General features: G+C 63.1%; 135 protein-coding genes, 2 tRNA genes and 2 pseudogenes (2 of these 139 only partly in view). 83 read left to right on the top strand and 56 right to left on the bottom strand.

Features of this window, described 5'->3' with window-relative positions; all coding sequences use genetic code 11:
- From FHS82_RS04790 to FHS82_RS04815, 6 genes are all read left to right on the top strand, one after another.
- Positions 1-393, top strand: the final stretch of a protein-coding gene (locus FHS82_RS04790; protein ID WP_166949374.1) for an MBOAT family O-acyltransferase. The gene continues 978 nt to the left of window position 1, outside the view; only the last 393 of its 1,371 coding nucleotides appear in the window; its start codon lies beyond the left edge, outside the window; it ends in the stop codon at positions 391-393.
- 14 nt (positions 394-407) lie between these two features.
- A complete protein-coding gene (locus FHS82_RS04795) occupies positions 408-1,403 on the top strand; it encodes a hypothetical protein (protein WP_166949376.1) in 996 nt (331 codons plus the stop codon).
- A 121-nt stretch (positions 1,404-1,524) separates the two neighbouring features.
- Positions 1,525-2,697: a phosphoserine transaminase gene (locus FHS82_RS04800; RefSeq protein ID WP_166949378.1), complete on the top strand. Its 1,173-nt coding sequence runs from the start codon at positions 1,525-1,527 to the stop codon at positions 2,695-2,697.
- Positions 2,698-2,846: 149 nt separating this feature from the next.
- Complete coding sequence (gene serA / locus FHS82_RS04805; protein WP_166949380.1) at positions 2,847-4,430, top strand: phosphoglycerate dehydrogenase; 1,584 nt, start codon at positions 2,847-2,849, stop codon at positions 4,428-4,430.
- A gap of 147 nt (positions 4,431-4,577) precedes the next feature.
- Positions 4,578-5,870 (top strand): adenylosuccinate synthase, encoded by a 1,293-nt coding sequence (locus FHS82_RS04810; RefSeq protein ID WP_166949382.1) that lies wholly within the window; start codon positions 4,578-4,580, stop codon positions 5,868-5,870.
- Between the two features lie 266 nt (positions 5,871-6,136).
- Positions 6,137-7,357, top strand: coding sequence for a hypothetical protein (locus tag FHS82_RS04815; protein WP_166949384.1), 1,221 nt, complete (start codon positions 6,137-6,139; stop codon positions 7,355-7,357).
- Between the two features lie 243 nt (positions 7,358-7,600).
- On the opposite strand, the gene rpoH is transcribed toward FHS82_RS04815, so the two are convergent.
- The 6 genes from rpoH to FHS82_RS04845 form a co-directional block, all read right to left on the bottom strand.
- Positions 7,601-8,500, bottom strand: coding sequence for an RNA polymerase sigma factor RpoH (gene rpoH / locus FHS82_RS04820; RefSeq protein ID WP_166949386.1), 900 nt, complete (start codon positions 8,498-8,500; stop codon positions 7,601-7,603).
- Positions 8,501-8,844: 344 nt separating this feature from the next.
- Positions 8,845-9,873: an RluA family pseudouridine synthase gene (locus tag FHS82_RS04825; RefSeq protein WP_377699900.1), complete on the bottom strand. Its 1,029-nt coding sequence runs from the start codon at positions 9,871-9,873 to the stop codon at positions 8,845-8,847.
- A gap of 149 nt (positions 9,874-10,022) precedes the next feature.
- Positions 10,023-10,098: transfer RNA gene (locus FHS82_RS04830), tRNA-Glu, on the bottom strand.
- A 124-nt stretch (positions 10,099-10,222) separates the two neighbouring features.
- Positions 10,223-10,873, bottom strand: a complete 651-nt coding sequence (locus tag FHS82_RS04835; RefSeq protein ID WP_208394094.1) for a sigma-70 family RNA polymerase sigma factor — start codon at positions 10,871-10,873, stop codon at positions 10,223-10,225.
- 363 nt (positions 10,874-11,236) lie between these two features.
- Entirely contained in the window at positions 11,237-13,099 is a 1,863-nt protein-coding gene (locus FHS82_RS21410) for a histidine kinase dimerization/phosphoacceptor domain -containing protein (RefSeq protein WP_166949390.1), read from the bottom strand.
- Between the two features lie 206 nt (positions 13,100-13,305).
- Positions 13,306-13,593 (bottom strand): NepR family anti-sigma factor, encoded by a 288-nt coding sequence (locus FHS82_RS04845; protein WP_166949392.1) that lies wholly within the window; start codon positions 13,591-13,593, stop codon positions 13,306-13,308.
- A 355-nt stretch (positions 13,594-13,948) separates the two neighbouring features.
- Between FHS82_RS04845 and FHS82_RS04850 the strand changes: the two genes are divergently transcribed.
- Complete coding sequence (locus tag FHS82_RS04850; protein ID WP_166949394.1) at positions 13,949-14,767, top strand: response regulator; 819 nt, start codon at positions 13,949-13,951, stop codon at positions 14,765-14,767.
- A gap of 69 nt (positions 14,768-14,836) precedes the next feature.
- On the opposite strand, the gene FHS82_RS04855 is transcribed toward FHS82_RS04850, so the two are convergent.
- From FHS82_RS04855 to FHS82_RS04865, 3 genes are all read right to left on the bottom strand, one after another.
- Entirely contained in the window at positions 14,837-15,325 is a 489-nt protein-coding gene (locus FHS82_RS04855; RefSeq protein ID WP_166949396.1) for a phage holin family protein, read from the bottom strand.
- Positions 15,322-15,657, bottom strand: a complete 336-nt coding sequence (locus FHS82_RS04860) for an ElaB/YgaM/YqjD family protein (RefSeq protein ID WP_166949398.1) — start codon at positions 15,655-15,657, stop codon at positions 15,322-15,324. Before FHS82_RS04860 ends, FHS82_RS04855 begins: the two co-directional genes overlap by 4 nt.
- A gap of 118 nt (positions 15,658-15,775) precedes the next feature.
- On the bottom strand, positions 15,776-15,988 hold the full coding sequence (locus tag FHS82_RS04865) for a CsbD family protein (protein ID WP_166949400.1): 213 nt from the start codon (positions 15,986-15,988) through the stop codon (positions 15,776-15,778).
- Positions 15,989-16,196: 208 nt separating this feature from the next.
- On the opposite strand from FHS82_RS04865, the gene FHS82_RS04870 reads away from it, so the two are divergent.
- The 3 genes from FHS82_RS04870 to FHS82_RS04880 are packed head-to-tail and all read left to right on the top strand — an operon-like array spanning position 16,197 to position 19,191.
- On the top strand, positions 16,197-17,225 hold the full coding sequence (locus tag FHS82_RS04870; RefSeq protein ID WP_343042511.1) for an NAD-dependent epimerase/dehydratase family protein: 1,029 nt from the start codon (positions 16,197-16,199) through the stop codon (positions 17,223-17,225).
- 1 nt (position 17,226) lies between these two features.
- Positions 17,227-18,219 carry an MraY family glycosyltransferase gene (locus tag FHS82_RS04875; RefSeq protein WP_166949402.1) on the top strand — a complete coding sequence of 331 codons (993 nt, stop codon included), beginning with the start codon at positions 17,227-17,229 and terminating at the stop codon, positions 18,217-18,219.
- Positions 18,220-18,231: 12 nt separating this feature from the next.
- The gene (locus tag FHS82_RS04880) at positions 18,232-19,191 is read left to right on the top strand and encodes an NAD-dependent epimerase/dehydratase family protein (RefSeq protein WP_166949404.1); all 960 of its coding nucleotides are present in this window, start codon (positions 18,232-18,234) and stop codon (positions 19,189-19,191) included.
- Here the strand turns inward: FHS82_RS04880 and FHS82_RS04885 are convergent.
- From FHS82_RS04885 to FHS82_RS04895, 3 genes are all read right to left on the bottom strand, one after another.
- Positions 19,100-21,103 (bottom strand): nucleoside-diphosphate sugar epimerase/dehydratase, encoded by a 2,004-nt coding sequence (locus FHS82_RS04885; protein WP_166949406.1) that lies wholly within the window; start codon positions 21,101-21,103, stop codon positions 19,100-19,102. The genes FHS82_RS04880 and FHS82_RS04885 overlap by 92 nt on opposite strands.
- A 55-nt stretch (positions 21,104-21,158) precedes the next feature.
- Complete coding sequence (locus FHS82_RS04890) at positions 21,159-21,737, bottom strand: ActR/PrrA/RegA family redox response regulator transcription factor (protein WP_166949408.1); 579 nt, start codon at positions 21,735-21,737, stop codon at positions 21,159-21,161.
- Between the two features lie 111 nt (positions 21,738-21,848).
- A complete protein-coding gene (locus FHS82_RS04895) occupies positions 21,849-23,162 on the bottom strand; it encodes an ActS/PrrB/RegB family redox-sensitive histidine kinase (RefSeq protein WP_166949410.1) in 1,314 nt (437 codons plus the stop codon).
- A 645-nt stretch (positions 23,163-23,807) separates the two neighbouring features.
- Here FHS82_RS04895 and FHS82_RS04900 point away from each other — a divergent pair.
- The gene (locus FHS82_RS04900) at positions 23,808-25,112 is read left to right on the top strand and encodes a polyhydroxyalkanoate depolymerase (protein WP_166949412.1); all 1,305 of its coding nucleotides are present in this window, start codon (positions 23,808-23,810) and stop codon (positions 25,110-25,112) included.
- A 127-nt stretch (positions 25,113-25,239) separates the two neighbouring features.
- Positions 25,240-25,986: a M48 family metallopeptidase gene (locus FHS82_RS04905; protein WP_166949414.1), complete on the top strand. Its 747-nt coding sequence runs from the start codon at positions 25,240-25,242 to the stop codon at positions 25,984-25,986.
- 39 nt (positions 25,987-26,025) lie between these two features.
- On the opposite strand, the gene ybaK is transcribed toward FHS82_RS04905, so the two are convergent.
- The 25 genes and pseudogenes from ybaK to FHS82_RS05030 form a co-directional block, all read right to left on the bottom strand.
- A complete protein-coding gene (ybaK, locus tag FHS82_RS04910) occupies positions 26,026-26,499 on the bottom strand; it encodes a Cys-tRNA(Pro) deacylase (RefSeq protein WP_166949416.1) in 474 nt (157 codons plus the stop codon).
- Positions 26,500-26,846: 347 nt separating this feature from the next.
- The gene (locus FHS82_RS04915) at positions 26,847-27,980 is read right to left on the bottom strand and encodes a tyrosine-type recombinase/integrase (RefSeq protein WP_166949418.1); all 1,134 of its coding nucleotides are present in this window, start codon (positions 27,978-27,980) and stop codon (positions 26,847-26,849) included.
- Positions 27,981-28,441: 461 nt separating this feature from the next.
- Entirely contained in the window at positions 28,442-28,744 is a 303-nt protein-coding gene (locus FHS82_RS04920; RefSeq protein ID WP_166949420.1) for a hypothetical protein, read from the bottom strand.
- Positions 28,741-29,133, bottom strand: coding sequence for a hypothetical protein (locus FHS82_RS04925; RefSeq protein ID WP_166949422.1), 393 nt, complete (start codon positions 29,131-29,133; stop codon positions 28,741-28,743). Before FHS82_RS04925 ends, FHS82_RS04920 begins: the two co-directional genes overlap by 4 nt.
- Positions 29,130-29,363, bottom strand: a complete 234-nt coding sequence (locus FHS82_RS04930; RefSeq protein WP_166949424.1) for a hypothetical protein — start codon at positions 29,361-29,363, stop codon at positions 29,130-29,132. Before FHS82_RS04930 ends, FHS82_RS04925 begins: the two co-directional genes overlap by 4 nt.
- Complete coding sequence (locus FHS82_RS04935) at positions 29,356-29,664, bottom strand: hypothetical protein (protein WP_166949426.1); 309 nt, start codon at positions 29,662-29,664, stop codon at positions 29,356-29,358. The genes FHS82_RS04930 and FHS82_RS04935 overlap by 8 nt, the downstream gene beginning before the upstream one ends.
- Positions 29,654-30,010, bottom strand: coding sequence for a hypothetical protein (locus FHS82_RS04940; RefSeq protein WP_166949428.1), 357 nt, complete (start codon positions 30,008-30,010; stop codon positions 29,654-29,656). The genes FHS82_RS04935 and FHS82_RS04940 overlap by 11 nt, the downstream gene beginning before the upstream one ends.
- The gene (locus FHS82_RS04945) at positions 30,003-30,263 is read right to left on the bottom strand and encodes a hypothetical protein (protein WP_166949430.1); all 261 of its coding nucleotides are present in this window, start codon (positions 30,261-30,263) and stop codon (positions 30,003-30,005) included. The genes FHS82_RS04940 and FHS82_RS04945 overlap by 8 nt, the downstream gene beginning before the upstream one ends.
- Entirely contained in the window at positions 30,256-30,840 is a 585-nt protein-coding gene (locus tag FHS82_RS04950; protein ID WP_166949431.1) for a hypothetical protein, read from the bottom strand. Before FHS82_RS04950 ends, FHS82_RS04945 begins: the two co-directional genes overlap by 8 nt.
- Positions 30,830-31,087, bottom strand: a complete 258-nt coding sequence (locus FHS82_RS04955; protein ID WP_166949432.1) for a hypothetical protein — start codon at positions 31,085-31,087, stop codon at positions 30,830-30,832. Before FHS82_RS04955 ends, FHS82_RS04950 begins: the two co-directional genes overlap by 11 nt.
- Entirely contained in the window at positions 31,080-31,388 is a 309-nt protein-coding gene (locus tag FHS82_RS04960; RefSeq protein ID WP_166949433.1) for a hypothetical protein, read from the bottom strand. The genes FHS82_RS04955 and FHS82_RS04960 overlap by 8 nt, the downstream gene beginning before the upstream one ends.
- A 210-nt stretch (positions 31,389-31,598) precedes the next feature.
- Positions 31,599-31,868 (bottom strand): hypothetical protein, encoded by a 270-nt coding sequence (locus tag FHS82_RS04965; protein WP_166949434.1) that lies wholly within the window; start codon positions 31,866-31,868, stop codon positions 31,599-31,601.
- A 73-nt stretch (positions 31,869-31,941) separates the two neighbouring features.
- Complete coding sequence (locus FHS82_RS04970; RefSeq protein ID WP_166949435.1) at positions 31,942-32,184, bottom strand: hypothetical protein; 243 nt, start codon at positions 32,182-32,184, stop codon at positions 31,942-31,944.
- Entirely contained in the window at positions 32,168-32,824 is a 657-nt protein-coding gene (locus tag FHS82_RS04975) for a hypothetical protein (RefSeq protein ID WP_166949436.1), read from the bottom strand. The genes FHS82_RS04970 and FHS82_RS04975 overlap by 17 nt, the downstream gene beginning before the upstream one ends.
- Positions 32,817-33,215, bottom strand: coding sequence for a hypothetical protein (locus FHS82_RS04980; protein ID WP_166949437.1), 399 nt, complete (start codon positions 33,213-33,215; stop codon positions 32,817-32,819). Before FHS82_RS04980 ends, FHS82_RS04975 begins: the two co-directional genes overlap by 8 nt.
- Positions 33,208-33,642, bottom strand: a complete 435-nt coding sequence (locus FHS82_RS04985) for a hypothetical protein (protein WP_246225085.1) — start codon at positions 33,640-33,642, stop codon at positions 33,208-33,210. Before FHS82_RS04985 ends, FHS82_RS04980 begins: the two co-directional genes overlap by 8 nt.
- Positions 33,643-34,161: 519 nt before the next feature.
- Positions 34,162-34,344, bottom strand: a pseudogene (locus FHS82_RS21055) (DUF2312 domain-containing protein); the annotation flags it as partial.
- The gene (locus tag FHS82_RS04995) at positions 34,334-34,756 is read right to left on the bottom strand and encodes an HNH endonuclease (protein ID WP_166949440.1); all 423 of its coding nucleotides are present in this window, start codon (positions 34,754-34,756) and stop codon (positions 34,334-34,336) included. The pseudogene FHS82_RS21055 and the gene FHS82_RS04995, both read right to left, overlap by 11 nt.
- A 286-nt stretch (positions 34,757-35,042) precedes the next feature.
- Complete coding sequence (locus FHS82_RS05000; protein ID WP_166949442.1) at positions 35,043-35,513, bottom strand: DUF1367 family protein; 471 nt, start codon at positions 35,511-35,513, stop codon at positions 35,043-35,045.
- Positions 35,513-36,676: an ATP-binding protein gene (locus FHS82_RS05005; protein WP_166949444.1), complete on the bottom strand. Its 1,164-nt coding sequence runs from the start codon at positions 36,674-36,676 to the stop codon at positions 35,513-35,515. The genes FHS82_RS05000 and FHS82_RS05005 overlap by 1 nt, the downstream gene beginning before the upstream one ends.
- A 2-nt stretch (positions 36,677-36,678) precedes the next feature.
- Positions 36,679-37,431 carry a hypothetical protein gene (locus tag FHS82_RS05010; RefSeq protein WP_166949446.1) on the bottom strand — a complete coding sequence of 251 codons (753 nt, stop codon included), beginning with the start codon at positions 37,429-37,431 and terminating at the stop codon, positions 36,679-36,681.
- Positions 37,432-37,540: 109 nt separating this feature from the next.
- Positions 37,541-38,008 (bottom strand): hypothetical protein, encoded by a 468-nt coding sequence (locus FHS82_RS05015; RefSeq protein WP_166949448.1) that lies wholly within the window; start codon positions 38,006-38,008, stop codon positions 37,541-37,543.
- Positions 38,005-38,232, bottom strand: coding sequence for a hypothetical protein (locus FHS82_RS05020; protein WP_166949450.1), 228 nt, complete (start codon positions 38,230-38,232; stop codon positions 38,005-38,007). The genes FHS82_RS05015 and FHS82_RS05020 overlap by 4 nt, the downstream gene beginning before the upstream one ends.
- The gene (locus FHS82_RS05025; protein WP_166949452.1) at positions 38,232-38,552 is read right to left on the bottom strand and encodes a hypothetical protein; all 321 of its coding nucleotides are present in this window, start codon (positions 38,550-38,552) and stop codon (positions 38,232-38,234) included. Before FHS82_RS05025 ends, FHS82_RS05020 begins: the two co-directional genes overlap by 1 nt.
- A 104-nt stretch (positions 38,553-38,656) precedes the next feature.
- On the bottom strand, positions 38,657-40,039 hold the full coding sequence (locus FHS82_RS05030) for a DUF7666 domain-containing protein (RefSeq protein WP_208394097.1): 1,383 nt from the start codon (positions 40,037-40,039) through the stop codon (positions 38,657-38,659).
- Positions 40,040-40,443: 404 nt separating this feature from the next.
- Between FHS82_RS05030 and FHS82_RS05035 the strand changes: the two genes are divergently transcribed.
- Complete coding sequence (locus tag FHS82_RS05035; protein ID WP_166949454.1) at positions 40,444-41,541, top strand: hypothetical protein; 1,098 nt, start codon at positions 40,444-40,446, stop codon at positions 41,539-41,541.
- Here FHS82_RS05035 and FHS82_RS05040 read toward each other — a convergent pair.
- The 4 genes from FHS82_RS05040 to FHS82_RS05055 all read right to left on the bottom strand — a co-directional run bounded on the left by FHS82_RS05040 (position 41,538) and on the right by FHS82_RS05055 (position 43,467).
- A complete protein-coding gene (locus tag FHS82_RS05040) occupies positions 41,538-42,023 on the bottom strand; it encodes a hypothetical protein (RefSeq protein ID WP_208394098.1) in 486 nt (161 codons plus the stop codon). The genes FHS82_RS05035 and FHS82_RS05040 overlap by 4 nt on opposite strands.
- Complete coding sequence (locus FHS82_RS05045) at positions 42,016-42,297, bottom strand: hypothetical protein (protein ID WP_166949458.1); 282 nt, start codon at positions 42,295-42,297, stop codon at positions 42,016-42,018. The genes FHS82_RS05040 and FHS82_RS05045 overlap by 8 nt, the downstream gene beginning before the upstream one ends.
- A gap of 91 nt (positions 42,298-42,388) precedes the next feature.
- A complete protein-coding gene (locus FHS82_RS05050; protein ID WP_166949460.1) occupies positions 42,389-42,763 on the bottom strand; it encodes a hypothetical protein in 375 nt (124 codons plus the stop codon).
- Positions 42,764-42,888: 125 nt separating this feature from the next.
- A complete protein-coding gene (locus tag FHS82_RS05055; RefSeq protein WP_166949462.1) occupies positions 42,889-43,467 on the bottom strand; it encodes a helix-turn-helix domain-containing protein in 579 nt (192 codons plus the stop codon).
- Positions 43,468-43,562: 95 nt separating this feature from the next.
- On the opposite strand from FHS82_RS05055, the gene FHS82_RS21475 reads away from it, so the two are divergent.
- The 16 genes and pseudogenes from FHS82_RS21475 (at position 43,563) to FHS82_RS05130 (ending at position 54,129) form a co-directional block, all read left to right on the top strand.
- A complete protein-coding gene (locus FHS82_RS21475; RefSeq protein WP_166949464.1) occupies positions 43,563-43,784 on the top strand; it encodes a helix-turn-helix domain-containing protein in 222 nt (73 codons plus the stop codon).
- Complete coding sequence (locus FHS82_RS05065; RefSeq protein ID WP_166949466.1) at positions 43,781-44,113, top strand: hypothetical protein; 333 nt, start codon at positions 43,781-43,783, stop codon at positions 44,111-44,113. Before FHS82_RS21475 ends, FHS82_RS05065 begins: the two co-directional genes overlap by 4 nt.
- Positions 44,073-44,555 carry a hypothetical protein gene (locus FHS82_RS05070; protein ID WP_166949468.1) on the top strand — a complete coding sequence of 161 codons (483 nt, stop codon included), beginning with the start codon at positions 44,073-44,075 and terminating at the stop codon, positions 44,553-44,555. The genes FHS82_RS05065 and FHS82_RS05070 overlap by 41 nt, the downstream gene beginning before the upstream one ends.
- Entirely contained in the window at positions 44,555-44,980 is a 426-nt protein-coding gene (locus tag FHS82_RS05075; RefSeq protein WP_166949470.1) for a hypothetical protein, read from the top strand. Before FHS82_RS05070 ends, FHS82_RS05075 begins: the two co-directional genes overlap by 1 nt.
- The gene (locus FHS82_RS05080; RefSeq protein ID WP_166949474.1) at positions 44,973-45,476 is read left to right on the top strand and encodes a helix-turn-helix domain-containing protein; all 504 of its coding nucleotides are present in this window, start codon (positions 44,973-44,975) and stop codon (positions 45,474-45,476) included. The genes FHS82_RS05075 and FHS82_RS05080 overlap by 8 nt, the downstream gene beginning before the upstream one ends.
- Positions 45,473-45,829 (top strand): RusA family crossover junction endodeoxyribonuclease, encoded by a 357-nt coding sequence (locus FHS82_RS05085; protein ID WP_166949477.1) that lies wholly within the window; start codon positions 45,473-45,475, stop codon positions 45,827-45,829. The genes FHS82_RS05080 and FHS82_RS05085 overlap by 4 nt, the downstream gene beginning before the upstream one ends.
- A gap of 90 nt (positions 45,830-45,919) precedes the next feature.
- Complete coding sequence (locus FHS82_RS05090) at positions 45,920-46,093, top strand: hypothetical protein (RefSeq protein WP_166949480.1); 174 nt, start codon at positions 45,920-45,922, stop codon at positions 46,091-46,093.
- Positions 46,094-46,805: 712 nt separating this feature from the next.
- Positions 46,806-47,300, top strand: a pseudogene (locus FHS82_RS21480) (DNA cytosine methyltransferase); the annotation flags it as partial.
- A 58-nt stretch (positions 47,301-47,358) separates the two neighbouring features.
- Positions 47,359-47,919 (top strand): hypothetical protein, encoded by a 561-nt coding sequence (locus tag FHS82_RS21060; protein WP_246225086.1) that lies wholly within the window; start codon positions 47,359-47,361, stop codon positions 47,917-47,919.
- Positions 47,920-48,049: 130 nt separating this feature from the next.
- Positions 48,050-49,042: a ParB N-terminal domain-containing protein gene (locus tag FHS82_RS05100; RefSeq protein WP_166949486.1), complete on the top strand. Its 993-nt coding sequence runs from the start codon at positions 48,050-48,052 to the stop codon at positions 49,040-49,042.
- Complete coding sequence (locus tag FHS82_RS05105; RefSeq protein WP_166949488.1) at positions 49,039-49,314, top strand: hypothetical protein; 276 nt, start codon at positions 49,039-49,041, stop codon at positions 49,312-49,314. Before FHS82_RS05100 ends, FHS82_RS05105 begins: the two co-directional genes overlap by 4 nt.
- Positions 49,292-50,854 (top strand): DEAD/DEAH box helicase, encoded by a 1,563-nt coding sequence (locus FHS82_RS05110; RefSeq protein WP_166949491.1) that lies wholly within the window; start codon positions 49,292-49,294, stop codon positions 50,852-50,854. Before FHS82_RS05105 ends, FHS82_RS05110 begins: the two co-directional genes overlap by 23 nt.
- A complete protein-coding gene (locus tag FHS82_RS05115; protein ID WP_166949494.1) occupies positions 50,851-51,798 on the top strand; it encodes a primase/helicase family protein in 948 nt (315 codons plus the stop codon). The genes FHS82_RS05110 and FHS82_RS05115 overlap by 4 nt, the downstream gene beginning before the upstream one ends.
- Positions 51,799-52,552: 754 nt before the next feature.
- A complete protein-coding gene (gene ssb, locus FHS82_RS05120) occupies positions 52,553-53,044 on the top strand; it encodes a single-stranded DNA-binding protein (protein WP_166949497.1) in 492 nt (163 codons plus the stop codon).
- Positions 53,044-53,499, top strand: coding sequence for a dCTP deaminase (locus FHS82_RS05125; protein WP_166949500.1), 456 nt, complete (start codon positions 53,044-53,046; stop codon positions 53,497-53,499). Before ssb ends, FHS82_RS05125 begins: the two co-directional genes overlap by 1 nt.
- Positions 53,500-54,129 carry a hypothetical protein gene (locus FHS82_RS05130; protein WP_166949502.1) on the top strand — a complete coding sequence of 210 codons (630 nt, stop codon included), beginning with the start codon at positions 53,500-53,502 and terminating at the stop codon, positions 54,127-54,129.
- Positions 54,130-54,215: 86 nt separating this feature from the next.
- On the opposite strand, the gene FHS82_RS05135 is transcribed toward FHS82_RS05130, so the two are convergent.
- Positions 54,216-54,512: a hypothetical protein gene (locus tag FHS82_RS05135; protein WP_166949504.1), complete on the bottom strand. Its 297-nt coding sequence runs from the start codon at positions 54,510-54,512 to the stop codon at positions 54,216-54,218.
- Positions 54,500-54,649, bottom strand: coding sequence for a hypothetical protein (locus tag FHS82_RS05140; protein ID WP_166949506.1), 150 nt, complete (start codon positions 54,647-54,649; stop codon positions 54,500-54,502). The genes FHS82_RS05135 and FHS82_RS05140 overlap by 13 nt, the downstream gene beginning before the upstream one ends.
- Here FHS82_RS05140 and FHS82_RS05145 point away from each other — a divergent pair.
- Together FHS82_RS05145 and FHS82_RS21315 are read left to right on the top strand one after the other, a co-directional pair.
- Positions 54,648-54,830, top strand: coding sequence for a hypothetical protein (locus FHS82_RS05145; protein ID WP_166949508.1), 183 nt, complete (start codon positions 54,648-54,650; stop codon positions 54,828-54,830). The genes FHS82_RS05140 and FHS82_RS05145 overlap by 2 nt on opposite strands.
- Positions 54,823-54,957, top strand: coding sequence for a hypothetical protein (locus tag FHS82_RS21315; protein ID WP_281351074.1), 135 nt, complete (start codon positions 54,823-54,825; stop codon positions 54,955-54,957). Before FHS82_RS05145 ends, FHS82_RS21315 begins: the two co-directional genes overlap by 8 nt.
- Before the next feature lie 107 nt (positions 54,958-55,064).
- Here the strand turns inward: FHS82_RS21315 and FHS82_RS05150 are convergent, their stop codons facing one another.
- On the bottom strand, positions 55,065-55,289 hold the full coding sequence (locus FHS82_RS05150; protein ID WP_166949510.1) for a hypothetical protein: 225 nt from the start codon (positions 55,287-55,289) through the stop codon (positions 55,065-55,067).
- A gap of 117 nt (positions 55,290-55,406) precedes the next feature.
- Here FHS82_RS05150 and FHS82_RS05155 point away from each other — a divergent pair, with 117 nt between their 5' ends.
- From FHS82_RS05155 to FHS82_RS05250, 20 genes are all read left to right on the top strand, one after another.
- Positions 55,407-55,784, top strand: coding sequence for a hypothetical protein (locus tag FHS82_RS05155; protein ID WP_166949512.1), 378 nt, complete (start codon positions 55,407-55,409; stop codon positions 55,782-55,784).
- A 48-nt stretch (positions 55,785-55,832) separates the two neighbouring features.
- Complete coding sequence (locus tag FHS82_RS05160) at positions 55,833-56,399, top strand: terminase small subunit (RefSeq protein ID WP_166949514.1); 567 nt, start codon at positions 55,833-55,835, stop codon at positions 56,397-56,399.
- A complete protein-coding gene (locus FHS82_RS05165) occupies positions 56,368-57,648 on the top strand; it encodes a terminase large subunit domain-containing protein (protein ID WP_166949517.1) in 1,281 nt (426 codons plus the stop codon). The genes FHS82_RS05160 and FHS82_RS05165 overlap by 32 nt, the downstream gene beginning before the upstream one ends.
- A 4-nt stretch (positions 57,649-57,652) precedes the next feature.
- Positions 57,653-59,101, top strand: a complete 1,449-nt coding sequence (locus FHS82_RS05170) for a DUF4055 domain-containing protein (RefSeq protein WP_166949519.1) — start codon at positions 57,653-57,655, stop codon at positions 59,099-59,101.
- Positions 59,094-60,194, top strand: coding sequence for a phage minor head protein (locus FHS82_RS05175; RefSeq protein ID WP_166949521.1), 1,101 nt, complete (start codon positions 59,094-59,096; stop codon positions 60,192-60,194). Before FHS82_RS05170 ends, FHS82_RS05175 begins: the two co-directional genes overlap by 8 nt.
- A 1-nt stretch (position 60,195) precedes the next feature.
- The gene (locus FHS82_RS05180) at positions 60,196-61,161 is read left to right on the top strand and encodes a glycosyltransferase family 4 protein (RefSeq protein WP_166949523.1); all 966 of its coding nucleotides are present in this window, start codon (positions 60,196-60,198) and stop codon (positions 61,159-61,161) included.
- Positions 61,162-61,271: 110 nt separating this feature from the next.
- Positions 61,272-62,048, top strand: a complete 777-nt coding sequence (locus FHS82_RS05185) for a hypothetical protein (RefSeq protein ID WP_166949526.1) — start codon at positions 61,272-61,274, stop codon at positions 62,046-62,048.
- A 12-nt stretch (positions 62,049-62,060) separates the two neighbouring features.
- Positions 62,061-63,038, top strand: coding sequence for a major capsid protein (locus FHS82_RS05190; protein WP_166949528.1), 978 nt, complete (start codon positions 62,061-62,063; stop codon positions 63,036-63,038).
- A 60-nt stretch (positions 63,039-63,098) separates the two neighbouring features.
- Positions 63,099-63,353, top strand: coding sequence for a hypothetical protein (locus FHS82_RS05195; protein WP_166949530.1), 255 nt, complete (start codon positions 63,099-63,101; stop codon positions 63,351-63,353).
- Positions 63,346-63,555 (top strand): hypothetical protein, encoded by a 210-nt coding sequence (locus FHS82_RS05200; RefSeq protein ID WP_166949532.1) that lies wholly within the window; start codon positions 63,346-63,348, stop codon positions 63,553-63,555. The genes FHS82_RS05195 and FHS82_RS05200 overlap by 8 nt, the downstream gene beginning before the upstream one ends.
- Before the next feature lies 1 nt (position 63,556).
- The gene (locus FHS82_RS05205; RefSeq protein WP_166949534.1) at positions 63,557-63,781 is read left to right on the top strand and encodes a hypothetical protein; all 225 of its coding nucleotides are present in this window, start codon (positions 63,557-63,559) and stop codon (positions 63,779-63,781) included.
- Between the two features lie 3 nt (positions 63,782-63,784).
- On the top strand, positions 63,785-64,285 hold the full coding sequence (locus tag FHS82_RS05210; protein WP_166949536.1) for a DnaT-like ssDNA-binding protein: 501 nt from the start codon (positions 63,785-63,787) through the stop codon (positions 64,283-64,285).
- 22 nt (positions 64,286-64,307) lie between these two features.
- Entirely contained in the window at positions 64,308-64,652 is a 345-nt protein-coding gene (locus FHS82_RS05215) for a hypothetical protein (protein ID WP_166949538.1), read from the top strand.
- A gap of 2 nt (positions 64,653-64,654) precedes the next feature.
- The gene (locus FHS82_RS05220) at positions 64,655-65,077 is read left to right on the top strand and encodes an HK97 gp10 family phage protein (protein ID WP_166949540.1); all 423 of its coding nucleotides are present in this window, start codon (positions 64,655-64,657) and stop codon (positions 65,075-65,077) included.
- A gap of 5 nt (positions 65,078-65,082) precedes the next feature.
- The gene (locus FHS82_RS05225) at positions 65,083-65,490 is read left to right on the top strand and encodes a phage tail terminator-like protein (RefSeq protein WP_166949542.1); all 408 of its coding nucleotides are present in this window, start codon (positions 65,083-65,085) and stop codon (positions 65,488-65,490) included.
- 100 nt (positions 65,491-65,590) lie between these two features.
- Entirely contained in the window at positions 65,591-66,250 is a 660-nt protein-coding gene (locus FHS82_RS05230; protein ID WP_166949544.1) for a hypothetical protein, read from the top strand.
- Between the two features lie 78 nt (positions 66,251-66,328).
- Entirely contained in the window at positions 66,329-66,796 is a 468-nt protein-coding gene (locus tag FHS82_RS05235; RefSeq protein WP_166949546.1) for a hypothetical protein, read from the top strand.
- 71 nt (positions 66,797-66,867) lie between these two features.
- The gene (locus FHS82_RS05240) at positions 66,868-67,260 is read left to right on the top strand and encodes a hypothetical protein (protein WP_166949548.1); all 393 of its coding nucleotides are present in this window, start codon (positions 66,868-66,870) and stop codon (positions 67,258-67,260) included.
- A gap of 20 nt (positions 67,261-67,280) precedes the next feature.
- The gene (locus tag FHS82_RS05245) at positions 67,281-67,721 is read left to right on the top strand and encodes a phage tail assembly chaperone (RefSeq protein WP_166949550.1); all 441 of its coding nucleotides are present in this window, start codon (positions 67,281-67,283) and stop codon (positions 67,719-67,721) included.
- 266 nt (positions 67,722-67,987) lie between these two features.
- The gene (locus tag FHS82_RS05250) at positions 67,988-68,605 is read left to right on the top strand and encodes a PhoH family protein (protein ID WP_166949552.1); all 618 of its coding nucleotides are present in this window, start codon (positions 67,988-67,990) and stop codon (positions 68,603-68,605) included.
- Between the two features lie 3 nt (positions 68,606-68,608).
- Here FHS82_RS05250 and FHS82_RS05255 read toward each other — a convergent pair whose 3' ends face one another.
- Genes FHS82_RS05255 through FHS82_RS05265 form a run of 3 tightly spaced genes read right to left on the bottom strand, consistent with a single transcriptional unit; the run spans position 68,609 to position 69,574 of the window.
- Entirely contained in the window at positions 68,609-68,980 is a 372-nt protein-coding gene (locus FHS82_RS05255) for a BrnA antitoxin family protein (RefSeq protein WP_246225091.1), read from the bottom strand.
- Positions 68,937-69,296 carry an HVO_A0114 family putative DNA-binding protein gene (locus tag FHS82_RS05260; RefSeq protein ID WP_166949554.1) on the bottom strand — a complete coding sequence of 120 codons (360 nt, stop codon included), beginning with the start codon at positions 69,294-69,296 and terminating at the stop codon, positions 68,937-68,939. Before FHS82_RS05260 ends, FHS82_RS05255 begins: the two co-directional genes overlap by 44 nt.
- Positions 69,293-69,574, bottom strand: coding sequence for a toxin-antitoxin system TumE family protein (locus tag FHS82_RS05265; RefSeq protein ID WP_166949556.1), 282 nt, complete (start codon positions 69,572-69,574; stop codon positions 69,293-69,295). Before FHS82_RS05265 ends, FHS82_RS05260 begins: the two co-directional genes overlap by 4 nt.
- A gap of 69 nt (positions 69,575-69,643) precedes the next feature.
- Here FHS82_RS05265 and FHS82_RS05270 point away from each other — a divergent pair, with 69 nt between their 5' ends.
- The 4 genes from FHS82_RS05270 to FHS82_RS05285 all read left to right on the top strand — a co-directional run bounded on the left by FHS82_RS05270 (position 69,644) and on the right by FHS82_RS05285 (position 71,039).
- Complete coding sequence (locus FHS82_RS05270) at positions 69,644-69,919, top strand: hypothetical protein (protein ID WP_166949558.1); 276 nt, start codon at positions 69,644-69,646, stop codon at positions 69,917-69,919.
- Entirely contained in the window at positions 69,913-70,092 is a 180-nt protein-coding gene (locus FHS82_RS05275) for a hypothetical protein (protein ID WP_166949560.1), read from the top strand. Before FHS82_RS05270 ends, FHS82_RS05275 begins: the two co-directional genes overlap by 7 nt.
- Before the next feature lie 315 nt (positions 70,093-70,407).
- Positions 70,408-70,611, top strand: coding sequence for a hypothetical protein (locus FHS82_RS20895; protein ID WP_208394099.1), 204 nt, complete (start codon positions 70,408-70,410; stop codon positions 70,609-70,611).
- A 62-nt stretch (positions 70,612-70,673) separates the two neighbouring features.
- A complete protein-coding gene (locus FHS82_RS05285) occupies positions 70,674-71,039 on the top strand; it encodes a hypothetical protein (protein WP_208394100.1) in 366 nt (121 codons plus the stop codon).
- A gap of 50 nt (positions 71,040-71,089) precedes the next feature.
- Here the strand turns inward: FHS82_RS05285 and FHS82_RS05290 are convergent, their stop codons facing one another.
- Positions 71,090-71,416 (bottom strand): Arc family DNA-binding protein, encoded by a 327-nt coding sequence (locus FHS82_RS05290; RefSeq protein ID WP_166949566.1) that lies wholly within the window; start codon positions 71,414-71,416, stop codon positions 71,090-71,092.
- Between the two features lie 118 nt (positions 71,417-71,534).
- On the opposite strand from FHS82_RS05290, the gene FHS82_RS05295 reads away from it, so the two are divergent.
- The 5 genes from FHS82_RS05295 (at position 71,535) to FHS82_RS05315 (ending at position 73,504) form a co-directional block, all read left to right on the top strand.
- Entirely contained in the window at positions 71,535-71,783 is a 249-nt protein-coding gene (locus FHS82_RS05295) for an Arc family DNA-binding protein (RefSeq protein WP_166949568.1), read from the top strand.
- A gap of 13 nt (positions 71,784-71,796) precedes the next feature.
- Positions 71,797-72,615 carry a KilA-N domain-containing protein gene (locus tag FHS82_RS05300; RefSeq protein ID WP_166949570.1) on the top strand — a complete coding sequence of 273 codons (819 nt, stop codon included), beginning with the start codon at positions 71,797-71,799 and terminating at the stop codon, positions 72,613-72,615.
- Positions 72,616-72,695: 80 nt separating this feature from the next.
- A complete protein-coding gene (locus tag FHS82_RS05305; protein WP_166949572.1) occupies positions 72,696-72,992 on the top strand; it encodes a hypothetical protein in 297 nt (98 codons plus the stop codon).
- Positions 72,989-73,204, top strand: a complete 216-nt coding sequence (locus tag FHS82_RS05310) for a hypothetical protein (protein WP_166949574.1) — start codon at positions 72,989-72,991, stop codon at positions 73,202-73,204. The genes FHS82_RS05305 and FHS82_RS05310 overlap by 4 nt, the downstream gene beginning before the upstream one ends.
- Before the next feature lie 57 nt (positions 73,205-73,261).
- On the top strand, positions 73,262-73,504 hold the full coding sequence (locus FHS82_RS05315) for a hypothetical protein (RefSeq protein ID WP_166949576.1): 243 nt from the start codon (positions 73,262-73,264) through the stop codon (positions 73,502-73,504).
- Positions 73,505-73,551: 47 nt separating this feature from the next.
- Here FHS82_RS05315 and FHS82_RS05320 read toward each other — a convergent pair whose 3' ends face one another.
- From FHS82_RS05320 to FHS82_RS05330, 3 genes are all read right to left on the bottom strand, one after another.
- Entirely contained in the window at positions 73,552-73,764 is a 213-nt protein-coding gene (locus FHS82_RS05320; RefSeq protein WP_166949578.1) for a hypothetical protein, read from the bottom strand.
- 180 nt (positions 73,765-73,944) lie between these two features.
- Positions 73,945-75,348 (bottom strand): helix-hairpin-helix domain-containing protein, encoded by a 1,404-nt coding sequence (locus FHS82_RS05325; protein WP_208394101.1) that lies wholly within the window; start codon positions 75,346-75,348, stop codon positions 73,945-73,947.
- Positions 75,349-75,478: 130 nt separating this feature from the next.
- The gene (locus FHS82_RS05330; protein ID WP_166949582.1) at positions 75,479-75,988 is read right to left on the bottom strand and encodes a hypothetical protein; all 510 of its coding nucleotides are present in this window, start codon (positions 75,986-75,988) and stop codon (positions 75,479-75,481) included.
- Between the two features lie 63 nt (positions 75,989-76,051).
- On the opposite strand from FHS82_RS05330, the gene FHS82_RS05335 reads away from it, so the two are divergent.
- The 10 genes from FHS82_RS05335 to FHS82_RS05380 all read left to right on the top strand — a co-directional run bounded on the left by FHS82_RS05335 (position 76,052) and on the right by FHS82_RS05380 (position 92,775).
- The gene (locus FHS82_RS05335) at positions 76,052-82,591 is read left to right on the top strand and encodes a tape measure protein (RefSeq protein ID WP_166949584.1); all 6,540 of its coding nucleotides are present in this window, start codon (positions 76,052-76,054) and stop codon (positions 82,589-82,591) included.
- Positions 82,592-82,597: 6 nt separating this feature from the next.
- The gene (locus FHS82_RS05340; RefSeq protein WP_166949586.1) at positions 82,598-84,175 is read left to right on the top strand and encodes a hypothetical protein; all 1,578 of its coding nucleotides are present in this window, start codon (positions 82,598-82,600) and stop codon (positions 84,173-84,175) included.
- 6 nt (positions 84,176-84,181) lie between these two features.
- Positions 84,182-85,666: a phage tail protein gene (locus FHS82_RS05345; protein ID WP_166949588.1), complete on the top strand. Its 1,485-nt coding sequence runs from the start codon at positions 84,182-84,184 to the stop codon at positions 85,664-85,666.
- Between the two features lie 9 nt (positions 85,667-85,675).
- The gene (locus tag FHS82_RS05350) at positions 85,676-86,527 is read left to right on the top strand and encodes a hypothetical protein (RefSeq protein ID WP_166949590.1); all 852 of its coding nucleotides are present in this window, start codon (positions 85,676-85,678) and stop codon (positions 86,525-86,527) included.
- A 1-nt stretch (position 86,528) separates the two neighbouring features.
- A complete protein-coding gene (locus FHS82_RS05355) occupies positions 86,529-88,706 on the top strand; it encodes a hypothetical protein (RefSeq protein WP_166949592.1) in 2,178 nt (725 codons plus the stop codon).
- Positions 88,707-89,405, top strand: a complete 699-nt coding sequence (locus FHS82_RS05360) for a hypothetical protein (protein ID WP_166949594.1) — start codon at positions 88,707-88,709, stop codon at positions 89,403-89,405.
- A gap of 64 nt (positions 89,406-89,469) precedes the next feature.
- Entirely contained in the window at positions 89,470-91,272 is a 1,803-nt protein-coding gene (locus tag FHS82_RS05365; protein ID WP_166949596.1) for a sialidase family protein, read from the top strand.
- An 11-nt stretch (positions 91,273-91,283) separates the two neighbouring features.
- On the top strand, positions 91,284-92,009 hold the full coding sequence (locus FHS82_RS05370) for a hypothetical protein (RefSeq protein ID WP_166949598.1): 726 nt from the start codon (positions 91,284-91,286) through the stop codon (positions 92,007-92,009).
- Positions 92,010-92,074: 65 nt separating this feature from the next.
- Positions 92,075-92,242, top strand: coding sequence for a hypothetical protein (locus FHS82_RS05375; RefSeq protein WP_166949600.1), 168 nt, complete (start codon positions 92,075-92,077; stop codon positions 92,240-92,242).
- 23 nt (positions 92,243-92,265) lie between these two features.
- Positions 92,266-92,775, top strand: coding sequence for a hypothetical protein (locus FHS82_RS05380; protein WP_166949602.1), 510 nt, complete (start codon positions 92,266-92,268; stop codon positions 92,773-92,775).
- On the opposite strand, the gene FHS82_RS20900 is transcribed toward FHS82_RS05380, so the two are convergent.
- A complete protein-coding gene (locus FHS82_RS20900; protein ID WP_246225093.1) occupies positions 92,759-92,980 on the bottom strand; it encodes a YlcI/YnfO family protein in 222 nt (73 codons plus the stop codon). The genes FHS82_RS05380 and FHS82_RS20900 overlap by 17 nt on opposite strands.
- Before the next feature lie 332 nt (positions 92,981-93,312).
- On the opposite strand from FHS82_RS20900, the gene FHS82_RS21485 reads away from it, so the two are divergent.
- From FHS82_RS21485 to FHS82_RS05415, 7 genes are all read left to right on the top strand, one after another.
- Complete coding sequence (locus tag FHS82_RS21485; protein ID WP_377699902.1) at positions 93,313-93,618, top strand: hypothetical protein; 306 nt, start codon at positions 93,313-93,315, stop codon at positions 93,616-93,618.
- A gap of 64 nt (positions 93,619-93,682) precedes the next feature.
- Positions 93,683-94,477 carry a glycoside hydrolase family 108 protein gene (locus tag FHS82_RS05390; RefSeq protein ID WP_166949606.1) on the top strand — a complete coding sequence of 265 codons (795 nt, stop codon included), beginning with the start codon at positions 93,683-93,685 and terminating at the stop codon, positions 94,475-94,477.
- Positions 94,474-94,839 carry a hypothetical protein gene (locus tag FHS82_RS05395; RefSeq protein ID WP_166949608.1) on the top strand — a complete coding sequence of 122 codons (366 nt, stop codon included), beginning with the start codon at positions 94,474-94,476 and terminating at the stop codon, positions 94,837-94,839. Before FHS82_RS05390 ends, FHS82_RS05395 begins: the two co-directional genes overlap by 4 nt.
- Positions 94,840-94,888: 49 nt before the next feature.
- Positions 94,889-95,038, top strand: a complete 150-nt coding sequence (locus FHS82_RS05400) for a hypothetical protein (protein WP_166949610.1) — start codon at positions 94,889-94,891, stop codon at positions 95,036-95,038.
- Complete coding sequence (locus FHS82_RS05405) at positions 95,035-95,331, top strand: hypothetical protein (protein ID WP_166949612.1); 297 nt, start codon at positions 95,035-95,037, stop codon at positions 95,329-95,331. Before FHS82_RS05400 ends, FHS82_RS05405 begins: the two co-directional genes overlap by 4 nt.
- Positions 95,324-96,571 (top strand): hypothetical protein, encoded by a 1,248-nt coding sequence (locus tag FHS82_RS05410; protein WP_166949614.1) that lies wholly within the window; start codon positions 95,324-95,326, stop codon positions 96,569-96,571. Before FHS82_RS05405 ends, FHS82_RS05410 begins: the two co-directional genes overlap by 8 nt.
- Before the next feature lies 1 nt (position 96,572).
- A complete protein-coding gene (locus tag FHS82_RS05415; protein ID WP_166949616.1) occupies positions 96,573-97,214 on the top strand; it encodes a nucleoside/nucleotide kinase family protein in 642 nt (213 codons plus the stop codon).
- 234 nt (positions 97,215-97,448) lie between these two features.
- Here FHS82_RS05415 and FHS82_RS05420 read toward each other — a convergent pair whose 3' ends face one another.
- The 4 genes from FHS82_RS05420 to hemA all read right to left on the bottom strand — a co-directional run bounded on the left by FHS82_RS05420 (position 97,449) and on the right by hemA (position 100,464).
- Entirely contained in the window at positions 97,449-97,685 is a 237-nt protein-coding gene (locus FHS82_RS05420) for a hypothetical protein (protein WP_166949618.1), read from the bottom strand.
- Positions 97,686-97,997: 312 nt separating this feature from the next.
- The gene (locus FHS82_RS05425) at positions 97,998-98,516 is read right to left on the bottom strand and encodes a hypothetical protein (RefSeq protein WP_166949620.1); all 519 of its coding nucleotides are present in this window, start codon (positions 98,514-98,516) and stop codon (positions 97,998-98,000) included.
- A gap of 420 nt (positions 98,517-98,936) precedes the next feature.
- Positions 98,937-99,011 (bottom strand) — tRNA-Thr (locus tag FHS82_RS05430).
- A 226-nt stretch (positions 99,012-99,237) separates the two neighbouring features.
- Positions 99,238-100,464 (bottom strand): 5-aminolevulinate synthase, encoded by a 1,227-nt coding sequence (hemA, locus tag FHS82_RS05435; RefSeq protein WP_166949622.1) that lies wholly within the window; start codon positions 100,462-100,464, stop codon positions 99,238-99,240.
- 377 nt (positions 100,465-100,841) lie between these two features.
- Between hemA and FHS82_RS05440 the strand changes: the two genes are divergently transcribed.
- The 6 genes from FHS82_RS05440 to FHS82_RS05465 all read left to right on the top strand — a co-directional run.
- Positions 100,842-101,054 (top strand): hypothetical protein, encoded by a 213-nt coding sequence (locus FHS82_RS05440; protein ID WP_166948998.1) that lies wholly within the window; start codon positions 100,842-100,844, stop codon positions 101,052-101,054.
- A gap of 50 nt (positions 101,055-101,104) precedes the next feature.
- A complete protein-coding gene (gene murA, locus FHS82_RS05445; RefSeq protein ID WP_166949624.1) occupies positions 101,105-102,397 on the top strand; it encodes a UDP-N-acetylglucosamine 1-carboxyvinyltransferase in 1,293 nt (430 codons plus the stop codon).
- A gap of 134 nt (positions 102,398-102,531) precedes the next feature.
- Entirely contained in the window at positions 102,532-103,179 is a 648-nt protein-coding gene (locus FHS82_RS05450) for a DsbA family protein (protein WP_166949627.1), read from the top strand.
- Between the two features lie 29 nt (positions 103,180-103,208).
- A complete protein-coding gene (smc, locus tag FHS82_RS05455; RefSeq protein WP_166949629.1) occupies positions 103,209-106,661 on the top strand; it encodes a chromosome segregation protein SMC in 3,453 nt (1,150 codons plus the stop codon).
- A gap of 358 nt (positions 106,662-107,019) precedes the next feature.
- A complete protein-coding gene (locus FHS82_RS05460) occupies positions 107,020-107,382 on the top strand; it encodes an AtpZ/AtpI family protein (RefSeq protein WP_208394102.1) in 363 nt (120 codons plus the stop codon).
- A gap of 96 nt (positions 107,383-107,478) precedes the next feature.
- Positions 107,479-107,744: the beginning of a F0F1 ATP synthase subunit A gene (locus tag FHS82_RS05465; protein WP_166949633.1), read on the top strand. It continues 484 nt past the right edge of the window; 266 of the gene's 750 nt are visible here — the first part of the coding sequence; it begins with the start codon at positions 107,479-107,481; the stop codon falls past the right edge of the window.

Raw genomic sequence — 107,744 nt, forward strand, 5'->3', positions numbered from 1 at the left:
ACCTTCGTCGTCTGGGGCATGGCGCATGGCGCGGGGTTGTGCGCGGGTGTGTTGTGGCGCAAGGCTGGCCTGCGGATGCCGACGCTGGCCGGCTGGACGCTGACGTTCGCCTTCGTGGCGCTCACCTTCGTACTGTTCCGCGCCACGAGTTTCGACGCCGCGTGGACGATTTACGAGGCGCTGCTGGGCTTCGGCCCTGACGGCGAGCGCATCAAGTGGCGCACGATCGCGCTCGCCGCGCTGGTGGCGATGGTGGGGCCGACGGCGTGGACCTTCGTTCACCGCCTGCCGCCGTCGCGTTGGGTGGCGGTGCTGACGGCGCTCGTTTTCGTGGTCATCATGTTCAAGATCGGCGATGACGCCAACTACGAGTTCATCTATTTCCAGTTCTGATGCGGGGAAACGGGGTGCAGGGCAGTCGGGAATTGCAGTGGCGGCGTTTCGCCATCACGCTCGTGGTGCTGGTGGCGGTGTTGTTTCCCGCGGCCGTCGCCGCGCTCTATGTGCTTGATCCCTATGGCTCGGGGCGGGTCACGCTCATCGATCCGCCGGGCGTGCGTGCGCAGGGAACGCGCACGGAGCATGCCAGCCGCGCGCGCGATCAGGCTTTCGATTCCGTCATCATCGGCAACTCGCGCATTCAGGCGCTCAGTCCCGAGCGGCTGACGGCGCTGACCGGCGCGCGATTCGCCTCCCTGACCATTCCCGGCACGCATCCCAAGGAGCAACTGACGCTGTTGCGCTGGTGGCTGCGCCACCGGCAGACGCCGCCGCAGGTCGTGCTGCTGGGCACGGATGCCTACTGGTGCAAGGCCGACCCCACACTGACGCCCGTCAACCCGTTTCCGTTCTGGCTTTATGACGAGGACCCGCTCGTCTATGCGCGCGGCCTTGCCCGGTTCAGCGTGCTGGAGGAGGGGCTGCGCCGCATCCAGTATATAGTCGGCGCGCGTGAACGCTCGCGACCCGACGGCTACTGGGACTACGATCCGATCTATGTCCTGCAGGGCTTCGAGACGCCGGAAAAGCGCCGCCGGCTGCTGGAATACAAGACAGAGGTGCCCGTCAACGACACTGGCCGCTTTCCGGCGCTCGAAGCCCTGCGCGAAGCCGTGCGGGAGGTTCCCGCCGCGGCGACGGTCGTGTTCATGATTCCGCCCGCCTTCGTCACCGGCCAGCCGAAGCCCGGCAGCGCCGAGGCGGACACGGAGGCGCGGTGCCGCGCGGCGCTGGGCGAAATCGCAGCCGCGCGCGCCAACACGATCATCGTGGAGTGGCCGGGCACTCGCCGCGAGACGGAGACAGCCGACGACTACTTCGATCAAATCCATTATAAGGGCCACCTCGCCCGCGTGCTGGAAGACATGATCGCGCAGCGCATCAGGGCGGCGCGCGGCGCCTGAGCAGGGAGTGGAAAAATGCGCGGAGGGCGATGATTTGCTTGCGCGCGGGGGCGAACTCCGATATCTCCATCCACGGGACACTTCCCCCCAACGGGAAGCGCCCATCTGTGAGGATGGATACATGACAGATATTGCAAAGCCCGTCGCGCGGCCGGTCAACCCCGCGTTCTCTTCCGGCCCGACTGCCAAGCGCCCCGGCTGGAGCGTCGAAGCGCTCAAGGATGCGGCGGTGGGCCGCTCGCATCGCGCGAAGATCGGTAAGGCCAAGCTCAAGCTCGCCATCGATCTGACCCGGGAAATTCTCAAGGTCCCTGAAGATTACCGCATCGGCATCTTGCCTGCGTCCGACACCGGCGCGGTAGAGGCCGCGTTGTGGTCGCTGCTCGGCGCGCGCGGCGTCGATCTGCTGGCGTGGGAGTCGTTCGGCGAGGGCTGGGTGACGGACGTCGTCAAGCAGCTGAAGCTGGAAGACGCGCGTGTCATCAAGGCTCCGTACGGCGAACTGCCTGACCTCGCGCAGGTCGACACGAAGACGCGCGACGTGGTGCTGGCGTGGAACGGCACGACCTCCGGCGTGCGCGTGCCGAACGCGGACTGGATCGCCGACGACCGCGAAGGGCTTATCATCAACGACGCTACCTCCGCCGCCTTCGCGCAGCCGCTGGAGTGGAAGAAGTTCGACGTCGTCACCTTCTCGTGGCAGAAGGTGCTGGGCGGCGAGGGTGCGCACGGCATCCTGATCCTGTCGCCGCGCGCGGTGGAGCGGCTCGAAACCTACAAGCCCGCCTGGCCGCTGCCGAAGATTTTCCGCCTCACCAAGGGCGGCAAGCTGATCGAGGGCATCTTCGTCGGCGAGACGATCAACACCCCCTCGCTGCTGGCGACCGAGGACTATATCGACGGTCTGCAATGGGCGAAGTCGGTCGGCGGGCTCGATGGCCTGATCGCCCGCGCCAACGCCAACGCCAAGGTGCTGCACGACTGGGTGGCGCGCACGCCGTGGGTCGCGAATCTGGCCAAGGACGAGGCGACCCGCTCCAACACGTCCGTCTGCCTGTCGATCGTCGATCCCGATGTTGTCGCCCGGGGGACGGAGGCGGTCGCCGCCGTCGCCAAGGGTATCGTCGCGCTGCTCGACAAGGAAGGCGCGGCCTATGACATCGGCGCATATCGCGACGCGCCTCCCGGCCTGCGGATCTGGGCCGGTGCGACCGTCGAGGCGAGCGATCTCGAAGCGCTGACGGCGTGGCTCGACTGGGCGTTCGCCACCGAGAAGGCGAAGCTTTCCGCCTGAGAGCGGTCGCCGCTGGACATTGACGCAGGGCCCGGCCGGCGCCGGGCTCTTGCTGCCGCCCTGAGTTTAGCGGGCGTCCGCGACGGATGCGCATCCGTCGCGATTTCCTTCCGTTACGAAATTTCCCTTTGCCCGAGAGGCTTGCTGATATGACCGCTCCCAAGGTGCTCATCTCCGACAAACTGTCGGATGCCGCCGTCCAGATTTTCAAGGACAATGGCGTTGACGTCGATTTCCGGCCCGGGATCGACAAGGACGAACTCGAAAAGATCATCGGCGACTACGACGGCCTCGCCATCCGCTCCGCCACCAAGGTGACGGCGAAGCTGCTGGAGAAGGCGACGCGCCTCAAGGTGATCGGCCGCGCGGGCATCGGCGTCGACAACGTCGACGTGCCGGCCGCCACCGCGCGCGGCATCATCGTGATGAACACGCCGTTCGGCAACTCGATCACGACGGCCGAGCACGCCATCGCGCTCACCTTCGCGCTGGCGCGCGAGCTTCCCGCGGCCGATGCCTCCACGCAGGCCGGCAAGTGGGAGAAGAACCGCTTCATGGGCGTGGAGCTGACCGGCAAGACGTTCGGCATCATCGGTTGCGGCAACATCGGCTCCATCGTGGCGGAACGGGCTGTCGGCCTGCGCATGCGCGTCATCGCCTACGATCCTTTCCTCTCGCCGGAGCGCGCGCGCGATCTCGGCGTGGAGAAGGTGGAACTCGACGACCTGCTCACCCGCGCCGATTTCATCACGCTGCACACGCCGCTGACCGAAAAGACGAAGAACATTCTCTCCGCCGAGAACATCGCGAAGACGAAGAAGGGCGTGCGCATCATCAACTGCGCCCGCGGCGGCCTCGTCGACGAGGTGGCGCTGCGCGCGGCCCTCGACAGCGGCCATGTTGCGGGCGCCGCCTTCGACGTGTTCACCGTGGAGCCGGCGAAGGAAAACCCGCTGTTCGGCCACCCCAGCGTCGTCGCTACGCCGCATCTGGGCGCTGCCACCACGGAAGCGCAGGAGAACGTCGCGCTGCAGGTTGCCGAGCAGATCTCGGACTATCTGCTGCGCGGCGCGATCACCAACGCGATCAACTTCCCCTCCATCACCGCCGAGGAGGCGCCCAAGCTGCGGCCCTTCATCGAGCTGGCGGAAAAGCTCGGCTCCTTCGCGGGCCAGCTCACGGAGACGGACATCAAGACCGTGCGCATCGCCTATGAGGGCACGGTGGCGCAGCTCAAGACCAAGGCGCTGACCTCCGCCGCCGTCGCGGGTCTGCTGCGGCCCTTCCTGCAGGACGTCAACGTCGTGTCCGCGCCGACCATCGCCCGCGAGCGCGGCATCGTGATCGAGGAGATCACGCGCGAGGCCGTGAGCGACTATGAGGCGTTGATCACGCTCACCGTCGTCACCGACACGCTGGAGCGTTCGGTCGTCGGCACCGTCTTCGCCGATGGCAAGCCGCGCATCGTCGGCATCAAGGGCATCAAGGTCGATGCCGAGTTCGCGCCGTCCATGATCTACGTGTCGAACGAGGACAAGCCGGGCTTCGTCGGCCGCTTCGCCAGCGTGCTGGGCGACGCTGGCATCAATATCGCGACCTTCGCGCTCGGCCGTGACTCCGAGGGCGGTTCGGCGGTGGCGCTGGTACAGGTCGACGGCGCGGTGCCGCAGGCTGTGCTCGATGCCGTGCAGGCCATTCCCGGCGTCAAGCACGCCCATCAGCTTGTGTTCTGATGGCGATGCAGATGTCGCGGGGCTTGACCTTGCGGACGTGATCTTTCATGAAATCAGTGAGAGCCCCGGCCAAGAGAAGCACTCTCGGCCGGGGTTTGTTTTTGCCGTGGTGCCGCACGGCTTCGGGACAATGAATGCGAGGCTGAAATGGCGAACGTCGTCGTGGTCGGCGCCCAGTGGGGCGACGAGGGCAAGGGCAAGATAGTCGACTGGCTGTCCGAACAGGCCGATGTGGTGGTGCGCTTCCAGGGCGGGCATAACGCGGGGCACACGCTCGTGATCGGCGGCGAGACCTACAAGCTGTCGCTGCTGCCGTCGGGCGTGGTGAGGCCTGGCAAGCGCGGCGTCATCGGCAACGGCGTGGTGCTCGATCCGCAGGCGCTCGTCGACGAGATCGAGCGGCTCGGCGCACAGGGCGTCGTGATCACCGCCGACAACCTGCGCATCGCGGAAAACGTGTCGCTGATCCTGCCGCTGCACCGCGAACTCGATTCCCTGCGCGAAAGCTCCAACGTCGGCACCCGCATTGGCACGACGCGCCGGGGCATCGGCCCGGCCTACGAGGACAAGGCCGGACGGCGTGCCATCCGGCTCGCCGATCTTGCCGATCCGGAATCGCTGCCGGGCAAGGTGGAGCGGCTGCTGTCGCATCACAACGCGCTGCGGCGTGGCTTCCGCCTGCCGGAATACGAGGCGGAGGCGATCATCGACGAACTGCTGCGGCTCGCGCCCAAGGTGCTGCCCTACATGGACACCACCTGGCGCACGCTCGACAATGACCGGCGGGCAGGCAAGCGCATCCTGTTCGAGGGCGCGCAGGGTGCGCTGCTCGATGTCGACCACGGCACGTATCCCTTCGTTACGTCGTCCCACACGGTGGCGGGGCAGGCGGCCGCGGGCTCTGGCCTCGGGCCGACCGCCATCGGCTACGTGCTCGGCATCGCCAAGGCCTATACGACGCGCGTGGGCGAGGGGCCGTTCCCCACGGAGCTGTTCGACGAGACGGGCGAGCTGATCGGCCAGCGCGGGCGCGAGTTCGGCGTCGTCACCGGGCGCAAGCGCCGCTGCGGCTGGTTCGACGCCGTTCTGGTCCGCCAGACGGTCAGCACCTCGGGTATCACCGGCATCGCCTTGACAAAGCTCGATATTCTCGACGGCTTCGAGGAGATCAGGATTTGCGTCGGCTATGAACTCGACGGCAATACGATCGACTACCTGCCGGCGAATCAGGCATTGCAGGCGCGGGTGAAGCCCATCTATGAGAGCATCGCCGGCTGGCAGGGCTCCACGGCAGGCGCACGCTCGTGGGCGGATCTTCCCGCCGAAGCCATCAAATATGTGCGCCGTATCGAGGAATTGATCGGTGCGCCGGTGGCGCTTCTTTCCACCAGTCCGGAACGCGACGATACTATTCTCGTGCACAACCCTTTCGAGGGATAAATCACTGCTGGCGCGCACGTCGAACGGATGGGGCCATCCGTTCGACAAAAATGCGCGCCAGAATGGCTGCTGCCCCGAACCGGGGCGCGGGCACTTCTTGGATAAATTTGATGCATGAATAAAAAGATAGAGCAAAACACCGATTCATGTTCAATGCATTTTGCTCCAATGCGGCGCGTCTGCCGGTCCGGCTGGATCGGCGCATGCGCCGAGAGCCGGCCACGGCGCTGTAAATTGAGGCTGCCTCCAAAGGCGGTTAGTGGTGAATGACAGATCTATACGCATTGTTAACCCGGGCGATCAACAGCCAGCCGGAAAATACGCCGGAAGCGCGGCTTGCGGTCTACAATCATATTCGCGGATTGTATGAACGCCAGCGGCAGGATATCGACCCCAATCTGCCGGAAGCGGAAATCCTGAGCGAACAGACACGCTTGCTGCGTGAGCAGGCGTCGCTGGAGACCGTCATTGCCCGTATCGAGGCGGAGCTGGCGGAGGAACCGCCGCGTACCGGAGAAGCGCTGACCTTCGACCGTTTCGCGGCGCAGGACGGGAGCGGGGACGATGCCTCGGCCAATAGCGGTGCTGCCGGCCAACCTGCCGCTGCTGGAGATGCCGCGCGCGAGCGCCCGCGTGTGGCCGCGCGTCGGGAGAAGCGCGAAACCTCCGCGGTGCGCCGTGGCGGCGTGATCGCGGCGATCGCTCTGGTGCTTGCCGGGATCGGCGGCGCTGCCTGGTGGCTTCGCAACGATGCGCTGCCACCGCAGGAGGCTGGTGCGCCGGCGCCTGCCAGCGACACGGCGGAAACCGCGGGCAACGGCAAGATCGCCGACCGGGTGAGTGGCGCGCCGCCCGACGAGCCGGCGCAGCCCGCCGCGCCGGTGGAGGCCCGGCCCGCCCAAGCCGCGCCGCAGACGGCGGCCGCGCCACAAACGAACGGCACGCAGGCGCAGACGGAGGTCATCGCGCAACGCGCGTTCCTGTTCGAACTCGAGGACGAGAACAGCACGCAGCCGAAGATTTCGGCCGGGCAGGTATTGTGGCGGCTGGAAGGCAAGGGCAGCAGCAATGCGGCGCTTTATGCCGATGTTGTCATCGCCGAGGCCGGGCTGTCGTTCTCGCTGGTGATGCGCCCCAACGACGATCCGTCGCTGCCCGCATCACATACGATCGAGATCGTCTTCGTGAACGATCCCGGCTCGCCCGACCGCGTAGTGCGCGATATCGCCGTGCCGCAACTCCGCGTCGACAAGGAACCGCGCGGCGTGCCGCTGGCGGGGCTGCCGATACCCGTCGCGGACAACGTGTTCCTCGTCGGCCTGTCCAACGTCGCTGCGGACGTCAGCCGCAACAGGGACCTGCTGCGGCAGCGCGACTGGGTCGATCTGCCGCTGCGTTTCGCCAGCGGCAAGATGGGGACGATCACGATCGCCAAGGGATCGGTTGGTCAGCAGATCATTTCTGACGCGCTCGATAGCTGGAAGTGACGCCGGCAGCCGGGTCGGGATGACTCTCGTTCAATCGTCATCCCGCTCTTTTCCGAAAGCGGCGTCCACTTTTGCTGAAATTGTTCTATTTATAGCAGTTTGCATTCAAGTCGATCCATCGAATTGAATGCAAGTTGCGTAAAATATAAAATATAGGGCGCGCCTTCTGATGGGATCATCTGATCGATCAGAATTCGCTCAAAATAAGGAATCTGTCCTGTTTCAACGTAAACAGCACAGATTCTAGTCGGCAGCGCTGACCGGCTGGGGGTTCTCGATGCGCGCGAGCCCCCGCTTGACAGCTTCCTGCACTTTCTCGAAAGCCCGCACCTCGATCTGGCGCACGCGCTCACGGGAGACGCCGAACTCGCCGGACAGCTCCTCCAGCGTGACAGGCTCGTCGCGCAGCCGGCGGGCCTCGAAGATGCGTCGCTCGCGGTCGTTGAGAACGCCGAGCGCCTCACGCAGCGCTGTGAGCCTGTTGCTGCCTTCTTCCTCGACGACCAGGTTCGTTTCCTGATCGACACCGTCGTCGACGAGCCAGTCCTGCCATTCGCCTTCGCTTTCCTGCCGCAGCGGAGCGTTCAGCGAGGCATCGCCGATCAGACGGCGATTCATGTCGATGACTTCCTTCTCCGGCACGCCGAGCTTGGTGGCAATCGTACTCACATGCTCGGGCAGCAGGTCGCCGTCCTCATAGGCCGAAATCTGGCCCTTGGCCTTGCGCAGGTTGAAGAACAGCTTCTTCTGGTTCGCGGTTGTGCCCATCTTGACGAGCGACCACGAACGCAGGATGTATTCTTGGATGGCGGCCTTGATCCACCACATGGCATAAGTTGCGAGGCGGAAGCCCTTGTCGGGCTCGAAACGCTTGACGGCCTGCATCAGACCGACGTTCCCCTCCGACACGACCTCCGCAATCGGCAGGCCATAGCCGCGGTATCCCATGGCGATCTTCGCGACGAGCCGCAGGTGCGATGTGACCAGCTTATGTGCCGCAATCCTGTCCCCGTGCTCCTTCCACCGCTTGGCGAGCATGTACTCCTCCTGCGGCTCCAGCATGGGGAAGCGGCGAATTTCGGCCAGATAACGGCTGAGGCCGCTGTCGCTCGCCAAAGTCGGCAATGCCGATGAACTGCTCATAACGCCTCCTCTCGGATCCCCTCATCAGGCGGATCAGTCCGGTTGCCGGATGGCCAACCTGTTTTCACTATAATGCATCCGGCCAATAAAGGGGAAGAGATCAAAAATGACAATCCTGTCAGGTACGCTCTTCCTCATGACCGGGACGCGAAACGTGTTTCCCGCGAAAAATACTATCGAAACGCGGAGTCACGAAAAGTAATGACAAATTTTGATAATTGTATGGTGAAGCCGGCGGTTTGACCGAACCGTTGCGGCAAATTCAGTATCCATGCAAAAGGCGCACCGGTCGGTGCGGCTCCGCACGATGGGCAGCGGGTAAGATATATGCCGTGCGGCGGCTCTCAACCTTCGCGCAGTGCATCCAGAAGCCGCTGCATGGGCGGCGGCGGCGCGCTTTCGAAGACCATCTCCTCGTCCGTATCGGGATGGGCGAAGCCGAGCAGCGTGGCGTGCAACGCTTGGCGGCCGAGGGCGGAAAGTGCCTGCCGCGCCGCATCGTTCAGATGGACTTCCTTGGTGCGGAAGCCGCTGCCGTACAATGTATCTCCGAGCAGGGGATGGCCGCGATGGGCAAGGTGCACGCGAATCTGGTGCGTCCGCCCCGTTTCGAGTTCGCAACGCACGAGGCTCACGACGGGTTCCGCCGCGCGCGGCGGGAAATTCTCTTCCACCCGGTAGTGCGTGATGGCCTCGCGGCCGCGCCCGCGCGCGACCACGGCGATCTTTTCGCGGTTGTGGGCCATGCGTTCGAGCGGGGCGTCGATGGTGCCGGCCCGCGGCAGGGGTGCGCCCCAGCACAGCGCGGCATAGGCGCGCTGCAGCGGGCCGGTGCGGCCGTGGTCGGCAAACTGGGCCGCGAGCGACTGATGGGCGCGATCCGTCTTCGCCACCACCATGACGCCGGACGTGTCCTTGTCGAGCCGGTGTACGATGCCGGGCCGGCGCACGCCGCCGATGCCGGAAAGGCTGTCGCCGCAATGGGCCAGCAGCGCGTTGACGAGCGTGCCGCTGGGGCTGCCGGGCGCGGGATGCACGACGAGACCGGCCGGCTTGTCGATGACGATCAGCGCGTCGTCCTCATATATGACATCCAGCGGGATGGGCTCGGGCGCGGGAGCGGCGGGCTCGGGCGGCGGCACGATCAGGCCGAGGCGTGCGCCGGTGGCAACGCGCGCGCCCGGGTCGGTGACGATGGCATCGCCCACGCTGGCGTGGCCCGCGCGAATCAGCTGCTGGAGGCGGCTGCGCGACAAGTCCGCGCCGGCGGGCAATTCGGCGATGGCCTGCGCCAGCGCCTTGTCGAAACGGGTCGCGGCGTCGCCCGCCCAGGTCGCGTCGATCCTGTCGCCTGATTCGGTGACGCTATCGATGGAACTCAAGCAAACCTCGTCCTCCGGGCCGCGCGCCATGGCACGCATAATAGGGAAAACCACCATGAAAAATCGCCGATCATGCGCCGCGCGAAACACAAACGACAACGCGGCCGGAAAGCGGGGCATCGGTTACCCGCAAACAGCGATGGTGCTCCCAAGGGGACTCGAACCCCTGTTTTCGCCGTGAGAGGGCGACGTCCTAGACCGCTAGACGATGGGAGCATCCGCAGGCAGGAGGTCCGTATATAGGCTGATTGCCGGCAATGCAAGCACGATCTTCAACGAAACCTGCCGGCTGTGGATCGTTTGCACCGGGCGGATGTGGGCCTGCTTTCTTTGGCGGGCGTCATCGCCCGCCGCCGGGGCCCGTGGCGTGGTCCAGCACGCCCTGCCACGCGGGATCGGGGCCGATCTCGTTCGCCGAATCGATGGTCAGCAGTTGCGCGAGGCGGCCGCGCGCCCGGTTGACGCGGCTCTTGATCGTGCCCAGCGCGCAGCCGCACACTTCCGCCGCTTCTTCGTAGGAAAGCCCCGCGCCGCCCACCAGCACCAGCGCCTCGCGCTGGTCGTTGGGCAGTTTCATCAGCGCCTCGCGGAAATCCCGCAGGTTCATATGGCCGATCTGCGGCGGAGGTGTCGCCTGCATGGAGGCGATGCGCCCGTCGACGTCCTCGACCTCGCGCCGGCGCTTCCGGTACTCGGAGTAGAAGACATTGCGCAGGATGGTGTAGAGCCACGCCACCATGTTCGTGCCCTCCGTGAAGGAGGACAGTTTCGCCCACGCCCGGATCAGCGTTTCCTGCACGAGGTCGTCTGCGCGCTCCGGTTTGCCGCACAGGGAGATGGCGAAGGCACGCAGCTTCGGAATGGCGTCGATCAGATCCTGCCGGACGCGCGCATTAGCTTCGCCCGCTTCCGCGTTTCCGGCGCCATTTGCCTGCGGCTGGGCCGTATGGCTGCCGGCGTTCGCGTGATCTTGCGCGTTTTCCTGCGTCATGCGGGTTTTCCCCGAACAAGTTTCCGTTCCCGGTTGTTTCGTCATCGGAATTGTCGCGTGCTCCATTCGCTTGCGGGCGAGCGGGACGGCCGTCGAAGGAAGCCGTCCGGCTGACAGGCATTCAACCTGGAAACATGCCGCGGAACATCCGCCGCCTCCGTGCGGCGGGAGCGGGTTGCGAGCGCCTCCCGGCCGCGTTCCTCCATGCCGTGCCTTGTGCTTGGCCGTTGCTGTCCACCGGAAAACGCATGTCCCGGCGAAAAGTTCCGGATATCGTTGCAGATGACGGTCCGGGGAGTGCCGAAACAGGCGCAGATCATGGGGAGGCGGCCTTTTCTGGTTCCTGGCCGGACGATGGCGCTGTCATCGGCCGGGATTGGCGTCGAGGCGGTCGAGCGGGATGACGATGGTCCGCCGCGAGGGCTCGCCATTGTCGACGGAGGTCGCCCCGAGCTGGCGGATGTAAGCGCGCGCCAGCCGCTCCTGCAGCGGTGACACGGCGATGGCGATGCCGGGAACGGTGCCGATGGCGAGCCGTAACGGGCCGGATGCCGGCCCTGCCGTCGCCACCTCCGCGCTGACGGTGGCCTTCGGCGTCCGGCCATCGGCATCGGGCGCCGCGCGCTTCACGGCGTCGAGATAGGCCGGCAGCAGGGCGGCGAGATAAAGCGCGATGCCGATCGCCCGGTCGAGGTCGACGACATGGCCGGCGGCGGGTGGTATCTCGACGATGTCGGCTTCCGCCATGTCCGCCGTGCGCCGCAGGCAGTCGATGACATCGTGCATCAGTTCCGCCAGCGGCGTTTCGCCCATGTCGCCGGAACTGTAGCCGACCCGGTACGCCACCGACATGGCCTGCACATGATCCTCGATGAAGCGCAGTCCGTCGCCCTCGGCGGGGGCGGTTGGCCGCGCCTGTGCATCGGCGGCCCTCTTGTGCAGGCTGAGCAGGCTGACGATGACCTGGAAATTGTTTTTGACGCGATGGTGGAGTTCCCGCAGCAGCGTGTCCTTCTCCACCGCGGCGTGTTCCAGCTGGCGGGCGTAGCTCGCGACGTTGGCCGCCATTTCGTTGAAGGCCGTGCCCAGTTCCGCAAGCTCCCGCGGGGCGTTGCCGATCCGCACCGCGCGCACCGAGAGACGGCCGCTGCCGTAGACGCGCGTCACCCTTTGCAGATAGGTGATCCAGCGCACGACGAGCCGCTCCGTCACCCACAGGGTGCCGACCGTCGCCACCGCCAGCATGAGCAGCAGCGGCGCCAGCGAACTCCAAAGCACGGAGCGCTCGGATGCGAACAGCAGCGTCTCGGGATAGCCTGTCAGGACGAGCAGGTCCGGGTTGACGGTGGAGGCCAGGAAATAGCGGAACTGCTCCCCCGATTGCGACTGCGCGGCGAAGTTCTCGCCCGGGGGCAGCCGGCCTATGGCGTCCGCCAGCGTGGAGGGGCCGTCGGGGAACCAGTTGTCGCCGATGGCAGGCGTGCTCGAACGGGCGATGACATCGCCGTCCGCCGACAGGATCGCGCTGCCGCGGTCGATGCCGAGCCGCATGGCGCCGATCGTATAGGACAGGACGTTGGTCCGCAGCCCGGTGATGACGAAGACGCGCCGCTCCTCGGCCGGTGGCGGCGGCGCCTCGTCCGCCGCCGACCGCACCCTCGCGCCGAGTATCAGGAGACGCTCGTCGGGCAGAGGCAGGAAGGTGGACCCGTTCTCCCCGGCCGGCCGGGCCAGCAGGCGACCGTACATGGCTTTTACTTCGGCCCGGGCGTCGTCGTCCGAGACGAAGTGCGCGCCCGTGTCGACGACGCAGATCACCGCATCGTCGACCAGAACGGCGGCGAAGCTGTATTCACGCCGTTCGCGCAGCACGTCCGAAAGACGCACCTCGCACCGGTCCCGCCGGCTGACGGCCGGGTCGGTGCGGGCGAACTGCGTCGCGGCGACGACGCTGTTGTTGCGCAGGAACTCGTTGATGTCTGCCGCCACACGTTCGGCTGCCCGCGTCGCACCGGCGAGCTTGATGGTGCGCAGGTGCCTGTATTGCGACCATGTCCATAGGCCGGAGATGATGGCGGCGGGAAGCAGGACTAGCGATAGAACGATGACGATCTGGCTGCGCAGCCCCCGGCTGCCGATGTGCGGGCGGGCGCCGCCGCTCCTCTCCCGGTCGCGGGCGGGCGGCACGGCCTGGCGCGCGGATCGCTGTCGCTCGTTCGCCGTCACTGCGTCATGACCTTCCTGCGCTGCATTAGAATCTGTCCTGTTTACGTTGAAACAGGACAGATTCTAAATTCCTTATTTTGAGCGAATTCTGATCGATCAGATGATTTCATCTGATCGGAACACGCTCTAAAGAGATGGAGCGGATCGACTGTTGCCGGAACGGTTCAGTCGCTCCACCTGCCTAGCGGGGCGGGCAGGGGGAGGCGTCAGCCTTTCCGGGTCTGCCGGTCGAGGTCGTCGAGGAGCTTGAGGAAACGGTCGGGCGTCTCCTGTGTGATCAGGTCGCTGTAGAGCATCTTCAACTGCGCGCCGATGCGGTTCTGGATGTCGGGCGTCAGCGGCGGCGTCGATCCGTCCGCGGGCGGCGCAACGGGTTCGTGCCCTTCTTCTGTCTTGCCGGCGCTCGCGGCCGCGCGCTCCGTCCCGGAATCACGCACGTTCGTCGCGCCGGCTTGCGACCGCTGTCCGTTTCCAGAACGATCTGTATCATTCATCGCGGCCTCCAGCCCTTCCGCCGCCGGATGCAAATACACATCCGCGACGCTGCTATCACTCGTAACCACTTCGACGTCCTGTCCATACATGTCAATGACGGTTTACAATCGCTTGAAGAACGTCGAAGCCTGCAGAAGGTTCCGGGGCCATGGAACTTTTCGCTGCAAACAGGGTTAACATGGCGGATCGTCTTGCCAGGCAAGGCGAATCGTCCGGCGCGTGCGGCCGGCCGTGAGGTCCGGCGGTGCGTCCCGGCGATCGGCCCGCGCGACAATTTCCGGAAGATTTCGCCCGAGCTGGTCTATTCCACTGAACACGAATTCTGGCCTGTCGTCGTTTGTAAGGGGTTTCTCGATGTCTCTTTCCCAACTGGTTGCGCCGCATCTGCCTTATCTGAGACGCCTTTCGCGGGCGCTGACGGGAAGCCAGACGAGCGGTGACGCGCATGCGGTCGCGGCGCTTGAGGCCATTGTCGCCGATCCGGATCTGTTGCGCCGCGACATCGCGCCGCGCGTGGCGCTGTTTCGCGTGCTGCTCGACATCTGGCAGCGTGTGCCAACCAACCGGGCCGAAGGGGCGGATGCGCCCGTCGGCGCGATCGAGCGGCATGCGGGGCAGGCCCTGTCGGTGCTGGGCCTGCGCGCGCGGGCCGCTTTCCTGCTCGATGTTCTCGAAGGGCTGTCGCGGGAGGAGATCGGTCAGGCGCTCGGCGCCTCGCCGGAGGAGGTGGACCGTCTCGTGCAGGAAGCGAGCCGTGAGATTTCCGCCCAGATCGCCTCCGATGTCCTGATCATCGAGGATGAACCGATCATCGCCATGGATATCGAAGCCCTCGTCGAGGGGTTGGGCCACCGCGTGACGGGTATCGCCCGCACGCATGCGGAGGCGGTGGCCTCCGTCGCCGTGCACCGTCCCGGCCTCGTGCTGGCGGATATCCAGCTTGCCGACGGAAGCTCCGGGCTCGATGCAGTGAACGAGATCCTGACGCGGATCGAGGTCCCCGTCATCTTCATCACCGCCTATCCCGAGCGTCTGCTCACAGGCGAGCGGCCCGAGCCCGCGTTCCTGATCACGAAGCCGTTCAGCGTCGACGCGGTGCGGGCGGTCATCAGCCAGGCGCTGTTCTTCGGCCAGCAGGCACAAGGCCCCGCTTCCCGCGCGGCGGCGGGCTGAAGCAGCAGAACCGGCCGGGCTTGCCCGGCCGGCGGAAATCGTCCGGCGTCCGCAATGCCGGTCCGGCGGCTACTTGCCGCGTGTGACGCGGCGGGCGATGAGAAAGCCGGAGAGTACCGCAAGGCCCGCGAGCGGCAGGGGGCCGACAGTCCGCGCGAGCGTCTGCCCGCCTTTCTGCGCCAGTTCCTCCGGCTTCAGGCCGCGCACTGTCTCGCCGAGTCCCTGAAACGCGCTTTGCGTCGCGGCGGCGAGATCGGCCGCGGGCGCGGGTGCCGGCGGCATGGGCCGACGCGCGGAGAGAGACGTTGCGAGCCACGCGATGAGCGCCAGCGCGAGATAGACGCCAGCGACAATCAACGATGCACTGACCGGCCCGAGCACCCGCGTCAGCGTCTGATGTCCCGCCGCCGTCAGGAAGCCTACGGCAACGACGGCGAGAATTCCGGCAACGGCGAGCCCGACGATGCGCGAGACGGCGCGGCGCGCGTCCTCGCGCAGGCGCGCGGTCTGCGCGGCGAGCACCTGCGCGCCGAGCAGCGCCCGAATGAGGCCGATCATCCCCGCCGGCTCAGCAGACCGAGCACGAAGCCCACGCCCGCCGCCACGAGCACCGATTGCAGCGGGTTCTTCTCGATGCAAGCCTCGACCTTGGTCGTCGCGGTGCGCACGCTGTCCTGCGCGTCGGCGGCGAGGCGATGGCCTGCCTGGCTCACGGATTCCGTGGTCGCGGAAACAGTCTGCGCAAGGCTGTCTGCCGCGTCCTTGACGCCGACGCGCGCATTCTCCGTCTCGCGGCGGACGAGTTCCGCGACGGAATCGGCGAGGCCGCGGATATCGGTGCGCAGCGTTTCGATTTCAGCGTTGAAGGCGTTCTCGGTCTTGTCTGCCATGATGCGATCCTTTCACGTGGGGGCTGGAACGATCCAGCGCCGGCCATTATAGTGAGGGCCGGCGCCGGCCATTATAGTGAGGGCCGGCGCCGGTCATTAATATGACAGAAGGCAAACGTCAGAGGCGCGACGTCCACGTATCGATTTCGCGCTCCGCCTGCTCCTTCGCATAGCCGTAGCGCTCCTGCAGGCGGCCGGCGAGTTCCTCGCGCTTGCCATCGATGATGGTTAGGTCGTCATCGGTGAGTTTGCCCCATTGCTGCTTCACCTGGCCGGTGAACTGCTTCCAGTTGCCCTGAATCTGCTCCCACGTGTTCTGAACGGTTCCCATGATCGTGTCTCCCTGTTGGTGAAGTATTGAAGGAACGCAGGCAAACGCGAATGGTTCCGCATGCTGGAAGCTGCCGAAAGCCGTGTATCCGTGCCGGGAAAGCGCGCTTTCTCTCTCCCATTCCCGAAAAATTGCTTTATTGTCCGCTCCCGATCGTCGAACCGTGACCTGAGCGGAACACCACTTGCCAAACGAAATATCGCCGACCGTGACTTCCGCTTCCATCGCTGCGCCCGTTCTGGTGACTGGCGCCGCCGGGTTCGTGGGCTTCCATGTGGCTCGCCGCCTGCTGGAGCGGGGAGAGAGCGTGGTGGGGGTCGACAATCTGTCGCCCTATTACGATCCCGCCCTGAAGGAGGCCCGGCTCGCGCAACTCGCCGGATATCCCGGCTTCCATTTCCGGCGGTTCGATCTTGCCGACGCAGCAGCGACCGCGGCGGCTTTCAGGGAGGTCGCGCCCCGGCGGGTTGTGCACCTCGCCGCCCAGCCCGGCGTGCGCCAGTCGCTGGTCGACCCGCACCCCTACATCTTCGCCAACGTGGTCGCGTTCCTCAACGTGCTGGAAGGTTGCCGCCATGGCGGCGTGGAGCATCTCGTCTACGCCTCGTCGAGTTCCGTCTACGGCGCGAACCGCAAGGTGCCCTTCAGCGAGCGCGACAACGTCGACCATCCCGTCAGCCTCTATGCGGCGACGAAGAAGGCGGACGAGCTGATGGCGCATTCCTATGCGCATCTCTACGGCCTGCGGGCGACGGGGCTGCGCTTCTTCACCGTCTACGGGCCATGGGGGCGGCCGGACATGGCCGTCTACATCTTCACGGACGCCATCGCGCGCGGGCGGGAGATATGCGTCGCCAACGGCGGGCAGGTCTGGCGAGACTTCACCTACGTCGACGACGTGGCGGAGGGCGTGCTGCGCGTGCTCGCGCGCCCGGCCGCGCCCGACCCGCTGTGGAACGGCCTCACGCCCGATCCCGCGACATCGTCCGCGCCGCATCGCGTCTACAACATCGGCAACAACCGGCCGGAGGAACTCAACCGGCTGATCGCGGTCATCGAGGCGGCGGTCGGGCGCAAGGCGACGCGCTCCGACATGCCGCTGCCGCCGGGCGACATGCTGGAGACGGCGGCCGACATCGCGGATCTCGCCCGCGATACCGGCTTCTCCCCCGCGACCTCCCTTGAGGACGGCATTCGCCGCTTCGTGGAGTGGTATCGCGGCTATCACGGGGCCTGACGTGGACACCGCCGCCGTTCTGCTGTCGGCGCTCGCCCTGTCGTGGGCGCTGATTCTCGCGCTCCGCCCGCTGTTGCAGCGCTATGCACTGGCGCGGCCCAACGCCCGCTCCAGCCACAAGGTGCCGACGCCGCAGGGCGGCGGCATCGCCGTGGTGGTGTCGGCGCTGCTCTGCGCGGGCACGGGCCTGCTGCTCTCGGACCGGACGGCGGACCTGCCGGGCTTCGCGCTGCTGGCGCTCGCGGCCGTCGGGCTCGCAATTGTCGGGGCCGTCGACGACATCCGCCCGCTGTCCGCTTCGCTGCGGCTGGTGTTTCAGGCGCTGGCGGTTGCGCTGGCGCTCGCGGGTGCCGGCGTGGGGGCGCTGTTTCCCGTGCTGCCCGCCGCCGTGGAATGGGCGCTCGTGGCACTCGCGGCGATCTGGTTCGTCAACCTCGTCAACTTCATGGACGGGCTCGACTGGATGACGGTCGCCGAAATGGTGCCGGTCACCGCCGCGCTTGTGCTCTTCGCCGCGTTCGGCGCGCTCGATCCCGCCAGCGGCCTCGTCGCGGCGGCTCTGCTCGGCGGCCTGCTCGGCTTCGCGCCGTTCAACCGGCCGGTGGCACGGCTTTTTCTCGGCGATGTCGGATCGCTGCCGATCGGCCTCATCGTCGGTTTCCTGCTCTACAGGCTTGCCGGGGAGGGCGGCTTCGCGGCGGCGCTGCTGCTGCCGCTCTATTATCTCGGCGATGCGACGATCACCCTGCTGCGCCGCCTGTCGAGAGGCGAGAAGGTGTGGCAGGCGCATCGCAGCCATTTCTACCAGCGTGCCACGGACAACGGCTGGCCGGTGCCCGCTGTGGTGGGACGGGTGGCGGCGCTGAACGTCGTGCTCGCGCTGCTCGCGGCCCTGACGCTGGCCACGGAGGCGATCGTCTGGAAGGCGGTGCCGGTGATGGCCGGTGTGGCGCTCGTCGGCTTCGTGCTATACCGGTTCTCGGTCAGGCGATAACGGGGGCGGGCCATGCGCATTCTGCTGACGGGCGCGACCGGTTTCATCGGCCGCCATCTGGTTGCCTCGCTGCAGCGCGGCGGCCATACGGTGCGCGCCGCGCTGCGGGAGGAGATACCCGTCGCGCCGGGAGTCGAGCGGGCGGTGGTCGGCGACATCGGCGGCTCCCCCGACTGGCGGCCGGCGCTCGCGGGCGTTGATGCTGTCATCCACGCGGCGGGCATCGCGCATGCTGGTCCCGATGTTCCGCCGGAGCGATACCACCGCGTGAACCATGCGGCGACGCTGCATCTCGCGCATGCGGCGCGGGGGCGCGTGGAACGGTTCGTATTCCTGTCCTCGATCCGCGCCCAGACGGGGCCGTCCAGTCCCGCCGTCCAGCGCGAGACGGACGACCCGTATCCGACGGACGATTATGGCCGCTCGAAGCTCGCCGCCGAGCGTGGGCTTGCGGAAATCGACGATCTGTTCGCCGTCTCCCTGCGGCCGGTGCTCGTCTACGGGCCGGGCGTGCGCGGCAACATGGGCGCGCTGATCGGCCTCGCGCGGCTACCCATCCCGCTGCCCTTCGGCGCGCTGCGCGCCCGCCGTTCGCTGGTGGCGGTGGAGACGGTGGCGGAGGCCGTGGCCCACCTGCTGACCACCCGCGATGCAGCCGGCAAGCCGCCCGCCGGGCCGTTCATCGTCGCGGACCGCGTGCCGGTCAATGTGGGCGAGATCATCGCCGCGCTGCGGGCGGGGCAAGGGCGCCGGCCCGGCTTGCTCAGCGTGCCCGTGCCACTGCTGCGCGCCGGCCTGTCGCCGCTGGGGCGGGCCGCGTTGCTGGAGCGCCTCGACAGCCCGCTCGTCGTGGAAGGCCTGCGGCTGGCACAGTCCGGCTTTACGCCGTCTGTCTCGTCCCGTGAGGGGCTTCGCCGGCTGGGGGCGCTGCTGGCGCGCCGGCGGACGGACGGCGAGCAAAATCGGGAATAGCCGCGTCGAGCACCGCCTCGGCGGCCGCCCGGTCATAGCGGGTGACGGCGTCGTCGAGCTGCGCCAGCCACGCATTGAGCTGCAGCCGGCTGGCGAACACGGCCCGCGCCGCCATCACACCGTCGATGCCCGTCTCCGTAATCGCTTCGTCGTGCGCGAAGAGGATTTCGTGCAGGCGTTCGCCGGGGCGGATGCCGGTGACGGCGATCTCGATATCGGCGCCGGGTTCGAAACCGGCGAGCCTGATCATGCGCTCGGCCATGTCGTAGATGCGCACGGGCTGGCCCATCTTCAGCACGTAGACGGACGGGCGCTCGGCGCCGGTCTCGGCCGCGCGCATGTCGCCGTCGGCGTGGGAGGCGGCGGTCAGCACGAGGTTGCACGCCTCCCGCACCGTCATGAAGTAGCGCACCATGTCCCGGTGCGTCACCGTCACCGGGCCGCCGCGCGCGATCTGCGCCTTGAACTTCGGCACGACGGAACCGTTGGAGCCGAGCACGTTGCCGAAGCGCACCGCGATGAGGCGCGGGGCCTCCGGAGCGCTGGCGCCGGCACTGTCGAGCGCCTGTGCGTACATCTCCGCGAATCGCTTGGTGGCGCCAAGCATGGAGACGGGCTCGATGGCCTTGTCGGTGGAGATCATCACGAAGGCGTGCGCACCCGCCGCCAGCGCCGCATCGGCTGTGTTGACGGAGCCGAACACGTTGGTGCGGATGCCCTCCGCCCAGTCCTGCTCCAGATAGGGCACATGCTTCAGCGCGGCGGCGTGGAACACGAAGTGGGGGCGATATTCGGCCAGCACCTGGTGCAGGCGCGCCCGGTCGCGCACGTCGGCAATGGCGCCGTGGACGGCGGGCCCGTTGTCGAGGGCGCGCAGCTCCTCCGTGATCTGGTGCAGGGCGGGTTCCGAGTTCTCGATCACCAGAATGTCGGAGGCGCCGAAGGCAGCCGCCCGCATGCAGATTTCGCTGCCGATGGAGCCGCCGCCGCCCGTCACCGCCACGCGCTTGCCCTGGATGAAGCGGGCGAGCCGCTCGTGGTCGATCTCCACGGTGGGGCGCAGCAGCAGGTCCTCGATCTCGACGGGTGCGAGCGAGGCGATGCCGCCCGTCAGCTCTCCCTTGCCGACATCGAGCCCCTGCAGGCGCGACAGTGGCAGGCCGAGCTTGCGCGCGCGTGCCAGCAAATGCTCACGCTCCGCCTCCTGCCCGAGGGCGCTCGGCGCCAGCACCAGCCGGCGGATGTTGTAGCCGCGCTCGGCGAAGTCGACCACCGCCTGTTCCAGATCGGCGAATTCGCCGACGACCGGCACGCCGCGGATGGACTGGCCGAGATCGCTGGCGCGCGGCGTCAGGATGCCCTTGGGCTGGATCTTGCGCAGCGCGCCCGATTCGACGGCCCGTAGCAACACTTCCGCGTCCGATCCCCGGCCCAGGATGAGGGCCGGCACGGCGCCCTCCCGCTCCAGCGTGTGGCGCGACTGCGCGTATTTCAGATAGCGGTACGCAAGGCGCGGCCCCCCGAGCAGGAAGAGCTGCAGCATCCAGTAGAGGACGATGGTGATCTTGCCGAAGAAGAAGAAGCCGTAGAACGTGCTCGACGCCAGCACGTAGTCGACCACCAGCAGCGTCAGCGCCAATACCGTGACCGCGCGCAGGATGTTGGCGAGGTCGGGCAGGGAGGCGAAGCGCCAGCGTGATTTGTAGAGCGCGAAAATCCAGTACACCACGCCCGCGTAGGCCACGAAGCCCGGCAGGATCATCGGCAGCGCATCGAGACGGGTGGCGAGCTGCGGCCCGTCGAACCGCATGACGAAGGCGAGCGCCACCGCCAGCCCCGTCATGAAGAGATCGTGGGCGATGATGAGCAGCTTTTTCAGGCCGGTCGATGAACGGGTGTGCGTCGTGGTCATGGCCGGCCGGGTATCTGCCGCGCGGCGCCCATTGTCAATGTCCGCCCTGTTTTCGTCAGCGCGGCGCGCGCTTGGCCAGGATGCGTTGCAGGGTGCGTCGGTGCATGTTCAGGCGCCGCGCCGTCTCCGACACATTGCGGCTGCATGCCTCGTAGATGCGCTGGATGTGCTCCCAGCGGACGCGGTCCGCCGACATCGGATTCTCCGGCACCGGCGCGCGGTCGCCGGGCCGCGACACGAGCGCGGCGTGGATTTCGTCGGCGTCGGCGGGCTTGGCCAGATAATCGAATGCGCCGAGCTTCACGGCGGTGACGGCGGTGGCGATATTGCCGTATCCCGTCAGGATGATACCGCGCGCGTCCGGCCGCACCTCGTTGAGGCGGGTGATGGCGTCGAGCCCGTTGCCATCGCTCAGGCGCATGTCGATGACGGCATAGGCCGGCGGGCGCTCCTCGATCAGCGCGATGCCGCCCGCGACGGTATCGGCCGTGCGCACCTCGTATCCCCGCTGCTCCATGGCGCGGGCAAGACGGGTCAGGAAGGCGTGGTCGTCATCGATGATGATGAGGCTGCGGTCGCCGTCGGGGCAGCCCGGATCGGCCGCGCCCGTTTCAGGACCGTTTGCATCCGCCATGGCGTTCCTCCTTTCGTTTGTCGGTACTTATGCACCATTTTCACCGCCCTGCAATTCCGGACAGGCGGCGCGGCATGAAAAATCGGGGCGAAATCCTGCCCGTTAAACCTGTCATTCCGCCTCGAACACCTGCCGCGGCCATACCACCTGCACGAGCGCGCCTTCGCCCGGGGCGTTGGTCCAGGTGACTTCGGCGCCCGAACGTTCGATCAATGTCTTGGCGATGAACACACCGAGTCCGTGGCCGTCCGCGTTGTCGTCGTGGCTGCGGCGCACGATTCCACGCCGCTCCGCGCCGCGTGACGTGACGTAGGGCTCGCCGAGCCGCAGCAGGATGTCGGGTGTGAAGCCCGGCCCGTCGTCGCGAACGGCGAGCGTCACCGTATCCGCCGTCCAGTGCGCCTCGATCGTCACCTGCCTGCGGGCGAAGTCGACGGCGTTGTCGACGATGTTGCCCAGTCCGTACAGCAGGCCGGGGTTGCGCGCGGTCACGGGCTCCCGCCCTTCTCCCTTGCAGGTGATCGTGATCGGCACCTCGAAGCCGCGCTGTGGGCCTGCCACCTCCTCGATCAGGTGCGAGAGCGTCAGATGGCCGAGGGGGCCTGCGTCGTTGGTGCCGAGCGAGGTGAGCGTGGCGAGGATTTCCCGGCAACGGCCGACCTGCTCCCGCAGCAGGGCAAGGTCTTCCGCCATCGGATGGTCCGGGCCGGCGGCGCGGTCGAGTTCCCGCACCACGAGCGCGATGGTGGCGAGCGGTGTGCCGAGCTCATGCGCGGCGGCGGCGGCGAGGCCGTCGAGCTGCCAGAGATGCTGCTCGCGCTCCAGCACCAGTTCCGTCGCGGAAAGGGCATGCGCGAGCTGGCGCGCTTCGTCCGCCACCCGCCACGTGTAGACGCCCGTGAAACCAAGGCCGAGCTGGATCGCGAACCAGATGCCGATAATATAAGGCAGCGGCAGCGACAGCGTCTCGCCCGATACCCACGGCAGCGGCAGGTGGAAGAAGGCGAGGCCCGTCGTCAGCGCCAGCGCGAAGGCCCCCAGCAGCAGCGTGCGCCATGGCGGCAGCACCGTCGCCGAAATCATCACCGGCGCCAGCACCAGAAGGGAAAAGGGGTTCTGCAGTCCGCCGGTGAGGAACAGCAGCACCGAGAGCTGCAGGACGTCGTATCCCAGAATGAGCGAGGCGAGCCAAGGATCGAGTCGCGCGCTCGCCGGATAGCGGATGCGCAGGATGATGTTGAGCAGCGCGGAACAGGCGATCACTCCAAAACACGCGCCGAACGGCAGCGCATAATCCAGCCCGAACTGCACGCCGGCGACGGCCGCGCTCTGGCCGATGACCGCGAGCCAACGCAGGCGCACGAGCGTGTCGACCTTGAGCCGATGGGCATCGTGCTCCATGTCGATGCCTTCCGCCTTCGCCATGCCCCGCCTCCCGCGATCGTGACTGCCCGGCGCGGTCGCTCGCCCGGCCGGTTCGCTGCAAGGCTATAGAGCATCGGACCGGGAAACGGGTACCGTTTTCCGGAAAAATGCGGCTTGCGGTAAACGGACGGGGCGGCGGATGCGCGCGGGAAGTCATGTCCGGAGAACATCGCTCGGCGGAATGCCGAATCACTTGCGCGCAGAGGTGACTGATTCGCGCGGTCTCTCTCCGCCGGAGCCCGTTTCCGGACGCCTCTGCAGCAAGCGGAGGCTCGCGGATGCGGGAAGATCGTCAAGAATCTGTTAATAGTTGCGCGAGAAACTTGTTGCGGGGCAGAAATGCTCTCTGATTCGCGTTAACCGAATTTGAAAGTTTTAGATGGAACAGTTACCATCCGGCTAACGTTCACGAGGATCGTAAAGCGGTGAAGGCAAGCGTTCCGCGCATGCCCCGGCCGCCGAACCGGCCCCGGATCAGGAACCACGGAAGCCAAGAACCGGACAACCCGGCGTGGCGTTCCGGCCGGGGAGCAATCCCGGTGACGGCACAGACCGGTGGGGCCCCGCATGTCGCGATGCCCCTGGGAGGATTTGTGCGCCTGTGCGCGTCAGAGCGCGCGGCGCCATAATGGGGAGGCCGAGAACATGAATCTCGCCTACTACTGGTATGAGGCGGCCTTTGCCTTTGCGCGGCCCGCCCGCACGGTGTCGAACGCCACCCGGTATGCGTTCAGCATTCCCGTTAACCCGTTGAGCTACACGGCTTACGGGCGCACCATCTCGGCCGCATGCGAACTCTTCGAGCGCAGCACGCGACAGTATGCCAAGCCGGAGTTCGGTTTCGGCGCCATCGAGGTCGACGGCCGCCGCATCACGATCCGCGAGCGTGCCGTATGGGAAGCGCCGTTCTGCCGGCTGATCCGCTTCGAGCGGCCGGGGCTGCGGCGCAGGCAGCCCAAGCTCCTCATCGTCGCGCCGATGTCCGGCCACTACGCCACGCTGCTGCGCGGCACGGTGGAGCGGTTCCTCGCGACGCATGACGTCTATATCACCGACTGGGTCGACGCCTCCGCCGTGCCGCTGTCGGCCGGGCGCTTCGATCTGGACGACTACATCGATTACGTCATCGCCATGCTGCGCTTCCTCGGGCCGGACGCGCACGTGATGGCCGTCTGCCAGCCGGCGGTGCCGGTGATCGCGGCCGTGGCGCGCATGGAGGCGATGGACGATCCCGCGTCGCCGCGCTCGATGACGCTGATGGGCGGGCCGATCGACACGCGCGAGAGCCCGACGGAGGTCAACCGCCTGGCGCAGGAGCGTGGTATCGCATGGTTCCGGCGCAACTGCATCACCAAGGTGCCGTTCACGCGCTCCGGCTTCATGCGTGAGGTTTATCCCGGTTTCCTGCAGCTTTCCGGCTTCATGGCGATGAACCTCGACCGGCATCTCATCGCCCATCACGACATGTTCCAGCATCTCGTGAAGGGAGACGGCGATTCGGCCGAGAAGCATCGCGCCTTCTATGACGAGTATCTCGCCGTGATGGATCTGACGGCCGAATTCTACCTGCAGACGGTGGAACAGGTGTTCGTCGAGCAGTCGCTGCCGAAGGGCGGCCTCCTGCATCGCGGCGAGCGGGTCGACCTTTCCGCCATCCGCCGCACCGCGCTGATGACGGTGGAGGGCGAGCGCGACGATATCTCCGGCGTCGGGCAGACGCTGGCCGCTCACCGGCTTTGCCCCCGCATTCCGGAAGAACTGCGCGACCACTACCTGCAGATGGGCGTCGGGCACTACGGCGTGTTCAACGGCAAGCGCTTCGTCAACGAGATAGCGCCGCGCATCGCCGCCTTCATCGACCGGGTCGACGCGATCCGCAACGGGGAGGGCGAGCAGCGTCCGGCGCCCGTTCGCGTCGGTGCCCGCCCGGCGCTGACGGTCGTTGCCTGAGCGGCCAACGAGCGGCCAGGGCATCGGTTGACAGCGACGGCGGAAGGGGCGCTGATAAGAAAGGGCGCCCGGCGGCCGGGCGGAATCATCCGGCCGGCGGACGCTGCCCCTTCCGTGGTCTTTCCTGATGCTCTCTGGCCTGTTTCGCAGGCGCCAGCCTTCGGCGCCGGATCATATCGATGTCGCGCACGCGGGGAGCGTCTTCCGCGTGCGCCTGCTCCCGCGCACGGGCGTGAAGCGTTTCACGCTGCGCGTGTCCATGGCGACCGGCGAGGCGGTGTTGACCATGCCGTCGCGGGGCGATGTCTCCGCCGCGCGCCGCTTTCTGGAGGCCCATGGCGGCTGGCTCGCGCAGCGCATGCAGAGCGTGCCGGAGCGTGTGCCCTTCGAGCCGGAGGCGGTGATTCCCCTGCGCGGCGTGCCGCATCGCATCGTGCACTGGAGCAGCATCCGGGGGCGGGCGTCGGCAACCGTCGATGCCTCGGGCGTGCCGATCATTTCGGTCACCGGCGAGGCGCCCCACGTCTCGCGGCGGGTGCTGGACTTCCTGCAGGCCGAGGCGCGGCGCGACCTGTCGTCGGCCGTGGCGCGGCATACGCAGGCACTCGGCGTTCCGGCCCGCAGCATTACCCTGCGCGACACCAGAAGCCGCTGGGGCTCGTGCTCGGCGCAGGGGCGGCTCAACTTTTCATGGCGGCTGATTCTCGCACCGCCCCTGGTGCTCGACTATCTGGCCGCACATGAGGTGGCGCATCTGCGCGAACTCAACCACTCCGACCGCTTCTGGGAGCTGACCCATCGCCTTTGTCCGGCCACGCCGCAGGCCGAAGCGTGGCTGAAGCGCCACGGCAGCAGCCTGCACCGCTACGGGTAGCGGGCGCCCGCTCACGCGGCGTTTCCGCGGCGGCGGATTTCAGCGAACGAGATCCGCTGCCGTGGCCCCCAACGCGCGGATGAGATCGTCCGGCCGGATACGGACCTGCAACCCTCTCTGCCCTCCGTTGAGATAGACTTCCTCTTCGAGCGTCGCCATTTCCTCGACGGCGGTCGGAACCTGCCGGCGCTGGCCGAAGGGGCTGATGCCGCCGACCTTGTAGCCGGTCAGCCGCTCGGCGTCGGCCGGCTTCATCATATGTGCGGACTTGCCGCTGAAGGCTGCGGCGACCTTCTTCATATTGACCTCCTGATCGGAGGGCACCACCACGCAGGCCGGCTTGCCGTCGACCTCAACCATCAGCGTCTTGAGCACGATGGAAGCCGGCACGCCGATTTCCTCGGCCGCCTGCAGGCCTATGCGCGCGGCTTCGGCGTCATAATCATAGGTGACGAGCGTAAAGGGTATGCCGGCGCTGGTCAGCGCGAGCGTGGCGGGAGTGGTCCTGGACATTTCGTCCTTATAACAGCGCCGCCGTTTGCAAAAAAGCGGGATGTCGTGTCGCTGTCAGGGTCGCGACAATAGGCTGCACGGAGTTTGCACGGATAGACGTATATATTCCGGAAGCATTCCGCGTGGTCATCCTGGCCCACACCAGATCCCGGCCGGCGCGTCCATTCCCAATAGACTGATTTTTCTGAAATCGCTGGTGCTGCTGGACAGGATTGAACTGTCGACCTCTCCCTTACCAAGGGAGTGGTGGCGATAAAAACCGTTATAATTCAATTGGAATATGAGCGTTTCGGACAGTTATGTTTTTCATCTGTTCACGCTATTCTGTCCGGTATCTGTCCGGGCACCTATCTCTTTCGGCCAATCTTCTCGGCAAGCCCCCTCTGGAAATCCGGGTGATGGTGCCCATAGACCTGCCATAGCATGTCAGGGCTCATGCCGAGATAGCCGGCGGCCTCCCACAAGTCGGCCCCGCCCTGCATGAGCCATGTTGCACAGGTATGGCGTAGGACGTGCGGCACAACGTCTCGGCCAAGCCCGGCCTTTGCTCGCGTCCATTCCCACGCGCGCCGCTGCGATTCGAGCGGCCCCCCGGCCTGATGAATGATATGCGTGACGGTGGAGCGGCTGCCATTCGGCTGCTCAATGCCTTTTGCATCGATCGCATGCCATCGCCTCATATGGCCTATTAGGCGGACGGGGATGCGGAGAGGCGGGCGGCGTTTGTTCGTCTCACGGTCCTCTGTGCCGCGCCGGTGCATGACGCCCGCTTCAAGATCAACCCACCCACCCGCCGTGCTCGTCATCCACCGGAGAGAGCGCACAGCGCCAGAGCGCGTCCCTGTGTAGAGCGATGTCAGGATGAAGCGAATCAGTGCGGTTCTTGCCGGGCGCTCAGGGTGCGACCGGGCTGCCTTCAGTAGCCCCGCCACTTCCGCGCGTGTCAGCCACCGGTGCCGTGGCGGGGATGGCTCTGGAAGCGTGACGACCGGCACCGCGTCGAGAACATTTTCCGCATGATAGGCGTTTATCGCCGCGCGCAGCACTGTCAACTCGCGCCGGGCCGTCTCGGCGGATACCCTCTTTTTCAGCGCATCGCCGTGCTTAGCCTGAGGAATAGGCTGCGCTTTGCGGTGATCGACATATTCGGCACAGGTTGATCGCTTTACCTCTGAGAGCGGTTTTGCGCCCCACCAATCGAGCAGGCGGTCGACTGAATATGCAGTTGTGGCCGCCGATTTGTGCGCCGGCGCGACTGTCGCCAAGTAAAACTTGAGAACGTCGGCTACGAGGATGCGATTGGGACGACTGTCGCAGACCGGCTCGTATTTTTCCGCGATGTAGGCCGCGAGGGACTCTTCAGCGCGTTGGCGCTCATTCTCGCGGCAGCCAGTGCGACGCTTGCGCGCTCCGTCGCGGATGACCCAGACATGTTCGACTGGGTCGAGGTAGAGACGGGGGCCTTTTGCTCGACGCGACATTTCTCTCTCATCTCACGTATAGCTCGCGCGGTCACGAAGTCCCGCCGACCGATCCGCTCGATGACGAGGTTCCCGCGCCGCGACTCGGCCCTCAATGTAGCCGGTGTGATCACCCCGCGAAAGATCGCTTCGCACGCCTCGTCAAGTGTGATTGGCGCGTCTTCGTCATGCATCATCCGCCGCCCCCTTCCGATTGTACGGGAGGCGGGGGCGCATCATACACACCGTTCCCCCTATAGGTTCCTATCTTCGCCCATCTCGGCATGGAGGATGGCGCGCTTGCCCCCGTTGTTGCCGACTTGCCATCCTTCGGCGCTCCCTCAATCGGCCTCCACCTCTCCACCCAATACCCGGCAGCGCGGAGGGCCGCGATGGCGGCGGTGGCATGTCTCTCGGCGAGGTACTTGGGATAAGCGAGCCCCATATCCTCCGCAAGCGCCTTCGCCATGATGGTGATGGCTTCATTCGGCATCCATATTCTCCACATATTCAATCAGCGCCGATAGAGATGACGCATGGATCGCGATGAAACCGACCGGGGTGTTGGGGTACCACTGGAGTCGCCACACGCTGTTGGTGGCAATCGCCTTCTCTCGCTCGGCGTCTGACACCCAATCTGTGTCTTTAAACTCGCCATACGGTTCCGCCTGAGCTGCTGATTTGTAATCAGCGCTGTGGTCGTTATAGGACAGCGTCAGGGATGAGTATTGTCCCCTCAATAGGGATCGGAGGGTCGTTTCGAGGCGGGTGGCTTCATCGGTCATGATTTGTCCTCGTAAAGGTGCTGCTTACCGACCGGCCGGAGGTGGCGGTTTCTGACATCGTCACCGAACATGTGGTTTGGCCGCTTGATGCGGTACGCTAGGTTGCCGCCGAAATAGACAAGCGCCTCCCCTGATGGGCCTTGGACAACGACGGTGTAGGCAGCCGTGAAGGCCTGCCCGCCGATGCCGCCGAAGCCAAGCGCCGTCGAACTCCACGTTTGTGGGAACATGATTACGTCCACCTCGGTCTCGCAAGGACGGCGGGCGCGGCACCCATCCTCAATGCGTTTGCCGTCCTCGCTCCGATACACCGTCTCGATCACTGGTTGCAGATCGACGCACAGCGCGGAATAGACAGCGCTCGTCAGGTGTTTGATGGGATCGGTCATTCTCTCGCTGCCCCCTTGATGATGGCGTCCGCCCAGATACGGGCGTATTTTGCATGCGTGGCAAATATCGTGCTGATATCGGTGTCCATAAAGCCGTTTCGCCTCAGCGCGTTCACCGTGCCGTCGATATCCATCGGGAACTGCGCCATCAGCCACTCGCGCTTGGTGAGGCCGATGGCCTCGACGGTGTTGCCCCAAACAATGGGGTGTGCGGGATGGTTATCAGCCATCTGCGATCTCCAATGCGCTGGCGGCCAACACTTCTCCGGCGAATGCGGCCATCGCCTCCTCGTCGCAGATGGGCTCGCCGCGGAACCATGAGACGTCTCGGGCGTACTGCAGCCACTGAGCCGCCCGCAGCACGAACTCAGGCGGAGGCGGCGGAAGTCTAGGGGCCTCGACGGACGCCTGCATCAGCAGGATATCGTACATCTCCGGCACGTCTGCCTTGGGCACGTTCCAGTGCGCCGCAAGCTGATCAACAGCCCGCCTCGAAGGCTTTACGGGGATCAATCGGTATTTATCGCCCATCCTTTCCCTCCAGTACCTGCTTGGCGCGGCGAGCCTGTGCTGGCGTGATGACAGCAATGGGTAGACCGTGATCATATGCATCTGCCATGTTAGCAAGCGGCCTCAACGCCTCTTCCAGTGCGCGGATGCGGGCTTGCATGCCTTGCGATGCGATGCGAGTCGACCAATTCGCCTTGGCCTCCGCCTCAGCACCCGCCTCCCATCTGCGGGCCTCAGCCTCCAGCTCCACTATCCGTGCCTGCTGTGCCTCAAGGGCGTCGGCGGCGTCCTCCGGCAGGCTCGACGGCTCGCCGTGACCCTCGTACAGCGGGATTTTGCGCAACCGCTCTACCAGCTTGTCAGTCATGGGTGTGACCTTTCATCATCGCTTCGCCGATCTCGCGAGCGTGGGGCAGCCACTCGCCTATCCTGCGGCTCTGCTCGGCCACAATGTCGTCCATCGTCTGGCGCTTGCCAGCGGCGGCTCGGTCCTCCATGATCTTGTGCGTCAGATCGTGGACGGCCAGCACCTCATCGTGGGACATGGCGGCGATGCGCTCGCGCAGGTCGGCGGGGATGAGGCGCTGGCGTTGCGCCTTCGTCGGTCGCTCCTCAGTCATGGGTGTCTCCTTTCCGGGCGCGGATGGCGGCGGCGCGAATGAGGCTGATGGTATCGGCCTGATCGCGGGTCCATTCGTCGTGATCGGCGATGATGCCGTCGATTCTCGCCAGTGCCTTTTCGGCAGCTTCGGCGCGCACCTCGGCAATCAACGCTCGGGCGCTCCATTCTCGCGTCTGCTTCGCCGCATATTCTTCGGCGAAGGCGGCGAGGACTCGGAATGTGCCGGGCCAAGGGTTCCGCTCTCGCCCCCAGAATTCTCGCGCCCTCTCCACTAGTTCGCCCGGCGGCTCGGGTTTGTGTTGCATATTTCCCGATTTATGATCCACAACCGAGCTTGTGGTAGTTTCGTGAGCCACAACGCTTCCCGGGAACCTGATAGAGCGGGCGATTGAGGTATTCGTCCTGCCGAGACCGGCTTCTACCAGAGCTGCGCACCTTTCCCGCTCGCGGGCGGTGGCGTAGGCCGTGGCGGCTTGCCAGGCGAGTTCGGCAGTCGCATCGTAGGACGGCGTGCGGATAAGTGACGGCTCGCTAGCCTGCCACTCTTCAAACGCCTTGCGGTCTTCAGTGGTCATGGACGGCCTCATATGTCTTTTCGAAGATGTCGGGCTTGCAAGGATAAAGTTCGCCGTTCACGCCTCGAATGATCCAGTCGCCCGGCGAGGCGGACATGACGCCCTCAAGCGTCTTGATCAACACCGATCCATCCTCGGTGTACCGGACAACGCCGTTTACGACTGCTTGCGACAGTTCATAGGGTTCCTCGCCCGGACGGAGCTGGACGGCCTCGATAACAACTGGCTTTTTGCGGAATTTAGGCATTGTCTTTCCTCCTGTATGGAGAGGCGGCGACGGCAGCGCTGTAAATGCGCCGGGTCGTTTCGGAGATGAACATGGGATCGGTCTCCGCCGTCCAATCGTCGCTGTTGGCCTCGTCCGCCGCCTCAAGCATTTCAGGAGACAGCTTCACCGGCACCACAACCGCCGTACCATCCATCAGGGCTGATGCAGCAGAGGGGGTGAGATGCAGGGCGGCTAGGACGGACTGAGCTACCCCCCCGGAGTTGGCCCAGAGAGTTGCGTTCTCTATCACTCTCGCTAATCTTTCTCGCGTGTCTGTCATAGCTCTACTCCTGCTGCTTTAAGGGCGGCGCGCCCTGCGTCAGTGATCTTTCCTTCCCGACCGATTAGTCCACGTATGCTGAGCGACACGATGGTGCCGGATAATCCGCCATATGCGGATCGGCCGGAGATGCCGTCACTGGCGGCTCGGTCTTGCGCCAAGTTTCTGAGAACGCGAATCTGCGCAGGCGATAGATGGTAAGTCTTCACGTCACCCATCTTCGTTCTCCGGAATGAGGGAGCGGATAGCGTCTGTTACATCGCCTATGGCGTAATTATGCGCCTCGTCAGGGTCGCGCTCTGAATACGGCCGCCGTTGTTCGCGGGCTATCTCAATTGCCGCTTCCAAGGCGATGCGGATGACATCGACAGCATCTTGGCGGAATGCATCGATGCGGTATCCCGGCACTCTACCTCGTCCGTCTACGCGCTGCGCCAGAGCCAACGCGACCTTATCGGTCAGCTCTTCTCGTGTAATCATGGCTTGCTCCCGAAGATTGACACAGCTGTTATGGCGAGCACCCAGACACTTAAGAAAAATGCAACAGGCTAGTTCATCCCTTCGCCCTTTCCTTGAGCATGGCGTCGGCATACTGGTATGATGTTACGGCGTAGTGCTCTAAGAGCGCCTCAAAGGTGACGAACCCTGATGGCGCATCAGCTGTGACAAGCCCCTGCAAAACCTTCGCGGCGAAGTAATCGCGGAGCGACAGGCCGGGGAATACAGTGTCCATGTCCACTTCTGCGTCATACATTTCCACCGGGAAAGCGGGGCCACCGTCATTCACCTTCGGCATGAGCTTCCTCCTTCGCTGTCTGCGCGCCATTTTCGCTCGCAAGGTGAGCAAGGCGCGCCTCTTCGGTCAGCCGGGACAGCGCCTCCGCGGCGCCGAATATTTCCGCATTTCTGCGGGACCAACCCTCATCTGAGATTTTGGCCGCGTCATCAAATGACCCCGATCTGATGCGATATGCCTTGTATTCGAGCCGCCGGATTTCGGCTCTGCGAAACCCCTCTAAAAGGAGTCCGCAACTCTGTCCCGTCTCCAGCGCGAACAATGGCAACAGTGTCTCGTGATCGTTGGCATCCACCCCATATGCCCGCCGACGCGCGCGTGGCGACAGGTCACTCTCGTTGACGCCCATTGCCGCAGCGAGAGTTTTCCTCTGCACTTTTGTAAGACAGCGCAGAACCTCCAACCGTTCTGCCTCTAACTTGTCATCCTTGTCCGACCTGTAGTGTAGATAACTGTATATGCTGACCAGCGAGCCAATTACCTCTTGCTGTTGTTGAGGCTCATTGAAATCATCCCAGCGCGGGTACTCTCCCATGTCAGAGAAGGTATTTTTCCACTGTATGCCATAATACTTGGTCCGGGATTTAGCGGCAGCGATGGAAGCATCTTCAGATGATAAATCGTGTGGCTTCTTACCCACGGCCTTCCTCCTTCGCTATCAGTGCCTTCAGGGGCGGGGTGGTTTCCGTGAGCTGGGTGCGGACTTCCGTCCTTGCCATTCGAGCAGTTTCCCACGTCCCGGTGGCCACAAGCGTGGTGCTCCCGGTCCGATGAAGCGATATGCTCCAGCTCCGCTCGGGCAACGCCCGATCGATCAGCGCCACGACGGCGTCAATGGAGGCGGTGTAGGGTTGCGCCACGGGTTTCTCGATGCGCATTCCATCAGCACCATATCCCCACCCGCCCCAATCGGCGGCATAGTCCCACGGCCGGCCGAACGAGATCGCAATATCTCTGTCCAGTTCCCTATCCGGCCCCTCCGCAGCCTCTACGCGGGCAAGCAGTGAGCGTAGCGCGGCAAGGTCAGACATCGCGGTCCCTCTCGAAATCCGTGAGATCAACGCGCCAGTCCGCAATCCTGCCGTCGCCATCAATGGTCATGATGACGTAATCGCCGTATCCATTGCCTCCGGGGCACATGATGTCGGGGACGTAGCCGTCGATGCTGATTATCTTCTCCATGTTCGCATCGAGAAGTGTATACTTTCCATCGTCGCAAACCTTGTAATGAATGTCTGCGACTACACCCTTCGGCCAGTCAACAATTGTCCCGGTCTCGATTTCAATGACGATGATCCACGAGTCTTCGTGGCGGAACGGAATAAGCTTTCCATCTTCGTCGGTGACGCCGTTGACGGTCGCGTCCTCCCAATATCTGACGCCGCATTCGGCGCGCATATACTTCACGTCATATTCGAAGGGTACTTTGATCGTTATCTTAGCCATTAGCATCCTCATCAGGGTGTTCCGGGAGTGGCATCCACGCGATGGGGGTGTGTCGGACGGGGGCTCCGGTATCGCACCATTCCCATGCGTCGTCAGGTTCGGCTGGATTTGGTGCTGTTGCCCCCCCGACATGGCCGCCGGTCGTCGCGAGGATTGCAGCTTCACCAGCCGGTGCCGCGCTCATATCCCTGTTCCAGCTCGGGACGAGATCGGAGCGGATGTACTCCGTTGCCCTCTCATCCGGGCGGGCCTCAAAACTGCCGATGACGTAACTGCCGAGGCTGGGGAACGACTGCATGGCGCCGCGGACTTTCGCCCAGATACGCTCTGGGGCTGTGATCGCGTTCATACTGCGCCCTCTCTTTCCGGCAATCTGACCGCCACGACAATCCCGTACTCGTCTATGAGGTCGGACAGGTGATCACGGTCGACGCCGAGTTCGCCGGCGACGTGGCTCCAGAACGCGGGCGTTCCGACCTGTTGGGTTGTCGCGGCCTCGCGGATTACGGTGATGATCGTGTCGCGGGCCGGCTTGCGCAGAGCAACGATCTTGCGAATCGCCTTGGCGTCGAAGCCGCGCCCCTTCAGCTCGGCGTAGACTTCCTTGATGTCGTCGGAGATGGCGGCCTTCTCTTCTTCGAGGCGCTCGATCCGTTCCACAAATGCTTTCAGCTCGTCGGTTGCAACGCCGGTATCTGCGATATCAACGGTCATGTCTAAATCCTCCAATCGGCTCGCCCGTTGCGCGGTCAACGACCTGCCCGCTGAGCTTGCGCTTGATCTTGCTGTTCTTGCTGCCGGGCATGCGGCTCGGCTCGCGGATGCCCAGATGGGCTTTCTTGAGGCGGGCAGTCTTCGCCTTGATCTTCACGTCCTCGGCGGTTTTGGCCTTGTGTGCATCATCGAGGATCGGGGCGAGATTGCTTTCTCGGTTTTCGCCTCCGTTGATGATCGCGACGATGTGGTCGACCTGCCATTTGTCGCCGGCCCTTATCTTCCTGCCGGTGCGGTAGCAGATGCCCCCGTGCCGCTCGAAGACCCTTACTCGGACCCTTGCCGGGATAGCTGCATCCGGTGACGCTCCGATCCATTCCGGCACGCTTCTGCTGGTGGGGGAGCCGGTCATGGCCCCCTCGCGAAAATCAAGCATGGGTCTTTGTCGACTGGTAAAAACCCCTTAGCTTCCAAAATCGAGCGCATCTGATATAAAGGGCAGGGCACAATGACAGTTCGACCGGATGCCCAAATCTCCTTCATCAGACGCGATAGCGCACCTGTTCCGGGCCGAGCCGCGATCATAAGGGCCAGCCAGGCCTCGCGCTTTCCGTCGTAAATGTAGCTGTCCGCGTCCCAATCTTCGGCGGGGAACCACTCTCGTTCTCCGGGCGAGATGGGGCCGGTAAGTGCGTCCGTCATGCCGCCCTCACGCTGTCTCGCGACCCCGGCGGTGCACGCGGCGCGGTCATCTCCGCGATTTCGGCGAGCAGTTCCAGATGCTCGACGCCGATAGCCTGTGCGAGCGCCACCGTGGCGCGGGCGAACCACTCGCCGAAACGAGTCTGATCCATCGCGGCAAAGCTAATGCTGGCCGGCACAGCATAGGGCTTGCCGGTGAGAAGGTTGACGCGCACCTCGGCGAGACCAGTGGCGAGCTTTAGCTCGTCAAGAAGCACATCCTCGCTCGGCCAGCGATCCGTGTTGTCGACGACCTTGCGCAGGGCGGCAAATAGCAGCCGGTGGTGCTTCGGGTTCCGCGCACGACGCAGGGTGACGAGAACATCTCGGCCGTCCTTGATCTGCGCCATCAGCTCGTCGGACATCACATCGCTCGGCACTAGGGAGTTGCCGCGCTTCGTGAAACACCTAGCGTCTAGATCGCCCATCACGCTGCCTCCTGATGCCCTTGCGCGGAGGCGCAAAGGGCGTTCCTGCGTGCAGACCATGCCTTGCGTACATCCTCAATATCGACAGGCTCAAGCTCATCAAGTTCCGCCTGCGTCTTGCTGTCCTTGTACCAATCGTTCAGATCGTCTTCCGTCACCGCGAGGCCGATGGCGAACAGCAGCATAGCCTTGATGCCCTTCTCCCCGGGCTCCGGATCGCGAGGCTCCGCCGTCCGCTCCGTGCCCTGCGGCTTCTCATCTGGTTTTTCGGCCTTCGGAACGATGTACTCGCCGCCGTCCTTGTTGAAGGTCATCCCCAGCGTCTTCGCGCGCTCGGCAACGAGCTTGGCGACATCACGCCCAGCTGCCTTCGCTCGCGCGAGAACGCCGTTAATCTGCTCGGCAGATACAAGCTTTGGCAGGTTCTCCGCGAACCATTCCGTCTCTGCCTTGTGCGCCGCCTGCGCCTCCGAAAGAGCGTTCAACCGGCCCTTGATCCGGGCGATGATGCCGGCGATGAATGCCGAATATTCAGGAGACCCCGTGTCTGGAATAGTGGCCTCGCCAATCTCGGCAGGATCTTTCCCAAACGCCGTCTCCGTGGGCGAAAACACGAGATACCGCTGCCTGCCGATTATTGAGACGCGAGCGATAACGTCGCTATCGGTTAGGATCAAATCTTTTGATCCGCCAGGGATTTTCAGACGCTCCTTGGTGACGTCACCGTCTTTTTGCTCATCCATATGGGCGATGAGGATAACGTCCTTGCCGAACCCGCGTAGCAGCTTGAGGAATGCGGAGAACCGGACGCCCAACTGCCCCCAGCCCTGCTGACTGAGCGCCCCGCCGTGCGACAGACGGGAGTTACTGCGGATGATGTCCTGCGCCAGCGTGTCGATCGCCTTGCCAACCGTGTCGATGACAATAGTGTCGTAACTGGCGACGTCAGATGCCGTGATGCCCGCTACATCGGACCATTGCGAGACTTGCACCGTATCTTTGCGATCCACGGCCCGGTGCGCGCCCTTGTCGAAGTCGAGCAGCAACGGCCGCGGCGCCGTAAAGGCAAGGCTGGTCTTGCCCAAGCCGGGCTGCGCGTACACTGTGAAGCACAGGGTATCGACCTTGATGACGTCGGTGGCAGTGGTGACCTTCAGGGCCATGGCTACACCCTCCGATCTTCGGTAGCGGTCACGCCTGCCGGCGGTTTTCCGTGTTCTTTGTGGTAAATGCGAGCGGCACTGATGATCGCGTCCCGTATTGCATCCGTGAGAGGCAGGTCGATCATAGCCGCTACAGGATCGGTAACCTCGAAAACAAGCACGGTGCGGAGCGAGAGCGCACGTGCATTGCCAGACTTCATGCGGACATGCGCACCCCGCTCCGCGATGTTCGCGGCACGCTCGGCGCGCGCCGCGTCACGGGCGGCAGCGTCGGCGTCCAGAACCGCCGCCCCGATATCCACACCGATCTCGCCTTGAGCCGCATTGTCGCGGGCTTCTATCTCGGCAAGCTCTGCCTCGCGGGCCTTGCGAGCGGCTTCCTCTGCGGCGAGCCGGGCCTGTTCGGCCTCTTTGCGCCGCCTATCTTCCTCGGCTCGTGCATAGGCCGTGGCGCGGGATTTCAGATCGTCCTTGAGACCATTGAGCGGGCTACTTGCCGCCTTGTACGATGCGTTTATCGCCTTCACCTCAGCGTTTAGAGGCCGAACGCGCTCGGTCCGATCATCTTCAAGGTCGGCAAGGTGTTTATTCACCGTGTCAATCAGGGCGGCAGCTTTCGATGCCGATACCTGATCCTCGATGACAGGATGCTCCGCAAGCCACGCCGAGATGCCGGCCACGATAGGCTTGATCATCTCGATAGGTTCGGGAGGGTTGTTGTGCGTTCGCGGCGGCAACGTTTCAGCGGCGGACATGGCTATCTCCATTCAGCGTGGCGCATTGCGCGCTGCGAAAAACAGGCAAATCGAGGTAGGGCCGAAATAAACAATGGCTTGGGTGATCGCGAATATTGCCTCGGCCATGTCATGCGTCCGCGAGAGCATCGGCCAGATGCGGCAGATCGGGCAGCCGATCCGCGAGCGCGCCGCCTGTGCGCAGCTCAGCCGTAGTGACGACATACGGCGGAGCCGGGGGCGGGGGCGGGGGCGGGGGCGTTTCGATAAGCGTCGGGGTGGCAGCGACTGCAGCGTCATCTTCTTCAGTTGCGCGGCGGAGGCTCCAGGCCCTCCACGTGTCGAAGACACCGGCGGTCGATTTGACCCACACTTTGTCCCCCGCGACACCGAGCACGACGCCGACAATATCGCCAGACCTGTCGTAGACGGATTCCCCAATCTCAAACCGGGGCACAATCACGGTCACGCTGGACTCCGGCACGCGGACAGTGCGCCCTCCGATATCCAAAACGATTTCGTCATAGCCGGTGATTTCCCGGCCGTATTTTACGGGACCTTCAAGGCGAACGATGTCGCCAGCGCGGATGATGGTCATGCGGCTAACTCCACTGTCCATTCGCCACGGAGTTCTTCCGCGCGAGAGATGATCTTTTCATAGAGCCAGATGACATCAGACGAGATACCAATTGGCCCAAGGTTCATGGCGTATAGGTGGACAATGCACGCAGCATCATCAGAAAGGTCGATGTCCATTTCGACCAGAGACTGCGCGCGTATCTCGATATGAGCCGCGAGCGTGGCGGGGGATGGGGAGGCCATTACGCAGCCTCCATATCAGCGGCGATCACCGCGTTGCGGGCGATATCCGATCCGTCATCGTGGTCCGCCATGTAGCGGCCAGCGAGGATTTCGGCGGATCGCTCGACACGTGCGAGGGCAAGGCGAAGGTGCATCTCGACATCGATTGCCTCTAGGCGCGCATCACTGTCGGTGGACTTGCGGGCAACGCCGCCTATCAGGCTGACGGCGCGCTCCAGTGGGTGACGCATGGCCTCGAAAGCAAGATGCGTGTCGGGGCCGCTGATTGGCGCGGAGCCATCGTGTACATCAGCAAGACTTGCGAAAAGGGGGCGGGTCAAAGGATATACTCCCGGATGAGCCAGAGCGCAGCGAGAAGCGGCGCGAGCATGGCGTATAAGAAAGTGAAACGTTGTGATGTGGGTGTGCTGGACATGGGCCGCCCTCACGCCTCGACTTCGACAGGCTTGCCATCGCGAAGCGTGTACCAGGCATCCGCTTTGATGCCGTCGCGCCCGACGATGCCGGCCCAGACGGCGATAATCTCGTAGTCGTCGTTGCGCTCGACCAGGAAAAGGGCGTTTCCGGTTTTGCCGAGCACGCGGCCTTGGTATCCAGATGCAAGCGCTGCACCCCGCACGCCGGTGGCCGACGCTGCACCCTGCCAGCCGGTGGCCGACGCTGCACCCTGATCGCCGGTGGCCGACGCTGCACCCTGCACGCCGGTGGCCGACGCTGCACCCCGCACGCCGGTGGCCGACGCTGCACCCCGCACGCCGGTGGCCGACGCTGCACCCTGCCAGCCGGTGGCCGACGCTGCACCCCGCACGCCGGTGGCCGACGCTGCACCCTGCCAGCCGGTGGCCGACGCTGCACCCTGATCGCCGGTGGCCGACGCTGCACCCTGCCAGCCGGTGGCCGACGCTGCACCCTGATCGCCGGTGGCCGACGCTGCACCCTGATCGCCGGTGGCCGACGCTGCACCCTGATCGCCGGTGGCCGACGCTGCACCCTGATCGCCGGTGGCCTGAGACCCCTCTTCCGGTTTTGACCTGTCAAAAACCCATTTGACTGCGCGCCCAACTAGCCCGGCAATAGGCGATTCAGCGTTTACGGTGACCGATGCGGAGGCGATCCAGCCGTCTTCGCGAATGGTTGCACCACCTTGGATAACAACCGCGTACCGGGCACCAGCAGGCGCAACGCGGTCGAATACGGTCAGGGGGTGCTCATCGGCGGGCACGGCGTCAAATCCGTCGTCGAACTCAGTCAGCTCGCCGTCGATCGTCTCGGTTTTGCCGATCTCAAAGGTTCGGCCGTTGGCACTGAAATCGGCGTCGAAGCCCTTGATCGCTTCCGCCACATCGGCGGAGGCTTCATCGGGTTGCGTGGAAATCGTTTCGGACATGGATATCTCCCGCGCGGATTGCGCTGTGGTGCCGATCAGGCGGCGGCCTTGTGGGATTGGGGGAATTTCGCGGTAATCGCCGTAAGCCTCAGCGATCCACTCGACAAAGCCTTCCAGCTCATCGGTGGTCGCGTATCTGCTGATGACAGGCTCATCGAGAAGGTAGAGCGAGCCGTCTTTGCCGACCTCAGCCGTCTCGACGCCGAACTCATCGCGCGCCCATTGCTCGACGGTGGAACGGCCATGGAACCTGACCATCTCCGCCATGCGCCAGCGGGCGTTGCCTGTACGAACCCGTTCAGCATCCGCGCTGACAGCGGCCATGAGCGCCTCAACCGCCGCGTCACCAGCCTCGACGCGCGCAAGGATGTCGTTCGTCCTGGCTTCGGCGAAATCGGCGTTGCTTGTGAGGGCGTTCATCGGTGTCTCCCTGCCGGTGCGCGGTGCGCTGTCGTTCGGCTATGAGGAGATAGTGCCCGATATGGGCACTTATGTAAAGCCCTATTTGGGCACTTTTAGAATTTTTTCATCGCCCCTCCCTCCCTCATGGGGTATAAGAGTGTGAGGGCGGGTCTCGCACGGCCTCAAACAAGAAGCCTTCCGGGTGCTAGCAGCCGCAGGAGGGGCTTCCGGCGTCAGAACAGGAAGGGGAGCAGAGCGGGTCGGCGGCAACCGACCCGCCTGCTGGCCCCCATTAAGGCAAGCAATGACTCCACAAGCTAAAGCGCGTCGGGCAAGATCGATGTATGACGAATCGCTTTCTGTCTCGACTGCCCCGGCCTGTGCGATGGCTCCTCGCCGTCAGCGCATTAGCGGCTGCCTTCATGAACACGACGCCGGGGACGTGGTTTCTGGAAGCGCTTGGCTTGGACGGGTGGTTTAAGAGGATGGTGGCATCTGCTTCATCCTCCCTCCCTTGGCCGCTGATTGGCGGGACGGCGATTGAGGTCGCTGTTTTTGCACTGGTTCTTTATGCCGGGTACAGGCTGGGGAGAGCGCTTGCAGAACCCCCGACGCCGAACGAGGCCACATCGCCACCGCCCGTTGTCGCGGCAGATGCGCCGTTAATTCCATCTCTAAATGACCTTAAAATGGATTCGAACCGGGCACTCGTCTTCGCCGCTGACGCAAAGATGGTTAACCGCAGCCGATCTCGCGACAGCGTTAATCGCGGCTCGCCAGAGGCTCTGCGACTATCAAGCCATCTCCTGAATCTCAAACGATATGGCATACCCGTCCCCCTAGAGGATGGCGGCGGCAGTCTGTCCATTGATTACCAGCGAGCGCTTGGCTTCCTAGAGAGCGTTGCGATACTCGGGAAGGCCGGCCATCTACAGGAAGCGAAGGCGACTGCCGAAAGGCTTCTTCGAGGCAATACTGACCTCACTCCAGCTCCATGGGGGAGTGTGTCACTGTCCCTGTTTGGCTTTGTGAGCGAAAGCCCATCAATCGGCGACGGAACGAGAGTGCTTCGCGCAACCGTTAAGGTCACAAAGGCCGTCCACATTCAGCGGATAGAGGTGCTTTGGCAGCGGAAGGGGCAAAATGGAAACTTCGCATTGCAGATTTTCGAATCTGAGGAAGTGCTCGCGTCCGGCGTCGAGCGCCCATTCATCGTATTGCACACGCGCCCCCATATCGGGGCGTTCTGGGGGGAGCCTACTGCTGATACGAAATTACAGGCTCTAGACGACTTGGACCAGGCCGGGCGAGACCGTTATGTCAAACGACTAATCGGCCGCAATAAGCAAATTTCATGCAGGATCGTGATTGTCGCCGAAGGCCACAACGAAATCAGCCATGACTTCACGATCTGCACCGGTGGCGTTGACGATGTTCCGCAGATTGTCGATCCCGACTGGTGCATACCATATGCCGCTGCTGAGTCGCCAACAAAAGCCCGCCGAAGCGGGCTGGGTTAGGGGGTGTTGGTGGGCGATACCGGCAATGAAGGCAGGCGCTGTAGAATTTGCTTGATGGTTTCGTCACGCTCTCTGTCGCGCTCGGCCTGCTCGATCCTGATTGCTGAAAGGCCGATGCCACCTTCAAATCTATCGCCGGCGAAAGCGAGAACAGCAAAGACAATTGCAATCATTGCAAGCCCGGTCGTGACAATAGCGAACACCATCGCGCCGGTGCTGGGCATGCTGGAAATCTTGCCCTCAATATGCGCTACACGCTCTGGCAGCGACCGCAGACCCTCAAGGTCGCGGCTGATCGCGTCGAGCTTCACGTCTACGCGCTCGAATTTCGCCTCCAGTGATGCAACCCGCGCTTCCATTGGGTCCGACGTTCCGCCTCCATCGCCTCCGGTGCCGCCCGGACCGCGACCTTTATTATATAGCACTTCAGTCGAATCATTGCTATGGGCCAACCGCAGGTGGCCCCCGCCCAGATTAGCCATTGGCCTTCTCCGACTTCCACCTAGCTATCGTCGGGCGAGACAGCAGCCGTATGTTGCCGCAATGCTTGCACGAGAGCGCGACGACAGGCAACATGGCTGCGCCGAACAGGCTTAACGCAGCAGGGTCGATGCTGGCAATGATCGGCATGTGCCCCTTATCGCCAAAACTAAGCGAAACGATCCAGTCTTGTGTGCCGCAAGCTTCGCATGGATTCGCGCCGCCGCGATCAGCGATGAACGCTTGCACATCCTCGAATGTCAGATCGTCGTTCATGCTGCCCCCCTCAAAACACAGTAAACCGAAACCGATAGCGCCAGCGCGCGGCGACCTTACCGCCGCGCGCGACAGCTGCCAGATGATGCTATCACGTCGCCGGCGGGGCTTTCTGGAACTTGATGTTGCAGTTTTTCCGAATTGACGCTTGCTCGATAGCGTCAAGCTCGCCTTTGAGGCGTCCAAGCTCCGCCGCTGTCTGCTTATCGCCCTTGAGAGCAAATAGGGCCGGCCAGAAAATTACGACAGCAACCGCCGTCATCGCCGCATCGTTCGACCGTGCAGAATCCTGGGTGCCGGCAACCTCTGATGCGCGCGCGGAGACGCGGGACGCTTCTTCGGCGAGCTGCTGGCAAGTATAGGATTGATACTGGATCGGTGAAACATAGCTTGCGCGAATGTCTGACGATTTTGACGCACAAGCAGTTAACGCTCCGCAGAGCGCGATAGTGACGAATTTACGCATGATGCCCCCATAGCGATAGTCCGCTAATAGGCTAACTACCGCCGGGGAAATCTGCTATAGCTTAGCTGCAACACTGGCGATGGATTCGCTCTACATCCGTGACGTGCGGGCGGCGACGCGATCAATCATCTCCGTCGCCCCCTGCCGAAATTGATCACCTTTGCCGCCCAAGCGACCTCTGAATCAAGGATCGGCTCGCCAAACTGGCCTAGTAGATGATAGCGCCCGCGTGTTGATGCCGCTTGGATTTTCTTGACGAGGATTTTCCCGTCTGGAAGGCCGACTACGCATATTTCGCCTATCAGGTCGGGCGTCACCTCGGAGCGAACGTCATCGTAGAAGACGTACCAACCATCAAAGAATGGGCCGAGGCTGTCGCCCCTGATTTCGACCGCCACAGTCAGCGGGCTTGACCCTTCCGGTGCTTCGACAACATCGAGCGGGCCCTGCGTCGTATCGTAGAAATGCGCACCGGTCCCCGCGCCGACGTACCCGACAACCGGAGCCTCGATCGGCCCTTCACCAATTATTGCCTCTGGTGGCTCACCAAGGGCTTCGGCAGCTCTCTCAATCCATTGCTGATCAAGCCGCCTGTCGCCCTTCTCCAGTTTGATAAGCTGGTTCTTAGTCGTGCCCATCCGCCCCGCGAGTTCCGGTTGGGTAAGGCCGTGCTTTTTCCTCAATGACTTCAGATTGTTCGCCATGCCCCCAATACGCCCAATTTGGGCACAATTGATAGTGAACCAGATGGGCACCTTTCCAGTTGACGTTAGTGCCCATTTGGGGCACTGTACGTCCCATGAGATTATCAACGTACCTCAAATCACGCGGCCTCACGTATGAGGCGTTCGCCACGGCGATAGGCGTCTCGGCGTTCGCTGTTGGCAAGTGGGCGCGTGGAGCGCGAGTCCCTCGCCCTGATCACCTACGGCGCATCCGTACCGCAACGGACGGTGCAGTGACGTTCGATGATTTCTCCCCTTCCCCCGAGCGGACCCCTTCATCCGGAGCTGAGCCATGACCCGGATGGAGCCCGCTTCACCTGCCGCGCCTTGGCTTGATTGGATCGAGGGGACTGCGTTCCTCTCGTATCTCGATCCGGCGGGGCGCGGCTCTTTCTTCTCGGGCGCGCGCTCGTTTGCGTTGGTTAAGCCTGATGTAGGCGAGGGCGACGCTCTCGCGGGCGATGTCTCCCAGAAAGATGATGTTGTCATCGTCGGCGATGTCGTCCCGGTCCTGTCCGTTCATCCTGAAACTTCCCTCAGCAATTCGTCTTCGCAAGACCAGAGTTGCATAGGAGCGTTCCAGTATGCCGGAAATTACGTCCACCAAATTGGAAAGGAAGTTTGAAGTGTCCGCGTCTGCGTTGGCGGTCGAGATGAAAAACGCTGTTATCGAGCTTGGCGAGCAGCAGCCCGGCGAGAAGAACAAGCGGTTTCTGGAACGGGCTGCGCGCGCGGCAGGCATTTCATTTCGATCCGCGAAGTCCCTTTTCTATTGCGAGGCGCAAAATCCCGGGTCGCTTATCGTCGATAGCGTCCGGGCAGCGCGCGACGAGCGTCGTCGCACGGCGACCGCCAAAGCGGTTGTGGCAGCTGCGGCGCGTGACAAACAGCTTGAGGACCAAGCCCGTGCCAAATTCCAGCGGTCTACCGCCGCCCTTTCCGCCACACTCGCGACCGCCGTTGTTTCGGACACGGACGAGATTCGCGGGCTACTTGTTGAGCTTATCGTACGCCTTGACAGGCTTTGCGGCGTGGATAGCGCCGTGGATCGTCGGGAGGCCGCCTGATGGCCACTAAGCGGCCCCTAGACTGGAGCGCCGAGGTGTTGGAGGCCATCGCGGCTGCACGATACGCGGGCATTACCGTCCGCGAGGTCGCTGCTGCACTCGGCATCTGCATCGGCCGCGTCGAAATCAAACTGAGCGAGGCCGGCATCCGGACGGGGGCAAGAAACCAAGCATCAACGCGCAGCCCGGACGCAGACATTCATATCGCGGTGCTGGCGCGTATCGCTGCAAATAACACTCAGACCGCAGCGCGGTCGGCGCGACAGAAGGCCGTGCCGCCACCGAAGCCAGTGGCGCCGGTTGCGCGTCCGTGCGCCACCGCGCCGTCTCTAGCTGCGGAGCTAGGCATCCGCGTGCACACCAACCGTAACGGCGTGTCATTGCCGTACCTCTCATCTCTCTACGGAGGCGCCCGCCATGGATGATAGGAGCGGCGAGCTTGCGCGCCTGTCCCCGGCGTGCAGCGAAGCAGCGATTGCTGCCTATCGCGATGGTGTCCCCGTCAGCGTCATCGCGCCTGCACTGCACGTTTCCGCGTACACCATTGACTGCGTCGTCAGAAAAGCCCGGATCGAAATGCTCCGCGAGCGGACGGCTATCGTCAAGCACCACGCCGAAATGCTCGACCGCGCTTTCGAGGCCGAGCATCAGTCTAACATTTGGACGGCACCGCCGCGCGCGAAGGAGATTGTCCGCGAGGTATCCGTCAAGTTCCGCGTGCCGCTCTCATCCATCCTGCGCAAACACCGGCACGGTAACGTTGCCCGCGCCGCGCAAATGGCGATGTACCGGCTCGCGCAAGAGGGCCGATGGTCCAACCCCCAGATAGGCAGCTTCTTGGGCGGGCGAGACCCGTCCACGGTCTTCTACGGGGTCCGCCGCATCAAGTCACTGATTGAAAAAGGAGAGGTGGCGGTATGAGCCTCACCGTCACATTGCCATGGCCGCCGCCCGCCCTATCGCCAAACTCGCGCCCCCATTGGAGCGAGAAAGCCCGCGCCGCGAGGCAGGCGCGGCACGACGCCCATCTCGCGTGCATCGCCGCCGGTGTCCGCAAGCTGCCCTGGGATAGGATGCACGTCAACATCGTGTTCCACGCGCCGAACTGGCGCCCCTACGATAGTGACAACGCTCTCAGTCGCGCAAAATCAAGCTTAGACGGCATCGCTGATGCTACCGGCATAGACGACAGCAAGTGGACCTACAGCATATCGCGCGGCGAGCCCGTCACGCACGGGGCTGTCGTTGTCACGGTATCGGAGGACGCGGCATGACCGAGCGCATTCCCGTCCGCGAAGACCCCGCGCGCCTGTCAGTTCCAGCCTCCAGAGCACTGGGCCTGATAACAGGGGGGGGGCTTCATCATGATCGAGTTCGTCGATGACGAAAGGGCCGTGAACGGCCGCCGCATCACCGCGCTCCCATCTGGCCGGCGGGTCGCCGACATCGATTTTGCTGAGTTGGTGGTGAAGGGTCGCATCCTGGCGCAGGAAGACGGCCTGATCCCCGGCGCGTCGCAATCGTGGGTGCCAGCATGAGCGCCATTGACGCAGGAAACGCAGTCACGGAACGTGCCCGCCCGAAGGCCGCCAGCAAGCGCGCGAAAGACCTTAGCTCTAGCGCATTTGGCAGACTGAAGCCCATAAGCATTGTCGGCCGCACGCCCGCTGGAAAAGCCCAATGGATTTGCAAATGCGAATGCGGGAATACAAAGGTTGTGACGTCCGGTAATCTTACTTCTGGGCAAATACAGTCATGTGGGTGTTTGAAGCGCGAGATCGCCGCGAAGATGGCTGTTGATCGATCCTTTAAGCATGGCCATGCTGTTCGACGCGCCCATTCTGGCGAGTACCGATCTTACCGGGCAATGCTCAGCCGGTGCAATAACCCGAACGCGACCAGCTACCACCTCTACGGCGGCCGTGGCATTTCCGTGTGTGAGCGGTGGCTCCGGGGAGACGGCGAAAACGCGGGATTCGATTGCTTTCTAGCCGACATGGGTCCGAGGCCGTCAGCAAGTCACTCTATCGATAGGTGGCCAGACGGGGACGGGGGCTACCGCCCCGGAAACTGCCGTTGGGCAACGCCGAAGCAGCAGGGCGGAAATGGCGTCAGAAAACGGGATGAGCTGGGCGAGGCGATAGACCTCCAGTCGCCGCGCGCCGGAACGGCGTTCCACTGGCTGATGAGGGCCGCGTCATGACCCTCCGCTACGCCAGCACATACAGCGGGGTAGAGGCGGCAAGGCCGATGCGCATCCTAGACCTGTTTTCGGCGGCCGCCGGCGGCTGGTCGCTCGGCATGCACCGCGCAGGCTTCATCACCGTCGCGGCCTGCGAGGTAGTTGAGTGGCGGCGCATCCTCTACGCGGAGAATAACCCCGGTGTCCATCTCTACGACGACATCCGAACACTTACAGCAGATCGAATTGTTTCCGATCTCGGATACCTGCCCGATGTCATCGTCGGCAGCCCGCCCTGCCAGGACATTTCCAGCGCCAACACCAAGGGCAAAGGGATCGAGGGCGAGCGCTCCGGCCTCTACCTCGAAGCCGTCCGTCTTGTCGGAGAATGCCGCCCTCGTTGGTTCGCTTTTGAGAACAGCGCTAATCTCCGAACTCGGGGCGCAGACGTAGTCCTCGCTGAGCTGGAAGCACTCGGCTACGCCTGCTGGCCGTTCGTGGTACGTGCTTCAGACGTCGGCGCCAACCACGAGCGCGCACGGTCTTGGCTTATCGGACGCGACACAGAGCAGGTTGGCAACCCCGCGCAAGACGGATGCGGATCGCGGGTTCCGAGGCGACGTGCTGAGCCAGATCAAGGGCTATGCCAGCCGGCATGCGGGGGTGCTCCATACCCCCACGGAAACCGGGAACCTGCATCATCCGTCAATGGCGAAATGGCCGACAGCGGGGCCATGGCAGGTGATTGCCAACCCAGAAGTGCTGTCAACTCCGACCAAGCTCCCCACCCCGGTAAAGAACGACCGCAAAATGGAACCTTGGTCAGAAGCCTACGCCCGTCGTCGATCTCCGAAGCTCGACGCCCTGTTGGACGGAGCGTCGAAATTCGAGACGCTGCCGACGCCGACAAAGCGGGACAGCCGCATGGATCGCTGGTCTCCGGCCTACGACAAGCGGAAGTCTCCGACGATGGATGCCGTTCTGGACGGTGCAATGACGGATCGTGCCCCGGACAAATGGGCGTATGCCCGCCAGATAGCGAGCCTGTTGGCGGGCGCTGGCCTCAGTGGTCCATCGAAAACCTTGCCCATCACCTACGGCTGGATGATGGGCTTTCCACCTGGGTGGCTGACACGCGCATTGCGACGGGCAGTGGCAAGCGGACGTCTGCCGCGAGCTTGATCGTAGAGGCGTTTGGCGACGCTGTAGTCCCGCAAATCCCCGAGGCCATTGGCAGGGCCATTCTCCGCGTCGAGGCGGCTCTATCCGCCGTCTCCGCATCACACGATAGCAGACATAGAGAGGGTGCGCGATGAGCACGATCGACATCAGCCGTCTTCGCGTCAACGGCGGGACGCAATCGCGCGCCGAAATAAATCGCGATGTCGTTTCAGATTATGCGGAGCTGGTGAGCGCAGGAATCGTGTTCCCGCCCGTCATCGTCTTCTTCGACGGGTCTGAATATTGGTTGGCGGACGGCTTCCATCGATACGAGGCATATGCCAAGGCCGGTGTCTATGAAATTCCCGCAGATGTCCGGCAGGGCGGTCAGCGTGACGCCATCTTGTTCAGCGTGGGGGCGAATGCCGCGCACGGGCTGCGCCGGACGAATGATGACAAGAAGCGCGCTGTCATGGTGTTGCTGAATGACCCGGAATGGTCGAGGTGGTCAGATCGGGAGATCGCGCGGCAGTGCGGTGTCAGCCCTGACACTGTCGGCAGGTATCGCAAGATGCCATCCAATGTAACTGTCCGATCGGACAGTGAGCCGCGCACCTACACGACGAGGCACGGCACCACTGCAACGATGAACACCGCCAATATCGGCGGTGGATCAAAGCCCGATCAAATCCCTCAGCCGCCCGCACCTAAGCCGCAACCTGCTGATGACGAGCCGATTTCGCCGCAGCCCGAGCCGGGGCCGGACGCCGATCCGGTCCACGAGTCAAAGCCCGATCAAAAGCCGGACGCCGCCGCCGACATCGCGAAGGTCAAAAAGCAGCTCGCGAAGCTGACCGACGACGCGCTTTTCGACGAAATCATCGGCCTGCGGGCAGACAACGATGACCTGCGCAAGCAGATCACGGCGGTCGAGGCCGAGCGGGATGAGTTGAAGGCAGCCGTGCGCGATCTTTCCGAAAGCAATCAAGGCGCGGTTATCAGCCGAATGAAGCGGGAGCTTGTCTCTGTGAAGTTCGCGCGCGACGAGGCTTTGGCTGCGGCGAAGCGCGAGGAATACAAGCGGAAACAGGCCGAGGCCCGCGTTAACGAGCTGCAATCTGCCGGTTTCGAGATCGCCGTATGAGCATTCTCGGACGCATCCGAGCCAATGGCGGCGATATCGTCCGCGATGAATGGCGCTTTTCGCTTAAGCCGGGGCGGCTCAAGCCTGACGCGATCGCGTGGATCAAACGCAATTGGACGGATGCATGCAGTGAGGCGTGGCCAGAGTTCGATCGCTGGATCGAGCGCGCCGCGATCATGGAATTTGAGGCTGGCATGGCCCGCCGTGAAGCGGAAGCCGCCGCATATGAAGACATTATGAGGCACAGCAATGCTTACATTGACGCCGCATAGGGAAATATCTCTCCGTCCATATCAGGCCGATGCCGTTGACGCGCTGCGTGACGGAATCCGCGCAGGTCGGAAGCGGCAAATATTGGTGGCTCCAACCGGGGCCGGCAAAACCATCGTGGCCACACACCTGCTCAAGCAAGCAAGCGACAAGGGCAGTTATGCCGTCTTTCTCGTGGATCGCGTGGCGCTCGTCAATCAGACGAGCCAAACCCTCGATGACTACGGCATCCGGCACGGGATAGTACAGGGCAACAGTGAGAGATGGTCGCCGCACGAAAACGTGCAGGTATGCTCTATCCAATCTCTGGCTCGCCGGTTTTTGCCGCGCCGCCCATCTTTGATCGTATATGATGAGGCGCACGCTCAGTATAAGTCGTCGATCAAGTTCATCGAGGACCACCCGGAGGCCGTGGCCATCGGCCTCACGGCGACACCGTTCACGCCGGGAATGGGCAAGTTCTGGGATGACGCCGTAAATGTCACCACGACGCGGGCGCTCGTTGATGATGGTTTTCTTATTCAGCCGAAAATCTACGTGGCCAAATCCCCTGACGACAAAGAGCTTGGGCTAAATTCATTCGGAGAGTTTTCCGATGAAAGCGCCGGCGCGGCAGGCATCCGAATTGTCGGTGATGTCGTCTCCGAATGGATCGGCAAAACTCATGAGCATTTCGGGGGGGCGGCAAAGAGCATCGTATTCTCGCCAACCGTCGAGCACGGGCGCGTGATATGCGCGGCGTTCGCGGCTGCCGGCTACAACTTCCAACAGATCAGCTATCTGGACAGGTCAGATGACGAGCGAGCTGCGAAGATCGGGGAATTCAGACGCCCCGACAGCATGATCCACGGGCTAGTATCGTGCGGCGTGCTGACCAAGGGTTTCGACGTACCTGATGTGCTAATCGGCGTGTCTTGCAAGCCGTACCGCAAGAGCCTGTCCAGCCACATGCAGGAGATCGGGCGTGTCATGCGCTCTCATCCTGACAAGACAAGGGCGCTATGGCTTGACCACTCTGGGAATATTGAACGGTTCGCTTTGGATATGTTCGATGTTTGGGACAACGGCGCCGGGCTGCTATCTACAGCCGAAAAGCGCGACAGCGAAACTCGAAAGCGTGATGAGCAGACGCGCGAGAAAGTGGTCTGCCCCGAATGCTCCGGTGCTTTGCGCGGCAACACTTGCGCAGCCTGCGGATGGGAGAGGCCCGCTCGATCTGGCATTCACGCAGTCGCAGGCTCATTGCACGAATTCAACCCTGAGGCACTGGGACTGACGACGCGCCCGGGTTTGCGCGCCGAATGCCTGAAAGACCCGCGAAAAGTCTGGCACGCCGCCCTGCATTATTGCTTCGCGCACTCTCGTGATGGGGATAAGGCGCGCAAGTGGGCATATGGCGTGTTCAGGGGGATTTTCCCCGGCGCGAAGCTGCCATTTGGTTGGTATGACGCTGCCCCCGGCGACCTAGATCAGGGCGCTTATGATCTGATCGGTCGAGAGATCAAGAGATTCCGCAAGAACAACAAGCGGGTGGCTGCATGAGAGCGCAATCACTTGATGACGCCATCCGCTCCGCCTGCCACGATGTTGGCATCGCTGTTCCGCGCCATGTATCTCCCGGAAAGTGGGCGCAATCTGCTGTAGACGGCAAGGCCAGAAGCAATAAATCCGGGCGCGTCCTGATCTTCGACGATGAGCAGGGCGGGATAGCGTGGAATTGGACCACCGGGCAGCAACAGGCATTTAGCTTGCGTGGCGATCCATCCGCAGCAGTCGTCATCCGCCCCCGTCAGCGCGATCCTGATCGGGATAGACGCGAGAGGGATCGGCGCGAGGCGGTGGCGCGTATATGCCACGATATCGTTCACTCATGCCGAGATGACGTGCATCCATATCTGGCGTCAAAGGGCTTCCCTGACGAAAGAGCGAAGGTGCATGACGATCCGCGCTGCCTGCTCCCAAGAAATGAGCTGGGAGACCTGCTTGCCGGCGCAATGCCGACAAGTGATCAGCCGATGCTGATTGTTCCGGGATGGATCGGAGACAGGGTATCGACAGTCCAATTTATTACGGCAAGCGGTGAAAAAAAGAACATCCTCTCGGGGGCAATGAGCGGGGCATCGTATAGAATCGCCACGTCTCCCCGCAATGCACAGAATAGTAAAGAAATCGTATGCGAAGGCTTCGCTACGGCCTTGTCTGTTCGCGCGGCAATCCGTATATTAAATATACCAGCAACAATCAGATCAGCATTCTCAGCATCGAACGCTGCAAAGGTAGCATGTGCCATCCCGGGTGCATGGATCGCGGCGGATCATGATAGGCCGATTGAACATCTCGATGGTCTCGGCACAGGCGAGTTCTACGCAAGGAAATCCGGGTGCAAGTGGACAATGCCTGCCAGCCTCGGTGACTTTAATGATTTTCACATGGAGTGCGGCCTGAGATCAGTGGCCCTCCATTTTCGTGAGGTTTTTATCTCGTGAGCAAACATTTAAGAGGCAAAGACAGAAGGTCGTCGTCCCGCGCGAGACGGATTCGGGAATTTAAGGATAAGCTGTCAGAGCTTGGATACTCAAGTTACAGTGAGTATTTGAAAAGCTCGCATTGGCAAGATGTGAAGCGTCGTTTTTGGGCCAGCAAGCTGTCAAAAAACAAGTGTTGCAGCGGATGCGGGTCAAAGGGAAAGCTGTCTCTTCACCACAAAACTTACAAGAGAATTGGCGCCGAGTGGCTTGGCGATCTTGTTCAGGTATGTGACTCTTGTCATGATAAAATACATACATTTGAAGAAGAGACATCATTTCACATCTTTGGCGCCACAAAGGGTGTCCTGAGAAAAGTAAGGCGCGAAAATGGTCTAACGTTCGAAGACGTTAGATAAGCAATACGGTGACCGCGCGGCCACTAAGCGCGCGGCCGATTTAGCTGACGGTCGAAGACGGTGGGGCTAAATACTGGACCATTTACCACGGGGCGGGGGCACAAATGGAAGCGCAGTCCGAAAGAGCGAAGCGCGCCCCCCGGTGTAGTGACAATGACATCGCAAGTAGCGCTCAACGATTTGGGGAATGTCACGCCATCAAATCGGCCCAAGGCGGCGGCACGGCTCCGGCCAGCAAGATCGCGAAGGGTATAGGGACCACTCTGGCTTTTTAGCCGGGGCTGGTCGTCCTATGCCCGACAACAACACTCTCCTACCAGCAATATCTTAGATAGATAGTATATAGGATAGAATAGATGAGCATGAATCGCGTAATTCTAGTGGGCCGTGTTGGCAAAGACCCTGAAGTCCGTAGCTTCAATAACGGCGGCCGGGTTGCGAATTTCAGCCTCGCTACGTCCGAACGATGGAAAGACAAGGCCACGGGCGAACGCAAGGAAAAAACCGAATGGACGAACATCGTCGTGACCGGCGATGGGCTCGTCGGGGTTGTCGAGCGCTTTGTGCGCAAGGGCAGCCAGATCGGCATTGAAGGTAAGTTGCAGACCCGCAAATACCAGGATCGCGATGGCAACGAGCGGTCTGTAACAGAGGTCGTCGTGGGTGGCTTTGGTGGGAACGTCACGCTGCTCGACAGCAAGCGCAGCGACGACGACAGCAGCTCATCGCGCCCTGCTGACACTGGGCGCTCCTATGGGGCTGCCAAGGCCGGGGACAGCTACGGCGGCGGCGGGGCGTATTCGAGCGATCTGGACGACGACATACCTTTCGCCTGCGAGTGGCGCTGATGATCCTCTCCGCACAGACCATCCGCAGGCTTGGCCTTGTATCCCCGCTACATGAGCGGGGAGTGGCCCATGGGATGACCTTTGGGCTATCGGCTTGCGGTGTGGACCTGACGCTTGGCGAAAGCGTGATCCTGCCTCCCAAGACACAGGTCAATAGCTTCGTGCGGGAGCGGATCGCTCTCCCGGCGAATATACGCGGAAAGATCGAGAATAAATCCACGCTGGCACGCATGGGCATTGACGCCAGTGCCACGACTAATGCGGAGCCAGGCTGGGAAGGATACCTGACCGTCGAGATTTACAATCGAGGCTGGTGGATCAAGCGGCTGCGAAAGGGCACGCCAATCATCCAGATCGTCTTTGAATATCTCGACGAGCCTACAGAGCGTCCCTATGCGGGCAAATATCAGGGACAGCCGGCACGGGCGATTGGTGCAATACTGGAGGGCAATTGAGTGGGCAGGAAGACTCGTAGAAGGCAGGCGAAGCGCACGCCATCCGGCGCCATCTCGCGCGCCGGTATCAACCAAGACCAGCGCGCCACAGTGCTCGCGCAGCCGCATCGTCGCTGGCTTCCGGAGACCGCTCGCAAAGACCAGAGAGCGGAGAGTGCGCTGGGGCGGCTCTATCTTGCAGGGTATCTCACGGAGGGGCAGGTCGTGGCCGGTGAGCGCTGGCGCCGGTTGATGGCAGACTATGCGCGAGTGATAGACGCACCGCGGCCAACGTCTGGCGTGCTGGCGCGGATGATCGAGGAGGCGGCAGGCCCTGACACAGAGCCGCCGCCTGATGATGAGGCGGGTCAGGGCGGGGCAGTGTCGGATGAGGAGTTTCGCGATTTTGTCCTTGAAGCGTTCCGTTCAGCGCGCAATGAGATTGCTGCTCGGGACGCCTCGGGCGCGGTGGCGATGTCCATTACGCAGGTCGTTATCGATGACATGGACGTGCGGGATATCACGCACCTGATCGTAGGCCTCCATTCGCTCGCCACGTTCTGGCGGACGTTCGACGATGGATATCGCCCGATCCGTGCAATTCGAGCGGCTAAGGACGAAAATCCACAGATTCACGACGCGGCCCCTTGACGTTCGTGATTCGTTGTGCGATGTTTAGCGCACGATAGGTAGTGTGGACGAATAACGCTCGGGCTGTGGCTCGGGCGTTTTTGCGTTCATGGCCCCACTCGCGAGGCCGCCATGTCCCGAAACATTCTGATCGAACTTGCCGCGCCATATGCCATGGCGGCGCAGGTTGCGTTCTGTCCGGCGCTATTCTGGTGCTGGCTGTTCCCCTCCCGTTGAAACACGGAGTCTATGATGTCTGAAGGTGCATTTGCCGGTAGCATCACATTCACCACCGACGATGAAGGCAATCGGCGGGTGGCATTCACGCTCAGCCAGCCCGCCTCGTTCAGCGCCACTGAGGTGCTGGAGAGCGAGGACGGTCGCAGCGAGGTCAGCATCGACATCGTGCCCCCCGGATGTCACGGAGCCGCATTTCATCGAGTGCGATGACGGCGATGAGGGCGAGGAGCTGGAATTCTGCGAGGGCGTCGAGCCCGGCGCCGGTGACGATCTCCCGCTTGCGGCGGAGGGGCGTATCCATGTCGTGCAGCACTGAGGCACTTGCCAACAAAGCCGAGCGCCGCCGTGTCGAGGCGCTCATGGCCGCTGTAGAGGTGGCCGGCTGGCAGCGCTCCGTCAGCGAGCCTGAGGAGATCATCGACATTGCTCGGGAGTTCGTGGGGTTCCTCCGCGGTGACGATGAGGACGCCCACGATGAATGACGTGCTGGCTTTCCTCAACAGCCTGTTCTCGGTGGTGGCCGGCCTGTCGCTGGTTTTGTTCGGTCTCTCATGGCTGACGCTGCTGCCGAGCCTCGGCTTGGCATGGGCGATGGGCTGGATCCAATGATGTTGGCGGGCCGGCTGTCTACCGGTGCCGCCTTGAAATCCTGCCAATAGCAGGCGGCTGCATGATCGGCGGTCGGCGAGCGGGCCTCGGTTACGCTCGCAGTCAATTCATCGCGCCTTGTACGGCTCCATCAGATGGACCAGTGCTCGGCATGCAAGGGCAGTGCGACGGTCGGCGCCGCGTTGTTTCATTGCCGCAATCGAGTTCGGGTGCATGCCCAATAGCCGGGCGCATTCGGCGTCTATAGCGGCAATGCGCTTCGCCTTCATGTCGGCGACCCATGCGGACACGTCTGCGGGCGTCATCGTGGGGGTGGCATCGGGCGCGGTCAAATCACAGTTCCTGTGGCTCCGTTGACTATAGAGGCACAGTATCACAGTCGCTGGTGGTGACCGCCGTTTTTTGCTGCTCGGCGCGCGCTGGGCGGCTTTTCTGTATGAGGATATGAGATGACTGATCGTCGCTATCAGGCGCTGGAACTGGCCATCAGGGCGGGAAGCCCGGAGCGCGCTGATGAGTTTTATCGCTGGCTGGAAACTGGTCGGTGGGGCGATGAGGCCCCGGCTGCCGTACTCTTCGCCGGTGTGGTGACAGATGGGAAGGTGCTGGTCGCCTATCAGGCGCTGCCTTGGGGGCACGCTTGGCCAGAGTATCTAGTTAATACGGATGGCGACCGCGTCTCGTTTGTCGTCGATCGAGACGGCGATTGGCCTTATGCCAGGGTTGATGAGGGCGTCACCGGGCCGCTGTGGGGCGTGTACCTGCGCAAGGTGCAGTATGACCCGGTTACGGTCGAGGATATCGCTTCGGATGCCACGGCATCCTGACCGCTGTTGGCGCCAAACTGATGCCAGTGGCGATGGAGGGTTAAAGAGATGGCGCTGACACCAAGGCAGGGCCGTTTCGTCGACGAATACATGAAAAGCCTGAATGCGACGCAGGCTGCGATCAGGGCGGGCTACAGCGCGAAGACGGCAGACGTCCAAGGGCCGCAGTTGCTTCGGAAAACTTCGGTTGCGAATGAGTTGGCGAAACGTCAGGGCCGGCTTGCTGCGAAGACGGAAATCACCAAGGACCGAATTGTCGCTGAACTTGCGAAGCTAGCATTTTACGATGTCCGCAAGGCAGTGAAGTGGGGGCCGGGCGAGTACGAAAAGGCGCTCGATGACGGCACGGTAGCGCGGTCATCTGGCGTGCTGCTGATCGACAGCGATGACCTGGATGCCGAGACGGCGGCGGCGATTTCCGAGGTCGGGAACACCCGAGACGGCGTGAAGATCAAGTTCCACGACAAGCGCGGTGCTCTGGTCGATCTGGCGAAGATGCTCGGGATGTACGACGGCGGGAAGGACGACGATGACGACCCTCCGCCGTTGCACATCAAGATCGACGTGCGGGACGCGGTGAGCGATGTCCGCGTTACCAAGCCTGAGCCTGAGTAAGCCGCAAGCGATCTTTCTGAAGGGGCTCGATACCAAGTTCAGGGCGTATGTCGGCGGGTTCGGGTCCGGCAAGACAATGGTCGGCTGCATCGACCTGTTGCTGTTCGCCGGAGAACACCCCGGAACGGTGCAGGGATATTTCGCCCCGACATATCGAGACATCCGGGACACGTTCTGGCCGACTCTGGAAGAGGCCGCAGAGATGATCGGCTTCCGGCTGTCCGTCCGGAAGGCCGACAAGGAGGTCCATCTCTACCGAGGTCGGGTATATTACGGCCTAATCATCTGCCGGTCGATGGATGAGCCGGGCAGTATCGTCGGGTTCAAGATCGCCCGCGCTCTCGTCGATGAGATCGATGTGATGCCGACCGACAAGGCGCTGACTGCGTGGCGTAAGATCATCGCTCGCATGCGGCTCGTCATTCCGGGTGTTGTGAATGGCATCGGCGTGACGACGACGCCGGAGGGGTTCAAGTTCGTCTATCAGACGTTTGCGTCCGGTAGTCGGCGCGACTATTCGATGGTGCAGGCGAGCACCTACGAGAATGCGCGGTTTCTGCCGCCCGACTATATCCAGTCGCTGAGGGATAGTTACACCGAGGAATTGATTTCCGCCTATCTGATGGGCGGGTTCGTCAACCTCACCAGCGGGACGGTCTATCGGAACTACAACCGGGTGTTGCGCCGGTCGACGGAAACGATACGAGACGGCGAGGACCTCCATATCGGGCAGGACTTCAACGTCGGCAATATGGCATCGGTCGTTTATGTAGAGAGGCCGGTCGGCGAAAGGCCTGGCTGGCATGCTGTGGGCGAACTGACAGGGGTTCTGGATACGCCCGATCTGATTGCGGCGATCAACGCGAAGTGGCAGGGGCACAAGATTCACATCTACCCAGACGCCACTGGCAAGAGCCGTAAGACGGTTGATGCTTCGCTATCGGACATCGCGCTGCTGAGGCAGGCGAGGTACGTGGTCCATGCACGAGACAGCAACCCGGCAGTTAAAGACAGGATCAACGCAGTCAACACTGGCTACGCGAAAGGCCGGCTGTGGCTGAACGACAAGGCTTGCCCTCGATATGCGGAGGCGCAGGAGCAGCAAGCCTATGACAAGAACGGAATGCCGGACAAGACAACGGGCCACGATCACCTGAATGATGCAGGTGGGTATGTGGTGAATTGGGTTATGCCGGTAGTGAAACCCGGTGTTGTGCCCGTGGTCGGCAGCTACTCAATCAGGCGGTGAGACGATGGCAGTCAACACGGATAACCCGGCGGCGCCGTCCTCGGCCTATGAGGCCATGCGTCCCGCGTGGGAGCTGGTCGACGATATCCGCGCCGGAATCGATCGGGTCCGCGCGGCGGGGAAGCGCCATCTGCCGCAGTACGAGGAAGAGGACGAGGCGGAGTATCGCCGCCGGTTGAGCACGGCACCGTGGCGGCCGGAGTTCAACGACGCGCTACGATCGCTCGTGTCCAAGCCGTTCAGCAAGGATGTCGCGCTTCAGGGTAGCATCTCGCAGCGGATCGCAGACATCGCCGAGGACGTCGATACGCGCGGCAACAGCCTGACGGTGTTCGCACGGTCACTGTTTGAGGGTGGGATTGCTGACGGAATGGGCGCCATCCTCGTCGATTATCCGCAGGTCGGTGACGGTATCACGCTGGCGCAGGAGAGGGCATCTGGCGCACGGCCCTATTGGGTGAGCATCCCTGCTCGCAGCCTGATTGCGGTCTATACTGACATCATCGATGGCAAGGAGACGGTGACGCATGCGCGCATTCGCGAGCGATCCGTCGAGCGTGAAGGCTTCGGCGAGAAGACGATTGACCGCGTCCGCGTGCTGGAGCCGGGCCGGTGGGAGCTGTGGCAGGCCGAGACAACGGGCGCTGCGGGACCGGGATACACGTCCGCACTGACCAAGGTGGCGGAAGGCCGGTCGTCGCTTGGGTATGTCCCGCTGGTGCTCTACTACGTCGGCGAGCGGGATGGTGCGCAGATTGTGCGCCCCCCGCTGATCGATCTGGCACACATGCAGATCGAGTTGTATCAGGCCATGTCCCGCAAGGACGAGGTGCTGACGTTCGCGGCGTCTCCGATGCTTTGCGGATCAGGGTTCGTGCTGGAGGGCGATCAGAGGATCCCTGTCGGGCCGAAACGGGTGCTTTATGCCCCGCCGGACGCTGGGGGATCACCCACTTCGTGGAGCTACATCAGCCCCGACGCGGCGAACATCGGCCAAATTCGCGAGGACATCCGCGACCTGATTGCCGACATGCGCCGGTTGGGCATGCAGCCGCTTACGCAACAGGCAGGCGGCATCACGGCGACGGCGACCAGCGTGGAGTCGGCAAAGGCGCATAGCGCATTGCAGACGTGGGCCGTGGGGCTGAAGGACGCGCTCGAACAGGCGCTAGCGATCACGGCGGACTGGCTGGGCGAGAAGATTGAGGCCGAGGTGTTCGTCGATACCGATTTCGTGGTCGGGTCGGGCGACAGCCAGGAGTTGACGACGCTGCAATCGGCTCGCACCTCGCGCGACATCTCGCGTGATACGTATTGGGATGAGCTGCGCCGTCGAGGCATCCTCGGGCCGCAGTTCGACAAGGCGGTCGAGGCCGATCGATTGGCTAAGGACGATGAGCGAGTGGAACTAACCGGCGATCCGTTAGAGCTTGAGGGCGCCAAGAATGGCTGAATCGGTCAGCGCCAACGAGCAGTTGTTCGACATCTTCACGGCCCACGCCATTGACCTGTTGAGGCTGGAGGCGCACGAGCGCAAGAAGGTGCTGGCGTTCCTGAATGAGTTGGAAGGCGAGATCGTCGCACAACTGGCGAAGATCGACCCGACTGGCGTGGCTCGCGCCCGGTACCAGCAAGAGCGGCTGGAGAAGCTGCTGGAGCAGGTACAGGAGACGGTGCGAACGGCCTACCGGGACGTCAACAAGTACATGGTCGGCGAGTTGATAGACCTTGCCGATTATGAGGCCGCGTTCGTCGCGTCGTCCATGAACACGGTGATCGGCGTCGAGATGGCGACGGCCGCCTTCACCAATGCCCAACTGCGCGGCATCGTCAACGGCGTGCTGATCGAAGGCGCGCCCATCACGGAATGGTGGTCACGGCAGGCTGGCGACACCTATCAGCGGTTCATGGACACCATGCGGCAGGGCATGGCGCTGGGCGAGACGAATGCCGATCTGGTGCGCCGGGTGAGGGGCGGCACGAAGAGCGGCGAGCCGGTCAAGGGCTTCATGGACATCTCGCGCCGGAACGCCGAGACGCTGGTGATATCGAGCGTCAACAGCGTGGCGAACTCGGCGCGCGAAGAGATGTACAGCGACAACAGCGACCTGATCAAAGGGAAGGTCTGGCGAAGCACCCTCGATCATCGCACCACGACGTTGTGCAAGGCGAGGGATAAACTTCAGTACACGCTCGACAATAAGCCGATAGGACATAACATCCCATGGCTTCAGGGGCCGGGTAAAATTCACATGCGCTGCCGAAGTACTTCTACGCCTCTGCTTAGAGCGTGGCGCGAGCTAGGTGTGGACATGGACGAGGTGCCGGAAAGTACGCGCTCGTCGATGGATGGGCAGGTGCCTGCTGGCATGAATTACGAGGAATGGCTGAAGACGAAGCCCGCCGCGTTTCAGGACGAAACGCTCGGTCGCGGCAAAGCTCGCCTGTGGCGCGCCGGCAAGATCAACTTTCACGACCTGATCGACCAGACGGGCAGGGAGCGTTCGTTGGGCGAGCTTCGAGAGATTTCGAGGGGTCAAAAGTAGCATGGCGCTCAAGATCGCATTTGTCGCGCACGGCGTTTGGCCGTTTTTGAAAGCCGGTAGCGAGACGATGATGCACGGGCTCGCGCGGTCGCTGCATGATGGAGGGCACAATGTTGTCACGCTAGGTGTCCGAGACACGCCCGGTTCGGTTGTGTTGGATGGGGTTACTGTTCTCAGTGGGGGCGAGGCGCGCAGGCGGTGGAGGCTAGGCAGGTTCGACGTTGTGATCACGCATCATTCCGAGAGCCTCCGCGTTATTCCGGCCGCGCGATCGCGTGGGATTAAGTCGACGCTCCTGGTCCACAGTGACGAAGACCATATCAGCCGCCAGATTGAGGCGTCACCCGACCTTGTCGTCTACAACACGAAGTGGGTGCGTGAGGCATTCGGCGTTCCGGGAATGGTCGTTCATCCGCCGGTGCGCCCAGAGGACCACGCCACAACGCCGGGCGATGCAGTCACGCTGGTGAATCTCAATCGGGACAAGGGCGCGGAAGTGTTCTACGAGCTGGCGCGTCGCCTGCCAGACGTGCAATTCATCGGTGTGCGCGGCGGGCACGGCGCGCAGATTACCCGGCCGGGGCCGAATGTCACGATCCTTGACGGCACAGCGGACATGAAGCGCAACGTCTGGTCGCGGACGTCGATCTTGCTCATGCCATCGCTGCATGAGAGCTATGGACTGGCCGGCATGGAGGCGATGGCGTCTGGCATCCCGGTCATCGCCAACCCAACGGCAGGGCTCTGCGAGGCCCTTGGCGATGCAGGCGTCTTCATCGACCGCGAGGACGTCGACGGTTATGAAGCGCAGCTGCGTCTGCTGCTGGCAAATCCGGATCGCATGAAACTGGCGCGAGATGCCGCGAAGGCTCGCGTGGGAAGGTTGAGCACCGGGCACGAGCTAGCGGCATTCGTGGACGCCATCGAGCGCCTCGCTGCTGGAGAGAAACAGGCCGCCGCAGCCTGAGCGATCGGCAGGGCTGCCGAGCATCAAACGCGGATTAACCGGCTCGCTTTCGCGGGCCTTTTTTATTGCGTCGGGACGGCGCGTAATCCGGGATGGATATAGAAATGGCTTTGAAAGCGATCGTCGATAACCTCGATGGCGTGCCGGAAGGTGCGCGCGATTTTTACACGGCGGGCGAGGACGGGAAGTTCACGCTGGCTGTTGAACCTGTTGGCGGCTGGGCGCTCGAAGACGTCGAGGGGCTGAAAAGCGCCCTCGGCAAAGAGCGCGGCGAAAACGACAGGCTGAAGAAGCAGATCACAAAGTTCGGCGATATCGACGTTGACAGAGCGCGGGAGGCGCTGAGCCACTACGAGCAGTTCAAGGATATCGACCCGAAGAAGGAGGCCGACAAGATCGCGCAGGCGAAGGTCGAGGCGTTGCAAAAGCAGCTGCTCGACAAGCACGCACAGGAAGTCGCGGGCAAGGATGAGCGGATTGGCAACCTCTACAAGCAGGTCGAATATCTGCTCGTGGATCAGGTTGCTACCGCCGCCATCGCCGAGGCCAAGGGCTCCGTGGAACTGCTTCTGCCGCATGTCCGCCAGTTCACCCGCGTGAAGGAGGCGGAAGGCAAGTTTTCTGTCGAGATCGTCGACCGCGAGGGCAACCCACGCATCTCGAATGCTAAGGGTGATCCGCTGGATATCAAGGGTTTCGTCGCCGAGCTTCGCTCGTCCGACGTTTTCGGCCGGGCCTTCGATGGCACCGGAATTACTGGCGGTGGGACACCGCCGAATCTGAACGGAGGGGGAGCCTCCCTGAACCGCAGCAAGATGACCGCGCAGCAGAAGTCAGAGTACATCGCGAAACACGGTCAGTCTGCATTCTTGAAATTGCCGAAGTAAGGGAGCTTCCCAATGGCAACCACTGTGAATAGCGACCTGATCATTTACAACGATCTGGCGCAGACCGCCTATCTTGAGCGTATGCAGGACGTGCTCCAGGTCTTCAACGAGGCCTCTCGCGGCGCGTTCGTCCTGACCAACGAGAGCATCGAGGGTGATTTCAAGCGCCGCAGCCTCTACGAGATTGCGGGCGGGCTGGAGCACCGCAATGTCAACAGCACCGCCGGGGTCGGCCAGAAGAACATCGGCGCCGGCGAGGCCATCGGTGTGAAGGTGCCGTGGAAGTACGGCCCTTACAGCACGACTGAGGAAGCATTCAAGCGCCGCGTGCGCTCTCTGGATGAGTTTTCGGAGGTCGTAGGGCAACACGCCGCTGACGAGACGTTGGCGTACTACATCAAGGCCGCTACGGCCGCGCTGGAAGCGGCCATCAGCACCAACCCGAACCTTGTGGTCTCTGGGAGCTTCTTCAATGAAGGGAAGAAGGTGCTGACCAAGGGACTGCGCAAGTTCGGTGACCGCTTCGGCCGCGTCGCCATTTTCGCGATGGACGCGAACACCTACTTTGACCTGGTGGACGATTCCATCGACGCGAAGGTGTTCAACGAGGCCGACGTGGTCATCTACGGCGGCCAGCCGGGCACGCTCGGCAAGCCAGTTCTGGTGTCCGACCAGCTCCCGCCTGACGCGATTTTCGGCCTTCAGGCCGGGGCCGTGTCCATCATCGAGTCACAGCCTCCCGGGTTCCGGTCCTTCGAGATCAACGACCTGGAGAACCTCGCGTACGGCTACCGTGCTGAAGGCGTCTTCAACCTCGAAGTGCTGGGCTACTCGTGGAACGCGGACGGCGCTGGCGGTTCCGCGCCGGCCCCGGCTAACCCGAACCTGACCCAGATCGGGACGTCGGCGAACTGGGTGCAGTACGCCAATTCCGACAAGGTGACGGCCGGCGTTCTGATCGAGATCACCGGTTCAGCGCCGAACACCTGATCTCGTCTCACAACACTGGTGGCGGCCTACGGGCCGCTGCTGCTCCAATGAGGGCACGATATGCGCATCACGTACACGACGCAAAAGTCTGGGTTTGTCGCCGGCGAGAACTACGCCAATCCCAGGTTTTTCTCGTCGGTCAATCCTGCGGCGACTGAGGTTGTCGTGGTGGGTGACTGGCCGGCTGTGGTGGCGGCATATGAGGCCGCTGACGTGCCGGTAACGGCCGCCGGTGCTGCCGCCTTGACTGTCCCGTCTCCGGCCCCACGCGCGCCCCGGCGGCGCTCCACGAAGAAAGTGAACGCGGATGGCTGAGACGGTCAACGTCATCGCCCTGAATCGCGGTGAGCGGCTGGCGATAACGAACGCCGACATCATCGGCGGCATCGAGGTGTGGCTGGACGATGAGGGCGACGAAACGGACGACGCGGCCGCCGCTGTTGTGGCGATCGTGCGCTGGCCTGACGGCAGTTGGTCGCCGGTCGATGTGCGGGATTTCGACGGAGGCGAGCACTGATATGGGCGAGGTCCACAAGTTTGAGCCCGTCGAGGTTGGGGAGGGCTTCCGTTTCGATGCCGATGAGATCCTTGAAGACGCCAAAGGGCAGGGCTTCACGAAGATCGCCATTCTCGCTGAGAGACCGGACGGCACAATATGGGTCACTGGTTCGGCGAATGCTGGCGAAACGCTGGTGCTCATGGAGCTTGCCAAGCATCAAATCATCTTCGGCGGGGAGGGATGACGCATGGCTGACTTCTACGGCTCACTGCCCGACGCGCTCGTCTATCACGCGGATCGCGGAAATGCCGCATGGTCCGCCACGGGCGTCACGGACACGCAGCGCAGCGCCGCGCTCGTTCGGGCCTCCGTCTACATCGACGGTCGATATGGTCGCCGGTATCCGGGGCAGAAGACCGGAGGCAGAGCGCAGGCGCTGGGATGGCCGCGCGAAGGCGCGAAGGACTGCGCAGGCTTCAATATCGCCGATGACGTGGTTCCGGTCGAGATCGAGCACGCGGTTTACGAGGCTGCACTGGTCGAGTTGACGGCGGCCGGCAGTCTGTCGCCGACCGTCACGCCGGGCCGTGTCGTCACCAAGGAAAAGGTCGACGTCATCGAGGTCGAGTACGGCGATCACGTCGTGTCAGCCGATGCCATGCGGCCGGTTCATACCATCATCGACGACATTCTGGCGCCCCTGCTTTGCAGCGGCGTGCGGTATTTCGGCAAGGTCGCGAGGGCGTAGCATGACTGATTTTTACGGGCGCATGCGCGACACCGCGACCGGCCTTCTCGGGCGCTTTGCTCAAGGCGCTGTCGCCATCGTCCGCACCGAGGAAGGCTTGCCTGACCCGATGAAGCCGTGGGAGCCGCCGCCGAGCATCGAGCGCAAATACAGCGTCAATGCCGCCGTGCGCGGTGTGTCACAGAAGTTCGTCGACGGCACGTTGATCCTCGCCAGCGATTATCAGGCGACCGTTGAGGCCGGTGTGATTATGCCGGTCGCATCCGACAAGATCGAGGTTGACGGCGTGCGCTACGCAATCAAGGCCGTTCGGCCGATCCCGGCGGCGGGCATTGTGTCGGCGTTCATCGTCATTTTCGCGAGGTGATCATGGCGAAATCGACGAGCGGCAAGAAGTGGGCGCTTGATATCAGCAAATGGGCCAAGCAGACGCGGGTCGACCTTGACACGATCGTCCGCAAGGTGTCGCTCGATATGTTCACGCGCATCATCCTGAAAAGCCCCGTTGATACCGGGCGTTTCCGTGGCAACTGGCAAGTGTCCATCGGCAGCGTTGCGAACGGCACGATTGCAGTGGATGACAAGGACGGATCGGCCACCATTTCAGCGGCTCAGGCCGCAACGATGGGCGTGAAGGCTGGCGACACGATCTATCTCACGAACAACTTGCCGTATGCCGAGCGTCTGGAAGACGGATGGTCGAAGCAGGCCCCCGCCGGCATGGTGGCAACGACCGTGCGCGAGTTCGCCGGCGTCGTCGATAAGGCCGCCTCCGAAGTGTTCAAGGACTGACCGTCATGGCCGCCGAGACCGCCATCGCCGAGGCGCTTATGGGCCGTCTCGGAGCTTTCACGCTCGCGCCCGCCGGCCCTGATCTGCCGATTGCATGGCCGGGGAGGGTGTACAAGCCCGTCGAGGACAAGGGATACCTCCGCGCGACGATCCTGCGCGCCACGCCGCGGCGGTTGACGGCGGGCATCTCGCTAGTCGAGCACAAGGGTCTTTTCCAGATCGACATGTTCTGGCCGATCAACAAGGGAGAGACGGAGCCGTTGAAGGTCGCCGACAAGCTCGCCTACCACTTCCGCACCGGCTGGGCAGACTGTCTCGTGAAGCTCGACGACCCGCCCCAGATCATGACCGCGTGGACTGACGGGGCATGGTTCGTCGTCCCTGTCCGCATCCCGTATCGAGCGATTATCTGACATGGCCTGTGAACGATGCCGCCGTGCCCGCGTAAACGTCGCTGGGGCGGTTCGGTCCGTTTTGGCTGGCGATGTAGCCGGAGCGGTTGAACGGGCCTCCTTGGCCGCCTCTGACGCTGCGGCGAAGGTGTCCGGCAACCGGATTGCGTCCCGCTGGCATGTCCCGCGTGAGTGGGGCGGCGAGCTGGCCTTCATCCTCGGTGGCGGCTCGTCGCTCAACGACATTGACGTAGACAGTATCCGGGGCAGGGGGCGCGTCATCGCGGTCAACAACGCCTACCTCAAGGCGCCATGGGCTGACGTGCTGTTCTGGTCCGACCTGCGTTGGTGGGAGTGGAACTGGCGCGACCTGCATCGCTTCGAGGGCCGGTATCGCGTCACGCGCAACCCGCCGCCGGATACGATGGGGCTGGATGTCCTGTGGCTCCGCGGCGCTGGGGGGGGGACGTTCTCGACCGTGCCGCGCAAGCTTGGGGGGCATTGCAGTGGAGCGGCTGCGATCAACATGGCGTACCTGTTCGGTGCCCGCGCCGTCGTTCTTCTTGGTTTCGACATGCGCGGCGGAAATTGGCACGACCTGCACCAGGTGCAATCGCCTGCCGGCCATCACGAACGCAAGATCATCCCGGCGATGAATACCATCGCGAGGCAGGTCAGCGACATCGGCTTTCCCGTCCTGAACGCGACGCCCGGCACGGCACTGGAGTGCTTCCCGGTGGTGAAGCTGGACGATATCCTTTCCGGAGTTGTCGGCATCTGACGGCCCCGCAAACCGCCCGCAAGGGTATCTCAACGGCTCGCTTCTGCGGGCCTTTTTTTATGTCAAAAGGAGGCCAAAATGGCAGAAGGTTTTTCCGGCGATGACGCCAAGATCTACATTGGAGGGCAGGGCGACCTTGCCACCGAAAGTAACTGGCAGGAGGTCGGCGGGATCGAGGAAATCGGCGAGTTCGGCATCACCTACGCCAGCAACAGCTACCAGACCAAGGGCGACAAGAACACCGCAGTCGTGAAGGGCGCGAAGGAGGCGACGACGCTCGACCTCACTCTGATCCGCGATACCCTTGACCCCGGCCAGGCTGACCTTCAGGACGCGCTGGACGACAGCTGCGACTACAACTTCAAGATCGAGCTGAACGACGTGAACTGCGCTGGCGGCTCGGGCGCCACCGGCGGCAACATCAAGTTCAAGGCCAAGGTTATGTCCTACACCGTCAATCCGGCGGACATCCTGCGCTCGTCCACGTCACTCGGCATCAACACCAAGTACTGGATCGAGACTCCGCGCACGAATGGCGCCACCTGATCCGGCAATCACGCCAAACCATCTGATCAGCCCGCCATCGAGCGGGCCTTTTCCTTTTCTGGAGCATCTGCATGTCTTTTGACCTTTCGAGCATCGACGCCCTGACCGCCACGCAGGAAGATGGCGTCGAAGTCCATATCGTGCACCCCGCGACCGGCGAGGACACGGGCATCGTGATCCGTGTGGCCGGTCCTGACAGCCAACGCCGTCGCGTCGTGCAGAAGCGCGTCACCGACCAGCGCTTGAAGCGTCGCCGCAACAAGCCGCTGACCTCCGACGAGCTGGAGGACGAAGCCCTGCGCGTCGCCGCCGGCGCGACCATCTCGTGGGCCGGCGTCCGCGACAATGGCGTCGATCTGGAGTTCTCGACCGACGCCGCCATCGCGCTCTATCGCAAGCACCGTTGGGTCTACGAGCAGGTAGAAGCGGATGGTAATGATCGCGCGGCTTTTTTGAAGAGCTGAGCGAGCATCTTTGCGCGGCAGTGGCGTCCATCACGCGGCTTGGAAAGGCCGACAAGAAGGGCGTCACGCTGCGTCAGCGGCTTGAGCGGCACGAGGAGCGGTCGGGCATTACGCCTGACGATCTCCTGCCGCCTGACGTACCGCCGGCAGGTGAGCATCTCTGGCAGTGGTTCTGGGAGCTGGAGAAGGGCCGCACCGGCAACGGGTACGGCCCCAGCCCATTCTCATGGTCCGACATCGACGCATGGGCTAGGCTCCATGGTGAGCGCCCCCGTCCGTGGGAACTCGCCATTCTACGGGCGATGGATGCTGAACGGCTCCGCGTGTCATCGGACAGCACCGGTAAATCGAAGTCAGGCCAAGCCATGCAGCCAGCGAAATACAGCAACATCGTTTCCGGCTTCCGGATGCTGATGGGGAAGCAACCGAAGAATGTAGAGGCAGGGAGCGCATCCGGATGAAGCTGCAATGTTCCGTGCCCGCATTCGGGCGATGGGCTCGGCTTACCTGAAGGCCGTCAAGGGCGAGCCGGATGTGCCGGAGAGCAGTAATTCAGCAAGGGATGTGTTCCGGGCGGCGATGCGGTGATCGGCGTTCCCGCGCGCCGCGTCGTCTATCAATCACTCCGCGAGGTATAATGGCGAGACGCCAGGATTCAACGAGCAAACCCGTCCGGAAGCCAAAACAGGAGAAGCCACCGACAGTACCACAGGGGCGGCAGGAGCCGGTGGCACCGCGCACGCAGGCGCAGAGCAGGTATAGGGCTGCCATAGCGGCGTCGGACATCACGTTCGGCATCGGGCCGGCCGGCACCGGCAAGAGCTACGTGGCTGTTTCTGACGCCGCCGATGCCCTCAAGCGGGGCGATATCGAGCGCATCGTCATCACGCGGCCGATTACGACTGTTGGCAATTCATTGGGCTATTTCCCGGGCGGGGTCGACGAGAAAATCGCGCCGTACATCGCGCCGATCCGGGAGATACTCGACGAGTCCTTTGGGGTCTCGTTCGTCACGAGCCTGATCAAGTCAGGGAAGATCGTCGCGGCTCCCGTTGAGCTGATGCGTGGCGCAACGTTTCGGAACGCTTGGGTGATCGTCGACGAGGCGCAAAACCTGACATTTCACCAGCTCAAAACCATCCTGACGAGAGCGGGCGAGGGGGCGAAGACCATCATCGATGGCGATCCGGGGCAGATCGATGTCCCTGCGTGGAAATCCGGCTTGATGGAGGCCGTCGACCGCTTGATGGGCGTCGACGGCGTTCGTATTGTCCATTTCGACCGATCCGACATCGTGCGCAGCAGCCTCGTCAGGCGGGTTTTGGCCGCGCTGGATGGGCCGTGAGGATCAGTGCTTGAGCCCCATCGCCTTGCGCAGCTCGGCGTTCATCTTCGCCTGCCAGCGCGGGCCGGTTGCCTTCAACGCCGTCAACAGGTCGGCGTCGAGACGCACGGAAACCTGCTGCTTGGGACTCGCAACCCTTGGCCTTCCTCTTGGCCGAGTGAGCGTGCCATTCGCCTCCCGTATCACCTTGCCGTCAACGGCCAGTTCAGCGCGGGCAAGCTGATCCTCGGTCCACTCTGGGGCATCATCCAGGTCAATCAAGGTAGGGTCTGACTTTACGTGCTTCGCGTTCATGCCGCTGCCTTCGCTACCATGTCGGGACGCCGCCTGATCACGCAGCAACGCCCAGGTCGTAATCGAAGTGGATGCGGTCATAGGGGAACTCGACCCCGCTTTCCGTCCGGTCAACGATGCCCGCATTCACGAGCGTGGTCACATCGCGATGGACGGCTTGTACGTCGCGGTCGACGCGGCGTGCAACCTCTCGGATTGACAGTGCTCCTTGGCCGGCCAGCGCCCGGACGATGGTGATGCGCAGCGGCGCGAGCACGCGGTGCATCTCGTCATAGGACAGGAAGTTGACAGACGGTGCCGCCTCCGTGGCCTTGCCAGCGAGTGCGCGCCTCCCGGCCTCCACGAAGCGCGCCTTTGCGTCATCCATGGTGCTAAGTCGTACAGTCAGCGTGGTCATGTGATGATCCTTTCCATGTCGGCCTGAAAGGCGTCGAACAGGTCTTCGAGCGAGGTAAAGGCGACGGCGTCTTCACGGCCTTCGATATGCCGGTGATCGCCCTTGCCGCGCTCGTTGTCATAACGCAGGACGCATTCGCCGTTCACGACAAGCGCCAGCCTGTACTTGAACGGGTGGGCGCTGCCCGGAACGGGATTGGGCAGGTGCCACAACACGACCTCGAAGAATGTCGTGTCGTTGATGACCGTCCGTGATTTCTCGATCAGTCTGGCTTTCATGTTGTTATTCATAACATCATCATCGGGCGTTGTCAATGATAACAACGGCGGTGAAGGGGATTAAGTGGCATGCGCATCACGACCGACAAGCAGGACAAGCTGGCATGGACATCGTTCGACCTTGCCGACATCGAGATGCGCGTTGATGGCGAGGTGGTGCATCACGTCGTAACGGCGGACGACGCTGAGGGATACGCCATCGTGCTCAATCGCGAGTTGGCCGTGCCGGAAGTCTTGACTGGCAAGGTCGAGTTCATGCCGAAAAACGAGCGCGGCGAAAAGCTGCTCGCCGCCCTCCGCAAGCGCTGGGAGATACTGGCGCCGCAGTGGGGTTCGCTATGCTGAGAAGCATCTTCGGGACCGGCAGATGGGTCGCTGGCAACGTTGCTCTGGCCGCGCTGCTTATCATCTCCATTTTCATCTGCGTTGCGCTTCTCGCCGGCCGGGGCGATGTTCTGCTGCCGCTGTTGGGTGTCTATGCCTTTGTTGCGGGCTTCCTGCTCGGCCGCGAGGGGTAGCCGGGCGATTGACAGAATCGCTGTAGTCCCGCCATGATTCCGCTGTCTGGCGGGGGCGGAATGTTCGAGCAGGCCGATAGCGTTGATGAGTGGCTACGGATTGCCCGTTCGAATCGGGATGCCGCGTACGCCCTTGTGTACGTTCCGTCAACTCGGAATATCGCGTGGGAACGCGCCGGGTTCGCCGCCGAATGTGTGCTAAAAGCGTCGATAATGGCAAAAGAGCGTTTGAACAGGTTCCCGCCAAGAGCTTTGCGTCGCGATCTATATGATCACGATCTGGGGAGGCTCTCTCGCACCCTCGGAATGGAAGTCATGGCTGATGACGATCTGGCGCCGTATTGGCAGGTTGTGCTACAGTGGCGTCGAGAGCACACATATGTGGCCGGAGAAATGCCGCTGACAGTTGTTCGTGAGTTGCTTGATGCTGTGTTCTCAGATGATGGAGTGGTGCCGTGGGTGTGCCGGAGTTACCTCGGGAGCTACATGACGCCGGAGCAGAATATCTGGCGCAGATGAGAGGGCTTGGCCTTCACCCGGAAGCGTGCCTTTGGATGCTTCGGGGGCACGACAAGCAATTCGTGCTTGTTATCATCTGGTCAGGGGTTGATAAGCACGGCCCCCTGTCGCTCTCGAAGCTTCTCTTCATGGCATATCGATCGTCTCTGCTTACAAGAGAAATCGACCCGTTCTTTATAGAGGCGCGCAGCCCGAAAGAGGACCTGGCGAATTTCGTGCTACATGCGGTGCCGGACAAGTCACAGCCAGTCGGCATGGAGTGGAAGCAGACGAGAATGCCCGTTGCCTTGGCTGACAATAGCGACGATGCAACCTATACGTGGCAACATGAGTGGGTGTATCACGTTCAGCAAAAAACCCGTTCAGTCCACCAGGTTCGTCAGGACTGGAAACGCTTCCGTCAGAACGTGGAGCGGTTGGCGGCGTGATAATCCGCGCCGTAGCCGTCACAGCCTCGCTTCGGCGGGGCTTTTTGTTGTCAGTCTTCGGGCTTTTCGGGCGGCGTCTGGCGCTTACCGAGGTGTATAGCCCGTTTGACGGCCGTTAACCGTTTTTGCGTGGCGATTAGACGCGCCGCCGTCTCCATCCGCCTTGCGGCGGCTTCCATGCGCCTCAGGTGCGCGCCGTTGACCGAGTCGGCAGGCTTGGCGGTTGCGTCGAATGACGCTTCGAGGCGGGCGACAATCTCGGCATTCAGAGAGCGGTTGTTCTTCGCGGCCTCAGCCTTCAGCCGGTCGCGCATCCCGTCAGGGAAGCGGACAATGTATCGGTCAGCAGTTTCGCTCGGGTAGGGGTCTTTGGCCATGGCGGGGATTCATACACGCTTTTATGCCGAGTTGGAATTATGCCGACTTGACATAAAATGCGTGCGCACCCTCCTTTCAATATGCCGACTCGGCATATTGAAAGGAGGGTGCGGGCATATGAGCCATACATACCCCAGCCAAGTTATGGATAGGGTCAATATTCGGCTGCCGGATGGCGTGCGAGAGAAAGTGAAGGCTATCGCCGCACATAACCGCCGGAGCATGAATGCAGAGATAGTTTTTGCGATTGAGCGCCATCTCGGCGCGCTCGACAGCGACGGGGCTTATGAGTTTGGCCACCACGGCCCCGTCGCTGCCACCAGAACCGACGCCTTGCAGGGCGTTGACCCCACCACTCAAGGCTAAGAAGGAGCCTCGAATGAGTACCGGTACATATAGCACGAGCGCGCTGGTCTACAACGGCGAAGTCATCAATGCGCGCGACGAGATGCTGTCGCTGACGGATATGTGGAAGGCCGCAGGCGGAGACAAGGCGAAGCAGCCGGCGAACTGGCTTGCTTCCGCTGAGGCGCAGCGATTTATCCAGTTTCTTGATGATGTCCTCAATCCCAGAAATTCTGGGATTGAACTGGTCAAGGCGGTTAGGGGTGGTAAGAGCCCCGGAACCTGGGCGCATTGGCAAATCGGCCTTGCCTATGCCAAGTACCTGTCGCCGGAGTTCCATGCCAAGTGCAACGTGATTGTCCGCGAGCGGATGGAAGGCAAGTCGATCTCTGTGGCATCCCTGCCTCCGGAGGTTCTGGAGATGATCCGCCGCGACGATGGCATCTCCAGAATGCTCGCGCACAAGGTGACCGGCATCGAAAGGACTGTCGAGGCGCTCACGAGCGTCATTGCGGCAATCGCGCAGGTCGTCCAGCCGTCAACGCCTGTGCTAATCCGACAGGGAAGAACTGCGGGGCAGATTCTCAAGTCGGCAGGGTATCCGCCAATGAGAGGGCTGGCGCCGTGGTTCGGCGGCCTTCTCACAAAGGTCGGGTGCCGCGTCCCGGATAATGCACGCGCTGAAATAGGAACAGCGCGCGCCCGACTGTTCGACCCCGACAAGGCTGAAGCGTACCTCGAAAACGGGGGCCGGGTTGCGGTCGACGCGAAGATTGCCGAAAGGCGCGGGCAGATGTCGCTGCATCTCGTGCGTGGCGGCCGCACCGACGAGGACCGACCGTCAATCCAGTGACCCCTGAAACAATCGGGCCGGTGCAGCGCCACCAACACCGCATCGGCCCTCACCGAAAACGATCAACGAAGGTGATCGAAATGGCTAACACTCACCATACCACAAGCAGCTTCATCGATACAGACGGGCTCATCCCCGAGCCGGAGCTTGACACCATCGACAAGGTGATCAGCGAGACGTTCGATCTGTACTTCCTGCTGGAAGTGATCAGCGATGAGATGACCGAGCTGGATTTCAGCCGCCCTGACGGGAGCCGGAACATCAGGCTGGATCGCATCTCGGCGTTGATTGAGGTCGCTCGGCGGCAGACGCGCACCCTGCACAATGACATGGCAGGGAAGGTGACAGCCTCGGCAAGCCGGAGGGCGGCAGCATGACTGGCTTCGATATCGAAACGGAACTGATCGACCTTCATGGGCTTGCTGCGACCGTAGCCGCAGCGGTGGCTGGCATTCGCACAGACGACCCCCGGATCGCGCTCGGCATCGTACGGACGGCTGAGAGTTTGGCGGACCGCCTATGGGAACTTCATGGCCGTCTGACAAAGGCGGAGATCGACGCCATCAATGAGACGGCACAGGCTGCTTGACAGCTGCGGGGCGGGTGCATGGTGCGCCCGCCCTTTTAATTAGAAAGGACACATGAAATGAACAATGAGCAGAAGCTTGAAATCCTTCGCCGTGTGAGCGAGGGCGTGGACGATCTGGTGATCGAGGTGCGCCGTGTGGATGGCACTGCGTTCGGTGACCGGGAATGGTTCGCCGCGGCGATCCGGCACTTCGAGGAGGCGCTGATAGCGTTCGATCGTGCGCTGCTCGGGCGCAGCGAGCGGCTACCGCCTGCGAAGCCCTACCATCCGTATACGCACGTTCTGCGAAAATCAGCGTGAAATGTACCGGCCGGCAGGCTAGTCGTCCGCCGGCCGCTTCCGTCCCGTCAGCCTTCGCCGAGATACACCCGGCGAAGGGCCTTGCCGACCTCGCGGTCGATGCTCACAACTGCCGGCTGCGGCGTGCTAGTGTTGTCGAGAGCGTCAGCAATTGTTCTGACGATCTCGACGGCCTTTTCGCTGCTCGCGTAGGTGTCGCGTGCCACGCGAACTGCGTGCAGTCCATCAATGGCCCTTTGAAGTGCTCTTTCTTCGCTCATGTCCCAACCCCTTTTCAGTTAAAGGCAGGACGATGAGACGATGTCACTGATCGTGAGTCGATTCAGCTCATAGTGCAATTTACAGTTGCATAGAAAATGGTCAGTATCATCAGATGTGAGGTGGGTGCGTTCCCCCTTCGTACTTGACACCCACCGCCCGTTACAGGTAAATAGGTAGGCTCAACTTTTTGCGTCTAGGTTCCCCTGCAGTCGCGCAATCGTCTTCGGCCCCAGCCCCTTGATGACTTTGAAGCGCTCCAGCGGTGCGGCTCTGACCTCATCGGCGGACGTGAACCCGGCACCGAACAGACGGTCTGCAATCGCCGGACCACATCCGTCAAGAGTCTGAAGCTCATCAATAACGAAGTAGCGGGCTATGTCGCCGCCGAAGTGCCTGACGACGTCTGGTGAGGCGGCGTTCAGTTGCCGAAGGCATGCCAGGACTTCAGCACGGGGCGAATCGCTTTCGATGATGCGGCGGTACGATATCAGGAACGGGAGAAAATCGCCGCCATCTCCTGGGATTGGGCCGATATCGCTCGCAATCGTTGATGGCGGCAATTCATCGATGTCGATCCCGAGTTCTCTCCACGGCTTGAGCCGAGTGACCCATATAGCATGCTGCATCGGGGCGATCTCGCGCGGGTAGTCGTGCCCGTCGTGAATCTCCCCGAAACGAAGAAGCCATTTAAGCGGCGTTCTTGTGCTCATGGTTACGTGGAGCCGCCAACCGCTAATGAGGTCGCTGTTTTGCTCGGCCATAACCTGCATAACTGACGCGCGCTCTATCTCATTTTCAAGGATCGACCTCGGAGGTTTCGGCGGCGGGAGGGTGTCTGGAAGATACTTGCGATCGTCCGCATGTGGCGGTGCAGGTGCCTTTTGGACTGGGGTAGAAGCAAGGCGCTCATCAAGTGAGTCTATCCGCTCCTTGGCGCGCATGAACAGGTCATCCTGCCTGTCGTCTGGCGTGTTGTCATCAATCAGCGCCGCAACGGCGGTTTCATATGCAGTCCTCGCTTGAGCAAGCTCCCCGGCTTCCTCAAGCGCAACTGCCTTCTCGAATAGGGTCTCAAACCGGATGCTGTTCCGCTCATAGGTCAAGATCGCGCCGGCCATCTCAAGATGCGTTACGTCCTGCACCTCATTCATTAGGCGGTCGAGGGCCTTGAGCGCATCGTCGTACCCGGCCAATTTCTCGCGCAGCGTGGTCGCGGTTCGCGCTCGGTCTCGCGCCGTATCGGCCTGTTCGGCGATGAACTCTTGGATAACCTTCCGTCTCATGCCGGTGGCGTGTGCAATCAACTCATCGGGCGGAAGTGACCCTCCAGATGTCCATGCAATAGTTGGTATGCCCTTCTCGTAGTACGGCCGGAGCCGTTCGGCGTTCGTTTCCGTTACCCATATGCGGGAAAGGCGGGTTGATGCACTCTTGCTATTATGGATCAGGCCCATCGATTCGGTGATAATCCTGCCAATATTCTCGATAATGGGGACATGGATGTCATGACACGGTTCGCACAAGCCGTTGGTATCCAACTCAACATGCGGTCCAGTCCGCCCGCACCATTTGCATGTTGCCATGTCAGCCCCCTGGTTCACGCCCGCCCGTCACCAAAAGAGAACCACAGGCGTGACGGGCGGTCGACTCCGCATTTCGTAGCTTAGTTATGGGGATGGATCGACCCTGTACCAGCCGCAGCCGTTGAGTGGTTTAGTGCAACTCGATGCAGTCGTTAAGAACCGAAGAGACTTCATCAATGTTCTTAGACACGGAAAACTCTGCCTCAGCAGCATCAAAACGAGAATGGACCCTTATATACAAGGTGTCTGATCGTAACGCCTCAGAGACAAAATCCTTGATGTCATCTCTGTATTTTAGTTTAGCGTAGTAAATATTTCCATTCAACGGTTCGTAATCGACTGATTTTGACGGATTTTTATCGAATCTGTATTCAATTTTCTTATCAGAGTCGAAGGCGATTCTATCTCCGAAGTATATAAGGATTCCGTACGTTTGTTGAGAACATGTGACCGCAATTCCGGCGGATGACTTGCGGCCTGATCCGATGATTTTCCCGTAACTCGTTGTAAGAGCTGCGGAGATTGTTTCTATATCGGTTAGCCTGTCCTTGTTCTGAATGAAGGTCCACCCTTCAGGGTCTGCGGCTGTCGCTGGGGTGAAGAACAGTACCGAGATACACGCCGCTATTAAATTTTTCATGAGCCGATCCCCGCCTACCTGAGTTTAGCGCCCACTGGGCGCATTTTCATTGGAGCCCCTACCATGGCAACCACGCACAGCGTCAACCTTGAGGTTAACACTGCTGGCGTCAAAAAGGCGTCCGTCGATCTCGCTGACATTGAAAAATCCATCAACGAAGCCGGGAAGGCAATCGATACGTTTGGCGATAAGTCGAACGATGCGGGGAAGTCCGTCGAAAAAACCGGCGAGAAGACACGCAAGGTTATCACCAATTTCGAGCGAGTGGAAAAGGCCATCCGCGACGCCGAGAAAGCCATGCAGCAGATGGCGCGTGCGACATCCCATATGGGGTCATCCATAGACCGGATGGAAGCTGAGCTACGACAGGCGACGGCGGCGATGAGAGCTTCTGCGGAGGCGACGCGGGCTATGCAGGCAAGCATCGCCCAGATGGGGTCGTCGTTTGATCGCGCTGTAGCGGGGATGCGGAGCGCGGGGAGTGAGGCAAGAGCTGGCGCGTCGAGCGTCAGCCTGCTGTCCACGGCATACAGCCATCTAGCGGGGCTGATCGCCGGCTTGGGTGTCTACCAGCTAGGCCGCACGTTTATCGAGATGGCCGATACCTCGAAGATGCTGGAAGGGCGCTTGAAGTTGGTCACGTCAAGTTCCGACGAGCTCGTCGCCGTTCAGGGGCGGCTTTATGCGGTTGCGCAAGGTTCGGGCTCGGCACTTGAAAGCACGGTGGAGCTTTACGCGCGTCTCGCTCGCTCAACGAGAAGCCTTGGCGTCGAAAGTGACACGCTTCTGACGGTCACAAACACGCTGCAACAGGCGTTTGCAGTCTCCGGGGCGAGCACGCAGGAAGCGACGAATGCGATCATTCAGATGTCGCAGGGCCTCGCCGCAGGCGCGCTCCGGGGCGAGGAATTCAATAGCGTCGCTGAGCAGGGTTCGCGTATCACGGAGCTGCTAGCGGATAGCCTCGGCATGACAATTGGAGAGCTGCGCGCGTTCGCGGCGGAGGGGGGCATTACGACGCAGGTCATCATCGATGCCACCGTGAAGGGCGCGCAGAAGATCGCCGAAGAATACGCCAAGCTGCCGCCGACCGTCGAGCGCGAAATGACGTTGATGCGCAATGCTGTGCTTCAGGGCATTGGCGATATCGACAAGGAACTTGCGATCACCGAAACGATTGCCCGCCATATGAAGGAGATGCGGCAGGCCATTGAGGCGGCGGATATCGGCGCAATCATCGATAAATGGGTGCCATCGTTTGGGGCTGTCGCGGCGGCAGTCACCCTTGTTTCCGGCGCTATGGCCAGTCGTCTCGTCCCGAGCCTTGCCCTGACGGCCGGGCAGATGGCGGCACCCATTGCCTTGGCGTGGCAGATCAGTGCGTCAGCTACAGCAGCAGCAGCGGCAACGAGTATTCTTTCCGGGGCTCTCAGCGCGCTCAATGCTGTCATGCGAGCCTTTGGTGGGCCTATAGGTCTAGTGATTAGCGGCGTCGCTGCCGGAATTGCATATTGGGCAACAAGCACCGATGACGCGACGGCGTCGCTGCGGGTGTACGAGAGCGTCCTTAATAGCATCATCAAAAAATATCGAGAGTCCGCTGGTGACGTAGAGAAGTTCGCCAAGGCGCTTGATGAGATGTCCCGCACGGAGTTGGAGGCATCCCTGCAAAAGGCGCGGAAGGAGTTTGAGAGCATCAAGCAGACGATGGGTGAGATCGCCGGCGGTGGGTTGCTCACGACATTCAAGCAGGCGTTTGGCGTCGAGATGAGCGAGGGGGCTCGTCGACTTGCGGATGCCACCGACCGCCTGTTCAAGAGCGGTGATCTTACCGGGTTCAGGCAAACGCTTGATGCTATCTCTGCCGCAACCCCTGAGGTGGCCCAGCAGGCCGATGAGCTAATGAAGCTGGCCTCGAAATATGAAGATGCTGGGAGGAATGCCGGGATATTTTCCAATGCGGTTGCTGCGTCGGAAGGAGACATGAACGGGGCCGGCCGTACTGCGGATCTTCTCGCTGGTAAAGTGACCGGAATGGGCAACGCGGCGGCCGGCGCGACGCCGCAGGTTTATGGCCTGTCCAGCGCCATGAAGGAAATCATCGCCCTCGCACCCCAGATGAATGCGGCGATGCAGGCGCAGATGAAGCTGGCGACATTGCAGTCCAACTACCAGAAGGAGATGGCTGCGGCCGAAGAAGCATTCCAGCAGAGCAATGACGCGGCTGCGTATGTCGTCCAACTTGAAAAGCTCAACGCCGCGATGGGTGAGGCAACGGGCAACGTCACTGGTTACACCGCCGCTCAGGAAACCGTGATAGCGCAGAGCGAGAAAATTGCCCGCGATGCCCTTCCTCGCGAGGAACGCGCACGAGCTGAATTGAACGCTCGATACGATGAAGCGGCAGAGAAAATCAGGAAAACGCTCGAAACCGGCGCCGAGTACAACAAGGTGCAGGAGCTGATTGCCCAGAACGAGAAGAACCGGTCTGGCGATATGGCGAACCTGAACCGCGATCTTGAAGCTCAGGCGGCGAAGCACAGCAAGGCCGGAAAGGCTGCGCGCGACCATGCCAAGGCCACGCAGCAGCTCGAAAACGCCGTCGAACAGCTCATCCACCGGAACGACGAGCAGATCAAGCTGTTGGAGCTGGAGGCCGCCGGATACGGCAAGTCTGCCGAGGAAGTCCTGTACCTGAAGTACGCACACGATGCCGAAACCGCCGCGCTGCGCGCCAAGGTGCCGTTGACCGAACAGCACCTTGCCCGGCTGCGAGAGCAGGCGCAGCAGGTGTCGGCGCTGACTGCGGCCCTCGACGCGCAGCGGAAGGCTCAGGAGGCGCTAAACCAGGTCCAAGACCTCGTTTCCGCCACCTGGGTCCGTGCCCTTGAAGACATGACCCTGAACGCCGAAACGCTGACGGACGCGATCAAGGGCATCGGCGACGCATGGTCGAAAGCCTCTCTCGACGCTCTCCTGACGGGCAAGGGGCCGTTGGCGCAGTTCACCGGCCTCGCCTCGAACGACCCGAGCAACCCGAATGCGGTTGGCGGCATCTTTGGTGTGCTGATGGGCAATACCAATAAGCTGATTAGCAGCATCCCAAAGCAGGTTGAGAAGGGTGCGGAAAAGGGCACCGCCAGCGGCGCGGAGACGGGCATTGCGACGTCATTTTCGAGCGGCGGGAGCGCTGGTACGTTCCTTGAACAGAATGGAAAGGCCATTATGGGGGCGATGGCCGGCGTCACCTCGCTCGTCGGCGCGTATGGCGTAGGCATGTCTGGTGGCTCCATGGGCATGGCGGGCGTTGGCGGGGCGATATCCGGCGCGACAGGCGGCATGGCGCTTGGTGGCATTAGCCTTGCGGGAGGCGGCACGCTTGGCGCGGCCCTTGGCCTGTCGTCGGCGGCTCTCGGCGGTATTGGCGCTGTCATCGGCGCCGGCATCTCCGTCTACGCTAACCAGGAGGCCAAGAAACAAGCGAAACAGGCGCGGTACGAAGAAGCCCAAGCGAATTACCAGTCTGCCCTGCCGGCGATGAAGGAGCTGTCTGCCGCCCTCGCAGGCGATGTCACGGGCACGCTTCAGCAGGCCGTTGATCAGGCGCGCTCGAAGACGCATGAGCTGTTGGTCATCGCGACGAACGCTTTCCGCATGGACGAGGTTGACCGGCTCTACAAGGAATTCGATGCCTTCGAGGCCCGGATCGGGAAAGAGTTCCGCGACGTTTTCGAGGGCACGCTTGACCAGCTCTCTGCTGGTGGCGCTCTGTCCGGGGCGTTCACGTCGGCAAAATCGGAGATGCAGAGCTTCGGGGATGAGTTGCTGACGTGGGTGGAGGACGTCAAGAAGGCCTTCAACGTGTGGTCAGGCGGCGAGGCGGAGCAGGCCACGCAGGCCGCGCGGGATGCCGCTCTTGCGATGCTGGAGCCGGCGGAATCCATCTCTGCTGTCCAGCAGGCTATCCAGCAGGTCAACGGGCGTGCCAGCGCGCTACAGGGCATCCTTGAGGACCTGTACATGTCGAGTGGCGACGCGGCTCGGGCGATTGACGAGGGTGTGCTGCGGGCGATGGATGCGCTCCGCACGAGTTTCAGTGATGACCTGACGAGCAAGCTCTATGACGCGCAGGACAAGGGATACATGAACGATGTTCGCGACACGCTCGCGGAGGTCGAGCAGATGTATTCCGACGCCGCAGCGCTTGGCATTGATGAAAGCAGCCGGATTGCGGAATACCTCAAGCTGTCCGCGCAGGGTATTGTGGACGGTGCGGAGCTGACCGGCGGTGCCTTCGACGAGATGCTGATGAAATTCCCCGAGCTGTCCGGCGTGGTGCACCAGTTTGTCGCGACGATGGATGAAGCCATCCAGACGGCGGGGCAGTTCAACGAGTCGATGATTGACAAGGTGCTTGGCGCTCAGGGTAAATCGTATATCGTCGACATGCGGAATCTGCTCACGGAGCGGGATTCGTTGACGCAGACGGCCCAGCAGCTTGGGGCTGATGTTGGTTTGGTCAATCAGTATTTTGGCCTCGCCGCGCAGAACATCGTCACGAATGCCCAGCTCACCGGCGATGCGTTCAACGACCTTCTGGCATGGTTCCCGCAGCTCTCCGGGCAGCTGACGGCGTTCTCGGCGGCCGCACAGCAGGTCGGCGATACGTTCTGGGATGTCCAGAACAACGTCATCGACAAAATTCTTGGCGCGCAGGGCAAAAGCTACATCAGCGATATGCGCGCGCTGATCACAGAGCGTGATGAGCTGACGGCTACGGCTCAGAGCGTCGGTGTGGACGTGGGGCTGGTGAACCAGTATTTCAGCCTCGCCGCGCAGAACATCGTCGACAACGCGGGGCTGACGGGCGATGCGTTTGCGGACCTGATCTCGTGGTTCCCGGACCTGTCGTCCTCGCTCAAGGAGGCCGGCAAAGCGGTGGAGCAGACGGCGGACCAGATCGCCGCCGCAGCCGAGCGCATCAGGGGCTTTGAAGACAGGTTCTTTGCGGCCACGAACGACAACGGCACGCTCGACGGCGCGCTGCGAGAGTTCGACAGGACGGCGGCACGGGGCCGCGCGGCAGAGCTGGCCGCAGGCGGGCAGGGGCTCGTCGCCCTTGAGCGCGCTATCGCGGCCGAGCGCCTCAACGTGCAGGCACAGTTTGCTGCCGATGCGGTGAGCGCTGCGCAGTCCGCCGTCGACACCGCCCGCCAGAACCTGCAATCTGCGGCGCAAGCGGCCATCGACGCCGCGCAGGCACAGGTGGATGCGGCACAGACGGCAGCTCAGGCTGCCGCGCAAGCCGTCAGCGATGCGCAGTCCCGCGTCGACGCCGCCCAGCAGGCACTGGAGCGCGCGCAGGACGCCGTGCGGCAGGGTTATGAGGATCAGGCCAGCACGCTGCGGGATACCGTCAGCAGGCTCCAGTCGTTCATCAAGGGCATCAAGGAGTTCAAGGCGTCGCTGGTGCTCGACGACAGCCTGTCGCCCTACAGCCCGGCCCAGCGCCTCGCCGAGGCCCAGCGTCAGTATCAGGAGATCGCTGCCAAGGCGCTCGCCGGCGATACCGGCGCCATGGATCAGCTGGAGAGCGTATCCCGCAGCTATCTGGAGGAGGCGCGGGGCTACTACGCATCGTCGGAGGCTTACTACCAGGCATTTAACGATGTCCAGTCGGTCCTCGACCGGGTATCGGCGTCGGCGCAGGATCAGCTGTCGGAGGCCGAGCGCCAACTGGCCGCCCTCGATGCGCAGATCGCAGCGCTCACCCGGATCGACGACACGGTGTTGTCCATTGAGCAGGCGCAGGCCGATCTACTCGCGGCACAGCAGGAGCTGGTGACGGCCCAGCAGCAGCAGTCGCAGGCCGATTCCGCGCTGTCGGTGGCGCAGGCCAATCTCGACGCCGTGCAGTCGCAGATGGATGCGCTGCTCGGCATCGACAAATCGGTCATGTCGGTCTATCAGGCAATTCAGGAGCTGACGGCAGCGGAATCGGCCTTGGCTAAGGCCCAGCAGACGCAGGCCGACATCCTCGCCCAGCAGCAGGCGTTGGCGGCGAAAAACCCCAACGAGCTATTTGTCCAGCAGGCGTATCGCGATGTCTTCGGGCGCGAGGCGGACACGGGCGGCCTGTCCTACTGGACTAACCAGATGGATGTCGGGGCATCGACCGCCGCGCAAGTGATGGAGCGCCTGAACTGGGAAAAGGCGCACGGCGCCATGCGCTTCGGCGGGATCGTCGGCAGCTACGCCACGGGTGGCATGGTCGGCAACGGGATGTGGGACGTGGATAGCGTGCTGGCCCGGTATGCCGGAGGCGGCAACATTGCACTGGCAGGCGGGGAGTTCGTGACCCGCGCGCCGTCCGTCAATCGCGATACCTTGCCAACGCTCGCGGCGATCAACGCCACTGGCCGGCTGCCGTCAGCCAACGATGACAGCGCGAAAGCCGAGATCAGGGCGTTACGGCAGGAGGTGGCCGAGCTGAAGCAGGCTCTTGTCGCCGGGTTCAACGGAACCATTGGAGCGGTTTCGCAAACCACGAGCGCCGTGAAATCCACCGAAAGCACCATCGGCCGGCAGCGGATCGCGAGGTAAAACCACATGACAGTCTATCTCATTGAGCTGGAGGCCCACACGGGCGCCGGCGTCGAGACCTTGCACCTCGCATCGGAGGGCTACGCCACGCTGCCCACGGATAGCCCGGCGAACACGTGGTATGAACCGCGCGTCATTTCGCCGGGGTCGTTCCAGCGGAACCTGTTTCGGCCGGGGGCGACGTCGGGTGATGCTGAGATCGGCTATGGCGAGATCGTGCTCGCCAATGTCGACGGCGGCCTTGACGCTTGGCTCGACTACGGCTTTGACGGCCGGCCGGTGACGATCAAAGTGCTGCCGGACGCTGACACGGCCTATGCGCAGGCGAGGACAGTATTCCGCGGATCGGTAGAGATGCTGGACAGCACGCGAGCGTGGGAAGAACTTCGCGTGCGTATTTTCGACAGACGACTTGACTTGGACAAGCCGTTACAGGTAAATAGGTACGCTGGCACAACTACGAGCGCAGGGCCTACTGCCGAGGGCAATGCCGATCTGAAGGATCAGACCAAGCCCATAATCTTCGGCGCGGTCTTCAACGTCCCCGGCATCATCGCCAATCCATACGACCTGATTTACCAGTGGTCTGACAGCGCGGTCCAGTCGATTACGGTTTATGACGCCGGCGTGCAGCTCAAGCTCGCGGCCAATTACTCGACCATCACACAGTTGCGCAATGCAAGCATCCGGCCGGGTCAGTATGCCACGTGCCTCGCGCAGGGCATGGCGCGGCTTGGCGGTGCTCCGTACAAGCAGATCACGGCTGACGTTGTAGAAGGGGGAGCCGGCCAGCGTACAGCGGCACAGATCGCGCGGCGGGTGCTGCTGCGGGCTGGCATGACGACGAGCGATTTCAACACCGCCACTTTCACTGCGTTGGACGGCCTGAATAACGCCGAATGCGGCATCTACATCGACACTGACATGCACACCAAGGATGCTATCTCGCAGGTGCTGGCGAGCGTCGGCGGGTGGCTGGCGCCGGATCATCTCGGGGTGTTTCAGGTCGGGCGCGTGTCCGGACCGGGGGTGCCGAAAGACACGTTTACCGAGGACGATATCCTCGGCAGCGGCGGTATCGAGCTGTTGGCCGCCAGCGACGACGGCCGAGGCATCCCGATCTATCGCGCAACTGTGCGCTACGGCCGCATTTGGCACCTCATGCAAGATGGCGAGCTGGGTGGCTGCGTGAGCAATGACAGGCGGGCATACCTGTCGACCGAATATCGTGAGGCAAAGGCCGACAACTTGCCGGCGCAGACCAAGCACAAGCTTTCCCCTGAAATCACGGTCGACACGCTGCTGGCGACGCAATCGGCGGCTGAGGCCGAGGCGTCTCGCCTGCTTGGCCTGCGAGGGCTCCGGCGTGACACTATCGTCATCACGCTCCCTTTCGGGGACAGTGAGCGCGGCGACGAAGCCTATACCCGCGCGACGGCAATCAACCTGGGCGACACGATCACAGTGCAGGTGCCACGCTTCGGCTACGGCTCAGGGCGCCCCTTCGTTGTGATCGGCCGCGAGGACAGCTACGGCACCGCCGACGACCCGGCGCAAACCGTCAAACTAACCTGCTGGGGGTGATCCAATATGGCCGATAGCGATATCACGGTTGCGACGCTGACTGCGGCGCAGGCGGGGCCGGGGGCTATCCTTGTCACGCCTGTCACCACCGGCGGATCGTGCCTGCCCTATATGGCGCTCGACGCCGTGGAGATTTGGGCGTCCACCACGAACAGCCGGGGCTCGTCGATTAAAGTTGGCGATACCGTACTTGGGTTCATCCATGCCGATCTCCCGGCCAACACGACACGCTATTATTGGGCGCGGGCGCGCGACGTGTCGGATAATAATGGCGATTGGTACCCGGCGAGCGCTACTGCCGGGATATCGGCTACGACGACATCTGCTGATGTCGCGGACGGCAGCATAACGGAAAACAAGCTCGCCAATGGCGCTGTCACAGAAAACAAGGTTGGCAACGGCGCTGTAACGACGACGAAAATTGCCAATTTGGCAATCACTACGGCGAAAATCGGTGATGCACAGATCACGCAAACTAAAATCGGTAATGCCGCCATTGTGAATGCGCACCTTGGCAATGCAATTATTGCCGAGGCGAATATTCAAAATGCGGCGATAACGAATGCAAAAATCGCCAGCCTGACGGCAGATAAGGTCAGCGCCGGCACCTTCACCGGCCTGACATTCCGGACGGCGGCGACCGGCACCCGCGTTGAAATCTCAGCGGACACAAATGACATCACGGCATACGTATCCGGCGGGCAGGCCTCGCTCGGCGGCACAGACAACGTCGGTCTCAGGATATCAAACTCGACCGGAAACGGGCTGATTGTCCGCGCAAAGAGCGTAACGGAAAATGCTCCCGCGAGTATGTTCGAGGGCACTGCCACCAATGGTCCGGCGGTTGGCATCTATTCCGTGGGTCAGCTGACCGGCCATGCGCTGCGATGCACCACGAGGCTCAACGCTTCGTCCGGTGACTCATTGGGCGGGCAGGCAATTGTTGGTGTCGCGCAGGGCGGCGGCGGGCACGCCGTCTACGCCGAGAAGGGGAGTTTTGCTCCCTTCACCGGCTCGCATGACGCATTTATCGCGAAAGATGAGCCCACGGAAATTGGTGATATTGTCTGTGACCTGAAGGTGATAGCTCGATCCGGCGTCGATGATACGGTGACGGAGGTCTACGTCGCGGAGGACGATGCAGACCCGGCCGCTGTTGGCGTCGTGTCGCGCCGACTGCCATTTGAGCCGGCATCGCTGATCGGTGGGCTGCCACAGGCCGAGGGCACTACCCGCCTGCGTGAAATCCTCGCCGAGCGCTACGACCGCCTCGCCATCAACAGCGTGGGCGAGGGGCAGGTGAATGTGTGCGGCCGGGGCGGGGATATCCGGGCCGGTGACCTGATCATGACATCGACGCTGCGCGGCAAAGGCCAGCGGCAGCCGGACGGGATCATGCGCGCCTACACCGTCGCCAAAGCGCGAGAGAGCGTCACGTTCTCGGGGGCGGACGACTGGAAGCGCGTGAGCTGCATTTACCTCTGCGGCTGAGGGGAACTCATGGGACAGCTTGCACTCTACTACGGCAACTACGCCGACGCGGCGTCGTTGTCCGGCGGATCGTGGGCGGCTGGATTGCCGCTCAATAATCTCAAGAATCGCATGCTCCGGCGGGTGGCGCGGTCTGTCGACGCCGCGACAACGTCGACGCAGATGCGCATCGATCTCGGCGCGGCGCAGTCGATCCCGGCGATCTTTCTCGGCCCCTATAATGCCTCTGGCGGGCTGAAATACCGCGTTCGCGGGGCTGACAACGCCAATATGACCGGAGCGATTTACGATAGCGGGACAGTTGGCGCCAATGTCGTTCCGTCGCTCTCACTGGCGTGGGAGGATCCCGGTTTTTGGTACGGTATTTCGTCCGCCGGCGAGGTCGAGTTGCGCGGGTGGATCATGCATTTCCTGCCGTCCCCGGTGACGGCGCGGTACTGGCGCATCGAAATCGACGATACCGCGAATGCTGCCGGGTACCTGCAATTTGGCCGGCTGATGATGCCCAAGCGCTGGCAGCCGGCCGTGAATTACGAGCCGGGCAGCACTGGGTTGTCCCTTGAGGATCGCACCGTCGTGCAGGAGAGCATCGGCGGCAGCGAGTATTTCTGGCGAAGGCAGGAGCCGCGCGTATTTAATTGCTCGTGGCCGTACCTCAAAGAGACAGACACCTACGGATCGGCGCTCAATATGATGCGCGATATCGGCAGCAGCGGTGAGGTATTCGTGGTGCCGGACCCCGACAGCACCTACGTCCAGCGCCGGTCGTTTCTCGGCCGCATGCGCTCGCGCGATGCGATCGGTCAGCCAATCCCTATCGATTACACGTCCTATGGCTTTGAGATCAAGGAGATCATCTAAAATGGCCCTGACACCTCAAGAGCTTGCCGCAGTTGCTGAGCTGAGACGCATCAACGGCAATAGTCACCTGTCTGACCCTAACGGCCTCGGCGACGACGGCCACCGTGTTAATTTCGTGCCCGGTTTGCACGCCATGGCTGATGTCACTGATGCAGTGGCGCGCGAAGCTGATGCGGCAGTGGCGGCTGCATTGTCCGCGGCGGCGCAAGCAGCGTCTCTCTCCGGCACGTCGACGACTTCGGTTGCGATCGGCGCCGGCAGCAATACGCTGACGACGCAGGCTGGCAAGGCGTTTGGCGCCGGCACATTCGTACTGCTCACATCAGACGCCAATCCCACGACGCATTACATCCTCGGCCAGGTCACGGCCTACTCAGGCGCTTCGCTCACGATCGCGGCGGCGTCTTTCGCGGGTAGCGGATCGCGCGCAGATTGGACGATCCGTGTGGCAGGTGGTCCTGGTGCGGCAGGCGCTGACGGAAAGCAGGTTGAGCTGCAAAAATCTGCCACGCATATCCAGTGGCGCTTGGCCGGGGGCTCGTGGGCCAACCTCATCGCCATCGCCGACCTGAAGGGCGCAGACGGACGCGAAATTGAAATGCAGGTCTCAGCCACGCATGTGCAGTGGCGGTATGTCGGCGCATCCAGTTGGACCGATCTGATTGCACTGTCTGCGCTTAAGGGGGCTGACGGGCGCGAGGTCCAGATGCAGGGGGGCGCCACCCATATCCAGTGGCGATATGCTGGCGTGGAGGCATGGACGGATATTGTAGCCCTATCCGATCTTAAGGGCGAGCCGGGGCCTCGCGGCGCACAGATCATCAATGGCGCACGCGATCCAGCGCCGGGCGACGGCAGCAACGACGACTATTGGATGCAGTCTGCGGATGGGGTGACAGGCGAGCAAGGTGATTTTTGGTTCAAGTCGGCTGGCGCATGGACCAAGCTTTTCTCGATGAAAGGGCCGGCCGGGTCCGGCTCGGGTGACGTCGTAGGCCCCAATGGCAGTGTGGTCGACGCCGAGCTAGCGCTATTCAGTGGCACGACGGGCAAAACTCTGAAGGGCTCCGGCAAGACCATCGCCACGCTAACCGCTGACCTCTCGGCTGCTATGGACGCGGCAGAGAGCGCCAAGTTCGTGACGCCAAAGGCTCTCTGGGACACGCTTGTCCCGCTTGCAATCTCGGTCAGCGGGGGCGTGGCGACGCCGGACTTCGGGGCGCGCCAGAATTTTACGCTTGCGCTCACCGGCAACACGACGCTCGCGAATCCGCCCGGCGCGAAAATCGGTCAGTCCGGGACGATCCAGCTGACGCGCTCGGCTCTACAGACGCTGTCATATGGGGCAGCCTGGAATCCTGTTGGCGAGATAGAGCTGCCGGCGGCGTCGGGCGCGGGCGCGAAAATCATCTACGAGGTTGTCAGCACGTCGCCGCTCCGGGTTGATTTTTCGGTATCGTACGCTGGTTCCGGGGGCGCGGGCGGGACCGTCACGAGCGTCGGCCTGTCTCTGCCTGCGGGCTTTACCGTGACCGGCTCTCCCGTTACCGCATCCGGCACACTGACGGGCGCGTGGGCAGCTGGGTATCAGGCGTATACTGCCGCGGAAGCCGACAAGGTCGCGGGCATCGCGATCGGTGCCGACGTGACTGCCACGGCCATCGGCGCGGCCACCGCAAAGGAAACGCCAGTCAACGAGGACACCATCCCCCTCACTGACAGCGCCGCCTCCGGAGCCTTGAAAAAGGTCACGTGGACGGTGATCAAGGCGGCGCTGAAGACATACTTCGACGGGCTGTATGTCGTCATCCAGGCCATGGCGAGCGAGGTCCGCGCAGGGACAGTCGAGAACCGATACGTCTCCCCGTCATCCCTTTGGGCGGCGCTTGCGCCAGTTGAGCTTACGGATGCGGCGACGATCGCCATCAACCTTGCGGGCGGCATAAATTTCCGCGTCGAAATCACGGACAATCGCACGCTCGGCAACCCCACGAACGTCAAGGCTGGCCAGCAGGGGACTATCAATGTCACGCGATCCGCCGCGCAGACGCTGGCGTTTGGCTCAAACTGGCGGCCCTACGGCAATACGACGCTCCCGGCGACCGGCAAGGGCTTCAAAATCGCATACGAGGTGATCGCATCTACCGTCATCCACTACAGCATCATTCCGGAGGCGTAAATGCTCGGATCAGTATGGTGGGCCGCTGCCGCGCTGGCGCGAGCGGCGGCTGGGCAGATCGAATACGATGGCAGTCTCGGCGATACGTTTACGTTCGTCGTGCCCGCAGGCGTCACGCTCATATCCGCAGTCACTGTCGGGCGCGGTAATATCGGCGGCGGCGGACTCACATGGGCCAATGGTATCATCGTCACGCCCGGCGAGACGATCACTATCTACATGCCGGGGTATGCCGGTATTTTCCGGGGCGGCACGTCAGGCACGCGCCTGCTCTCGGCTAACGGTGCTAGCATATTGACCGTGGACGGTGGCGTCGGCGGAACGCAACTCTACGCGCCCGGGTTGGTGGATTTCGGCGGCGGCACTGGCGGCCGTGGGGCGGCCAACACGGCGGGCGGCGGCGCGGCGGGCTATCTCGGCAACGGCGGTAATGCTGGCGCCGCGGCTCCTGCGGGTTCAGGTGCGGGCGGCGGCGGCTCGACGACAACCCGGCCTGGCGGTGGCGTCGGCCTCAAGGGGCGCGGCGCGGATGGCACGGTCAATGGCGGCCCGGGTTCGGGCGGCGCGCCCGGCTCGGGCGATCTCGGCGGCAAATACGGCGGCGGACGATATCGCACGGCTGGCACCGCTGGCGCCGCTGGCGTCCGGATCATGTGGGGCGGCGACCGGTCCTACCCCAACAACGCGGGCGATGTCTGACGATCCGCACAATTCGCAAGCCACGTGCCGCCTTCGGGCGGTTTTTTGTTTTCAGGAGGGCCCCATGGCCGACGAACAGGTTGTCCTGCGCACGATGTCAAATCTGACCGCGCTCGAATATGAGGACGGGTCGCACGTGCTGCGGGTATCGGCGGCCGGAAGTGCGGCAGGCGGTCAGCCGACCACGCTACGGACGCTCTATAATTTGCGGGCGATCCAGCACGAGGATGGCAGCCATACGCCGGTAGTCTCAGTAGAGGGAGGAGAGGATGGGCCTGTCTACAGCGTCAATGGCGAGTCTGGCAATGTATCGCTGACGGCTGCGAAAATCGGCGCCGCCACTGCTGCACAGGGCGAGACGGCAGACGCCGCCTCCGCTGCGGTCGCGTCTGAAGCAGACGCGCGTCGGGCGCTGATCGATCAGGTGGGCAGCGGCGATCTTGTCGTTACCAACGAGGCCGGCATGGGCATAGCTCGCATTCATGCCGGCGGCGCGGAGCTGCCGGGGCTGGCGGTTGAGGCATCTGGGGCCGGTACAGGATTGTCGGTCATCAATGATGCTGGCTTCGCGATCGACGATATCATCAGCCAGGTGGAGCAGTCAGCTCTGACGGTCAACGATATGCTGGCGCCACCCCTGCCTACGATCCTGCGCCCCGAACGCCAAATCACTAGCGTCGGCGGTTTTCTCCGCGCTCGGGATCACGCACAGCCAGTCACCCCGTCGCCCTATATCAAACGGCCGCCGCGGATCGTCACTGCCACACCGGGCAACCCGTATGCATCGCGCACGATCATGCTGATACCGCACATTGCCTACGTGCCCCGGCAGGATGGCTCGCTTGGCCGTATATTTATAGCGTACTTCGCCTCCACAACCACGGATGACATCCTCCACAACCCATACGGGGAGCGCCCTGGGACCTATCAGGTGATCTCGTATTCTGATGACGGCGGGATTACTTGGGCCGATGCATATTATCTGATTCCAAATCCTGACGAACCTCTATCGCGTGAGGCGGATGCAGCCCTTCTCGCGTGGCGCGGGCGGCTGTATATCCGCTATATCCACAACAGTGGTCTATACGGTGAGCTAGGAGCCTCTGACGGTTTCGATGCCGCTTGGGGGGGCTGGCTCGAAAATCCGCTGGCTGACCCCAAACAGTTTATCCACTCGCCGCACACCTATACCGGCATCGGGTTCGCGTACAGCCCATTTATTTGGGAGGGTCAGCCGCACTGGCCTCGCGCGTGCGGAGCCGGTGCCTTCACGCCAGCTTCATCGTTGGAGGGAGAGGTGGGCCGGTTTATCGACAAATTCTGGGTCGACGAGAATGTATTTGAGCCGGTCCTGAGGCTCCCGATCGAGAGCGGCGCTGTATCGTATCCAGAGCATCACGTGGTCCAAAAACGGTTAGGCGGTGATTTGCTGGCCTACTGGCGCACCTCTGGAGGGCAGCTGGAGTCGACCTATAGCCGGGCAACGGGCCAGTGGAGCACTCCAACGTCTCTCGTGCCCAAATTGGGGCCGCTCACAGCCAGCCGCATCTGGCTCGGGCGCTCCCCGTCAGGGCGTCTCGTCCTCGTGTACAACGCATCGACCAACCGCGTAAACATGACGCTGGCGCTCTCCGATGACGACGGGGAGACGTGGCCCGCCGCCATGCGTGTCACACTTAACGCGGGCTCATCGACGTACCCGGCGGCAGATTTCGGGCCGGACGGCGAAATCTATGTCACGCACGATCGCCGCTACGCCAATCCGACGCAGATCGTTTTCCACCGGGTCATCGAGCAGAGCGTTGTGGCTGGCAGCCCGTCTGTGACCACCGTTGTGGTCGATACATCCACCTACACCGCACCTTAAGGAGCATGAGCATGGGCACGAGACTTATCATTGGTGGCACCGACGAGGTAGGTTATTTCTCGGCAGACCCCGTTGGTGGTCTAGCTGATCTGTTCTTTTTTGATACGAGCCTTGATAAAGCGACCAAAAATTTCGCTAAGGGACGCCCGGGCCTATCTCCACAGGGCACCTTTAGCTTCAGCGGCGCCGACCCTCTGACGCTCAAAAACAGGGTGTCCACTTTGCTGACGGCCGAGCCGGCGGGGCAATACGCGACCGTTTTTGTCGTCATAAAAAAACCGGAAAATAACAAGGCGTGCGCTCTCATGGAGGCCGCAGCCGGAACCCCGACCGGGATGAGCAACGCGGTGAGTGATTTCTCGGTAGGCTTGGCTGACGATAACAATTTGTCTTTCAACGTGTCCATATCAGGTGACGGGGTGACGGCGGCACCGGTTCGACCTAATCTGTATGCTTTCGCATCTCTAAACTGGACGTTATTCCGGTTTGGGGTTGGACCCGGCGTCATCTCTTTCACTGACCTGACGGCCAATCAGTCGAGGTCGGTTGCCTATACAGGGACGCGCGCGATGGTTCCGACTCCGCTGCATATCGGCTGGTCGCGGTTCAGCGCCATCGTTGGCTCGATACAGGTCGCGTCGTATTGGCGATACCCGCGGTATCTCTCCGACGCCGAGGTCGCCCGAGCCGCCTTGATGATCCGCGCACGGGAGGCGCGGCACGGGCGTATCGTCTGACCGCGATCACTTTCTATCACCCGCCGCCCAACGAGGCGGCTTTTTTATTGCCCGGAGCAACCATCATGACCCGCATCATCACCGCGGCGGCCCTCGCGCTCGCCGTTTGCGCCTGCACGTCCAGTCGGGACACCGGCAACTGGATCAGTGTTTCAGCCGGCGTCGGGCACGTGCTCACCGCCGACGCCGCAGCCACGCTACCGCAGCCGGGTACGCCAGCGCGCCGGCGATAAAGGCGACGATAACGGAGGCATCTATGTTCATTCTCATCCCGATCCTGCTCGCGACGCTGAATCGCGCGCGAGGTGACGATACGTGGCTTACTCGCCTCGGCCTCCCGGGTCGAGCGCTATGGTACTGCGGCCCGCTCGTGGGGCTGGTCGCCCTGCTGGTGCAGCCGTGGCCGGTGGCGGTTGCATGGGCGCTGGCCTATCTCGTGTGGGCGGTGCCGGCGTGGGGGCATCTATTCGGGCTGGGGCGGTACGCGCCGGATCGTGAGGTTGATGCGCTGTCCGCCGCGCTGATCGAGATCGCCGCCGGCCATGTGCACGTGGCGTTCTTCTTGCGCCACCTGTTGGTGGTGCCCGGTCTCGCGCTGGTATCGCTCGCATCGGGCAGCTGGTGGCCGGTCGGGGCCGCGATTCCCGCTGCTGCGCTGTTCGTGTTGGCCTATGAGGGCGCATGGCGCTGGGCACCGCGGCAACCCATCCTCGTGGCGGAGCTGATCGTAGGCGCTCTGTGGGGGATCCTCATTCTGGCGGCTTAGCAGCGGCCCTTTGTTCACGCTCGCGGCGCTTCAACTCCCGTTCCACCGCTTCACGAATGAATTCGGCGCGCTTCTGCTTGCCGACGAGCGCGTCAATGCGATCCGGAACGTCGTCCGGCAATCTCACTAGGATTGGTTTCACGTTCAGCGGAGGCCGCCCCATGCGGGCGGACCTATCCGATATCGGCAACTGAGTCAATTTCATCCCCTCATGCGAAAATAAGAGATATCGCTTATTGAATATAAGCGATATCGTTTATATCTTCAACCCAGACCGGATTGGAGGTTAAAATGGAGCTGGGTCAGGAAACGTTGCGTCGATTGTTGGACTACGACCCGGAGACGGGCGCGCTGACATGGAGAGAGCGTCCGGCAGAGATGTTCGCAGATGGCATCCAGCCTGCATCGCGCATCTGTCGAAGATGGAACTCAACATACGCAGGCAAGGCTGCCTTGGCCTATGTCGACAAAAATGGGTATAGGGCGGGAAATCTTCTTGGCCGAGCGGCCTACGCTCATCGCGTAATCTGGAAATGGATGTGCGGCGCAGATCCGGATGAGATCGACCACGTCAATGGCATTCGCAGTGACAATAGGTTCAATAACCTCAGAAATGTCGACCATGCTGCGAACACGCGGAATGTAGCGCTCCATAGTAGCAACACGAGCGGCGTCATTGGCGTCTCTTGGGCGAAGCGGGAATGCCGGTGGCGAGCAAGCATAAAAGCGAACAATCGAGAGCGCCACATCGGGTACTTCCGAGACTTTGAAGATGCTGTAGCCGCGCGCAAGGCGGCAGAGAGGCAGTTTGGGTTCCACAAAAACCACGGGCGATTACCATAACCGCCGCCCACCACCTCAATTCAGGCCCGCCTCTGTGCGGGCCGATTTTTTGGAGAATCTCACTATGGTGGCAAGCAATTTCGATTTGGTGTTGCCGCGTGTGCTCGCACATGAGGGCGGTCTCGTTGACCATCCTCGCGATCCTGGTGGGCGCACAAACAAGGGCATAACTCAACGTGTTTTCGACGCATTCCGGCGCCGGAAGTCCTCTCCCACGCGCGCCGTCGACCATATCACCGACGCCGAGGCGAAGGAAATCTACAAGCGGCAGTACTGGGACGCCATCCGTGGCGATGATCTCCCGGCCGGTGTTGACTATGCCGTGTTCGATTATGCCGTAAACAGCGGCCCGGCACAGGCGGCCAAAGACCTCCAGCGCGCTATCAGTGAGAGTGCCGATGGAGCCATCGGCCAGCGCACGATCGACGCCACCTACGGCAAGAGCGGCCAGATCATCATCGACGATCTGTGCGACCGACGCCTTGCCTTCCTGCGCCGGCTGAAGACCTTCGGCGCTTTCGGCAAGGGCTGGACCCGCCGGGTTGAGGGTGTGCGCAAGGCTGCATCGTCAATGGCAATCCGCACCACTCCGCCGCGCTTTGCTGGCGAGTTCGACGCCGCTCCTGCAAAAGCCGACCCCGCCGACACGGCTGTCTCGCGCAGTGCCGAGGGTAGGGCGGGCGCCATCGCAGGCGTTGGCGCTGTCGGGTCGGCCGTCACGGATGCCGCCAATCAGCTTGCGCCGTACCAGAGTGTGACGCCAGCCTTGCAGTACGTCTTCATCGCCTTGACGATCATCGGCGTCGGCATCGGCCTGTACCTCACCTACCGGCGGTTTGCCAACGGAGCAGCATCATGATGACCGCCGCTGCCTCCCTCGCATGGCGCATAGCCACCTCCCGCATCGGTATCGCCGCGATTGCCGCCACGCTGTCCTACGGCGTGGCCTACCATCGTGGCTACTCCCGTGCTGACCGGCAGGCCGAAGTCACTGCCCTCCAATCCGATCTCGCCATTGCCCGCGCGGATATCGACGCCGCGCGCCGTGCCGAAACACTCGCCGCACAGCAAGCCGAAAGCCTTGCCCTTGCCGCAAATCGCTATCTGGAGAAGGCTGATGCCCTCGAAGCCGAATTGGCGCAGCGCCCGGAGCGCGCTGCTTGCCGCATCTCTGACGCTGATCGCCGCCGGCTGCTCGACATCGACGCCGGCGAAGATTGAAGTCCGCCGCGATCTGCCGCCTCTGCCAGCCTACGCCGAGACGGTGAAGGTGCGCAAGCCTCGCGCGGGTGACGACCCGCTGGCCATCGCCGCCCGTGAGCGTGCCGGGCGAGGGGCCGCCAATCGGCGCATCAAGGCAATCGTCATCTGGTACGAGTGCATCCGCATCACTTACGCCGGCGGGGAATGCCACAAATGAACATTACAAACGAAATCGTCGGCCTTTTCCTCGCCGTCGCCGGCGCCGTATGGGGCGGGTACAAATGGATCGAAAGCCGCATCGTGCGCGTGGAGACGAAGGCCGATAAGGCTCTATCCGAAGTCGCCGCACACCGAGAATTTGTCGCCCGCCACCATGTCACGAATGACGCGCTGGCCGGGATGGAATCTCGGATCACCAGCAATCTGGGCGATATCAAGCGGTCAATCGACAAGCAGGGCGAGCGCCTAGACCGCGTGATTGAAAAGCAGGGGAGCGCCGACAATGGCTGACCTATGGCACACGGATGCCAGTCAAGTGTCCGCTACGATTGCCGCCATGCAGCGCCATGATCGCGGTGATGGCACCTATAGCACAACTGCTATGGGCGTGGAGCTTGGCATCACTGACAGTAGCGCTCGCCGCCGCATTACGCGCATCAAGCGCATGGGCGAGCAGGGGCGGCTCGGTACCGATCCCGTCATCCCCGGCTTTGCCATCAAGAGCATCGCCAGCAAAGACGCGAGCGGAGCGTGGGTTCGGCAGACAAAGGCGCCCGGTCCAGAGTTCGCCGTTCCCGAGGGGCATGCCGTCAAGGGCGTCTCGGCGCTCGTAGATGGCGACGGGCGCGTCATGGCCCAATGGGTCAAAACCCGCCTAGACGATACCGATGTCCTGATCGAGGCCATCAAAGAAACGTTTGATGCCTACAAGGGCAGGGCGTTCCCGGTGCCGCCTCCTGAACATACCGACGACAAGCTCCTGTCCGTCTACCCGGTTGCGGACGTTCATCTCGGCATGTTGGCATGGGGCAGGGAGACTGGGGAGGACTACGACCTCGGCATTGCTGCCGACCGCCTGCGCTCCTGCATGGCGCGTCTCGTAGCGCAATCCCCGGCGAGCAAGCAGGCCATCATCCTCAATCTCGGGGACTTCTACCACGCCGACGACAGCCGCAACATGACGCCGCGATCCGGCAACATCCTCGACGTGGATGGCCGATACTTCCGCGTGCTCACTGCCGGCGTGCAGCTGTTCATGGACTGCATCGACCTCGCCCTGCGAAAACACGAGACGGTGAAGGTGCGCAACGTGCCGGGTAACCACGATCCGCACGCCGGAATCGCGCTCACGGTCGCGCTGTCCGCATTCTACGCCGACGAGCCTCGTGTCACCATCGACGACGACCCCGGCGCATTCTTTTACCATCGATTCGGATCGACCCTGATCGGCGCTACCCACGGTGACCGCATCAAGCCGCAAGAGGCAGCCATGACGATGGCCGTTCGCAACCCCGACGACTGGGGCGCGAGCAAATACAGGTGGCACCTGTTCGGGCATATCCACCACCGGCGCGTACAGGAGGTCGGAAACGTCATATGCGAGGCTTTCCAGACCGTGGCCGCCAAAGACGGCTACCACCATGCCCATGGCTACAGCAGCGGGCAGTCCATGACCGCAGTCACGTTGCACCACGACGATGGCGAGATCGGACGGCATGTCGTCAACGTTCCGCCGCCGTGGGGGAGGTAGCATGATCATCGGCATCACTGGCCTCGCGGGCAGCGGGAAAACGACAGCTGCACGCAGGCTCATCGACGTGCATGGCTTCAAACGCCACCGGATGGCCGCCCCGCTGAAGGCCATGCTGCACTGCCTTGGGCTTGACGAAGGCCACACGGACGGCGCCCTGAAGGAAGTGCCCTGCGACCTGCTGGGCGGACAGACGCCTCGCCACGCCATGCAGACGCTCGGAACTGAATGGGGAAGGGCGCTTATCGCCCCTGATCTATGGATCAACGCATGGCGTGCCACGATGCCGGATGGTCATATTGTGGTGGATGACATCCGATTTGCCAACGAGGCGGATGCCGTTCGAGACGTTGGCGGTATCGTCGTCCGCATCGACAGGCCGGGGGTTCAGCCGGGCACTCACGCATCAGAGCGGATGGATTTCGATGCTGATCACACCATCTCCAACGATGGCCCGCGTGCGAAACTCTATTACGAGATCGACGAGCTTGCACCGTGCCTACCCGATGAGGGCACTTACCAATACGTGCCGTTTTCGATGGCCCCTGCGCGCCTGGAAGCCGGATGGGTGATCGCGGATGACTTCAGCGGCTGCCATCACGGGGATTATGCTGTACTGATGAGGCAGGTGGTCGCCGCTTGACAGCACCACCCCCGCCGGTTTGCCCGCCCGATGCGGATGCGCCCCCGCCGGCGGCTGGCGATATCGGGGCACGGATAGTGCCGCCGCCGCCCCCGCCGCCCCCGCCGACGGCCGGCGACGTGGGGGCACGAATAGCGCTGCTGCCGCCCCCCAGAGGAGACATTATGTCGTATGCCTCGACACGGCTCCATCCGACTTTTCCGTTCCCGCCAGAAATGGCGCGGAATTTCGTCATCAGACCGCCTCCGCGTTGGCGGTTACATCCACAATAAAAACGCCAGCGCCGTACGCGGGATATCCGGCTCTCACTGGCCCCTCGACGCCGTCATACCAGCGTACGTCGCCCGTGGGCGCGTAACCGCGAGCTTCAGCGACCCGAAGCGCCCCGTCCTCGGTTGCAGCTCTCCCGACGATCCCACCATGCTCAGTCCCGGTGGGGCGCTGGATGTAAATGCAGACGTAGTCAGTCATGCCGGGTGTCCCTTGCAATGTATGTCATAAGCCTGCGGGTCGCGGTTTCAAGGTCGGGCACCCGCGACCCGTCGCACCACCTGTTGTAGGTGTGGATTGATACCCCGAGAGATTCGGCCGCTTGGGCGCGGGTAGCGCGGATGTCTTTTGCCCACGCCTTCGCGATCTCACTAAATGGGCGGGGGTCGGTCTCGTAATCGCGCTTCGTCTCGCCGGATGGCGGCGGCGTGTTCGGAGGGGTGCGGACAATCCAGCTCATGATTTTGATGCTACCGTGACGGTAGTCCTCGGTTCCGCAACGCCGATGCCTAATCAGCGGGGCTCGGCTCGCAACAGCGCATCGACTGCAGCTGTAACATCATCTATCTGTTCCAGAGTGAGTCCGTGTTTGGCGAGGATTTCTTTCCCCGTGTGATCGGACCATCCGACGACGTGGGCATAGCCTTCGCCGCCCTCGTTGACGGCATCAGCGCGCCGTCGCCATTCGGCGTTGACGCGGTCGAGTTCATCGCGGGCTCCTTGTGGGATTATGGAGAGGGCCGCATCAATATCTGCCGACCGGCGGCGTTCTGCGTCTTGATCCGCTTTGGCGCGGCACTGATCTTCGGCGGCCACTTCGCGCGCGAAAGAACGGGCGGCCTCGACTACATCAACTGGAGCCGGGTCCGTGCCAAATCCCTCTTGGCGGGCATATCCACCCGTTGAGAGGTAGATCGTGCGCTTGGTGGCGATCTCATAGACGTTTCCGTCGTTGAGGCGGTGCCAATAGAACGTGCCGTTGTCGGCGGCCAGGACTTTGCCATCAGCGGTGTCGGTATAGTTGATCGTCATCTTTCCCCCCGGGCCACGCCCGGTATGTCGCTGAGAAGGGCGAGAGGGCTATTAGGGTGGATGTTCACGGGTTCGGGGGCAAGGGGGCGCGGTATCGGACGCCTGCCGGCCCACGCGCACTGCCAAGGCGCCTGAAGGGCAAACCAGCGTCCGTCCCTTTCGGCGACCAAGGCCGCTGGCAGGCTGGGGAGGGTGAAAATCGAGGTCACGCAAGTGCTCCTTGCCGTTCGTGTACGGCAGCGATCTCGCCGCTGATGAATTATGTATACACACAACGTGTGCATTCCGCAAGCAGAAAATGCGCCCCACGCCCGATTATTTTCCGGTCAGCATCGCCGACTGGCTGGGGCGACAGCGTTAATTCTGTCCGGATATCTGTCCGGAGGGCGGCGCGCAATGGTGGCAAGCATTTGATTTTAATGGTGCTGCTGGACAGGATTGAACTGTCGACCTCTCCCTTACCAAGGGAGTGCTCTACCACTGAGCTACAGCAGCGCCTGAAGGAAGGCCCGCATGGGTGAGGCCCTCTTCGATGAAGCCGGACATTGCCACGCATGGGGCGGCCCGGCAATACGAGCAGGAGGATGTCCACAAACGAAGCGATGGGCTTTCCTGACTGTGCGCACCTCCTTAAGCAGGTGCGCCGCACCCGTCAACCCCTCCTGTGCGGGAAGCCGGGGATGACGGCGGTTTTTCGTTGCGCCGGTCCCCGTGCCTCGCCTCACGCCGCCGCGCGGGCGGCGTGCAGCGGCAGATCGAGCTTGCCCCAGACGGCGACGAGCGCGGCGGCGAGGTCGTCGATCAGGGCATCCGTATGGAACGGCGTGGGTGTGATGCGCAGGCGCTCCGTGCCGCGCGGCACGGTCGGGTAATTGATGGGCTGCACGTAGATGCCGTGCTCGTCGAGCAGCAGGTCGCTCGCCGCCTTGGTGCGCTCCGGATCGCCGACCATGACGGGCACGATGTGGGTCGGGTTGTCGCGCACCGGCAACCCGGCCCGCTTCAGCACTTCTTTCGTGCGCGCCACCTGCTTGCGGTGCGCCTGCCGCTCGCTGCCGCTCTTCGACAGATGCTCCACGGATGCCAGCGCCGCCGCCGCGACCGCCGGCGGCAGGGCGGTAGTGAAGATGAAGCCGTGCGCGTTGGAGCGGACCGCGTCGACAATGGCCGACTTCGCCGCGATATAGCCGCCGATGCAGCCGAACCCCTTGGCGAGCGTCGCCTCGACGATGTCGAGCCTGTCCTGCGCGCCGACCTCCTCCGCGTAGCCCGCGCCGGTCGCGCCGTAGAGGCCGACCGCATGCACCTCATCGATATAGGTGAGGGCGTGGTAGCGTTCGGCCAGATCGCAGATGGCATGAATGGGCGACACGTCGCCGTCCATGGAGTACACGCTCTCGAACACGATCATCTTGGCCCGTTCGCGCCCGGCAGCCTTCAGCAGATCTTCGAGATGCCCGAGGTCGTTGTGGCGGAAAACGGCCTTTTCCGCCCCCGAGCGGCGCACGCCCTGGATCATGGAATTGTGGTTCCATTCGTCGGAGAGCAGCAGGCAGTCGGGCAGCAGCTTCGCGATGGTTGCGATGCCGGTCTCGTTGGAGACATAGCCGGAGGTGAAGACGAGGGAGGCTTCCTTCCGGTGCAGGTTCGCCAGCGCCCGTTCCAGCGCCACGATCGGACCGCTGGTGCCGGAGATGTTGCGCGTGCCGCCCGCGCCCACGCCCATGCGCTGCGCGGTTTCCACCATCGCGCCGATGGTGTCGGGATGCAGGCTCATGCCCAGATAGTCGTTGGAGCACCAGATGACGACATCGCGGGTGCCGGCGTCGGTCTGGCGGGTGGCGTGGGGAAAGCGGGCCGCATCCTTTTCCAGCGTGACGAAAACCCGGTACCGCCGCTCCTGATGCAGGGTATCGAGGGCGGTGTTGAAATAATGATCGTAATTCATCGGCTGTCCATGAAGGCGACGGCCCGGCGGCGGACCCCGCCTGCGGCTGCAGGCAACTTTCCTTCGCCTGCGGCTGCAGGCAGTTTTCCATCGGCGGCAGCTTTGGCCCGGACGGCAGACGCCGGGGAGAAAACCGCTTTCCGATCCGAGTATCGTTACAATCAACGATAAATCAACATTTCCCACGCCATGTTACGCGGCGCAAGTGGTCGTCTCGCCGCAGGCGCATGCCCGCCGCGCGGCGGCGCCGGGCATATTCCTGTTGCGCGCGGCCGCCCGCATGGTTATCGCTGTGTATTCGATGTCGTGATGCCGGAGACGCTGCGGTTGCCAGGTTCCGGCGAGCACGGATGTTTGCCTGTCTGAATGATCCTGTCATGAGTGCATCGACGCCGGACCGCCAGACCAGACTTGCTCTGGCGCTGCGTGAAAATCTCAAGCGCCGCAAACGCCAGACGCGCGAACGCGCGCGCGAGGCGCAGGATGAAAGCCGCGAAGCGGAAGCGCACGATCGCGCCGGGGAAGTCGCGGGCGCTCCCGATTCCGGCACGGCGGGGGGCGATGCATCATCCGGAGAGGGCGGGGCTTGAGCGACTGGAACGGGCGCCGGCAGGCGGCGGATTGAAAGGAAGGCAACTGAATGGACCGGATTCGTATTGTCGGCGGGGAAGCGCTGAACGGCGCCATACCGATTTCGGGCGCGAAGAATGCGGCTCTGCCGCTGATGATCGCAAGCCTTCTCACCGACGAGACGCTTCAGTTGCACAACGTGCCGAGGCTGGCCGACGTCGCGCAGCTCCTGCGCATTCTCGGCAATCATGGCGTCGATCACGGCGTCGCCGGCAAGCGCCCGGGCCAGACGGCAGTGACCGGCCAGAGCATCCGGCTGCGCGCGCGCGACATCATCGATACCACCGCGCCCTACGAACTCGTCTCGAAGATGCGGGCGAGCTTCTGGGTCATCGCGCCGCTGCTCGCGCGCATGGGCGAGGCGCGCGTCTCGCTGCCCGGCGGCTGCGCCATAGGCACGCGGCCCGTGGATCTGCTGCTGATGGCGCTGGAGCGCCTGGGGGCCAGCATCGACATTGACGGCGGCTATGCCGTGGCGCGGGCGCCGAAGGGGCTGAAGGGCGGCGACATCGTCTTCCCGAAGGTGACGGTGGGCGGCACGCACACGGCCCTGATGGCCGCCGTTCTCGCCGACGGCACCACGGTGATCGAGAACGCGGCGCGCGAGCCGGAGGTCGTCGATCTCGCCCAGTGCCTGACGGCGATGGGCGCGCGCATCACGGGGGCGGGCACGCCGCGCATCGTCATCGACGGCGTGGCGCGGCTCGGCGGCACGGAGCACACCGTGCTGCCCGACCGCATCGAAACGGGCACCTATGCCATGGCCGTGGCGATGACCGGCGGCGACGTGCTGCTGGAAGGCGCGCGGCCGGACCTGCTGCAGAACGCGCTCGACACGCTGGAGAGCGCCGGCGCGGAGATCACGCCCACCAACGAGGGCATCCGCGTGGTGCGCAACGGCCACGGCATCACGGCCGTCGACGTGACGACGGAGCCGTTCCCCGGCTTCCCTACCGATCTTCAGGCGCAGTTCATGGCACTGATGACGCGGGCGCGCGGCACGTCGCGCATCAGGGAGACGATTTTCGAGAACCGCTTCATGCACGTGCAGGAACTTGCCCGGCTGGGCGCGCGCATCCGGCTCGACGGCGATCTCGCCTATGTCGAGGGTGTGCAGCGCCTCACCGGCGCGCCGGTGATGGCGACGGACCTGCGTGCCTCCGTCTCGCTCGTCATCGCCGCGCTCGCCGCCGAGGGGGAGACGACCGTCAACCGCGTCTACCACCTCGACCGCGGCTTCGAGGCGCTGGAGCACAAGCTGGGGGCATGCGGCGCGCGGATCGAGCGAATCAGCAATTCCTGATCGCCCGCGCGGATATCCGCTGATATTTGCGTGATCGCCATCGCGTGGCCCTTGCCTCGAAGGGGCGGATGCCCCAGTTTCCCGTGCTGTGGATAATGCCCCGGTGTGGTGCGCTTCCGTTGGAGACAGGAAAGATGACGACACGTCGTAACGTGATCACAGCAATCGCCGCTGGCACGGCCGCCGGCCTTTTCGGCCGGGGAGGCATCGCCATGGCGCAGGACGTTTCCGTCGTCGCGCTCGCCGCGCCCGGGCCGCTGGGCGACGTCACGCTCGGCGCTGACGATGCCAAGGTCACGGTGATCGAATACGCCTCGCTCACCTGCTCGCACTGCGCCGCCTTCCACAACGAAACCTTTGCCGCCTTCAAGGAAAAGTACATCGATACCGGCAAGGTGAAGTTCATTCTGCGCGAGTTCCCGCTCGACGACCTTGCGCTGCTCGGCTTCATGCTGGCGCGCTTCCGCGGCAACGACAAGTTCTATGCGGTCACGGACCTGCTGTTCACCCAGCAGGGCAAGACCTGGGCGAAGCCCGGCGACCAGAAGCCGCTTGATTCGCTGCTCCAGACACTGCGGCAGGCCGGCATCACGCAGGAGGACTTTGACGCCACCATCAAGGACCGCAAGCTGTACGACGGCATTATCGCCGTGCGCGAGCGGGCGGCGAGCGAGTTCGGCATCAACGCCACGCCGACCTTCTTCATCAACGGCAAGCGGTATCCCGGCGCGCTGTCCCTGAGCGATCTGGACAAGGCGATCGGGCCGCTGCTCGCCGAATGAGAGCGGCTCGCCCGGCGTGAGGAGACGCGGTGAAGCTTAACCGACTGCGCATCGTCGGCTTCAAGACGTTCGTCGAACCGAGCGAGTTCCTGATCGAGCCCGGCCTCACCGGCGTGGTGGGGCCGAACGGCTGCGGCAAGTCGAATCTCGTCGAGGCGCTGCGCTGGGTAATGGGGGAGAACTCCTACAAGTCCCTGCGCGCCTCGGGCATGGACGACGTGATCTTCGGCGGCTCCAACACGCGCCCGGCGCGCAACAGCGCCGAGGTGGTGCTTTCCATCGATAATTCCGCCCGCACCGCGCCCGCCCATTTCAACGATTCGGACGTGCTGGAAGTCTCGCGCAAGATCATGCGCGACGGCGGCTCGGTCTATCGCATCAACGGCCGCGAGGTGCGGGCGCGCGACGTGCAGTTGCTGTTCGCGGATGCGGCGACGGGCGCGCGCTCGCACGCCATGGTGCGGCAGGGGCAAATCGGCGAGATCATCGCCGCCAAGCCGGTCGCACGCCGGCGCATTCTGGAGGATGCGGCCGGTGTGGCCGGCCTCTACAGCCGCCGCCACGAGGCGGAACTGCGACTGCGCGCGGCGGAGGACAACCTGCAGCGTCTTGAGGACGTGATGCGCGAGATCGACGGCCAGGTCGACAGCCTGCGTCGGCAGGCGCGCCAGGCCATCCGCTACCGGGCGCTCTCCGCGGAGATTCGCAAGGTGGAGGCGATTGGCTTCCTCATCGCCTGGCGCGCGGCCACGGCGCAGCTCGCTACGGCGGAGGAGGAGGCCCGTGCGGACGGGCAGGCGGTGCTCGCCTGCAACGACCGGCAGGCGCAGGCGGCCTACACGCACGGCCTCGCTGCCCACACGCTGGCGCAGGCGCGCACGGCGGAGGAGGGGGCCGGGCAGGAGCTGCAGCGGCGCATGCAGGAACTGGCGGAACTGGAAGCGGGGGAGCGGCGCGACCGCGATCGCGCCGCGGACACTGCCCGCCGCATCGCCGAACTTGAACGCGATCTCGAACGGGAAAAGACACAGGCGCAGGACGCCGTCGTCATGACTGCACGCTTGCAGGATGAGGACGCCGCCCTGCACGCGCGCCTCGCCCATGCGCAGGACGAACTGGTGGAGGCAGCGGAAGTCGTCGCGCAGACGCAGTTGTCGCTGGAGGATTCTGAGGCGGAATTCGGCCGTGTGCAGGCTGCGGTTGCTGATGCTGGCGCGCGGCGCGCGGCATTGGCACGCCAGATCGGCCAGGAGGAACAGCGCCTCGAAAAGCTCGCGGCCGAGCGCCGGCGCGTGGCGGGCGATCTCGACGCGCTGGCGGCACAGGCGCAGGCAAGCGAGACGCTCGACCTGTTGCGCGAGGAGCTTGAAGGCTTCGAGGCGTCGCATGGCGAGGCGGAAGATCGGGCGCTTGCCGCGCGCACGGGCGTCGCTACGGCGCGTGAGGCGGAGGCCGCCCTGCGCAAGCCGCTCGACGAGGCCGTGAGGCGCGCCCAGCATCTCGGCGCTGAGGCGGCGGTGCTGGCGCGTCTGGTGGCGCCGGCCGCCGACGGCGGCTTCGCGCCGGTGCTCGATTCCGTCCGCGTGGAGAAGGGCTTCGAGACGGCGCTTGGCGCCGCCCTCGGCGACGATCTGCTGGCCGCGACCGATGCCGCCGCGGCCGTGCACTGGGCCGATTCGGGGGAAGGGGAGGCCGACGCCGCGCTGCCGGCCGGCGCCGCGCCGCTCTCGGAGGTCGTCGAGGCGCCCGCCGTTCTGACCCGCAGGCTGCGCATGACCGGCGTCGTGTCGCGGGAGGCGGGGCCGCTGTTGCGCGCGCATCTCGTGCCTGGCCAGCGGCTGGTCTCGCAAGAAGGTGATGTCTGGCGTTGGGACGGTCTCACACGCGCGGCGGACGCCCCTTCCGCCGCGGCGATTCGGCTCGCGGAGCGCAACCGCCTCGCCGATCTGCAGCGGGAGGCGGAGGAAGCCGACTCCGAAGCGGAGGCGCGGCGGCAGGCCCTCGACGCGGCACAAGCCCGCACGCGCGCGGCGGACGACGAGGAGGCGCGGGCGCTCGACGCCCAGCGCGCAGCCCGTCGCGCGGCCGAAAGCGCGCGCGTGAAGCTGCTCGACGCCGAACGCGCCGCTGCGGCGTCGACTGCCAGACACGCCGCGCTGGAAGAGGCGCATACGCGGCTGGCGGCGGGCGAAGCGCAAGCGCGGGAAGGGCTTGAAGCCGCGCGTTCCGAACTGGGCACGCTTCCGCCGGTCGACGACGAGGCGTTGGAGAAGGCGCGCCGCTATGCCGCACAGATACGTGCCGCGCACGGCGAATCAGAACGTGCCTTGCAGGGCCTCCAGCGCGACATCGGCGCGCAGACTCGCCGCCGGCAGGCCATCGCCGCCGAATCGAGGGCTTGGGAGGAACGCCGGTCACGAGCCGATTCGGTGCTGGCTGACGTCGCGGAGCGGCTGTCGTCCGCGCGCGAGACGCTGGTGGACCTGACGGAGACGGCCGAGGACAAGGCCGTGCGCCGCAACGGGCTCGCCGCCGCCGTGGCCGAAGCGCAGGCCGCGCTGGAGCAGGCCGCTAACGCCCGCCGCGCGGCGGAAACAGCGCTGGCGGCGGCGGACGAGGCGGCGCGCGCCGCGCTCGATGCGCTCGCCTCGGCGCGCGAGGCGCGGGCGCGCTCGCAGGCAATGGGCGAGGCAGCGCGCGGTCGGCTCGCCGACATCATCCGCCAGATTGCCGATTCGGTCGGCGTGGCGCCAGAGGCCCTGCACGCGCATGCGGAACACGACCCCGAGGCGCCCCTGCCCGAATCGCAGGAGGTCGACCAGCGCCTGATCGCGCTGCGCCTCGACCGGGAGCGGCTCGGCGCCGTCAACCTGCGGGCCGAGGCGGAGCTTGACGAGGCGCAGGGCAAGCGGGACGGTATCGGCGCCGAGCACGACGAACTGGTCGAGGCGATTCGGCGGCTCAGGCAGGCGATCGGCAACCTCAACCGCGAGGGGCGCGAGCGGCTGATGGCCGCTTTCGATGTCGTCAACGGCCATTTCCAGAGCCTGTTCACGTCGCTGTTCGGCGGCGGCACGGCCGATCTGACCCTGGTCGATTCCGACGATCCGCTGGAGGCGGGGCTGGAAATCTATGCCCGCCCGCCGGGCAAGAAGCCGCAGGTGCTGACGCTGCTGTCCGGCGGCGAGCAGGCGCTGACGGCTATCGCCCTGATTTTCGCCGTGTTTCTGACAAACCCCTCGCCCGTCTGCGTGCTCGATGAGGTGGACGCGCCTCTCGACGATTCCAATGTCGAGCGCTATTGCGAGTTGCTGCGCACCATGGCGGGCCAGACGCTGACGCGCTTCATCGTCATCACCCACAACCCCATCACCATGGCGGCGATGGACAGGCTGTTCGGCGTGACAATGGCGGAGAAGGGCGTCTCCCAGCTCGTGTCGGTCGATCTGGCGCTTGCAGGACAAATCCTTGACGTCGGCTGATGGACGCCCCGCTATTTCCTTCCGGGAAAAGGCGAATTCCGCAGCGCTAGTGAATCGTCCGCCTCAGGTGTTGCGCGGAAGACCATGCGGGCGGAAATCGTCAGCTTCGGTGTGCCGATTTAGCTCAAAAGGAATATTTCTTTTATATTACATAGACTTATTCATTGTCTGGCTCATGTTGACACCGGCTGTCACACTCACTATGTTGCGCCGCATTCCTTGTGGATGAACGGTTGCAGGCCTTACGGCAGCCGCGCGGCCACGGGAATCCGTCCGTATCGAATCCGGCGCATGCTTTTGAAAAGTTTCGATTTCGGTGATAATGCGCGGAAAACGCATTGTGCCAGGGGATCGTCGCATGTCTGGAAACGGTGAGGACGGCAGGCAACCCGAAGATCGTGATCTCGCCAAAAGGCTCGATGATCTCGGCCGCCGGTTGTCCGCGAAGGAAAGGGAAGCTCTGGCCGCCCGCAAGGCGCAGGAGCCGCGGCCGGGTGGTGACGCCACGGCCATGTCCAACGCCTTGCGGCTGTCGGGGGAGTTCATCGCCGGTGTGGTGGCTGGCGCGGGCATCGGTTGGGCTATTGACACCTATCTGGGGCTCTCGCCCTGGGGCTTGATCGTTTTTCTGCTGCTGGGCTTCTTGACAGGCGTCTGGAACGTGCTACGGGCGGCAGGGTATCTGAAAACACCGCGCGACCATGGGTCGGGCGGACGATGATGCGGTGAATTTCTGGCCGGCGCGGCGTGCCGGGCGGGTGGCGAGGCAGATGCGGCGGAAAACCGTCCGCACGCAGACAGCGGGGGCTGAACGGCCATGGCGAGTCCTACCGAACAATTTGAGATTCGGCATTTCACCGGACCGTTGTTCCATCTGGGCGACTCGCCCGTCACCTTCACCAACTCCGCGCTGTTCATGGTGCTGGCGGTTGGTGTGATCACGGCTTTCCTGGCGGCTGCGACCGCGCCGCGCGCGGTCGTGCCGGGGCGGTGGCAGAATCTGGGCGAACTGCTCTATGAGTTCGTCGCCAGTACCGTCCGACAATCGGCGGGCAAGGACGGCCTCGTGTTTCTGCCGCTCGT

This window comes from Pseudochelatococcus lubricantis (genome assembly GCF_011762225.1).
GTDB lineage: Bacteria > Pseudomonadota > Alphaproteobacteria > Rhizobiales > Beijerinckiaceae > Pseudochelatococcus > Pseudochelatococcus lubricantis.

Coding starts and splice junctions, on each gene's coding strand:
- FHS82_RS04800 (WP_166949378.1), top strand. CDS start 1,525: ATGACAGATATTGCAAAGCCCGTCGCGCGGCCGGTCAACCCCGCGTTC.
- serA (WP_166949380.1), top strand. CDS start 2,847: ATGACCGCTCCCAAGGTGCTCATCTCCGACAAACTGTCGGATGCCGCC.
- FHS82_RS04810 (WP_166949382.1), top strand. CDS start 4,578: ATGGCGAACGTCGTCGTGGTCGGCGCCCAGTGGGGCGACGAGGGCAAG.
- FHS82_RS04815 (WP_166949384.1), top strand. CDS start 6,137: ATGACAGATCTATACGCATTGTTAACCCGGGCGATCAACAGCCAGCCG.
- rpoH (WP_166949386.1), bottom strand. CDS start 8,500: ATGAGCAGTTCATCGGCATTGCCGACTTTGGCGAGCGACAGCGGCCTC.
- FHS82_RS04835 (WP_208394094.1), bottom strand. CDS start 10,873: ATGACGCAGGAAAACGCGCAAGATCACGCGAACGCCGGCAGCCATACG.
- FHS82_RS04845 (WP_166949392.1), bottom strand. CDS start 13,593: ATGAATGATACAGATCGTTCTGGAAACGGACAGCGGTCGCAAGCCGGC.
- FHS82_RS04850 (WP_166949394.1), top strand. CDS start 13,949: ATGTCTCTTTCCCAACTGGTTGCGCCGCATCTGCCTTATCTGAGACGC.
- FHS82_RS04855 (WP_166949396.1), bottom strand. CDS start 15,325: ATGATCGGCCTCATTCGGGCGCTGCTCGGCGCGCAGGTGCTCGCCGCG.
- FHS82_RS04860 (WP_166949398.1), bottom strand. CDS start 15,657: ATGGCAGACAAGACCGAGAACGCCTTCAACGCTGAAATCGAAACGCTG.
- FHS82_RS04865 (WP_166949400.1), bottom strand. CDS start 15,988: ATGGGAACCGTTCAGAACACGTGGGAGCAGATTCAGGGCAACTGGAAG.
- FHS82_RS04880 (WP_166949404.1), top strand. CDS start 18,232: ATGCGCATTCTGCTGACGGGCGCGACCGGTTTCATCGGCCGCCATCTG.
- FHS82_RS04885 (WP_166949406.1), bottom strand. CDS start 21,103: ATGACCACGACGCACACCCGTTCATCGACCGGCCTGAAAAAGCTGCTC.
- FHS82_RS04890 (WP_166949408.1), bottom strand. CDS start 21,737: ATGGCGGATGCAAACGGTCCTGAAACGGGCGCGGCCGATCCGGGCTGC.
- FHS82_RS04895 (WP_166949410.1), bottom strand. CDS start 23,162: ATGGCGAAGGCGGAAGGCATCGACATGGAGCACGATGCCCATCGGCTC.
- FHS82_RS04900 (WP_166949412.1), top strand. CDS start 23,808: ATGAATCTCGCCTACTACTGGTATGAGGCGGCCTTTGCCTTTGCGCGG.
- FHS82_RS04905 (WP_166949414.1), top strand. CDS start 25,240: ATGCTCTCTGGCCTGTTTCGCAGGCGCCAGCCTTCGGCGCCGGATCAT.
- ybaK (WP_166949416.1), bottom strand. CDS start 26,499: ATGTCCAGGACCACTCCCGCCACGCTCGCGCTGACCAGCGCCGGCATA.
- FHS82_RS04915 (WP_166949418.1), bottom strand. CDS start 27,980: ATGTCGCGTCGAGCAAAAGGCCCCCGTCTCTACCTCGACCCAGTCGAA.
- FHS82_RS04920 (WP_166949420.1), bottom strand. CDS start 28,744: ATGACCGATGAAGCCACCCGCCTCGAAACGACCCTCCGATCCCTATTG.
- FHS82_RS04925 (WP_166949422.1), bottom strand. CDS start 29,133: ATGACCGATCCCATCAAACACCTGACGAGCGCTGTCTATTCCGCGCTG.
- FHS82_RS04930 (WP_166949424.1), bottom strand. CDS start 29,363: ATGGCTGATAACCATCCCGCACACCCCATTGTTTGGGGCAACACCGTC.
- FHS82_RS04935 (WP_166949426.1), bottom strand. CDS start 29,664: ATGGGCGATAAATACCGATTGATCCCCGTAAAGCCTTCGAGGCGGGCT.
- FHS82_RS04940 (WP_166949428.1), bottom strand. CDS start 30,010: ATGACTGACAAGCTGGTAGAGCGGTTGCGCAAAATCCCGCTGTACGAG.
- FHS82_RS04945 (WP_166949430.1), bottom strand. CDS start 30,263: ATGACTGAGGAGCGACCGACGAAGGCGCAACGCCAGCGCCTCATCCCC.
- FHS82_RS04950 (WP_166949431.1), bottom strand. CDS start 30,840: ATGACCACTGAAGACCGCAAGGCGTTTGAAGAGTGGCAGGCTAGCGAG.
- FHS82_RS04955 (WP_166949432.1), bottom strand. CDS start 31,087: ATGCCTAAATTCCGCAAAAAGCCAGTTGTTATCGAGGCCGTCCAGCTC.
- FHS82_RS04960 (WP_166949433.1), bottom strand. CDS start 31,388: ATGACAGACACGCGAGAAAGATTAGCGAGAGTGATAGAGAACGCAACT.
- FHS82_RS04965 (WP_166949434.1), bottom strand. CDS start 31,868: ATGATTACACGAGAAGAGCTGACCGATAAGGTCGCGTTGGCTCTGGCG.
- FHS82_RS04970 (WP_166949435.1), bottom strand. CDS start 32,184: ATGCCGAAGGTGAATGACGGTGGCCCCGCTTTCCCGGTGGAAATGTAT.
- FHS82_RS04980 (WP_166949437.1), bottom strand. CDS start 33,215: ATGTCTGACCTTGCCGCGCTACGCTCACTGCTTGCCCGCGTAGAGGCT.
- FHS82_RS04985 (WP_246225085.1), bottom strand. CDS start 33,642: ATGAGGATGCTAATGGCTAAGATAACGATCAAAGTACCCTTCGAATAT.
- FHS82_RS04995 (WP_166949440.1), bottom strand. CDS start 34,756: ATGACCGGCTCCCCCACCAGCAGAAGCGTGCCGGAATGGATCGGAGCG.
- FHS82_RS05000 (WP_166949442.1), bottom strand. CDS start 35,513: ATGGGCGATCTAGACGCTAGGTGTTTCACGAAGCGCGGCAACTCCCTA.
- FHS82_RS05005 (WP_166949444.1), bottom strand. CDS start 36,676: ATGGCCCTGAAGGTCACCACTGCCACCGACGTCATCAAGGTCGATACC.
- FHS82_RS05010 (WP_166949446.1), bottom strand. CDS start 37,431: ATGTCCGCCGCTGAAACGTTGCCGCCGCGAACGCACAACAACCCTCCC.
- FHS82_RS05015 (WP_166949448.1), bottom strand. CDS start 38,008: ATGACCATCATCCGCGCTGGCGACATCGTTCGCCTTGAAGGTCCCGTA.
- FHS82_RS05020 (WP_166949450.1), bottom strand. CDS start 38,232: ATGGCCTCCCCATCCCCCGCCACGCTCGCGGCTCATATCGAGATACGC.
- FHS82_RS05030 (WP_208394097.1), bottom strand. CDS start 40,039: ATGAACGCCCTCACAAGCAACGCCGATTTCGCCGAAGCCAGGACGAAC.
- FHS82_RS05035 (WP_166949454.1), top strand. CDS start 40,444: ATGAACACGACGCCGGGGACGTGGTTTCTGGAAGCGCTTGGCTTGGAC.
- FHS82_RS05040 (WP_208394098.1), bottom strand. CDS start 42,023: ATGGCTAATCTGGGCGGGGGCCACCTGCGGTTGGCCCATAGCAATGAT.
- FHS82_RS05045 (WP_166949458.1), bottom strand. CDS start 42,297: ATGAACGACGATCTGACATTCGAGGATGTGCAAGCGTTCATCGCTGAT.
- FHS82_RS05050 (WP_166949460.1), bottom strand. CDS start 42,763: ATGCGTAAATTCGTCACTATCGCGCTCTGCGGAGCGTTAACTGCTTGT.
- FHS82_RS05055 (WP_166949462.1), bottom strand. CDS start 43,467: ATGGCGAACAATCTGAAGTCATTGAGGAAAAAGCACGGCCTTACCCAA.
- FHS82_RS21475 (WP_166949464.1), top strand. CDS start 43,563: ATGAGATTATCAACGTACCTCAAATCACGCGGCCTCACGTATGAGGCG.
- FHS82_RS05065 (WP_166949466.1), top strand. CDS start 43,781: ATGACCCGGATGGAGCCCGCTTCACCTGCCGCGCCTTGGCTTGATTGG.
- FHS82_RS05070 (WP_166949468.1), top strand. CDS start 44,073: ATGCCGGAAATTACGTCCACCAAATTGGAAAGGAAGTTTGAAGTGTCC.
- FHS82_RS05075 (WP_166949470.1), top strand. CDS start 44,555: ATGGCCACTAAGCGGCCCCTAGACTGGAGCGCCGAGGTGTTGGAGGCC.
- FHS82_RS05080 (WP_166949474.1), top strand. CDS start 44,973: ATGGATGATAGGAGCGGCGAGCTTGCGCGCCTGTCCCCGGCGTGCAGC.
- FHS82_RS05085 (WP_166949477.1), top strand. CDS start 45,473: ATGAGCCTCACCGTCACATTGCCATGGCCGCCGCCCGCCCTATCGCCA.
- FHS82_RS05090 (WP_166949480.1), top strand. CDS start 45,920: ATGATCGAGTTCGTCGATGACGAAAGGGCCGTGAACGGCCGCCGCATC.
- FHS82_RS05100 (WP_166949486.1), top strand. CDS start 48,050: ATGAGCACGATCGACATCAGCCGTCTTCGCGTCAACGGCGGGACGCAA.
- FHS82_RS05105 (WP_166949488.1), top strand. CDS start 49,039: ATGAGCATTCTCGGACGCATCCGAGCCAATGGCGGCGATATCGTCCGC.
- FHS82_RS05110 (WP_166949491.1), top strand. CDS start 49,292: ATGCTTACATTGACGCCGCATAGGGAAATATCTCTCCGTCCATATCAG.
- FHS82_RS05115 (WP_166949494.1), top strand. CDS start 50,851: ATGAGAGCGCAATCACTTGATGACGCCATCCGCTCCGCCTGCCACGAT.
- ssb (WP_166949497.1), top strand. CDS start 52,553: ATGAGCATGAATCGCGTAATTCTAGTGGGCCGTGTTGGCAAAGACCCT.
- FHS82_RS05125 (WP_166949500.1), top strand. CDS start 53,044: ATGATCCTCTCCGCACAGACCATCCGCAGGCTTGGCCTTGTATCCCCG.
- FHS82_RS05135 (WP_166949504.1), bottom strand. CDS start 54,512: ATGTCGATGCTGACCTCGCTGCGACCGTCCTCGCTCTCCAGCACCTCA.
- FHS82_RS05145 (WP_166949508.1), top strand. CDS start 54,648: ATGTCGTGCAGCACTGAGGCACTTGCCAACAAAGCCGAGCGCCGCCGT.
- FHS82_RS05140 (WP_166949506.1), bottom strand. CDS start 54,649: ATGGATACGCCCCTCCGCCGCAAGCGGGAGATCGTCACCGGCGCCGGG.
- FHS82_RS21315 (WP_281351074.1), top strand. CDS start 54,823: ATGAATGACGTGCTGGCTTTCCTCAACAGCCTGTTCTCGGTGGTGGCC.
- FHS82_RS05155 (WP_166949512.1), top strand. CDS start 55,407: ATGACTGATCGTCGCTATCAGGCGCTGGAACTGGCCATCAGGGCGGGA.
- FHS82_RS05160 (WP_166949514.1), top strand. CDS start 55,833: ATGGCGCTGACACCAAGGCAGGGCCGTTTCGTCGACGAATACATGAAA.
- FHS82_RS05165 (WP_166949517.1), top strand. CDS start 56,368: ATGTCCGCGTTACCAAGCCTGAGCCTGAGTAAGCCGCAAGCGATCTTT.
- FHS82_RS05170 (WP_166949519.1), top strand. CDS start 57,653: ATGGCAGTCAACACGGATAACCCGGCGGCGCCGTCCTCGGCCTATGAG.
- FHS82_RS05175 (WP_166949521.1), top strand. CDS start 59,094: ATGGCTGAATCGGTCAGCGCCAACGAGCAGTTGTTCGACATCTTCACG.
- FHS82_RS05180 (WP_166949523.1), top strand. CDS start 60,196: ATGGCGCTCAAGATCGCATTTGTCGCGCACGGCGTTTGGCCGTTTTTG.
- FHS82_RS05190 (WP_166949528.1), top strand. CDS start 62,061: ATGGCAACCACTGTGAATAGCGACCTGATCATTTACAACGATCTGGCG.
- FHS82_RS05195 (WP_166949530.1), top strand. CDS start 63,099: ATGCGCATCACGTACACGACGCAAAAGTCTGGGTTTGTCGCCGGCGAG.
- FHS82_RS05200 (WP_166949532.1), top strand. CDS start 63,346: ATGGCTGAGACGGTCAACGTCATCGCCCTGAATCGCGGTGAGCGGCTG.
- FHS82_RS05205 (WP_166949534.1), top strand. CDS start 63,557: ATGGGCGAGGTCCACAAGTTTGAGCCCGTCGAGGTTGGGGAGGGCTTC.
- FHS82_RS05210 (WP_166949536.1), top strand. CDS start 63,785: ATGGCTGACTTCTACGGCTCACTGCCCGACGCGCTCGTCTATCACGCG.
- FHS82_RS05215 (WP_166949538.1), top strand. CDS start 64,308: ATGCGCGACACCGCGACCGGCCTTCTCGGGCGCTTTGCTCAAGGCGCT.
- FHS82_RS05220 (WP_166949540.1), top strand. CDS start 64,655: ATGGCGAAATCGACGAGCGGCAAGAAGTGGGCGCTTGATATCAGCAAA.
- FHS82_RS05225 (WP_166949542.1), top strand. CDS start 65,083: ATGGCCGCCGAGACCGCCATCGCCGAGGCGCTTATGGGCCGTCTCGGA.
- FHS82_RS05235 (WP_166949546.1), top strand. CDS start 66,329: ATGGCAGAAGGTTTTTCCGGCGATGACGCCAAGATCTACATTGGAGGG.
- FHS82_RS05240 (WP_166949548.1), top strand. CDS start 66,868: ATGTCTTTTGACCTTTCGAGCATCGACGCCCTGACCGCCACGCAGGAA.
- FHS82_RS05255 (WP_246225091.1), bottom strand. CDS start 68,980: ATGACCGCATCCACTTCGATTACGACCTGGGCGTTGCTGCGTGATCAG.
- FHS82_RS05260 (WP_166949554.1), bottom strand. CDS start 69,296: ATGACCACGCTGACTGTACGACTTAGCACCATGGATGACGCAAAGGCG.
- FHS82_RS05265 (WP_166949556.1), bottom strand. CDS start 69,574: ATGAAAGCCAGACTGATCGAGAAATCACGGACGGTCATCAACGACACG.
- FHS82_RS05270 (WP_166949558.1), top strand. CDS start 69,644: ATGCGCATCACGACCGACAAGCAGGACAAGCTGGCATGGACATCGTTC.
- FHS82_RS05275 (WP_166949560.1), top strand. CDS start 69,913: ATGCTGAGAAGCATCTTCGGGACCGGCAGATGGGTCGCTGGCAACGTT.
- FHS82_RS20895 (WP_208394099.1), top strand. CDS start 70,408: ATGGCTGATGACGATCTGGCGCCGTATTGGCAGGTTGTGCTACAGTGG.
- FHS82_RS05290 (WP_166949566.1), bottom strand. CDS start 71,416: ATGGCCAAAGACCCCTACCCGAGCGAAACTGCTGACCGATACATTGTC.
- FHS82_RS05295 (WP_166949568.1), top strand. CDS start 71,535: ATGAGCCATACATACCCCAGCCAAGTTATGGATAGGGTCAATATTCGG.
- FHS82_RS05300 (WP_166949570.1), top strand. CDS start 71,797: ATGAGTACCGGTACATATAGCACGAGCGCGCTGGTCTACAACGGCGAA.
- FHS82_RS05305 (WP_166949572.1), top strand. CDS start 72,696: ATGGCTAACACTCACCATACCACAAGCAGCTTCATCGATACAGACGGG.
- FHS82_RS05310 (WP_166949574.1), top strand. CDS start 72,989: ATGACTGGCTTCGATATCGAAACGGAACTGATCGACCTTCATGGGCTT.
- FHS82_RS05315 (WP_166949576.1), top strand. CDS start 73,262: ATGAACAATGAGCAGAAGCTTGAAATCCTTCGCCGTGTGAGCGAGGGC.
- FHS82_RS05320 (WP_166949578.1), bottom strand. CDS start 73,764: ATGAGCGAAGAAAGAGCACTTCAAAGGGCCATTGATGGACTGCACGCA.
- FHS82_RS05325 (WP_208394101.1), bottom strand. CDS start 75,348: ATGGCAACATGCAAATGGTGCGGGCGGACTGGACCGCATGTTGAGTTG.
- FHS82_RS05330 (WP_166949582.1), bottom strand. CDS start 75,988: ATGAAAAATTTAATAGCGGCGTGTATCTCGGTACTGTTCTTCACCCCA.
- FHS82_RS05335 (WP_166949584.1), top strand. CDS start 76,052: ATGGCAACCACGCACAGCGTCAACCTTGAGGTTAACACTGCTGGCGTC.
- FHS82_RS05340 (WP_166949586.1), top strand. CDS start 82,598: ATGACAGTCTATCTCATTGAGCTGGAGGCCCACACGGGCGCCGGCGTC.
- FHS82_RS05345 (WP_166949588.1), top strand. CDS start 84,182: ATGGCCGATAGCGATATCACGGTTGCGACGCTGACTGCGGCGCAGGCG.
- FHS82_RS05350 (WP_166949590.1), top strand. CDS start 85,676: ATGGGACAGCTTGCACTCTACTACGGCAACTACGCCGACGCGGCGTCG.
- FHS82_RS05355 (WP_166949592.1), top strand. CDS start 86,529: ATGGCCCTGACACCTCAAGAGCTTGCCGCAGTTGCTGAGCTGAGACGC.
- FHS82_RS05360 (WP_166949594.1), top strand. CDS start 88,707: ATGCTCGGATCAGTATGGTGGGCCGCTGCCGCGCTGGCGCGAGCGGCG.
- FHS82_RS05365 (WP_166949596.1), top strand. CDS start 89,470: ATGGCCGACGAACAGGTTGTCCTGCGCACGATGTCAAATCTGACCGCG.
- FHS82_RS05370 (WP_166949598.1), top strand. CDS start 91,284: ATGGGCACGAGACTTATCATTGGTGGCACCGACGAGGTAGGTTATTTC.
- FHS82_RS05375 (WP_166949600.1), top strand. CDS start 92,075: ATGACCCGCATCATCACCGCGGCGGCCCTCGCGCTCGCCGTTTGCGCC.
- FHS82_RS05380 (WP_166949602.1), top strand. CDS start 92,266: ATGTTCATTCTCATCCCGATCCTGCTCGCGACGCTGAATCGCGCGCGA.
- FHS82_RS20900 (WP_246225093.1), bottom strand. CDS start 92,980: ATGAAATTGACTCAGTTGCCGATATCGGATAGGTCCGCCCGCATGGGG.
- FHS82_RS21485 (WP_377699902.1), top strand. CDS start 93,313: ATGTGCGGCGCAGATCCGGATGAGATCGACCACGTCAATGGCATTCGC.
- FHS82_RS05390 (WP_166949606.1), top strand. CDS start 93,683: ATGGTGGCAAGCAATTTCGATTTGGTGTTGCCGCGTGTGCTCGCACAT.
- FHS82_RS05395 (WP_166949608.1), top strand. CDS start 94,474: ATGATGACCGCCGCTGCCTCCCTCGCATGGCGCATAGCCACCTCCCGC.
- FHS82_RS05405 (WP_166949612.1), top strand. CDS start 95,035: ATGAACATTACAAACGAAATCGTCGGCCTTTTCCTCGCCGTCGCCGGC.
- FHS82_RS05410 (WP_166949614.1), top strand. CDS start 95,324: ATGGCTGACCTATGGCACACGGATGCCAGTCAAGTGTCCGCTACGATT.
- FHS82_RS05415 (WP_166949616.1), top strand. CDS start 96,573: ATGATCATCGGCATCACTGGCCTCGCGGGCAGCGGGAAAACGACAGCT.
- FHS82_RS05420 (WP_166949618.1), bottom strand. CDS start 97,685: ATGACTGACTACGTCTGCATTTACATCCAGCGCCCCACCGGGACTGAG.
- FHS82_RS05425 (WP_166949620.1), bottom strand. CDS start 98,516: ATGACGATCAACTATACCGACACCGCTGATGGCAAAGTCCTGGCCGCC.
- hemA (WP_166949622.1), bottom strand. CDS start 100,464: ATGAATTACGATCATTATTTCAACACCGCCCTCGATACCCTGCATCAG.
- FHS82_RS05440 (WP_166948998.1), top strand. CDS start 100,842: ATGAGTGCATCGACGCCGGACCGCCAGACCAGACTTGCTCTGGCGCTG.
- murA (WP_166949624.1), top strand. CDS start 101,105: ATGGACCGGATTCGTATTGTCGGCGGGGAAGCGCTGAACGGCGCCATA.
- FHS82_RS05450 (WP_166949627.1), top strand. CDS start 102,532: ATGACGACACGTCGTAACGTGATCACAGCAATCGCCGCTGGCACGGCC.
- FHS82_RS05460 (WP_208394102.1), top strand. CDS start 107,020: ATGTCTGGAAACGGTGAGGACGGCAGGCAACCCGAAGATCGTGATCTC.